The following is a 113,801-nucleotide window of genomic DNA, read 5'->3' on the forward strand; positions in this document are numbered from 1 at the left end:
TGATCGCGTAAGCTCTGGTCTTTTAGTTTGAAAATTGTACTCTCAAGCTAGGACCGAGTCCTACTTGCGACCGCCGCACGAATTGTGTACGTTCAGCTTGCTTCGTTAAAAAATGGGATCGTAAAAAATTGCTTCGTTCGACTTGCATGTGTTAAGCACGCCGCCAGCGTTCATCCTGAGCCAGGATCGAACTCTCATGTTAAAAGTTTGATTTTCTGGTCTCGAATGCGCTAGTCATTCGTTTCCTTCGCTTTACTGCTTTTAGGTTTGTTATGTCTCCATAACGCGTTCTTTAAAAAATTCTCTCGTTTAGAATCTTTCAAGGTTGTTTCATTGTTCAGTTATCAAAGAGCTTTGCTTTCGGCACTCTCGCGCCGACTTCATTGACTATACTCTATTGTAAAAGCTTTGTCAAGAAGTTTTTTCATTTATTTTCAAGCAATACTTCGAATTGTTTCCGAATTGCTTGATTTGTGTTCGAGTTGTTTACCTGCGAACATTTAATATACTAGCATTCTCTTCTCTCTTCGTCAACCGGAAATTTGAAAAATCGACAAAGTGGGACAATATATCATTTTTCCATCTATTTTCAGTTTTTAATATCGGTATTCAATAGGTATTCAATAGATATTGAGCCGGTCATCCCTCTGCCAGTGCTTCCACCGCCTCTCTCACATTCCGGACACCGATCAGGCGAATGCCCTCTGTGTTTTTCAAGTTCTTCTGCACCGATTGAGGCAGAATACAAGTCTTAAAGCCCAGCTTCCTCGCCTCGTTGACTCTCTGCTCCGCGAGCGGTACCGACCGGACCTCGCCGGACAGTCCAACCTCACCGAAACAGATCAGGGAATCGTCGATTGCCTGATCCCGGACGCTGGAAACGATCGCCAGGACAATGCCGAGATCGATCGCCGGTTCATTCATGCGAAATCCCCCCGCGATATTGACATAGGCATCGTATTCGCTCAAACGCAGACCAAGTCGTTTCTCAAGGACAGCCATCAAAAGGTTGACACGGTTGTAGTCGCATCCTGCTGCTGTACGTCTTGGCATACCGAAATTACTTCTGGTGACCAGGGCCTGTATTTCCACAAGGATCGGCCGGGTCCCCTCGATGGAACAGGTAACGACCGAGCCGGAGGAATCTAAGGGCCGCCCGTCCAGCATGAATTCCGACGGATTCGGCACTTCCTTCAAGCCATTGTTTTCCATTTCAAAAACGCCGATCTCATCCGTCGAGCCAAATCGATTCTTCACGCTTCGTAAGATCCGGTAAGCCGAATGGCGGTCGCCTTCCAGATAAAGAACCGTGTCCACCATATGCTCCAGAACACGAGGTCCTGCAACGACACCTTCCTTCGTCACATGGCCCACCACAAATATCGTGATATTCAATCCTTTTGCGATCTGCATCAGAATGCCCGTCGACTCACGAACCTGCGAGACACTGCCCGGCCCGGAATCCACCTTGTCGGAATACATGGTCTGAATCGAATCGATAATGACGAGGTCCGGTTTCTCCCGCCGGATCACCCCGTCGATGACCTCCAGATTGGTCTCACAAAGGAGGGCAATATGGTCGTTAAACGTTCCCATCCGATCCGCCCTAAGTTTAATCTGCTGGAGCGACTCCTCTCCGGAAATGTAGAGCATGCGGATGGAGTCCTGACAGAGGTTCCTGCACATCTGCAGAAGGAGGGTGGACTTCCCGATGCCGGGATCACCGCCGACCAGGACCAGGGAGCCGGGGACAATGCCGCCACCCAGGACCCGGTTCATTTCATCCATATGCGTAGAAACTCTCGAAGCATCCTCTGCCCGGATCTCTGAGAAAAATGTCGGTTTCTGTTCCGAGATCTCCCGGCTGATATTCTTCCCGGCCTTTTTGTCGACCTTGGCTTCGGTAAAAGTATTCCATTCATGGCAGGCCGGGCACTGGCCCATCCACTTGCCGGATTCGTAACCGCAGTTTGTACAGAAAAATAGTGTCTTCGTTCCTTTTGCCATACCTTCTCCCCTGAAAAACAAGGCCGGCACCCGGCATTACGCCTGGTCCGGCCCTGGTATATCATAAATTTTCAGTGCATCTTATTATTCTTACCTGGCAGTTACAGAAACAGAAACCGCATTCTTACCGTCCAGCTCTACACCGAAGCTCAGCTTGCCGCCGAGGTTGGTCTTCATGGTTCCTGCATCCTTTCCGTTGACTGTGATATCGTAGTCCTTCTCTGCTTCCATTCCCAGAGTGATCTGTGCATCTTCCGGACCTTCTACAGAAAATGTTGCCTTATCGTCTGAGATGGCCAGATGGTTTACGGTCGTTCCCGGAACAGATTCATAAACGAAGTTCTCGTTCTTCTCCAGTTTTGTAATCTCCTTAAAGGTTTTTACCTTATAAGAAGCACCCTGATGCATAAAATCGCCCTTTTTCTTCTTCTCCGGGAGCTGATAATTTCCAAAGCTCAATGTTCCATCTGCTTCTTCACGGATCAGTTCATCGATGACAGCCATTTTCTAAACTCCTCTCGTAACTTTTTTTACCTCTCCTGGTCGGAGATTTTACTTTCTCTTTACCTGATTATAATACTAAAACAAAAAGGGAACTAGACCTAATCTTTCCGTACGGAGCCTGTCTTCTTAAAGGTCAGTTCTTTGTCCTTTATATTTATTGTGACACGATCGCCTCGGCCTATATTTCCCGAGAGGATCTCGTCCGAAAGGCGGTCCTCGATGTCGGTCTGGATCTGCCGGCGAAGGGGACGGGCGCCGTATTTCGGATTATAGGACTTGTCAACGATGTAGTCGTTGACAGCAGGCTGAATGCGGAGGCTGATATCAAGGCTTTCTTTGACACGTTTTTCCAGAGACGATGTCAGAAGGCGGACGATCTTCGACAGATCCGCCTTGGTCAGCATACGGAAAACAATGGTCTCATCGATCCGGTTTAAGAATTCCGGGCGGAAGATCCGGCGGACTTCTGTCATGACATTCGACTTCATGAGCTCGTAGTTTTCCTTTTCAGAGTCTGTACCGCCAAAGCCCAGGTGCTTGGGCTCCACGATCTCCTGAGCACCGGCATTACTGGTCATGATGATGATCGTATTCTTGAAATCGACCTGTCTGCCCTGGGAATCAGTGATCCTTCCATCATCTAAGACCTGGAGGAGAACATTGAAGACATCGGGATGGGCTTTTTCGATCTCATCGAAAAGAACCACCGAATAGGGATGGCGGCGGACCTTCTCACTGAGCTGACCGCCCTCTTCGTAGCCGACATAGCCGGGTGCGGAACCGATCAGCTTGTTGACACTTGTTTTATCCATATATTCGGACATATCGACGCGGATCATGGCTTCTTCGCTTCCGAAAACAGCCTCTGACAGGGCCTTGGAGATCTCGGTCTTTCCGACACCGGTCGGGCCTAAGAAAAGGAAGGATCCGATGGGCCGGTTGGGTTCTTTCAAACCTACACGGCCTCTCCGCACTGCGCGGGAGACTGCATTGACCGCTTCTTCCTGGCCGATGACTCTCTTGTGAAGGGTCTTCTCCAAGTTCCGAAGACGGCTTGCTTCGGTCTCATTCAGCTTGGTCACCGGGATATGGGTCCATTGGGAGACAACGGCAGAAACCTCATTGGCCGTAAGTGTCAGTTTCTTCCCATTTCTTCTGCGGCTGATCCGCCGTTCTGCTTTCTCGACTTCTTCCTGCAGTCTCTTTTCGCGGGCACGGATCTCGATTGCCTTGTCCATGCTGCTTTCATTCTTCAAGGCATTTAAGAGTTCTTCCTCAGCCATACGAAGTTCCCGGGTCTTTTCTGCCAGATTTTCTCCGGAAGGAAGGGCCCGTAAGCGAAGACCTGCCGCAGCTTCATCCATGAGATCGATGGCTTTGTCCGGGAGGAAACGGTCGGAAATATAGCGCTTGGACAGATGAACTGCTGCTTCAATGGCTTCCTCAGTGATTGTCACCTGATGGTGGTCCTCATAGAGTGGCTTGATCCCCTGGAGGATTTTAATCGTATCCTCTTCCGAAGGTTCTTCCACCATAACGGATTGGAAACGTCGGGCCAGGGCCGCATCTTTCTCTACCCGCTTTCTGTATTCATCGATCGTGGTCGCACCAATCACCTGGATTTCTCCTCGGGCCAGAGCCGGTTTTAAGATGTTCGAAGCATCCAGTGCGCCCTCGGAACCGCCGGCGCCGATCAGGGTATGAAGTTCATCGATAAAGAGGATGACATGACCATCCGCCATGACTTCGTTTATGACCTTTTTGATCCGCTCTTCAAACTCGCCTCTGTATTTGCTTCCGGCAACAAGACCGGCGAGATCCAGGGAAAGAAGACGTTTTTCTGCAACCGTATCCGGTACGTCTCCATTTACGATCCGCTCGGCAAGACCTTCTACAATTGCAGTTTTGCCGACGCCAGGCTCACCGATCAGGCATGGGTTATTTTTGCCGCGGCGGGAAAGGATCTGAATGACACGGGAGATCTCTTCTTGTCTTCCGATGATGGGGTCCAGTCGTCCCTCTGCCGCAAGTTCGGTCAGATCTCTGGCATATTGGTCCAGGGTCGGTGTGGGGTCGCCGCTCTCATCTTCCATCCTCCTGCGGGAGGCCTCTTCCCGGTAGATCTCGGCGGATGCGCCCATGGCTTCCAGGGTCTCCTGGAACATCTTCTTCCGGTTTACATCCATAGCGGTAAGGAGCCTGGTTCCTGCGGAGTCCTTGATCCTAAGAAGGGCAAGGAGTAAGTGCTCGGTCCCGATCTCGTCAGCATGACTCATCTGGGCTTCCATCTCTGCCCGCTCGAGGACCATCTCCATCTTGGCTGTATAGCCGTCCCGTTCCATGACGGCGGTGTCGCCTTCCGGAGCGATCAGGCTCGAGATCAGGTTTGTGATGTCTTCTTTGGTTATATTGGCATTGGACAGAACGTGTGCGGCAATGGAGTCTTTCTCCTGCAGAAGGCCGATCAGAAGGTGCTCGGTCCCCACAAAGTTCTGATTCATTTTCCTGGCTATTCGCCTGGCGTAGCTGATGGCTCGTCTGGCTGATTCGGTAAATTCCATTCTTGTCACCTTATTATCATTATCTATTGAACGTTTTTATGATCAGAAATCATTCAGATCCATAAAGTCATTGTCGCCGCCGAGTTTCTTCTTACGTTTCCGGGCGTTTTCAATCATTTTCTCGTGATTGACCGGGCGGATCGGATCGGCCGGAGTCTGGTCATCATCTTCCCAGATGTCCAGGTCCTTCTTTCGATGGAAGAAGGATCGCCTGCTACCTGCGGAGTTCTGGGAAGGATCTGTATGATCCTCTTCCTCTTCTGCTTCCAATTGCAGAGGTGCCGGCTCTGTTGCTTCGGCCGGTTCGGTTGTTGCGGTTGATTCTGCCGGCTCTACAGGCTCTGTTGATTCGGTTGCTTCTGCTGGCTCTACCGGCTTTGCTGCCTCTGTTGCTTCAGTTGGTTCTACCGGCTCTGCAGGCTCTGTTGCTTCGGCCGGCTCGCTTGCTTCAGTTACCTCTGCCGGCTTTGCAGGCTCGGTTGCTTCGGTTGCCTCTGTCGGCTCTGCAGGCTTTGCTGGCTCTGTTGCTTCAGTTGGTTCTGCTGGCGCTGTTGCTTCAGTTGGCTCTGTCGGCTTTGCTGGCTCGGTTACTTCAGTTGGCTCTGTAGGCTCTGTGGCTTCAGTTACCTCTTCCGGCTCTACTGGTTCTGACGGCTCTGCTTCAGAAGATATATCTGCATATTCTTCCTCTTCCAGTTCGTCATCCAGATGATCATCTAATTCCATACCTGAGATGGTGCGGTAGGAGGATTCTTTCACACTGTTCTCATCGCTTGCAGGCTCGGTATCTCCAGACTTTGTTTCTTTAGGTTCTGTTTCTCTTGATTCTGTTTCTCTTGACTTGGTTTCTCTTGGCTTGGTTTCTCTTTGTTTGGTTTTTCTTGGCTTGGTTTCTCTTGGCTTGGTTTCTCTTGGCTCGGTGTCTCCAGACTCTGGTTCTACAGACTCTGGTTCTACAGACTCTGTATTCGTCTTTCCGTCGGCCGGTTCGCTTTCTTCCGCAGAATCCTCATCATCCATTCTGAAATCATCGTCGAAGGGATCTGACTCACGGTCTTCTTTTCTGTGACGGAACATTGAAAGAATGCATAGAATCAGAAGGATCACAACGACTGCACCAGCGACCAAAAGGATCCGGAGTTTGGTATTCGGGTCTATATTTGCGATCTTATCCTTCAAAGCAGAGAGAGCGTTCCGGATCGTCTCCATAATGCCAGTCTTTTTTTCAGGCGCTGCCTTCTCATCGGAAGCACTCTCATTACCGGCTTTCTGAGTCGTAGTCTCCCCGTCATTTGTCGTTGACTGCTTGGGGTCTTCCGTCTGTCCTTTCTGGGTATTCTGATCCGTTCCATTGGCAGGACTTGCTGTTTGGTTACTTCCATTTTGGTCGGATCCATTGGCAGGCGCTGCCGTTTGGTTACTCCCCTGCTGGTCAGAGCCGTTGGTCGTTGCAGCATTTGTCTCGGCCTTCTGCTCGGTCGGCTGAGACTGGGCAGCAGGATCCGAGATCTTCATCAAAGCACTGGAGCCTGTGGAAACATTTGCCCGAACGACGATTTCCGCGGATCCTGCTTTTTGTGCTGAAAATGTAAGAACGGCTTTATTTCCCAGGAAAGAGATCGTTGAGCCGGATGCGGTATAGCCGGGAGCGCTGCAGCCGGTAAGATTCAGAAGACCGGCCGTGTAGGTGACCCGGATCTGGTCGATCGCAGTTCCGGTAACTGTGACTTGCACGCTGTCGCCCACCTTGACCGAATTACTGGAAAAATAGATGCCGGTCTTTCCCTGTACGGCGTGGGCACTCATTGCAGGCATCATTGAAAATAAAATCGAAAGCATCAAAATGACTAGTGTAAATATTTTCAGGGATCTGTTCCTGATCGATTTCATCATTGTTTTACGTCCTTTCAGCGAAGCAAAAAAACACTTCTATATACAGAATCAATTATAGGAAACCTGGAAAGCACAGTCAATAATGATAAGAGGAGGCACCGGCAATCTTCTGCGCAGGCAATCTTCTGGGCCTGCAGTCTTCTGCGCCGGCAATCTTCTGGGCAGGCTTTATTTTTTTCCATTTTCTTTACTGCAAAGTTGTATTCTGTACAACTTTGTCTTACAATTTGGAGTTGGTGCTTTATTTTGAAAAGCTTTATTTTGAAATGCTTTATTTTGAAACAGGAAGGATTTTAATATGAATTGTATGGTTGCGCAGTCCGGCGGTCCTACCGTAGCGATCAACGCCTCTCTGGCCGGTCTTCTTCGGGCCAATCAGGAGTCAAAAGCTTATACCAAAGTCTACGGTGCTGTCAATGGAATTCTCGGTGTCTTAAACGAGAATTTTTGTGATCTTACGGATCAAATGAAGACCATACCGGATTTTATCGAGCGTCTCATCCATACACCCGCTATGTATCTGGGTTCCTGCCGCTATAAGATCCAGACGGACCAAAGTGCAGATACCATTTATCAGAAGATCTTTTCTATTTTGAATCAAATGGAGGTCGAAAGTTTCTTCTATATCGGCGGCAATGATTCCATGGATACCGTCGATAAGTTATCCGCTTATGCGAAGAAACACGAGATCCCTATCCGTGTGATCGGCATCCCGAAAACCATTGATAACGACCTTGTCAAAATCGATCATACCCCGGGCTTCGGTTCCGCTGCCCGTTATGTAGCCGCATCCGTCCGCGAAGTTGCAATGGATGCCTACATTTATGCCATAAAAAGCGTAACCATCATTGAAATCATGGGGCGGGATGCCGGCTGGCTTACTGCTGCGTCTGCTTTGGCAAGAACAGAGGCTTCCCCGGCACCGGACTACATTTATCTGCCCGAAGTGCCCTTCGATCTCGACAAATGTATCCGCGATACCCGGGCCCTTCTCGAGAAGAAGAACACCGTCGTTCTCGCGATCTCCGAGGGGATCCGGGACAAGGACGGGAATTATATCAGCACGGCGGACCAGGGCAGCGACATCTTCGGTCACAATCATCTGAGCGGGGCCGGGAAAGCGCTGGAGCATCTAATGAAGGAGGCCCTTAAGGTCAAGGTGCGTTCGATCGAGATCAATGTCCTCCAGCGTGCCGCCATGCATCTGGCTTCCGGCAGGGACTTACAGGAGGCCGAGGAGCTGGGCCAAAAGGCTTTCCATTATGCTTTGGATGGTCAGACCGGGGTCATGGCGATCTTGACAAGAAATGCAGACCAGCCCTATGAGGTAAGCTATTCTTCCTGCCCGGTCCACGAGATTGCAAATCAGGTCAAGCCGGTGCCCAGGTCCTGGATCAATGATGAGGGCAATGATGTTACGGATGAGATGCTTTCCTATCTCCTGCCCTTGATTCAGGGCGACCCCAAGGTCCATTACAAGGATGGCCTGCCGGATTATCTGCCGGTCGAGCATTTACTGGGCTGAGTGGAGAATGAAATGACAAAAGGCGGATCCGTTGGATCCGCCGGCCATCTTGGCAAAGTTCGAAATTCCGGGCAAATGGAAATTCTCGTTTACACCATCAGAAGTAAAATCGTCTCCGCATCTCCGTCCGCGCTGCGGCTCCGCCAAGGATCAGGGTTCCAAGGAAAACCAGAATGGCTGACAAGATCGCAATCTCCGATACCAGTGGTCGGGTAACCACATGGATCAGGATCAAAATCAGAGGGATCAGGGCGATCACGATCATAAGGATCAGATAAAGCATATAGCCGGACCAGTTTTTCCGATTGATGATCATAAAGACGATGAAAGCCAGATCCACCAGGAGCATGGATCCCGGCAAGACATAGTTGACAGACCAGCGATGAAAGCCGGTCAAAAGGTCGATCCAGACGACCAGACAGACAGCCCCAATCGTTCCGCTGAACATTTTTTTGATATAACCTGCGTCATTGGCAATCAAACGCAGGATGGAAAATGCATAGATCAGACTGCCCACGACGATCAGGCTCCAGTAGAAGCCTTTCATGCCTCCGTTCAGATTGTAATTCAAAAATACAGAAACAAGAGAAGCTGCCACCGCGATGAAACCGACGATCCGAACGGTCAGATTCAGCTTCTTCTTATGAGATGTCACATCCGGATAGGTCAGGCTGCCGGTTTGCTCTGACCCGGAAAACTCACCTGTCTTATTTATTGGATCCTCAGTTTCCGGAAAGTCACCCAAACGAAACTCCCCGGCATCTTTCTCACGGTCCCGACATAATACACTTCCACAGAGAGGACAGCGTTCTGTACCATCTAAGATTGTAATCTTACATTGCTTGCAATAACCCATTGTTTTCCCTTACCTGCTTTTTCACTTCACTATTATCATTATTCGCTTGGGCTTTGGCCCTCCCTAATCCTAGCTAAAACACCCCATTGGTCTCTATTTCCACATCAATGCCGTCTCTGGTCAGCTGGCGGAAGACATCCCGCTCGATCGAAGTGTCAGTCAGAGCTGATGAGAAGACAAGGGCCAGCTTGTCTTCGTAGGATGTAATGGCTGCCTTCAGATTTTGCCCGGTCGAGAAGGGTAAGAAACAGAAGAAGGATGAAATATAGGGCTTATAGGCATCTTCGACAGTGACACGCCCTATATTTGTGATCGTCGTTGTATTGGCATGCGCCGACTTCTGATAAAAGGCCTTCATTGCGATATTTTTCAGAGGCAGAGGAACAGCGCGGGCCACGAGGATTTTCTGATTCGCCACGTTGAAGGAGAAAATTGCCTCCAGATTTTCCCGCGTCATCTGCTCGGAAAGGCTTTCTTTGGTCAGCTCGACGATCTCCTCGAAGCTGTAGTCCTCCTTTTTTGGGCGGAACTCAGCCGATACCATGACGAAGAAATTCTTCGTCGTATTGGAATGAAAGTAAGGCCTGAGATTGACCGGGACCGCTACCCGGATGGGCCGCTGATAGGCTTTCTCCGGGAAGTTTTTATAAGTCGCATAAATAAAAGCCGCAACGATATAATCATTAATCGTTGTCTGGTAGCGCTCTTTTGCCACCTTTTTGATCTGACTGACCGACAGATAGCCCGTCATCACGCCGAAACCATTGTAGGGAAGCTTCTCGCCAGTGATCTCCAAAGCCTTATCCAGCTTGTATTTTGGAGGACTGGATTTCCGGAAGTTTCGAAGGAAGGAATCTTCCCGGTTCAGGGAAGTTTCATCCGACAGACCATCGCCGAGTGCTTTCGCAAGGTCCGGATGAGCCAGGCGCAGATATTGATAAGTCAATTCCCGTAAAAAAGTAGTGCCGCCCATTCCGTCTGCAATGGCATGGAAAACTTCGAGATTGATCCTTTTCTTGTAATAGGTCACTCGAAAGAGATAGTGGTTGTTCTGATTGGGATGGATCAGCCGGCAGGGATAGGTATCCTCTTCGTGGACCCGAGGCGCCGGATGGTTATTTTCTTCCAGATAATACCAGAAAACTCCGGTATGAAGGCGGAGATTGAAACCCGGGAAACGAGGAAGCACCCGGTCCAGGGCCTTCTGAATAAGGTCCGGATCGACCGTCTCCTTAAGTTCGCAGGAAATCCGATAGGTATTGGTCATTTGCTCTCCCGCAATGACCGGGAAGAGATTGGCTGTATTGTCCAGTTTCTCCCAATGTTTGTATTTCGTCTGTTGCATCTATATAGTCCTCTCGGCTGATATCGTTATTTCATCTTATGTTCCTGATGTTTCCTTGCAAAATAAAGCAGGAAAGACGCCGGCAGTATTCTGGCAAAAGGATAGGTAAATTTCATCAAAAGGCCCGGAATGATCAGATGCCTGCCTTTTTTTAAGCCGCGAACCGCTGCCAGGGCGCAGGCCTGTGCCGAAATCGAACCAGGTCCTGCCGTGGAAAGGCCTCCGGCCTTTTCCGAAAAATCCGTCTGCACCGGTCCGGGACAGAGGGCGGAAATCAAGACCTTACTCTCTCTTACTGCCTTCTCTGCCTGGATGGAACGGGTCAGAGAAAGGACATAGGCTTTCGTTGCATAATAGACGGCCATGCCGGGACTTCCGGGCATATAACCGGCGGAAGATGCCACATTTAAGAGTTTTCCTTCTCTCTTAATAAGATCAGGCAAAAAAAGCTTTGTCATCTGAAGGAGACCCCTGCAGTTGGTATCTGTCTCACAGGCTTCCTTTTCCAGGTCCGTTTCCAGGAAAGAGCCGATCGTTCCAAATCCGGCGGCATTGATAAGGTAGGCAAGAGGAAGTTTACTTTCTTCAAATTTTTTGTGAAATGTAATGCAAGCAGATAAATCGGAGACATCCAGGGGGTAGATGTGAATCGAAGGCTTCTTCCTCAAAAGCTCCTTCTCAAGGCATAGCTTTGCAGCTTGGAGCCGGTCTACATTTCTCCCGACCAGGATCAGATCCTGGCCTTCTTCCAGATAGAGGATCTTTGCAATTTCAAAGCCTATGCCGGAACCACCGCCGGTTACGATTGCTGCCAAGCTCTTGTCCTTTCCTGCTGCTCTTTTGCTCTTACGGATCGCAAAGCTTGTATGCGGATCCGTTAACTATCTTTATTATTTTCTACTATATCGGGAAAAAATACAAGGGAGAGTACCATAGCATCATTGACTTGTCTTCCATTCCAGGCCAGAAAAAAACTCCCGGTCCCTTCCCCCGCCAATACAGCAGGGAAAAGACCGAGAGTTTCTGACTTCAAGTGATCCTGAAACGATCTGAAATTGTCTGTGTCGAATTACAGGAAGATATACTTCAATACGAAGATCACTGCAAGTATATACATCAGAGGAGTGATGCTGACCTTATCTTCCTTCTTGCCAAGCAGGTTGCAGATCAGGTTGATCACAACATAAGAGATAATGCCGACGGAGATGCCCTCAGCGATGGAGTACATCAAAGGCATGCACAGTACGGTAAGAAATGCCGGCAGGCCTTCACGAATGTTACTAAAGTCAATATCCTTGACAGAGGACAGCATCAGGAAGCCGACATACAGAAGTGCCGGAGCAATTGCAAAGCCCGGAATCGAAGTAAAGATCGGGGCGAAGAAAATTGCTACCAGGAAAAGCAGTCCGGTGACAACAGAAGCCAGACCGGTTCTTGCACCGGCGCCAACACCGGCAGAAGACTCTACGAAAGTTGTGGTGGTACTTGTACCGAAAACAGCGCCTGCGCTGGTTGCGATTGCATCTGCAAGCAGTGCGTTCTTGATTTCCGGAAGTTTTCCGTCCTTATCCAGCATGCCTGCGCGATCCGATACACCGATCAGAGTTCCGATGGTATCGAAAATATCGACAAACAGGAAAGAGAACATAATAACGAAGAAATCGAAGATACGAACTTTACCGAATGCTGCAAAGTTAAATGCCTGTCCGAAAGTCTCACCCAGCTTGGAGAAGTTGGTCAGATGCATGGACGGGAATACGGAATAGAATCCGTGTTTCGGATCCGGAACATAGACGCCTGCTGCCTGCATGATCATATCAAGAAGCCATGTTACGATGATACCAATCAGGATAGCGCCCGGGACCTTCTTGTATTCAAGAATTGCGATCAGGACCAGACCTATCAGTGCAACAACAGCAACAATGCCCATGGTGTGCCAGTTGCCTGCGAAGTCAACATTGGTCACCAATGTCGAATCGGAACTAACAACAAGCTTTGCATCCTGCAGTCCGATGAAGGCAACAAAGAGACCGATACCGGCGCCAACGCCTTTCTTCAAGCACATAGGAATGGCATTGAAGATCGCTTCACGTACATTGGTCAGAGTCAAAAGGATGAAGATAATTCCCTCGATAAAGACAGCGAAGAGAGCCAGCTGCCAGGGATAACCCATAGAACCGCAAACCGTGAATGCAAAGAAAGCATTCAATCCCATACCGGGAGCCAGTGCGAAAGGCAGGTTTGCCAAAAGAGCCATACAAATGGTTCCAACAAAGGAAGCGAGACAGGTTGCAATCAGAACTGCCTCCGAATCCATACCGGCATTGCTAAGAATTGTCGGGTTTACGGCCAAAATATAGGCCATTGTCATGAAGGTCGTCAGACCTCCGAGTACCTCTGTTCTGACATTGGTACCCTTCTCCTTCAGTTTAAAGAAGTTTTCCATTACAAAATCCTCCACTGATCCACTAAGCTGATCGAAAGCTTAGTAAAATTAATTACTTATCAATTATAAGTATTACTTATTGAAAATGCAATTTGAAGCATCAGATTTTTTGCTGAGTTGTATTGGCAATTTCTAATTAATATGATAAGTAATTCTAATGAATGCTTGATCAGGAATGCTTGATCCGGATAATCTGTTCCAACAGAAAACTTCACTCAAAGAGATACGAAAAATCTTCCGGCTTATAGTCCTGCACTTCATATATCTTATCGTTCACTTGACGCGCATTTATCGTAATATTACTCAATCTTCAAAAATCCGATAGTAGACTTCGGTCAAGTGTAGTGAATTATCTTAATATCACGTAACTGAAAAAAATCCGATAGTGAAAGCCTCCTTCCACTATCGGATTTTAGATTTTCTATCTCTATTACGATATTTCAGGCCTAAACAAGCCTTTTTTCCGGGTCTCACTATCGTAATTTTCAAATTCCTTCTCCGTTACGATATTTCAGGCCTGAACAAGCCTGATCATGCCTGGTCAAGCCTCAACAAGCCTATTTCCCAGCTCTCAGCTATTGCTGTAACCAGCTCAGAAGTGATACTTCGCCTTATATTCATCAAACTTCTTGGCGAATTCCGGTGTTCTCTCCTCACGGAGGGTGTCCAGATACTCATGGGTATCAAACTCATCTGCACTGATCTGGATCAGTGTGACACCGATATTGCTGCAGTGGTCAGAGATCCGCTCCAGATTGATATAAGTGTCTTCGATCAGAACGGACAGGCTCATGGTGCATTCGCCGGACTGCATTCTCTTGACATGATGTTTCTTGGCCTTACTATTCAGATTATCGATGACCTCTTCCAGAGGCTCGATACTGTAAGCTGCACGAATATCATTATGAGAAAATGCATTGACCGTGATATCGACGATCTCCCGAACGGCACTGATATAGATCTGCAGTTCCTTCATTGCCTTGTCAGAAAACTTGGAATCGTCCTTTATCATGTCGTCGGTCGTCTCGACCAGATTCAGGGAATGATCGGAGATTCGTTCAAAGTTACTGATACTGTGAAGAATGGTCGATACCGTCTCACTGTCCTTCAAGGAGAGAGAGCGTCCGGAAAGCTTGACCAGATAGGATCCCAGTTGATCCTCGTAGAGGTCAATGGCGCTTTCCAGTGCAACTGCCCTCTTTTTCATCTTCGATTTCCTCTGCAGCATATAATCCGTTGCATTAAACAGGCACTGTCTGGTCAAATCAGCCATCCGATTCGAAACCGTGACAACCTGAGCAACAGCAAATGCAGGGCGCTCCAGGAAACGTTCATCGAGAAGAGACAGCTCCTGAGTGAATTCTCCGGTCTCCACTTCATCGTCATCATTGCCGCGAATGGTCATCATAGCAAGCTTGACCAGAACCTTATTAAATGGCAGCCAGAAAAGCGTACAGATGATATTGAAGGCTGAATGTACAATTGCGATGCCGGCAGGCGTTGCTGCTTCACTTGTAAGAGGAAAATGGAAAACGGCATTCAAGCTGTAATAAACCGTGATGAAGATCAGCGTTCCGATCAAGTTGAAATAGAGATGGATAAAGGCCGCACGCTGAGCATTCTTCTTGGCTCCAATGGAAGAGATCATAGCGGTCACACAGGTACCGATGTTCTGTCCCATGATAATCGGAAGAGCTACCCCATAGGGAACCGTTCCTGTCATACAGAGTGCCTGTAAAATTCCGACCGATGCGGAAGAGCTCTGCAAGGCCGCTGTCAAAATGGTGCCTGCGAGGATTCCGAATACCGGATTCGAGAATCTCAGAAGCATATTGGTGAAGGATGGCATATCGGCCAGAGGCGCCGCTGCATTCGTCATTGTATTCATGCCGAACATGAGAACAGCAAAGCCCAGGAAGATCTCACCGATGTCATGCTTCTTCTCATCCTTCAGAAACATAACGAAAATAATGCCAATCAAAGCCAGAATCGGAGTCCAGGATGTGGGCTTCAAAAGATTGACAAAAATGGAATCACCCTGAATACCAGTCAAGGAAAGAATCCAGGCAGTGATGGTCGTACCGATATTGGCTCCCATGATAATTCCAACTGCCTGTGAAAGCTTCATGATTCCGGAATTGACAAAGCCGACGACCATGACCGTGGTCGCACCGGACGACTGAATCACCGCTGTAACACCGGCTCCGAGCAGGACACCCATGATGGTGGTCTTGGTGAGTCTCTCCAGGAGGCCTTCCAGTTTGTTACCGGCCGCCCGCGTCAGGGCATTGCCCATGATATTCATTCCGTAGAGGAAAAGAGCAATTCCGCCGATCAATGTCAATACATCAAATATAGTCATTTTCCCGGTCCTTTCGGATCAAATCACTTTTTCTTCTCGTCCTTCTTATCATTGTTATCAGAAGAAACGGCATCTTCCGGCTTTTCCACTGCGGAGATGGCTGCCTTCTGCATGGGGATCCGGCAGTTCTTGTTATTACCGAACTCTACAATAATGGTATCGTCATCCGAAATGTCAATTACGACACCATAAAAGCCGCTGGTGGTAAGAACGGTATCGCCTACAGCCAGGCTCTCCATCATAGCGTTCTTCTTCTTGGTCTCCTTCTGCTGAGGGCGGATCATAAGGAAATACATAAATGCAAAGAGAATTACGATCCAAAGGATCATGATAATTCCGCTGCTTCCTGCAGATGATGCTAAAATCATAGTAATACCTCCAATTAAAAAATAACAAAACCTCTAATATTCTATCGAATGCCGGTCGGGATTGCAAGGATGGAATACAAAGCCCTGGCCTGTCCGTGCATTGTATGGATCAATCAGCCATGGCCTGCCCGTTCATTACATGAATCAATCAGCCCTGGCCTGCCCATGCCTTGAATGGATCAATCAGCCCTTCCCATACTCATTCATGGCATCGATGGTCTCTTCCTTCCACTGATGATAATTGCCTTCTTCGATGGCTCCCCGGATCTCTTCCATCAGATGATTGTAGAAATAAAGATTGTGCAGGACCGCAAGCCGCATCCCAAGCATCTCCTTTGCCTTGAAAAGATGATGAATATATGCCCTGGAATAGGTTCGGCAGGCCGGACACTGGCAGCCTTCTTCGATTGGAGCCATGTCGGTCTCATACTTCTTGTTCGTGAGGTTAATTTTCCCCTTATGGGTATAGACATGGCCATGACGACCGTTCCTTGACGGATAGACGCAGTCGAAGAAATCGATACCGCGTTCCACGGCTTCCAGAATATTCTGAGGCGTACCTACTCCCATAAGATAGGTCGGCTTGTCCTTGGGCAGGTAGGGAGTCGTCTGCTCGATGATGTCATACATCTGTTCAGCTGTCTCACCGACCGCCAAACCGCCGACTGCATAGCCGTCCAGATTCAGATCCGAGATCCTTTTGGCATTTTCGATCCGGATATCCGGGTAAATAGCTCCCTGATTGATTCCGAACAAGAGCTGACTCTTATTGATCGTAGTCTCCTGATTATTCAGCCAGTCCATCTTAATCTTGCAACGCTTGAGCCAGCGCTCGGTCCTGGCGACGGAATGCTCGACATAGCTTCTCTCGGCCAGAGCCGGCGGACATTCATCAAAGGCCATGGCGATGGTCGAAGCCAGATTGGACTGGATGGTCATGGATTCTTCCGGTCCCATGAAGATCCGATGTCCGTCGATATGAGACTGGAAAGTGACGCCCTCTTCCTTGATATTCCGAAGCTTTGCCAGAGAATAGACCTGGAATCCGCCGGAATCGGTCAGGATGGGCCGGTCCCAGACCATGAACTTATGGAGGCCGCCCAGATCATGGATCAGCTTGTCTCCGGTCCGGACATGAAGATGGTAGGTATTCGACAGGGCGACCTGGGTATCGATGGCATGGAGGTCATCGGTGGAAACAGCGCCCTTGATCGCAGCAACGGTTGCCACATTCATAAAAAGCGGAGTCTGGACTGTGCCATGCACGGTTGTAAATTCGGCACGTTTTGCCAGACCGTCTTGTTTTAAGATCTTATAGGTTGATTTCTTTGACATATGATTCCTTAATGATATTGAATGAAATGAGTGGCAATTGCCACTCATTTTCGCTTACTTGTTCAAGCTCTCATCTGCTCATCTCACGAGAGAAATGCTAATCCAGTTCATCCATTCGGTTGACAAGGCTTCTCAGATAGAGATCCAGAAGGGTCATGGCTGCCATGCTTTCGACCACAACAACCGCCCGCGGAACGATCACGGGATCGTGGCGGCCGTGGATTTGAATCTCGGTCTCAAGAAAGCCATCGGCATTCTGCCTGACCGTCTTCTGCGGCCGACTGATCGACGGGGTCGGCTTAACTGCCACACGAAAAACTAATTCGGAGCCATCCGACATGCCACCCAGAGTCCCCCCGGAGTGGTTGCTGGTTTTTATGATTTTATTTTTGTCAGATTGAGATCCGTTAAGGCCGGTTTCCAGGGCAAAGCCATCATTATTCTCCGATCCTCTTAAAGATGCTGCTGCAAAGCCGTCTCCGATCTCGAAGCCCTTGACGGCGCCGATCGACAGCATGGCCTTGGCCAGATCGGCATCCAGTTTGTCGAAGACCGGCTCGCCGATTCCCACCGGCAGCCCCTGGATCCGGCACTCGATGGATCCACCCAGAGAGTCTCTCTCTTCCCTGGCATGATCCAGAAGCTCAGCTGCCTCTTTGGCCGCCTTCGGATCCGGCAGATAGAAGGGATTCTGTGAAATATAGGCCGGGTCTATCTTTCCAACGGTCACCGGACCGATGGACTTAGCGTAGGTAAGAAAAGTAATTCCAAGCTGAGACAGAACCTTTTCTGCAACGGCACCGCCGATCACACGGCCGATGGTTTCCCGGCCGGAGGAACGTCCGCCGCCCCGGTAGTCTCGGATCCCGTACTTGATCTGGAAAGGATAATCCGCATGACCGGGTCGAAAGACATCTGCAATATTCGAATAGTCCCCGGAATGCTGGTCGGCATTCCAGACAATAACAGAGATCGGAGTACCGGTCGTTTTCCCCTCGAAAACGCCGGATAAAATCTCACAGCGATCACTTTCTTTTCTTGCCGTGGAAGCCTTGGACTGACCGGGTTTCCGCCGGTCCAGAAGTTTCTGGATGTCTTCTTCCGAAAGAAAAAGCCCGGCCGGGCAGCCGTCAATGACTGCGCCAAGGGCCTTGCCGTGGGACTCGCCCCAGGTCGTGACCCGAAATAGATTTCCAAAGGTGGATCCTGCCATAATAATGATGTCCTCGCTAATAGAAACGCCGTGAAACCATGTTCACGGCGTTATGAAAGCCTGTTTCCTTCTTATCTCAATCTGTGAATGTGGATCCGGTTGGGCTGATGGATCTGTACCGGTGCATTTTTCATCAGACAGTAATGACCCTTGTGATTCATTTCAAAAGTCCGGATATCATTCGTGTCGTGGTTGGCAACGACCAGATACTTATCCCCCGGCAGGATCACAATGGATTTCGGATACTCTCCGCTGATATAGGTCAAACCGTCAAAGGTCAGAAGACCGGTTTCGGTATCCCTCTTTAAAGCGGAAACGGCATTCAAGGCATCGATTGCGACAAAGGCAAAATCTTCCGTGGAGGTAAAGCACATATTCAAGGATGCAGCTGCTTCGTAGTCTTTATTTAAGACACTGACCTCCTGAATCTTCTCGAAGACCGGTTCGTCTCTGTCATCAATCGAATAACGATAGACTTCGATGGAATTATTGAGTCCGGTCAGGATATAAGCAAATTTTCCGTCCTTGGAGAAACGGATCTCTCTGGCTCCGGCATTGATCTCCGGGCGGATAATGTCAACCATGGTGAGATTGCCCAGATTATAATCGATCCGATAGACCTTGACCTGGTTCAGACCGAAATCAACGGCACAGAGGAATTTCTCATCCGGTGTCAGGCGAACACAGGTGACCTTGGCATGATCAAAATGAGGATCGCCAAACCCGATGCCGGTTCCCTTATGGAAAATACCATAAGCAATTCCGTTGATGGTTCCGTCCGGATTCAGACGCATCATAGTGACACGACCGTCATGATAACCACCGACAAAGAGGAAGCGGTTCTTGGAATCCACTTCTACGAAGTCGCCTCGCATACCGCCGATCCACTTCTCACTGGTCTTGGTCAGGTCTCCATTTTCATCGATGGAAAAGGATGCAACACCTTCATCTGCGATGGAATAAAGGGTCTTCCCATCACGGGAGACCGTAAGATAGGAAGGATTATTGATCTCTGCAACCCCTCGTAAGGTGAAAACACCGCTGTCCGGGTCTACATCATAGACATGAATTCCCCGGCTCTTTTCATGGGTGTAAGTACCAACATAAGCAACATACTTTTCCTTTGACATGATTATGCCTCCTCTTGTCTCCGCAAAATGTCATATGGATCTGCTTTTTGATCGAGACGGACCATAAGCTCTTCACTGGCGTGCGGAGCACTTTCCATCTCTTCTCCCTCTGCATTACGAATTTCAAGAACCTTGGTCTCTAAGTTTCTTCCATCCGCTTTCATGATCTCTATGGTCTCGCCGACCGAGAATTTATTCTTCTGGGTCAGCTGACAAAAGCCATTCTCAACGGAACGGATGGTCCCGAGATAGGTAGATCCCTTTTCGTATGTATTGCTGTCATAGATCTGGGCCTCATCAGACGGCTTTCCATAGAAGAAACCGGTCGTAAAAGGCCGATAGGTACAGGAACGGATCTCCTTATCATACCATGGCAGATTCTCCCTGTATTTGTCCTCGGACTCCATGAAGTCATCAATCGCCTTCCGGTAGGTCCGAACGACAGTGGCAGCATACAATGCTGTCTTCATTCTACCCTCTATCTTAAAACTGTCAATGCCGGCAGCGAAAAGATCCGGAATATGATCGATCATACAGAGATCCTTGGAGTTCATGATATAGCTTCCCCGTTCATTTTCGGCGATGGGGAAATATTGACCCGGCCGGGTTTCCTCCACCAAAGCGTACTTCCATCTGCAAGGGTGGGTACATTCTCCCTGGTTTGCATCTCTGCCCGTGAAATAATTGCTCAAAAGACAGCGTCCGCTATAGGAAATGCACATGGCACCGTGCACGAAGCTCTCGATTTCCATATCCTTCGGGATCTTCTCCCGTAAGGTCTTGATTTCTTCCAGAGACAGTTCCCGCGCCGTCACGATCCTTGTGGCGCCTTCCTTGTACCAGAAATTGGCGGACAGATAATTCGTATTGTTGGCCTGGGTGGAAACATGGATGGGGATTTCCGGCATGATCTCCCTTGCCAGGGCAAAAACGCCCGGATCCGCGATCAATACCGCATCCGGACCGATCTCTCTCAATTCTCTGAAATAGGCTTGAATCCCTTCAATGTCATCATTGTGAGCGAAAATATTGGCCGTCACATAGACCTTGACCCCATGCTCATGGGCGAAGGCAATGCCCTCTCTCATCTCATCCGGGTTAAAATTGTCTGCCTTGGCCCTAAGGCCATAGGCTTCGCCGCCAATGTAGACCGCGTCTGCGCCGTAGCGCACATCGGTCTTCAGTATCTCCAGTGATTTGGCCGGAGCCAGAAGTTCCGGTTTTCTTCTTTCTCTCATTTTATACTTTATACTCTGATTCTATCATATGAGTGCCAGGCGTACATTTTGCAGCTGAGTTTCATTACCCGTGCTTTCCTTTCGCCTGACCGATTGCATCTTACAGTTCTGCTTCCGCTTTTAAACCTTTTGTTCATCTTCCGGCAGGCAATTTTTCACCGTCAGTGCCATACCGTCACCGATCGGAAGAATCTCGGTCGAAAGTTCCGGATCTCTTGTCAATTGTCTTAAATAGTCCCGGATTCTCTTATAGATGGTCCGGTTCCTTCTGGGAATGACAAAATGGCTTTCGATGATATCACCTTCCTGAAGAACATTATCGGTAAGAAGGATACCATTCCCTGCCAGAAGCTCCTTTAGATAGGGGAGCCAGATCGGATACTGGCCCTTGGCCGCATCCAGAAAGATAAAATCATAGGATCTTCCCTCCCGGATCAGGTCTTTTAAGATCTCTCCGGCATCGCCGGGAAGGAGACGGATCTGTCTGGAAAGGCCTGCTTCTTCAAAATGCTTTTTTGCCTTCGGGATCCTCTCATCAAAGCTTTCGATGGTATCGATCCTGCAGGGAAAGGGATTGGTCTTTGCCATCAGGATCGAAGAAAATCCCAATGCTGTGCCGATCTCCAGAATCCTTTTCGGCTTTAGATGACGCATCTCGAAAGAGAGAAAACGCTGGGTCGGTTTACGTATGACCGGGACATAATTGTCCAGGCAGATCTGCTCCAGTTCTTTCAAATAAGGCAGATCTTCCAGAGGATCCAGAAGAGACTCCAGAAAAACTTCCATTCTTTCCTCTCTCGGATCCCTCATTTCAAAGGCTTGACGGGCGGATGCCAGATCCCTGTCTTCTGTATCCTTGATTCGCAATTTACACTTCCTCGATCACAGGAATGATCATGGGCCGTCTCTGGGTCTCCTTCCATACAAAGTCAGAAAGGACTCCCTTGACTTCATTCTTGATCCTGGTCCAATCCTTGACATGCTTATCCTGGAGGCGATCCATGAGATCCATGACAACATGATGGGCTTCTTCCATCAGATCCTCTGCATCCTTTACATAGACAAAGCCTCTGGAGACAATATCCGGTCCGGCCAAAAGCATACCGTTTTCTCTTGCCAGGGTCATGACAACAATAATGATTCCGTCTTCTGCCAGATGCTGCCGGTCTCTCAATACAATATTTCCGACATCACCAACACCGAGACCGTCTACCATGACAGCTCCGGTCTTGACTTTTCCGGTGATCTTAAAGTTCTGGTCTTCGTCAAATTCACAGACATCGCCGGAAGAAAGGAGAATACGATGCTTACTGTCATAACCCAGCATCTCTGCGATCTTCTCCTGGGCCTTTAAATGCTTATATTCCCCATGAACCGGGATCGCATACTTGGGCTTTACCAGAGAATAGATCAGTTTAATATCTTCCTGGCAGGCATGTCCGGATACATGGACATCCTGGAAGATCACGTTGGCTCCCTTACGGTAAAGTTCATTGATCACACGGCCGACCGACTTCTCATTTCCGGGAATCGGATGAGAGGAGAAGACAATGGTATCGTTGGGCTTGATCTGAATCTTTCTGTGGCTTCCATTGGCCATACGGGACAGGGCTGCCATAGACTCCCCCTGTGACCCTGTTGTAATGATACAGGTCTTCTCATCCGGGAAGCTCCGGAGCTGATCCACTTCGATCAGGGTCTTGTCCGGGATCTTGATATAACCAAGTTCGCTTGCAATCGTAATGATATTGACCATGCTCCGGCCCTCGACTACGACCTTACGTCCGAACTTGTAGGCGGAGTTGATGATCTGCTGAACACGGTCTACATTTGACGCAAAGGTCGCAATAATGATCCGGCGGTCCTGATTCTCAGAGAAGATATTGTCAATGGTACGGCCGACGGTCTTCTCGGACGGGGTGAAACCGGGACGCTCTGCATTGGTGGAATCGCACATCAGGGCCAGAACGCCTTTCTGACCGATGGCTGCCAGACGCTGGAGGTCGATCGGATCTCCGTATACCGGTGTATAGTCGACTTTGAAGTCTCCGGTGTGAACGATGGTCCCGACCGGTGTATAGATGGCCAGAGCCGCTGCGTCCTGGATGGAGTGGTTGGTGCGGATGAACTCGATTCGGAAAGGTCCGGCATTGATATTGGTACCGTAGTTTACGACCTTTCTCTTGACAGAGTTCAACATGTTATGCTCTTCCAGCTTGTGCTCAATGATGCCCATGGTCAGTCTGGTCGCATAAATGGGTGCCTGGATGCGACGAAGGACGTAAGGGATCGCTCCGATATGGTCTTCATGGCCATGGGTGATAAAGAATCCCTTGACCTTCTTCTGGTTCTCTTCCAGATAGGTGATATCAGGGATGACCAGGTCCACGCCGAGCATATCGTCCTCCGGGAAAGCCATTCCACAGTCGACGACGATGATCGAATCACCGTACTCAAAGGCAGTCATGTTCATTCCGATCTGCTCCAGACCGCCCAAGGGAATCACTTTCAGCTTCTCGTTCCCGCTCTTTTCAGTTTTCTTCTTCAAAATAGAATTTCCTCCTTACAGGAATTCTTTACAAGAAGAAAGACTGCCCCTCTAACGGCAGTCTCCCCCTGCATGAATTCCGTTTTCTAACTTGTTTCAATTGTTACATCTCTTAGGATCACATGCCCTGTACTGCCCCGCAGTCCGGACTGCTATGATCGATCATTATTCAAAGTCCGTATCCTCTAACAGTTCCTTAAAGACAAGGAGGACTGCCGAGTATTCGGTCTCATCATCCACTGCTACATAGGTCGCTTCATCGCCGTCATCGCCGGGGATCTCGCGGAAAATATAGGCATCGGAATCTCCCTCTGCCTCTTCGGAGAGAAGAAGGTAATGATTTCCATTTAAGCTTGTCTCCTCCAAAACATAGAGTTCCGAAGTCTCACCATTTTCATCTTGCAATTGAATGGAGTCCATACTACTTTCCTTCCTCTCGGTGCATATAGCTCTCAAGGATCAAAATTGCTGCGATCTCATCGACATAAGCCTTCTGATCCTTCTTTTTGACTCCGACTTCTTCCATGATCTCATAGGCATCCACCGTGGTCAGCCTCTCATCCTCCAGATATACCGGAAGGCCGGTCTTCTCTTCCAAAAGAGCCTTGAATTCCAGCGTATCCTCGACACGGAAGCCGGAGGAACCATTCATATTCAAAGGTTTTCCGAGCACGATTGCCTTGACATCATACTCATCAATCAGTTCCCGGATGCGGGCAATGGTCTTACGCAGTTTTTTCGGTTTTTCCCGCCGGATAATTTCCAGTCCCTGGGCTGTAAGACCAAGACCGTCCGTGACTGCCACGCCAACGGTCTTAGTTCCATAGTCCAGTCCGAGTATCCGGTCCATCAGTCCTGATTCCAGGCTTCGTTTTTGATATAAGCTCTGAGGAGTTCCTCGACGAGCTCATCCCTCTCCACCTGAATGATCAGAGACCGGGCATTCTTATAGCTGGTGATAAAAGTCGGATCTCCGGACATGATATAGCCTACGATCTGGCTGACCGGGTTGTATCCCTTTTCCGATAATGCGGAATAAACCTGGCGAAGGATCTCCTTCACGCCAACTCTGGGTTCTTTCCGAACCTTGTAATACTGTGTGTTACCTAAGTCCTGCATAATGAAACGCCTGTCCTTTGTATTGATCCGGAGCGAAAGAGACGATCTCAATTCCATCCCGGACACCTTTTCAATATGCCTATCTTACCCTTTCACAGGTATCTCTGTCAAGAAGCACGATATCATCGGTCAGCATGGAAGTGGCGCGCCCCCTAACCAGGCGATTCTGCAGGTTTTCGTCTGAAATATAGGCCATGCGGACATATTCCCTGGTATAGCCGACCCAGTAGCTCTTGCCCTGGATCTCCATCTTCTCCTCTGCCAGGATCTCCTGTTCGCTCCCCAGGATCTCCTCGCGGTATTCCCTCGACATCTTTTTCCCGATGGCGATCAGGTCACGGCTCCGGACGGTCTTTGTTTCTTCCGGGATCTGGTCCGGCATGCTGTCGGCCTTTGTACCCTTTCTTCGGGAGAATTTAAAGACATGAAGCTCATAGAAACGGATCTTTTCGACAAAGGATCGGGATTCTTCGTAATCCGCATCGCTTTCACCGGGGAAGCCGACAATGACATCTGTGGTAATGGCCGGATGGTCGAAGGCCTGGCGGATCAGACGACAGGTCTCTTCGTATTCTTCCGCCGTATATTTCCGATTCATGCTCTTTAGGGTCCGGTTGCAGCCGCTCTGCAAAGAGAGATGGAAATGGGGGCAAAATTCAGGAACTTTAGAGATCCTCTCAATGAAGTCTGCTGTAAAAATCTGTGGCTCTACGGAACCCAGCCGGACTCTCTCCACGCCGTCCACCTTAGCGACCTCTTCGATCAGATCCTGAAGGCCATAAGGGCCGGGCACGCCGTAACGAACCATGCCATAAGAGGAGAGATGGATACCGGTCAGGACAAATTCCCGATAGCCCTGTTTTGCAAGTTCTCTTGTCTCGGAAACGACCTCTTCGATGGAACGGGACCGGATCCGGCCTCTTGCAAAGGGAATCACGCAGTAACTGCAGAACTGGTCGCAGCCGTCCTGCACTTTTAAGAAAGCCCGGGTATGCTCGGCGGTTTTCGTGAGATAGAGATTTTCAAAATTCAGATGTCCTTCATTGACATCGATGACATCCAGCTCACGCTCGTGGTCTTTCAGAAAGCGATGGAGTTCCGGCAGAAGTTCGTCCTTCTTATTATTGCCAAGGATGATATCGACGGAAAGGTCTTCCTTCAGGCTTTCCAAACCGGTCTGGACATAGCAGCCTGCTGCAATGACAACGGCATCCGGATTCTTCTTTCTGGCCCGATGGATCATCTGCCGGGATTTATGATCTGCCATATTGGTAACAGAGCAGGTATTGATGACATAGACGTCTGCTTCTTCATCGAAGGGGACAATGGTATATCCGTCTTTTGCCAATAAGGCTTCCATGGCTTCTGTTTCATATGCATTGACTTTACAGCCAAGATTGTGGAGCGCTGCTCTCTTCAAAATATCCCTCTGCTTTCTTTTTCAAAACCTGAAATGATTGACTTTCGTATCTGAATGCACTAAATTAAATTTAATCAGTTTGATTACCCGTTCATCCACAATAATAGATAAGGAGATCATTATGAAAACTGTACAGATTTCATTAAATTCTATCGATAAGGTTAAGTCTTTCGTCAATACCATTAATACCATGGATTCCGACTTCGACCTGATCTCCGGCAGATATGTCATCGATGCCAAGAGCATCATGGGTATCTTCAGCCTGGATCTGTCCAAGCCCATCGACCTCGCCATCCATGCAGACAAGGATGTTGACAAGATCTTAGAGCAGTTAAAGCCTTATCTCGTTGAACAGTAATTGCCGGAGAGAATGCCGGAAAGAACAAAAATTCAGGAAAAAGGATCTGGTCCGTTTTCGGATCAGGTCCTTTTCTTTTTCCTCTGCTTCTTACTCTGCTTTTTACTCTGCTTCCACCAGGATCGTCTCTGTGGATTCGATGGCTTTCTGCATGAGATCCGGCAGAACTTCATCCAGATTCCTTTCGGACTTCTTGATCCGGTCCAGATGGGGCTTAGTGACCGGATGCTTGGCAACGAAAATCGTGCAGCAGTCTTCATAAGGCAGGATGGAAGTCTCGTAAGTACCAATCTTCAGAGACCGGTCAATGATCTCCTGCTTGTCAAAACCGATCAGAGGACGGTAAACCGGAAGCGTGGCAGCTTCGTTTGTTACCAGAAGGGACTGCATGGTCTGGGAGGCAACCTGACCGATGCTCTCTCCTGTCACAAGACCGATGTCCCCGTCTTCTTTTGCAAAATGTTCTGCCAGATACATCATGATCCGTCTCATGATGATGGTCAGCTCATCGTGAGGGCATTTCTCATAGATCGCCAGCTGGATATCCGTGAAATTAATGACATGGAGACGGATGGGTCCGCTGTAACGGGCTACGATCTTGGCAAGGTCAACCACCTTCTTTTTTGCACGCTCGGAAGTATAAGGAGGTGCATGGAAATAGGTGGCATCGATGGTGACCCCACGCTTTGCAATCATATAACCGGCAACCGGGCTGTCGATCCCTCCGGACAAAAGCAGCATGGCTCTGCCGTTGGTGCCGACCGGCATACCGCCGGGGCCGGGGAATTTCTCGGAATAGAAGCTGATCTTATCCCGGATCTCCACATGGATCTCCTTCATGGGGTGATGGACATCGACCTTCATTTCCGGGAAACGATCCAGGATCCTTCCGCCAAGTTCCATGTTGATCTCCATGGAATTCATAGGATAATTCTTCCGGGCACGTTTTGCCAGGACTTTGAAGGTAAAGTTCTTATCGGTATATGTTTCATCCAGATAATCCAGAATCTCCCTGGAGAGTTCGTCAAAGCCGCGGTCCTCGGTCAAAACGGCCGGACAGATCTCCACAATGCCGAAGACCCGTTCCAGGGCCTCCAGGGCGCCTTCGTAATCAAAAGCTCCCTCTGCTTCGACATAGATCCGTCCCTGCTCTTTCTCTACAAAAAAGTTTCCGTCCACCGGTTTCAAACTGACCACAATATTATGGACCAGGGCGTCTTCGAAGACGTGGCGGTTTTTCCCCTTTAGGCCGATCTCGCCATATTTCACTACAAATGCCTGATATGACATGGTTTCCTCTCTTTCAGTGTCTTTGATATTTACGAAGGATGGGAAGCAGGACCTTCAGCTGTTCTAAGGCATAATCTATTTCTTCCATGCTTGTAAAAACAGAAAAGCTGAAACGCACCGTTTCATCCAGATATTCATGAACTGTGTGGATCGATGTCAAAGTCCTCGAAACCGCAGGCCGGTTGGAGGAGCAGGCAGAGCCGCTGGAGACATAGACGCCCCGTTCCTCCAGGGCATGAAGAAGGACTTCTGCCCTGACACCCCGGAAGGAGACCGATACGATCTGGGGAGCGCTGTCCTCTCCGGTCCGTCCGTTGACATGGGTCCCTTCGAGTTCTTCTACGCCGGAAATAAAATGTTTTTTCAAAGCAAACAGGTGCTTTCGGTTTTCGTCCAGATGGCTGTACATATCCTCTGCTGCCTGACCGAGCCCGGCGATGGCAGGGACATTCTCTGTACCGGACCTCATACCGGATTCCTGGCCGCCGCCGAGAATCTCCGGCTGAATCCTTACTCCTTCATGAATGAAAAGGAAACCGGATCCCTTGGGCCCGTGGATCTTATGACCGCTCACGGACAAAAGGTCGATTCCAAAGCGGTCCGGATAGATCTCGAATTTACCGTAAGACTGGATGGCATCGACGTGGAAGTAGGTCTCCGGGTTCTTCGCCTTTATGATTTTCGCAGCCTCTTCGATCGGTTCCACAGCACCGATCTCGTTATTGACATGCATGATGGAGACCAGGATGGTGTCCGGCCGGATCATTTCTTTCAGGGCAGAAAGGTCGACGATGCCGTCCGAGTCCACCGGAAGGTATTCCACTTCAAAGCCCAGATCCGCCAAAGCCCTCATGGGATTATAAACGCTTGCATGCTCAATCGGCGTCACGAGGATATGCTTCCCCATCCTCTTTCTTGCCATGGCGGTTCCGATGATCGCCAGGTTATTCGACTCGGTTCCGCCGGATGTGAAAATGATCTCCTTCTCTTTGGCACGAAGGGTCTTTGCTATGATTTTCCGGCTGTTTCTTAAGTAATTCTCGGCTTCCATCCCCTTGTTATGAAGGGAAGAGGGATTGCCGAAGTCTGTTCGTAATACCTGCATCATCACTTTTGCTGCCTTCTCGCTGCAGCGAGTCGTAGCAGAATTATCGAGATATGCTTCCATTTTGCTCCTGTCTGTTTCTAAATATAGACCAATCTGTCTTTTCCTGTCTTTCGTCCGAGACTTATGCTCCGGTTCTTATGCAGGCAGCTTCTTATTTCTGCCAGGATCTCCTTACAAGACAGACTTCTCTTCCGATGCCATCATAACCAGTGTCATCGAAGCGATCGCTGCTGTATCTGTCCGTAAGATCCGATGGCCGAGGGAAATTATCTCGGCTTTCTTACTCTCTCTGAGATATGCAATCTCCTCCGCTGCAAATCCGCCTTCCGGTCCGATCAGAATCCCTATGGTCTGACCCGGCTCTACTTTTCGAAGAAGTTCCATGGTATAAGCTGCGCCTTGTGCATTTTCATACGGAACGAGCGAAATGTCAAGTGATAGAAGTCGATCGGCAGCTTCTTTGAAGGACAAAATCGGGCCGACTTTGGGCATCTTACTGCGCTTGGACTGTTTGGCAGCTCCGTCTGCAATCTTCTGCCAGCGCTGGATCCGGTTTTCTTTTTTCTTATCATCCAGCTTGACCACACAATACTTCATTTCAACCGGAATGATCTGTGAAGCCCCGAGTTCTACCGCCTTTTCTATGACTGTCTCCATACGGCTGCCCTTGGGAATGGCCTGGAAAAGAATGATGGGATTAAGGGCTTCCGTATCTTCGGTTTCCTCCACGATCTGTAAGGTCAGAGTATTGGACTCGAAAGAAATTGCCTGACAGATAAAATTTCTTTCCTGATCCGTGCTGACTCTGATTCTCTCTCCGGCCTTCAGGCGGATGGCCCGGCCCAGATGATTGGCATCTTCCCCTGTAACAAGGATCCTTCCGTTCACTATATCGCCTTCACGGACAAAGATCTGCTGCATAAATCCCTCCATAGCAAAATCAGGGACAGATCCCGTGGGATCTGATCCCTGAATTGAATCTTACTCTTATTTTTCTCTTATTTCTGAAATGTCAGATTCCACCAATCTCCCAGGCGGTTTTTCTCGATCAAATGGAAGCCGGCATTTGTCATGGCCACATCGACATCATCCTGACGGCCGTCGATAATTCCGCTGGTCAGGGCATAGCCCCCGGCCTTTACCGCCTCATACATGGCATCTGCCATGGGAATCAGAATATCGGACAGAATATTGGCGCAGATAATGTCATAGCGATTGCTTCCTACCTGCTTCTTCAGTTTTTGATCCCGGGTAAGATCGCCGATATAGAGACTTACCTTAGAATCTCCTTCCATGGAAAAATCGAGACCGCCAAGCCCGTTATTGGAAAGATTTTCCTCGACCGCATTCCGGCAGAGCGGATCAATGTCCGTATCCACCACATGATCCGCTCCGTAAAGGAGGGATACTATGGTCAGGATTCCACTGCCGCAGCCCAAGTCCAGGACCTCATCATGGTCCTTCATATATTTCTGGATCTGCTCGATCACAAGATGGGTCGTCTCATGCGCTCCGGTTCCGAAAGCCAGGCCCGGATCGATCAAAAGAAGTTTCTGCCCCTCGGAAAGCTTCTGATCCTTTTCCCAGGTTGGAGCGATCAAAAGATCACCTATCGTAAAGCTGTGGAAGTACTGTTTCCACTTGTTCTCCCAGTCTTCCTCCGCTGTCTCTTCCATGGTGATCTGCCCGCTTCCGATATCCATAGAGGAACGAAGACCATCCAGACGAAAACGAATCTCATCCAATAAAGTCTGGAGATTATCTCTGTTCCAACGGCTCTCTTCTGCTTCGATCCGGCTTCCGGAATTCATGAGGGAGGAAGTCGATCCTTCCGACAGGGGAAGGTAAAACCTGACCTCGGCACTGCCATCATCCTCGGGAAGGTCCGGATAGAGTTCCGGATAATCCCCTTCCACCTCCAGTCCGAAGACCGGACGGTTGTCGACAAATTCAATATTGTTGATATCCAGGGAGCCAAGAAGGGCAGAAACTGCCTCTTCTGCTTCTTCTGTTGTATGGATGGTAAAACAAGTCCAGGTCATTTGATTCTCCTGTCAGCGCTTCTTTCGTCCGAAAGGACCTCTCTTCTTCTTTTCTGTTGCCTCCGGCTGTACAACCGGTTTCTGCAAGGTATTTCCATTCACCGCATCGAAGGCTCGTAAAGCTTCCTTGGCTTCCAAAGTCAGACCGGTCGGCACAAGGACCCGAAGGGTTACATACTGGTCGCCACGGATATTGGCATTCCGAATGGTCGGTATGCCCTTTCCACGAAGACGGATCCTGGTATTGGGCTGGGTCCCCGGTTTTACTTCATAGAGGACCTGACCATCCAGGGTCTTGATCAGAATCTCGCCGCCCAGTGCTGCCTGTGCAAAAGAGATATCTGCAATCGAATAGACATCGAAGCCCTCTCGATGGAATTCCGGAGATTGGGAAACACGAACCTCCACCAGAAGATCACCGCGAGGACCGCCATTTTGTCCCGGTTCTCCCTTGCCACGGATCCGGATACTCTGTCCGTCATCGATACCGGCAGGAATTGCCACTTCGATCCTCTTTTTCTTGGAAATAAAGCCCGTTCCATTACAATCACTGCACTTATGCTCAATGATCTGACCGCTGCCGCCGCATTCCGGACAGGTAGTCACATTCTGTACGGTTCCAAAGAAGGACTGCTGCTGCATCACGATCCGGCCCTTACCGCCGCAACGGTGACAGGTCGTTTTCTTGGTTCCGGGCTTTGCGCCGCTGCCGTGACAGGTCGGACACTCTTCCTTCAGATAGAGATCCAGTTCCTTGTTGCAGCCAAAGGCAGCTTCTTCAAAGCTGATCCGAACCGAAGAGCGTACATTGGCTCCCTGCCGCGGTCCATTGGGATTGGACCGGGCACCGCCGCCGAAAATATCGCCGAAACCGGAAAAACCACCACCGAAAATATCATTGAAAATATCGCTGAAGTCGGTACCGCTGAAGTCAAAACCGCCGCCACCGGCTCCGCCATCAAATGCCGCATGACCGAACTGATCATACTTGGCCCGCTTGTCCTTATCGGAGAGGACCGCATAGGCCTCCGAAGCTTCCTTAAATTTTTCTTCTGCTTCCTTATCACCGGGATGCATATCCGGATGGTATTTCTTGGCAAGCTTACGATATGCTTTTTTTATCGTGTCTTCATCGGCATTCCGATCGACGCCGAGCACTTCGTAATAGTCACGTTTCTGTTCTGCCATGTTAATTCTGCCTATCTATTGTCGCCGGATGATAATAAAAGATCCGGCTTGGTTTACATTTTCTATATATGCCATAAGCCATACACCGGCAGGACCGGAGTATGGCTTGGCTTTACTTCTTCCTTGTATTACAAGGGATCAACTTCAGACTTCCTTGTAGTCAGCATCAACGACATCGTCGTTTCCGCCATTGCCGCCATTGTTGCTTGTGCCTGTGCTGCCTGCGTTGCCTGCATTTCCGGCATTTCCTGCATTCGCACCTGCGCCGGCCTGGCTCTGAGCAGCTGCCTGAGCAGCCTCATACATCTTGGTAAATACCTGCTGAGCTGCGGTCTCCAGTTTCTCCTTCTGTGCCTTGATATCATTGACTTCCTGATCCGAGAGATCATTGTTGTCCTTGTACTTAGCCAGGAGATCCTGCATTGCCTTAAGCTCGGTCTCTACCTTAGCCTTCTCGTCTGCGGAAACCTTGTCACCGACTTCATCGAGGGCCTTCTTGGTCTGTACGCAGAAAGCGTCTGCATCGTTCTTGGTGTCAATGGCTTCCTTCCGCTTCTTATCCTGAGCCTCGTATTCCTGAGCCTCTTTGACTGCCTTATTGATCTCATCATCGGACATGTTGGAGCCTGCGGTGATGGTGATGTGCTGTTCCTTGCCGGTACCAAGATCCTTAGCGGATACATTTACAATACCGTTGGCATCGATATCGAAGGTAACTTCGATCTGAGGAACTCCTCTCGGAGCCGGTGCGATACCATCCAGACGGAAGTTTCCAAGGGTCTTATTATCTCTTGCGAACTGACGCTCACCCTGTACAACATGGATATCAACGGCCGTCTGGTTATCCTCTGCAGTAGAGAAGATCTGGCTCTTCTTGGTAGGAATGGTCGTATTCCGCTCGATCAGACGAGTTGCAACACCGCCCATGGTCTCGATGGAAAGAGACAGAGGGGTTACATCCAGAAGAAGGATGTCGCCGGCACCTGCATCGCCTGCAAGCTTACCACCCTGAATGGATGCACCGATTGCAACGGCTTCATCCGGGTTCAGAGACTTGGAAGGTTCCTTACCGGTCAGGCTCTTAACCTTCTCCTGTACAGCCGGGATACGGGTAGAACCGCCGACCAGAAGAACCTTGGAGATATCGTTACTGGTCAGTCCGGCATCACGCAGAGCATTCTGTACCGGAACTGCGGTACGCTCAACCAGATCCATGGTCAGTTCATCGAATTTTGCTCTGGTAAGATCCATATCCAGGTGCTTAGGCTGTCCGTCTACAGCGGTGATGAAAGGAAGGTTGATATTGGTCGTTGTTGCAGAAGAAAGCTCTTTCTTTGCCTTCTCTGCTGCTTCCTTCAGACGCTGCATAGCCATCTTATCCTGGGAGAGGTCTACGCCCTCGCTTGCCTTAAATTCGGAAACCATCCAGTCGATGATCTTGTTATCGAAGTCATCACCGCCAAGATGAGTATCACCATTGGTTGCCAGAACTTCGATGACGCCGTCGCCGATCTCGATGACAGATACATCGAAGGTACCACCGCCTAAGTCATAGACCAGAATCTTCTGCTCGTTTTCATTGTCCAGGCCGTAAGCCAGTGCTGCTGCGGTCGGCTCGTTAATGATACGCTTTACATCAAGTCCTGCGATCTTACCGGCATCCTTGGTTGCCTGACGCTGAGCATCGTTGAAGTATGCAGGAACGGTGATAACTGCTTCGGTGACCTTCTCGCCCAGGTAGTTCTCTGCGTCTGCCTTCAGTTTCTGAAGGATCATTGCAGAAATCTGCTGAGGAGAATACTGCTTGCCGTCGATGGTAACATGATAATCCCGGCCCATCTGACGCTTGATGGAAGAAATGGTATGGTCTGCATTTGTTACTGCCTGACGCTTTGCCGGCTCACCGACCAGACGCTCGCCGTTTTTTGTAAAAGCGACAACAGACGGCGTTGTCCGCGCGCCTTCCTGGTTTGCGATAACGGTGGGCTTACCACCTTCCATAACAGCTACACAGCTATTTGTAGTACCTAAGTCAATACCAATAATCTTACTCATAACGTTTTCCTCCTGTTTTGAGTTATTGATCTATTTCTATTTATCTTCCAAAAGAAAGTTAAGTTTTCACTGTCCAATCAAGAGATCCGTCGACTAGTTGGCAACCTTAACCATGGCATGTCGGATAACGACATCGTGGAAGGTGTAGCCCTTCTGCAGGACCTCAGCCACTTCGTTTTCACCGAGGGATTCATCTTCCACATGCATAACGGCATTGTGGAAATTCGGATCAAATTCCTTTCCCTTGGCATCGATCTCCTTGACATCCAGATCATCCAGGGTCTTGATCAGGCCTTTATAGATCTTTTCGATGCCGTCTGCATAAGCATTGTCTTCGCCTTCGGGGCGAAGGGCAATGGCACGCTCGAAATTGTCAACGACCGGAAGGATCTTTTCGAGAATATGGCGGGCACCCGCATCGAACATCTCGCTCTTTTCCTTATCTGTCCTTTTCCGGAAGTTGTCGAACTCGGCCATCTGTCTCTGCACACGGTCGGTCAGATCGGCGATCTTCTGATCTCTGGGATCCGGTTTCTTTTTAAAGAAACCTTTCGATTTCTTATCGTCTTTCTCTTCTGTCTCGTCTTTTTCTTCCTTATTCTCCTTACCGTTTTCTTCTTCCTGATCCGGCTTGTCTTCGGATTTTTTGGAAGAATCTTCTGCAGCTTGGGGTTTATTCTCTGTCGGATTCTCTTCTGTTGATTTCGGATCTTTTGCTTTCTGTTCAGAATCCTCTGCCTTTTCTTCCGAAGTCTTAACCTTGTTCTCTTCGGTCAGGTCTTCATTTTTCAGAGAATCGGAAGTCTGGTTTTTCTTCATTTCTTCTGCCAAAATACTACCGCCTTTCTGTCGATTCTATTTGCTCTGACTGCCATTATCGTCCGGTTCCTTTCCGGGACTGATTGAAAGTTCCGGCTTCTTTAAGGTGCCCTCCAACTGGTCTTTCAGACTGCTCAGGCTGTCCATAACTTTCTGATAATCCATTCGCTTAGGTCCGATGATTCCGATCGTTCCCTTCACGCCATCGCCAAGTTCATAGGTAGCTGTCACAACGCTGACATCCTTCATGTTCTTGACCGGGTTTTCATCGCCGATATAAACCTGAAGACCCTTTCCGGTCTCCTGGGCATCTTCCTCAGCTTCTGTGATAAGCTCTGCCAGATCACCCTTGTCTTCAAACTTCTGAAGGAACTCGCTTGCCTTCTGTGAATCCGAAAGCTCCGGATAACGGAAGATATTGGTTGCTCCGCTGGTATAGATCTCGAGGTCATCATCCGTAATGGTGTCGGCTATGGTTTCCAAAACCGATTCAATAATATCGGAATTGTCTTCCGCCTGGCCCCGGATCTTCTGGATCAGTCCCAAATTGATGTCCTGAACCGTCAAGCCGTTTAAGGTTGTATTCAGGAGCATGTTCAGCTTCAAAAGTTCTTCGTTATTGACCGGCTCCGTGATGCGGATCATTTTGTTTCGGACTACATTTCCATCCATCACGACAACGGACAAGAGGTGACTCTCATCAACAGCGGAGAGCTGTACGAACTTGACCCGGTTTCTTGTAATGGAAGGAGCTGAGATCACGGTCGGAAGCTGGGTGTTTTTAGCAAGGTACTGAACGATCATCTTCAGGACCTTCTCCATCTTCTCGGTCTTCTGTGTCAGACTGGTACGAACTTCCATGACTTCCCGGTCCCGATCCCTGATCAGGTTATCGACATAGTAGCGATAGCCCTGGTCAGTAGGAACTCTTCCGGCAGAAGTATGCGGGGATTCAATATAACCCATGTCTTCCAGATCTGACATCTCATTCCGAATCGTGGCTGAGCTGAGGTCCAGACCCGGCGCCTTGGAAATGGTACGGGATCCGACCGGCTCTCCGGTCTTCAGATAGGTGTCAATGATGACGTTCAGTATTTTTTTCTTACGGTCATCGAGTTCTTCCATAACTGTCATCCTTTTTCTTGTTAGCACTCATTTAATCAGAGTGCTAATTGTTTCTGTGATTAATCTATCACCCTTGGCAAAGGATGTCAACTCTAATGATGGGAATTTTTAAGAATTTTTTATGAATTGTGTGTTTGGTTACAAGAGGAAGTCTGCCAGGATCTCATTTGACACTTCTCTCCCTCTTCGGGTCAGAAGCAAGCGGCCTTCGGCAAGGCAGATCATGCCTTCCTTCTGATATCGATCCACCACAGATCCATAGACAGACAAGAGTGGAATACCAAAATAAGATGCAAAGGCATCCAAAGAAACCCCTTCATTCATGCGAAGGCCGAGAAACATAAATTCTTCCATGGCATCTTTTTTAGACAGACGCTGGAAGTCTGTAAGGGTCTTTGGCATATCGAGCCCTGCTTTTTCCTGATCTCCCGGGTCAGACAGATTGCCCTTGTCTGCATCTTTCCAGTAAGCCAGATACTGCCGGAAGTCTCTCGTTTCATTCCAACGGGTCTCATCTATAAGGGAAGCCGCACCAAGACCGAGGCCAAGATACTCTTTTCTTTTCCAATAGCCGACATTGTGACGGCAGCGATAGCCCGGTCGGGCAAAATTCGACACTTCGTACTGGCGATAGCCCTTCTGACGGAGATAATCCTCTGTCATCCGGGTCATTTCATACTCCGTATCCTCATCCGGCAAAAAGGCCGGTTCTTCTCCTGCCAGCCGCTTCTCTTCGTCCTTATGATAGCGGTCATAAAAGGGTGTCCCCTCCTCAATGATCAGATCGTAGGCGCTGATATGGGTCGGCCCCAGAAGCACGACCTTGGCCAGACTTCGCTTGAGGGATTCCAGGGTCTGTCCGGGGATTCCTGTCATGAGGTCTACATTGATATTAGAAAAATTTGCCCTCCGGGCGCTCTCGAAGGTCCTTAAGAAGCGCCGGTAATCATGGATCCGGCCCAGGGTCTTAAGTTCCTCGTCATTTGCGCTCTGGAGGCCGATCGAAAGGCGGTTGATCCCCATGGACCGGTAGTCGAGCATGGCCTGATAAGAAGCCGTCCCGGGATTCACTTCCATGGTGCATTCCAGGCCTTTTTCCATGTGAAATGAAGACCTGACCGCACGAAGGATCTCATCCATCAAGGACACTTCCAGCCAGCTGGGTGTCCCGCCGCCGATGAAAATCGTAGAGACGGCCGGATGATCGAGTTTCTCGCCCCAGTAAGTGATCTCATGGATCAGGGCACGGGTATATGCCTCCCGGTCATCTGCATCGGAAGAAAAGGACAGAAAGTCGCAGTAGGCGCACTTCTGCACACAGAAGGGAATATGGATATATAATTCGATGGAAGTTGTATGATTCATGCTGATATCTTCTGCCCTACTCATCACTATCCAGCTTCAGGACGCTCATAAAGGCTTCCTGAGGAATCTCGACCGAGCCGAACTGACGCATCCTCTTCTTACCTTCCTTCTGCTTCTCCAGAAGTTTCTTCTTCCGGGAAATATCACCGCCATAGCACTTGGCCAGAACGTCCTTCCGATAGGCTTTTACGGTTTCTCTGGCGATGACCTTATTACCAATGGCCGCCTGAATGGGGATCTCAAACATCTGCCTCGGTATATTTTCCTTCAGTTTCTCGCACATCTTCCTGCCGCGCTCATAGGCAGTTCCGGCGAAGACAATGAAGGACAGGGCATCGACAGACTCCTTATTGACAAGGATATCAAGTTTCACAAGCTCGGACTTCTGATAGCCCTTGAATTCATAGTCGAAGGAAGCATAGCCTCTGGAACGGGATTTCAAGACATCAAAGAAGTCATAGATGATCTCATTCAAAGGCAGGTTGTATTTCAAAAGGGCCCGGCTTTCTTCGACATATTCCATGGAGACATACTCCCCACGACGTTCCTGGCAGAGATCCATAATGGTGCCGATGTAATCCTTGGTCACCATGATCTCGGCAGAAACGATTGGTTCCTCCATATATTCAATTTCTGATGGATCCGGCAAATTGGAAGGATTGGTCAAGGTCAGCACTTCCCCGTTCGTCTTATGGACTTTATAAACAACGCCCGGCGCCGTCGTCACAAGATCCAGATCATATTCCTTCTCCAGTCGTTCCTGAACGACTTCCAGATGCAAAAGTCCCAGGAAACCGCAGCGAAAGCCGAATCCCAAGGCCTGAGAAGTCTCCGGTTCGTACTGAAGGGAGGCATCATTTAACTGCAATTTCTCCAGGGCATCTCTTAATTCCGGATACTTGGCAGAATCAGCGGGATAGATGCCGCAGTAAACCATGGGATTCACCTTCTTATAACCGGGCAGAGGCTTTTCTGCCGGATGATCTGCCAGTGTCACGGTATCGCCGACCCGGGCATCCCGAATATTCTTGATGGAAGCAGTGAGATATCCGACAGAACCGGAAGGAAGCTCATCACAGGGGAAGAGCTGGCCGGCGCCGAAATAACCGACTTCCACAACATTCATCTCGGCCTTACTCTGCATAAAGCGGATCTTATCGCCGGCTTTGACGCTGCCGTTCACCACCCGGATGAAGACGATAACGCCCCGGTAGGAATCGTAAACCGAGTCGAAAATCAAGGCTTCCAGGGGAGCTTTGGGATCTCCGGAAGGAGCTGGCAGTTTCTCGACAATCGCTTCGAGAACCTGGTCTACATTTTCCCCGGTCTTCGCAGAAATGCGGGGCGCATCCATGGCTTCGATCCCGATGACGTCCTCGATCTCCCGGGCGGTTCCCTCCGGATCTGCGCTGGGGAGATCGATTTTATTGATGACGGGGAGGATCTCCAGGTCATGGTCGATCGCCAGATAAGCATTGGCCAAAGTCTGGGCCTCGACGCCCTGGGTGCTGTCGACGATCAGGATAGCGCCATCGCAGGCGGCCAGGGAACGGGAGACCTCGTAGTTAAAGTCCACATGGCCCGGGGTATCGATCAGGTTGAAGATGTATTCCTCGCCGTTTTTGGCATGATAGATCAGGCGGACCGCCTGGGATTTGACGGTAATGCCCCGTTCCCGCTCGACTTCCATGTTGTCAAGGACCTGATCCTGCATTTCCCGGGCAGTCAGGGTTCCGGTCATCTCGATCATCCGGTCAGCCAGTGTCGACTTGCCGTGATCGATATGAGCGATGATACAAAAATTACGAATATGAGACTGGTCGATTGCCACGAATGTTCCTCCTCTTGCTTCTTTATTTTTATTCAAAGCTTTAATTCAAAGCGGAAATAGTCCTTTATGAACCACCCTCCGGCGGAATCTCTTTTCTGCCCTCCGGTGTTTCCAACCATAAATCATACCAATCGAGAAGAGATTCGGTCAAGTCCTCCTCTGCATCTTTTGCCTCTTTTACGGCCATGGGATCGGAGTCATCCAGCGCCATATATTCTTCCAGCGTCATATAAGGATCCTTCTCATGATTGTCAAAGGACATAGACATGGCAGAAGCTTCTTCCAGCTTTTTCTCGGCTGCTTCTCTCTCCTCCCGATTCCTGGCGAAATACCAGTCCATGGTTTCCTCCCGGTTGGTCAGAGGTCTGGTCTGGATGGGACTCTTCTTCGGAACGGAATGCAGATCATCGATCAGCTTCTGATCCTCCGCCGAACGAAGCGCAGCCATGTCTCCTGTCTTCATTTTCTCCAATTGTCTGCAATAATGCCGATAATCCATAGGAAAAAAGGCGATACCGGGCAGGCTGTCGCCATCCGGATCTTTTGTAAAGGCGTCTTTTTCAAAATCAAAAACAAGAAGAGAAGAAGCAACTTCCTGCAGGAAATAGCGGTCGTGGGAAACGAATAAGATGGTTCCCTTGTAGGACTTTAAAATAGATTCTAATGTTTCTCTGGCCGGGATATCCATATGGTTGGTCGGCTCATCCAGAAGAAGAAAGTTCGGTCTCTCTTCGAGAAGGGCGGACAGAAGAAGCCTCGACTTCTCTCCTCCGGACAGGTCCGAGACCCTTTTCTTCAAGTCCTCTCCGATAAAAAGATAAGAAGCCAGGGTCTTCCTCAGTTCCTTTTCCGTAAGGGAGGGGAAACGATTCAGGTACCAGTCATGCACCGATTTTTCGGAGGTCAGGTTGGCGGAATCCTGGTCGAAATAGGCCAGATCGATCTGATTTCCCAGTGTCATCTTTCCGGAGATCTTGGGTACTTTCCCGACGATCGTCTTTAAAAAAGTAGACTTTCCGGCCCCGTTCGGCCCGATGATACCGATCTTCTGCCCTCTTTTGATTCGAAAATCCACCTGGCGGATGACGTGCTTGCCATAACCGATTTTTAAGTTTTCGCATTGCATGACCCACTTGGCTCCCAGGCGATGGGGCAGGATCACTCCTGTATGAATTCTTGCCTCCTCTTTGGCCGGCGGCTCGACCTTCTCCATCCGATCCAGGATCTTCTGCCGCGACCGGGCGAAAGCCGCTTTCCTGGCCTTATTCCGGAAACGTTTGATCAATTCTTCTTCCCGCCGGATCTCGGCCTTTTGCCTCTCGTAGGCTTTGGCCTGGCGCTCCACTTTCTCCCGCTTTTCCTTTCGATAGGAAGAATAGTTTCCGACATAAGGCGTCAGCTTCCCGTTCGAGATCTCCCAGATCACTTCTGCTGTTTCATCCATGAAATATCGATCGTGGCTGACATAAACCAATGCCTTATGAAAGGATCGGATGAAATGTTCTAACTTGTTTGTTGTCAAAAGATCCAGATGATTGGTCGGCTCATCCAGGATCAGAAGGTCTGATTCCTCCAAAAAGCCTCTTAAAAGCTGGATCTTCCTCTGCTCTCCGCCGGAAAACTCACGGATCTTCTTCTGCAGGTCATCCAGGGAAAAGCCAAGTTCGGTAAAGAGGCGGCGAGCCAGGACCGAGTCACCAAATAATAAGTCTCCGGCTCTGGCTTCCGAATCCAGATTCATTCTCTGCGGAATATAAGTGATGCTAAGATCTCTGGCTGTAGAAAAACGTTTCTGTCCTCTGCCCTCTGCCTTATCATCTCGATCCAGAGGCCGTTCGCCGGCAAGAACTTCCAGAAGCGTTGTCTTTCCGGCACCGTTTTTCCCGACAATGGCAATCTTCTCCTGACCGCGGATCTCAAAATTAAAATGAGACAGGACCGGATTCCCTCCGCGCGTCACCGTACCATCCCGAATTTCCAAAAGCATGATGTCACCTGTTTCCTTTAAACTCTTCTCTTAATAGATAGATGATATCACAAATCTTTCGTCATAAGTTCCGGCGATCAGAGATTTTGTTTGCGTTTTTCCTGAATTAAATCTTGACATGGGATCGGTTCAACCGTATTATATATTTTGTGTGTCACATCGAACTGTCCGTGTCCGGCCTCGATGGGGAATACACGAAATAATTATTTCTTTATTCCAATACATGGAGGTGAAAACATTGGCAAATATCAAGTCTGCAAAGAAGAGAGTTGTAACAAGCGCTAAGCGTGCTGAGCGTAACAAGGCTATCCGTACTGCAGTTAAGACTTACGTAAAGAAGGTCGAGGCTGCTGTCGAGGCTGGTAATAAGGAAGAGGCCAATAAGGCTCTTACCGTTGCAATCAGTCAGATCACCAAGGCTGCTAACAAGGGTATTCTTCATAAGAACACTGCAGCTCGTAAGGTATCTCGTCTTACCAAGCTTGTGAACGGTCTTCAGTAATTCGAAGATCCAATCTCATAAGAATAATAAAACCGGTTCCTGCCGTCATGGGAACCGGTTTTTTGTTTATTCATATCTCTCATCAATGACCCGCTTAGTCTTCTTCATGCTGCGCGGCAGGACGCCTTCCTCGACGACTTTGACAATGGGCGTAAATCCGATCTTACTCTTGACCTTCTCGGCGACTCTCTCGGAGAGCTGGTAGAAATCAGATTTTCCGGACAGGGCTTCCACATAGAGGCGCATGGTGTCCCTGCCTTCCAGGTGGGAGATCCGAATCTGATACTCGCTGGACAATTCATCAAAGAGAGCAAGGATCTCTTCGATCTGAGCCGGGAAGACGTTGACGCCATGAATTTTCATCATGTCATCTGTTCTGGCCTGAATGATATCGATCCTGGGGTAGGTATTTCCACAGCTGCAAGCTTCCGGAATGATCCGGGAAATATCATGCGTCCGGTAACGAATCAGAGGCGCGCCTTCTTTCCGAAGCGTCGTAATGACGATCTCTCCCCACTCTCCGTCCGGCAGATTCTCTCCGGTTTTCGGATCAATGATCTCGAGATAGATATAGTCATCCCAATAATGCATGCCCTGTTCTGCATCACAGCTGATGCCGATGCCGGGGCCGTAGATTTCCGTCAGGCCATAGATATCATAAAGCTCAATTCCGAGGATGGAACGGATCTTATTCCTCATCTTGTCACTCCAGCGTTCGGAGCCGATGATGCCCTTCTTCAACTTAATCCGGTCCTGAAGACCTCTTTTCTCAATTTCTTCCGCCAGAAGTAAGGCATAACTGGAGGTTGCACAGAGAACGGTCGACTCCATGGCAATCATCATTTCGATCTGCTTATCCGTATTTCCGGGGCCCATGGGGATGGCCATAGCGCCCAGTTTTTCACAGCCGGCCTGGAAACCGATGCCGGCCGTCCAGAGACCGTAACCCGGTGTAATCTGGACCCGGTCCTTTTTCGTAAGGCCTGCAAATTCATAGCATCTTTTGAACATCTCTGCCCAGTCATCCACATCCTTTTTTGTGTATGGGATAATGACCGGCTTTCCGGTAGTCCCGGAAGAAGAATGGATCCTTACGATCTCTTCTTCGGGCGCCGTCATAAGGCCCAGGGGATAGGCCTCTCTTAAGTCTTTCTTTTCCGAGAAAGGAAGTCTCTTAAAATCCTCTGCCGAATGCACTTCATGAATGCCGGCCTCTTTTAACCTCTGTCCATAGAAGCTGTCGGCTTTCTCCAAAGCCCGGATCCTTTCATTTACAAGTTCCAGCTGATCCGCACTAATTTCCATATTCTTCTCCCTTCGTGACAATGGCAATCGCTTTCTCGTTCATGGCAAAAGCTTTTTCGGGAAGCTGCTTTCTTACGGCATCGAGCAAGCCGGAAACTGTGATGCCAAGCTCGCCGGAAGCTGCCGCACCTGCGAGGAGGGCTATATTTAATACCTTATCCGATCCGCACTTTTCGCAAATCCTATCACCATCGATCCGCCTTACATTTTTAAAATGTTTGTCCAGAAAATCGAGGGCGTCCTTCCCATCATAGCCTGAACCGAACAGGCTGGCCGAAACCGGACGGATTGCCTTCTCATTCACGATGATCACGCCGTCCTCTTTCAGATAATCAATGCAGCGGACCGCTTCGCCCGGCTCGAAGGCGATCAGAAGATCTGCCTTGCCCTTGGGAATCAGGGGCGAATAGATCGGCTGATCCGAGATCCGCACATGGCTGACCACAGATCCGCCCCGCTGGGCCATGCCGATGGTCTCTGCCGTCCGGACATTTTTGCCCTCTTCCATCGAAGAAAGGGCAATGATCCGCGATGCCTTGACGGTTCCCTGACCGCCGACGCCGCAAAGCAGGATATTTCTCGTCATGACTTGCCTCCTTTCGAAATCGCATCAAAGGGACAGATGCCGGCGCACAGGCTGCAGCCGTTGCAAAGCGAAGGTTCGATCCAGGCCTTGCCTTCCTTCATGGAGATGGCCGGACAGCCGATCTCCGTGATGCACTTCCTGCAGCTCTTGCATTTCGACGGATCGACAAGAAAGGCGTCGAGCGGTTTCTCTAAGGCGATGCAGGGGGCCTTGAAAATAATGGCCCGGACACCGCTTTCCTCTGCCGCCCGTTTCACCGTTTCGATGGCTTTTTCCTGATCGAAGGGGTCTACTGTTTCGACGAAATTCAGACCGATTCCGCGCAGGATCTTTTCGATCGAAACGATATTTGCGACATCTTCCCGGATCCCCTGCTTTTTCTTCTGATAGAAGTCCATCATGGTGATACCGGTTCCCGGGTGCGGCTGATGGCCGGTCATGGCGGTCGTTGAATTATCCAGGACAATCAGAATGATGTCATTCTTGTTATAAACCGCATTGACCACTCCGGTAATACCGGAGGCAAAGAAGGTAGAGTCGCCGATAAAAGAAAAGGCAATGGTGCCCGGATCTACCGCCTGAATGCCCTGGGCAATGGTCACATCTGCTCCCATGCAGAGACAGGTGTCGACCATGTCCAAAGGAGCGGCATTCCCGAGGGTATAGCAGCCGATGTCACCGCAAAAGACTGCTTTCTTCCCCTTCATGGCCTGCTTTACGGCATAGAAGGAAGCCCGATGGGGACAGCCGGCACAGAGGACCGGGGGACGGACAGGGAGATCGGGCTTATCCGTGTTTGACAGTTCCCGGACCAAGGGGGGACAATCCATGGAGGGATTCTCCTGAAGAAATGCCAGAAGATCCTTTCGAACGGATTCCGGAGAGTTCTCTCCGGCTCTGGCAACCGAACCGTCCCATTTTCCGTGGATATCGACCGGTAAATGAGCTTTTCCTGCTGTATAGATCAAGGCTCTCTCGATCACCGGATCCAATTCCTCCAGACATAGGACACTATGAAGTCCGTCCAGAAATTCCAGGGCCGCCTTTTCCGGGAAGGGGAAGGGGGTCCCCACACGGAAGACAGAGAGGCCTTCTATGAGGGATGGGGTATCTTCTTCCAACTGAGACAGTACCTCCATGAGATAGGCATAGGTCACGCCGCCTGCAGCAATGCCCTTCTTACTTTGATGCGTTTCGGCATGACAGGAGACACGCGCATTTGCCTGGTCAGAAGACGAATCCCCTGTATTCTTATTCTTATTCTTGATCTTGAAAACCCGATTATAGCGATAGGAGGAAAGCTCCTCACCAAGCTTTGGATTTCTCTCTTCGATCTTCTTATGATTGAGATAAGAAGTCCTGGGAAAGATCACATAACGGAAGGTGTCCTTCTGAAAGCCCTCTACCGGCTTCCTTTCATAATGATCCGCCAGATCAACCGAGGCACAGCCATGGCACACTCTTGTTGTGGGCCTGAAAAGCACCGGGCTTTGGATCTTCTCAGAAAGTTCGAAAGCATCCTTCATCATCTCATAGGCTTCCTGGGGATTGGAAGGGTCAAAAACAGGAAGCTTGGAAAACATGGCAAAAGTTCTCGTATCCTGTTCGGTCTGGGAAGAAATGGGACCCGGATCGTCGGCAGCTACGATGACCATACCGCCTTTGACACCGACATAGGCCAGGCTCATCAAAGGATCGGCAGCGACATTCAAACCAACCTGCTTCATCGTTACCAGGGCTCTGGCACCGGAATAGGCTGCTCCTGCTGCTACTTCCATGGCAGCTTTCTCATTGACCGACCACTCGACATGGATCGATCCGTCATTGTTTTTTGCTACTGTTTCCAGGATCTCCGTTGATGGAGTTCCCGGATAACCGGCCACGAGATCAACTCCGGCATGGATGGCGCCGAAGGCCGCGGCCTCATTCCCCATCAAAAACCTTCTCACATTACACTCCTGTTCCTTTACTTCTTTAACGTGTAAAATTATATATAAATAGAATCATAACACTTTTCTAACCAACTGACCACAGCAAATTCTTTTTTTCGCATGACTGTCTTCTGATATAATAATGATAGTCTTGAAAAAATGCCACTAGACATGAAAAGCATGCTAGTGGCTGCCTAAATTAAAAAAACATAAAATAAAAAAAACATAAAACTATGAACACTAAGAATTTCACGACAAAACTTACTCCCCTCCTTTCTGTCATTCTTCTGGCAGCTTTCCTTCTTTCCTCTTGCGGGCTTCCTTCCGCCGGGACTTTGAAAAGTGGCGGAAGGTCCGGCTTTCAAGAAAGCGGAAACTACTTCGATACGGTGATCACAGTCACAGTTTATAAGAAAAACCAGGAGAAATATCTGGATGGCTGCATGAAGCTGGCGAAAAAATATGAGGACCTTCTTTCCACCACGGTCAAGGATTCGGATATCGCTAAGATCAATGCAGCAAAGGGCCGACCGGTCCGGGTGGATCCGGAGACTGCAAAGCTGATTCAAACCGGGCTCTCCTATGCCAGGCTTTCCAATGGGGCATTCGATATTACAGTCGGCCGGCTGTCCAGCCTCTGGCAGGACGCCATCAAAGACAAGAAGCTTCCGTCCCAAGACGCCATTCAGTCGGCCAAAGCCAGCATCGGTTACCAGGCTGTTTCGGTAGAAAATAATATTGTTACAGTAAAAAATCCCGATACCGAACTCGACCTCGGCGGCATTGCCAAGGGCTATATTGCAGACCGTATGAAGGACTATCTGGAAAAAAATGGTGTCACAAGCGGCATCATAAACCTCGGCGGAAATGTCCTGACTCTGGGCAAAAAAGCAGACGGGAGTTCCTATACCATTGGGATCCAGAAGCCCTTCTCGGAAACAGGCGAAGTCATGGCCAAGGTCTCTGTGAAGGATCTGTCCGTCGTCACCAGCGGCACTTACGAACGCTATTTCAAGAAAGACGGCAAGATCTACCACCACATTCTGAACCTGAAAACCGGCTATCCGGAAGAAAATGATGTGGAATCGGCAACGATTTTTTCGAAGAAGTCCGTGGATGGCGATGCCTTGAGCACCATTGCCTTCCTGCTCGGTCCCGACCAGGGGATCCCATTGATCGAAAGCCTGGGATTTGAGTGCGCTTATATCATGAAGGATGGAAGCGTGAAGACGTCGAAAAATCTGGTCAAAAAAACGGGATTCCAGGTTCTGTCCATGCAATGACCGACCGGGAATTTCTACGGATCCAAAAATGAAAGTATTCGCTTAGAAAGGCATGAAATGTATACCAACCCCATCGAAAATGACCTGAAGCGTGGTCAGTTCCACCATCTCTATCTCCTCTATGGCGATGAGCCCTATCTCAAGCGGACCTATAAGCATAAGCTCATTCGGGCTCTGGTCCGACCGGGTGATCAGATGAATTTCAATCACTATCAGGGCAAGGATATTGACGAAAAAAGCCTCATGGACCTGGGAGATACCCTGCCCTTTTTCGCCGACCACCGGGTCATTTTGGTGGAAGACAGCTTATTTTTCAAAACGAAGCACGATGCCTTCGCAAAGTATATTGAGAAAGGGATCCCGGAAGGCACGATCTATATTTTCGTAGAAAGTGCTGTAGACAAGAGAAATGGCTGTTTCAAGGCCATCGTGAAAAGCCAGGACTGCCAGCCGGTCCTTTTCGAGACTTTAAAGGAGAGGGACCTCATGACCTGGATCGGTGCCCGGCTGCGGCGGGCCGGCAAGATGATGCGGCGGCAGGCCTGGGAGGATTTCCACACCCGAACCGGATCCAGTATGGATCTCATGGATACCGAATTTGAAAAATTGATGAGTTATGTCGGTGACCGGGAAGAAATCACGGTCGAGGACGTGGACACGATCTGTGCCGGTCAGGCCGAATCCCGGATCTTCGACATGATCTCTGCCATTTCCGAAAAAAATGCAGACAAGGTCATGTCCTATTATCAGGGACTTCTGGAATCCAAAGAGGATCCTCTCGGCATCCTGGCCCTGATCGAGCGTCAGTTCCGTCAGCTTCTTCTGGCCAAGGAGATGGATGCCCAGCATTATGACAATGCAGCGATTGCCAAGACTTCCGGTATGCCCAGTTTCTATGTCAATCGGAATCTGAACCTGGCCCGGCGCTTTACTATTTCGGATATGAAAAAGCTATTACAGGATGCTGCCGATCTGGAAGAGAGAGCCAAAAGCGGCAGAATCAACCCCCGCCTGGCCGTCGAAGTCCTGATGCTGTCCTACTGTAACTAGAAACCCGATCCTTTTTTCTTCCCTCTTCCATCCCGACCCGGATCATTCCTTCCCGGGCCGTCAGATGCCAGGGGATCTGTCTCTCCTCCAGCCTCTCTATGGTTTCCTTCGATGGATGGCCATAGCGGTTGTTTTGCCCTGCCGAAATAATAGCCGTTTCCGGTGACAGGACATCCAGCCAGTCAGAACCGGAAGAAGTGGCCGAGCCATGATGGCCGACTTTGAGGCAGGACAGTTTATGATCCCGATCTCTGTTCAACAGTTCCTGAAACAGATCCGTATTCATGATCCTATTCTCGCCCTCCATAGCCAGATCTCCCGTAAACATGCCGGTAAAATCTCCATTCTCCAGCCAGAAACTGAGGCAGAGATCATTTTTATTCTCCGGACTCCCGGCTTCTTTCGACAAGGGATAGAGGAAGGTCAGACTGCTCTCTCCGAAGACCAGCCGGTCTCCCGGCAAGACCTCCCGTACCGGGATCCCATGCTCCTCTGCCAGCTTTTCGATCTCCTCCCAATTCTGATCTCTCGGCATAGCTTTCGCGATAATAATCTGTCCGATCGGATAATCCGCTTCGATTACTTCTTCCATGCCGCAGATATGGTCTTCATCGGTATGGGAAATGACCCAGGAATCCAAGCGTCGGATCCCTTCCTCTTTCAGATAGGGAAGAATCCGATAGGTCCCCACCCGACCAACATCACTGCTTCCGCCATCCACCATGAGATCGGCCCCGCTCTTGTCATGGATCAGTATGCCGTCCCCCTGCCCCAGATCCAGCATATCAATATGGCTTGCCGCAGGCCTTCTTACGATAAGAAGGAGACTTAAAGCAATCAGGCTCACGACCTTGGGGAGGTCTATCTTTCTTTGGATCAGGCGCATCAATCCAAACAGGATCAGATAGTAAATCAGGATCAGGGCAAAAGGCGGCTTTCCGACGATCAGCCGGCTGCCGGGCAGGCTCTGTGACAGGTCCGCCGTCCACTCGTAGAGATAGAGAATCAGATGGCAGGGAAGAAGGAGAAAATCCAGAGGCAGAAAGCATATCAAGAGACCAAAGAGAAGCCCCATCATAAGGAGAATAGGAAAGAGCGGCAGAAGCAGAAGATTCAGAAGAAAAACATAGACCGGTATCTCATAAAACAAGGCCGCCATCAAGGGAAGCGTCGCAATCTGGAAGGACAAGGCCGAAAGGAATTTCGACAGGGCCTGCTCCGGCAGTGATAAGAGAAAGCGCTCTCCCACTTTTCTCCGATACTTTTTCTCAAAGCGATCCTTACAGTAAGCCTGATAGGCAGTCTGAAGGGGGCTCTGAAAGAGGACCATCAGAAGAACTGCCGAAAAGGAAAAAAGAAAGCCCGCATCCTCGATGGCAGCCGGATGCTTTAGTAAGAGGAAGACAGCCAAAAGGCCAAGACCCGTCAGACTATCATAGGCCCTGCCAAGGAAGTCACCGAAAATCAGAAGAAGGAACATGCCGACCGCCCGCTCTGTGGACAGGGAACTCCCGCAGAGAGCTCCGTAAAATACCGCCGCAAAGCCGGCCACAAGTCCGGAAAGAAGGAGACCTGCACCCTTTTTCTTCATTTTCTTATAGAGACGGGAGGCGACCACCTGAATGTGGGTTCCGGAGACTGCCATGAGATGAATCAGGCCTGCCTTCTGGAAAAGATCTTTCATGTCTTCCGTCAAGAGATCCCTGCTTCCTAAGGTCATGGAAGACAGGAGGCCGCCCTCTTCGCCCGGCAAAGCTCTCTGGTAGGTTCTATTCATGCGGTTTCGAATGGCATGAAAAAGAGACCGACAGCCATCGACCGGGGTTCGGCCGGCATTGGATTCGATCAGATCTGCATTTTTGACTACACAGAGAATTCCCCTCGCCTCATAGAAGGTCTGGGCATCAAAATTACCGGGATTTCTCTCTGGATCCAGGGAAGAAATCTCGCCTTTCAGACGGATCCGTCTGCCGGGAGTAAATGCTGCACTGCTTTCGGCAGCCCTTCCGTCTTCTTCAATAAGCGGATAAATAAGAAGGGATCCGGGGGTGAGGATTCCATGGGAAGTGATAACCTTAGCATCGGTCAGGATGCACTGCATCTTGTCCTCTGTTTGAACAAGAGAAGAGACAGTTCCCGTAACTTCCACGCCTCCCTTACAGCTCTCCAAAAGTGCCCTTTCTTTCCCGGCTTTTGCCATCGAAGCTCTGCTATAGAAAGATGCAAAAAGGAAAACCAACAAAGAACATACAAGAAGGAGAGAAAAAAACCTGGTCTTTTCTTTCATGTATTGATGGAAAATGATAAAAAAACCAGTCAAAGCCAGGAGAAAGATCGTGAATCCATCCGGGCAAAGTCCTCTTCCGAAGCAGATCCCTGACACAAATGCGATCGCAAGGAAAAAGAGCGGTCGCTTCATTCAGGTTCCTCCCAAATTAATTTATGAAATTTATGAAATTTATGAAATTATCTTTTACTGTCCATCCTTATTTTCCTGAACCAAAGTCATATCCCGGTGGAAGATCACACCGTTATCGTTGTCATCCGAAAGTGATACATTCTCTCCATTGATACTGATCTGTACGCCTTTGATTGAGGACAGCTCGGTTAAGGTATCTACGATGGAATAGATGGCTGTCTTCAAGGGCACATTCGGATTACTGGTTCTGAAACTGCTGTCGAAATTCAAATAGCAGATACTGTCCGCCACTGTCATCGACAAAACCTTGCTCGCAGAAGGAAAGGCCGGATGCAGATCACTATCCTTCGGTTTCTTCTGCAGATAATTCAGGGCAACACGATAGACCGGCACATTGCTGGAATAGGTGATTTTCTGCTTTTTTGCTACAAGAGAAGCACCGTCCGCACTCGGATAGTAAAGCATAAGCTCTGTCGTGTTCTTGGGGCTGTATTGACTCGTCATCCCATCGACAAAACTGTTTTCATCCATTGCACCGACCACATTGCCATTTCCATCGACAAGCTCAATCCCTTCAATCTGGAAATCCACCATGGTCACTCCCCGGATTTGAAGCAGGGTCTTTACAATAGCAGCTCTTGTCATCGCTTCTTCTGCCCCGGTCAGGTTTCCATAGGCACGCGAGAAGGAAATGGTAAGAAGCCCGCTTTCCGGATTCATCTTCACGGACTGAATACTGACTTCACTTGGAATGGGACGAAGCTTATTTCCATTGGAATGGTCTGCGGACAGGGCCGATAACATCTCTTCCGCCATATCCTTTGCTCCGGTTTGTGTCGGCGTATAATCTTCCTGAAGAAAATCCGTCCGGTCTGCATTTAAATCATAGAGAACATATTCCGAGTGCTTCTCTTTCTTACCGCAGGCGCTGAGTGCCGAAAGGAGAAAGCAGAAAATCAGAAGGATCGGTATCCATTTCTTCCTCATGCCTTATCCTCCTCTTTAATATACTTCAAAGGGATCCGGACATCGAAGGTCGTCCCCTCTCCCAGAACCGAGGAAACCTTGATCTCTCCGTGATGAAGCTTTATGACATTCCATGTGATGGCAAGACCCAGACCTGTACCGCCGATCTCCCTTGAATGGGATTTGTCCACCCGATAGAAACGCTCGAAAATATGGTCGATGGAATCCTCCGGGATCCCCATGCCGGAATCCTTGACCTTGATATAAGAAAACTCGTAGTCCGAATTCAGAGTGACATGGACCCAGCCGCCTTCATGATTGTATTTAATGGCATTTTCCACCAGATTCATGATGGCCAGAGTGAATTTCACCTCATCGATATCGCAGATGACCGGCCGAAAACTCTCCATGACAAGTTCCACGCCCTGCTTCTCTGCCAGAGGTCTGAGCCGCCGCAAAAGCGACTCCATGACATCGTTTAAATTCATGGATCGGATATCCAGGCTGACGCCGGATTTATCCATCTTGACCAGGGACAAGAGATCATTAATGATGGAAGTCTCCCGGTCGATCTCATGGGTAATATCGCCCATAAACTCCCGATACATCTCCACCGGAGCCTGATCGCCCATAGAATTAATGGAATCGGCCAGGACCTTGATCGAAGCCAGAGGCGTCTTCAACTCATGCGACACATTCGAAACAAATTCAGACCGGGATGCGTCAATGGTCTGCATTTTCTGCTTGAAATCATTGAATTCGACTGCAATATCTCTGGCCTCCCGGAAACCGCGTACCGGCAGAGAATCCTCGGAATCATCCCGGATCTTCGGAATCCGTTCAACGATCCGCCGAAGTGGAGTTGACAAAAAGTTCGAGAAGAAGAAAGCCAAAAGCCCGGCGAAAATCATGGTCAGAAGCATGACTTCCCAGCCGGTGTCCTGATAGAAGGCGATGTTTTGAGAAATATAATCCGTTGATTTCACAGTCAAAAGGACGCCGAGATAGGGGCTGTCGTTGATGGGCTTTTTCGGACTTACGTCCGGGCTTTGAATATTGTCGGTATTGCTTGTCTTCTGATCATTGTCCTTAATGTAACTCAGATTCTGGATGGGTGCTGCAACAATGATTGCATGATCCTTCCGGTCCACCATATAGGAGGTTTCTCCTCTGGCAGCCCGAACCGCATTGGACCAGACGATGGTACGCCCCTCTTCTGCCCCATAGGTATCCTTCACCACATGAAGAGAACTGTCAATGACCATGATTCTGCCGGAATAGGCATTCGCCATGGCCGTAAGTTCAGCATTTAAGAAATCGACCCGGCTGGGATCATTCAGATAGCCGGTGGTTGCGATCTGATTGGACAAAAGCTTGGACTGACTGGTGATCTGCGAATAGTCCGTGCTGATCTGCCGGCTCTCATAGAGGTGGAGAAAGGTGTATGTGACCAGTCCGACCGGCATGAGAGCAGCCAAAAAAGTAACCAGAAAGGCCAGAAAGCGGATACCGCCAAAAAAACGAAATAGTTTATCCTTCATTTCTTTTCTTCCAGACTAGACCTGATAATAGTAGCCGACACCCCATTTGGTATGGACATAACGGGGATCCGAGGGATTGGGCTCCAGCTTTTCCCTGAGGCGGCGGATATGGACATCTACCGTTCTGGCATCGCCAGGATAATCTTCTCCCCAGATCTTATTTAAAAGACTTTCTCTGGAATAGACATTACCAGGATTCTCTACCAGAAGAAGGAGGAGGTCAAATTCCTTCCCGGTCAGATTCAGTTCCTGACCCTTGACATAGACACGGCGGTTCTCTATGTTCATTCGAATATCGCCGCTTTCGATCTCTTCCTTCTTCTCCTGCTCAGGGACTTCCGGACTGGTCCGACGCATGATGGCCTTGATTCTGGCCTTGACCTCCAGAATATTAAAAGGCTTTGTGATATAATCGTCAGCTCCATAGTCCAAGCCTAAGATCTTATCGATATCGTCTGATTTTGCCGTCAGCATAATGATCGGAACCTTGGAAAATTCGCGGATCTGCTGGCAGACCTGATAGCCGTCCAGTTTGGGAAGCATGATGTCAAGAAGAATCATATCATAGGAATTCTCCTTGGCATGTGCTAAAGCATCTTCCCCGTCATAAGCACAGTCTACTTCGTAGCCGTCCTGCTCCAGGCTGAAACGAATTCCCTTTACGATCAGCTTTTCATCATCTACTACCAAAACCCTTTTTGCCATTTTCACTATCCTCGATCCAGATTGTTATTAATTAACTCACCGTACAGCGGTCTCTGATCTTATTCAGAACTCCATCCTTGATTCCTCTGATTGCCTTCAGATCATCTACAGAAGTAAAATTCCCATGCTCCTTCCGCCAGGCCAGGATGGCCTCCGCCTTACTGTCACCGATTCCGGGGAGCTGCATAAGTTCTTCTTTTCCTGCACGGTTGATATTGATTTTAGAATTTGATCCGTTAGAAAGCCTGGTCTCTCCTGTTTTTTCTTCCTCCGTAACGGAAGGCGGATCTTGTGCCGCTTCCTCTTTGGTCAGGACCCGGATCATCTGCCCGTCCTGGAGAAATTCAGCCTGATTCAGAGAATCTGCTGCTGCATTCTCACAGAGTCCACCGGCAAGATTCAGAGCCTCAAAAACTCTGGAGCCTTCTTTCACCTGATAGACACCCGGATTCTTAACAGCTCCCGTCACATGTACGGCCCAGGTCTTACGGGATTCTCCATCCGAAGCGGATCCGGTGGTCTTCGTTTCTCCGGTGGTCTTCTTTCCTCCGGTGGTATTCGTTCCTCCGGTGGTCTTCGTTCCTCCGGTGGTCTTCTTCCCTCCGGTGGTCTTCTTTCCTTCAGATAAGTGATTCCCACTTTCCTGACCGGACTCTGCCTTCCCCTTCTTCCTTTCCAAATAGGAGGTTTTCGTACAGGAGGACAAAAGGAGGACAAAAATAAAAAATACAGCCAGAAGGCGGCATTTCATGAATGTTTTTTTCATAACAGGACTCCCTTTCGAAAAAAGAAGCCCTCTGCCCGTACTGACTGTATTTTAACGAAATTTTTCAAATATTACAATAGGACCCGTCAGCAGATCCGAGGCAGACCCTCTCCCTGAAGGACATCCAGTTCTCTCTCCCCGCCGATCCGGGTCCGGGCATAGAGGTGTCCATCCGACTCTTCCGTCACTTCTCCGATCCGGCAGGCATTTTCGCCATAGCGGGAGTTTCGGATGATCTCCAGTGCCTTGTCGCTTTCTTCCTTTGGAAGAATGCAGACCAGCTTGCCTTCATTTCCCATATAAAGCGGGTCCATGCCCATAAGGCCGCAGAAATCCCGGACTTGTTTCGTTACCGGAATTTCTTCATCCTCAATGGTAAAAGTCTTCTTCGAGCTCTCTGCCAGTTCCTTTAAGACTGTAGCCAGACCGCCTCTGGTAATGTCGCGGAGGGTATGGATATGGAGCCCTGCCCGGATCAGATTGGAAACCATGTCAACCAGAGGAGCATTGTCACTCTCGATGTTATTGTTCACCTTCATCCGTTCAGAATAGATGGCAGCATGGTGGTCTCCCATGGTTCCGGAAACCAGGATCTGATCGCCAACCTTTGCCTGACTCGCCGAGATCTCCAGTCCATCCGGAACAAATCCGACACCGGCCGTATTGATATAGAGTTCTCCATGACCGTTTACGACCTTGGTGTCGCCTGCAACGATCTCGACACCGGCCTCTTTTGCGGTCTCAGCCATGGAATGGACCACCCGTTTCAAGAGGTCGACCGACAGGCCCTCCTCCAGAATAAAGCCGCAAGTCAGATACTTTGGTACAGCGCCCCGCATCAAAAGATCATTGACTGTTCCGCAGACACAGAGGCGGCCGATATCTCCTCCCCGGAATTCCGGCGGATTGACGACAAAGCTGTCCGTTGTCATGGCGATCCTGCCACTTCCCGAAACAACCGCCGAATCCTCCATCTGATCCAGTGTTTTATTTGAAAATTCCTTATCGAAGATGGTATCGATCAGTTCTCCGGTCGCACTTCCGCCACTGCCATGTACCATCAAAATCTTATCGTCTTCCATGTTTTACCTTGCCTTTCGATGCGGATCGATCGTTTTTCGTTTTTTCGTTGCAATGTTCCTTGTCTGTATTTCCCCTCATCTGTCATGACGATGGTTGGAAAAATAAGAAAAACAGGAGCCCTCGGTACTGACCATGCAGGCACCCTGGGGATTCAGGGGCGTGCAGACCTTGCCGAAAAGGGGACAATCATAGGGACGGATCTTCCCCATCAGAACCCGGTCGCAGCTGCAGGCCGGATTGGCCTTATGATCCTGATCCAGGCCAAGACTTCCGGCATCGAGATCCCTGTACTCCTCCTTCAGAATCTTACCAGACCCTGGCACGATGCCCATACCCCGCCATGCTGCATCGTATTTCTCGAAATACTGATCGATCAAAGCTCTTGCCGCCGGATTGCCATCGTCCTTTACAACAGAGGGATAGAAATTCATCACCTTGCCGCAGCCCCTGGCATTCACAATGCCGTAAATTGCCGTCAGAAGTTCCTCTCCCTGAAAACCGGCAACGCCAAAGGGAATCTGAAATTCTTCTGCAATGGGCTCATAAACATGGATCCCGGTGACAACGGAGACATGACCGGGAGCCAGGAAACCATCGATCGGGGCCTTGGATTCCATCAGATAACGGATGACCTCCGGCATGGTCTTGATTGCGGTCAAAAGCTTGATATTCTTTATGTCCCTGCGGATGATCTCATCCACTAAGAGGGCATAGACCGGCGTCGTCGTCTCGAAACCGACGGCTGCGAAAATATAAGTCGTATCCGGGTCTTTTTCTGCGAATTCAATGGTGTCCATCGGAGAATAGACCATCTCCACTCTGGCACCCTCTCCTCTTGCCGTAGATAAGGTCCTTTTGGTCGAACCCGGAACACGGATCAGATCGCCGAAGGTCACAATACAGTTTTTCGGATCCATCGCCAGCTCCAGAAGCTTATCGACATAGGAAGAAGGAGTCACACAGACCGGACAGCCCGGCCCGGACAAGAGATGAATATGGTCGGACAAGAGACCCGGAATTCCGTTTTTTGCGATGGCACCGGTATGGCTGCCGCAGACCTCCATGATCTGAACATCTTCTCCATCGTAATGTTTCAGTTCTTCTTTGATTTTCGAAAGGTCCATGTCAGCCAATGCCCTCCAGACTGGCGAAAAGCTCGGTCATTTCCTCTGCTTCACTCTGTGACATTTTCTGTAAGATACAGCCCGCATGAACCAGGACATAATCTCCCTCCCGGATCTCCACCAGGCCGGTCCTGGCATCTACTGTATTTCCATTGAAATCTACCCGGGCCTTTCGGTCCTTAGGCATTACCTGTATTACCTTTCCCGGTAATGCAACACACATAATTTGTCTTCCTTTCTAATCAAGTTCTTCTACCTTATCATAGGTCGAGAGATAGATCTGTCCGAGGGAAAGTCCGCCATCTCCGGGCGGAACCAGACAGTTACAATAAACTTTGTAGCCCTGCGCCGTAAGCCTTCCTTTTAAGCCCTGGAAAAGGATCCGGTTTAAGAAAGTCCCGCCGGCCAGAGCGATCGGCGTTGTCGGATCCGCCAGTTCTTCTGTCATCTCTGCAATGGCTTCGATCAATTTCTGATGGAAGTGGAAAGCAAGCTCAGCTTTGGAATAGTGTCCGCTTACTTTCTCCATCATAAGGTCATACAGAATGGCCGGTCCGTCAATACGAAGCAATCCGCCCTCTTTTCTAAGATAGGATAAACTTATTTGTCCCATCCCTTTCGGCCGATCTGCCTTCGATTCGAGAGCTTTTGATTCGCTAAAAAGCGATGCCACATTTTCCGTATTCTTTAGAATAGCACATTCATTGGCTTCTGTCTCCAGGCGAATCGGACTTTCTCCTTCATAATGATTTCGATCATTGATTTCCAACAGGGCAGCTGCCGCATCAAAAAGCCGTCCCATGGAAGTGGATTCCACAGCATTGATCCCGGATCGGTAAGCTGCATCCAGAAGCTGCCATTCCTGTTCGGAATAGAAGCCACCCAAGAGATCTTTTCCTTTGCTTTCCGTGCAGATACCCTCTTCTGAAGCCTTCTTCAGATAAGAAAAGAGGCTCTTTCTTCCATCTTTCGCACCCTCGTCCCCGCCGATCTGCCGGATGGGTACCAGGGATCCCACACGCTGCCAGAGGAGCCTGTCTTCCATTGCTTCACGACCTTTGATTCCATCTTCTCCGGAAAGCTGGCGGATGCGAAGAAATTCACTTCCCCAGATCGTGCCGTCACTGCCATAGCCTGTGCCATCCAATGCCAGACCCAGGCAGTCTCCGGTCAGATGGCATTCTGCCAGAACACCTGCCACATGACTGAGATGGTGCTGGTAGAAGAAATAAGGATGTTCTCCTGCCATCTTCAAAAGTTTCCGGGAAGAAATATAGAGCGGATGCAGGTCTCCGGCAAAATGTTCCGGATGAATGTCCAAAAGTCTCTCCATATTTTCAATGGATCGTTCCCTGGCCTCCTGACAGGCCCGCCAGGTCAGATCGCCGAAATGACCGGATAAATAGACCGCATTGTCTCTACCTAATGCAAAGGAATTCTTCAGGTCGCCGCCGGAAGCGAATGTGTCCGCCTTACATTTCCTCGAGATCCAGACCGGATTCGGAACAAGACCGCGGGCACGCCGAAGGATCTGGACCTGATCCCCGGACAATTGATAGATCGAATCGTCCAGCGGCGTGAGGATCTCCCGGTCATGATCCAGGATGAGATCCGGAAAGCCATCCTTCAAATCCTTGATCAAGCCGCTGCTGTCAATGGCGATCGGCTCACCGCCACGGTTGCCGCTGGTCATCACCAATGGCCCGACCTGACCGAGAAGCAGGATCTGCAGGGGATTCGAGGGAAGCATAGCCCCCATTCGGTCGCTTTCCTTAGAGACTTCCGGCCAGAGGCTTCGATCCAGTTGTCGAAGGAGGACGATCGGACGGGCGTTGGACTGTAAGAGTTCCCTCTCCCTGGGGCTGACCTTACAGTATTTTTCGATGGAGGGCAGATCCGGGAACATCACTGCAAAGGGCTTTCGCTCCCGGTTTTTCCAGACACGAAGCCGTTTTGCCGCTTTCTCATCATCCGGCCGGAAGGCAAAATGAAAACCGCCGATATCCTTTACTGCAATGACCTTACCCTCCCGGAGGCAGGCGATGGCCCGCTGCAGGGCATCCTCGCGGCTACTGACTTGGATCTCATGGTCCTTCTTTCGTTCCAGAGATCTGAGAACCGGTCCGCAGGAGTGACAGGCGATGGTCTGGGCATGGCGCCTGCGGTCACCAGGCCTTTGATATTCCGTCTCGCAATCCTTGCACATAGGAAACTTATCCATGGTGATATGGTCCCTGTCATAGGGAATATCCTTAAGAATCGAGAAACGGGGACCGCAGACCGTACAGGAAATGAAGGGATAGCGGTAGCGCCGGTTATTGGGATCCAGAAGTTCCCTCTCACAGGTCGGACAGGTTGCCATATCAACCGGCAAAAGACGGATCCGGTCATGATCCCGGGTACTTCTTATGATTGTAAATGAGGGATTTTTCGCTCCTCGGTCAGTCCCCTCTGAGCGGCCGCCCGATCGCATTTTTCCGTTCTTTCCACACTTTTCGTTCTTGGGACCTTTGAGATCCGTGGAGTTTACGAGATCCGCGGGATCCATGTCTTTTGGCTCTGCCTCTTGGCAATCGATTCTCTCAATATGAGATTCCTTTGGAGCATCCGATTGCAGTCTTTTTAAGAAGACCTCCAGCTGATCTTCTGCTCCGGAAGCTCTGATATGCACAATGCCGCCCGAATTTCGGACATTGCCGGAGATACCGATCTCATCGGCCAGGCCGGCCACAAAGGGGCGGAATCCGACCCCCTGCACCATGCCATAGACTGTAATTTCAAGCGACTTCTGCAAAATCAGTTTTCCTTTCAACTTTCAACTTTCAACTTTTCAATACGAGAAAAAAAGGATGCAAAAGCTCATAACCCCCGCCACAAGCGTGGATTCTCCCGCTTTCACATCCTTCCCGTTACAAATTCCTGGATTTATGATCCTCTCAGGCTTCCGGTTTCTTCTCAGCATTTGCTGCTGCAGCAGCTGCTGCGGCTGCCTTCTTTTTTTCCATGGCAGCCTTGATTGCGGCCTGCTTTCTGGCTTCTGCCTCAGCAGCCCTCTTCTTCTCCTCTTCCGTCATGATATGCGTCTGGGAATAGGTGAATTTCTCCGGTCCCGGAGTCTGATAACCGGGATTCAGAGCCAGGCACTTCTTAGGGCAGACCCTGACGCACAGACCACACTGTACACAGTCAAAACGATTGATGGTCCATGTTTTCTCCTTCTTATCTACCTTAATGGCAGCGGAAGGACAATTGATCATGCAGAGTCCGCAGCTGATGCACTGCTGAATATCGATATCGATATGTCCCCGGGAGCCTTCCGGATACTGTATGGGCTCCGCAGGATAATTCTTGGTTACCGGCTTGGAGAAGAGCTGCTTCAGCATAGTCGGCGCAAATTTCATAATGCTCATTGAAAAGCTCCTCCTTATCTCTCGGTACAGCTGATGCAGGGATCGATGGTCAGAGCCAGGATTCCGACATCGGAATACTCACAGTTCTTCAGCATCTCGCAGAGGCCGGTCAGGTTAGCGAAAGTAGGAGTACGAAGTCTGAAACGATCCAGTTTCTTCGTGCCATTTGCCTTGACATAATAGATAGCCTCTCCTCTGGGCTGCTCGATCCGGTTGAAATACTCACCGTTCGGGTTACCCTTGACCGGATTGGAAAGTTCACCGGCCGGCATCTTGGCGAAGGCCTGACGGATCAGATCGATGGACTGGAAGACTTCCTTGACACGCACTTCGCAGCGGGCATAGGAATCACCATCATTCGAGATGATCGGTTCAAAATCCAGATCGCCATAAGCTTCATAGCCGAGTTTCCGCATATCATAAGACAAACCGGATGCTCTTGCAAAAGGTCCGCAGCAGCCCAGGTCATGAGCCTGTTCCTTGGTCAGACATCCGACGCCCTTCAAACGGGACTGTACGGAATAGTCCAGGAGGAAGGTCTTCTCAACTTCCTTCAGCTCTGCTTCCATCTCATCAAGCTGCTTTAAGATCTCTTTCTCCTGATCGGCATTGATGTCACGAAGGACTCCGCCGGGTTCATTGACGGAGAAGATCAGACGACCGCCGGTCGTCATCTCCAGAAGATCCAGGACCCGCTCACGGATCCTCCATGCTTGGTAGAAAAGGGACTCGAAGCCGAAAGCATCTGCCATGAGTCCAAGCCAGAGTAAATGGCTGTGCATACGGGCAAGCTCAGCCCAAATGGTTCTTAAATATTTGGCACGGGTCGGAACTTCCGCGTTCATGATCTTCTCGACTGCTTCTACATAGCCGAGGCCATGTCCGAAGGAGCAGATTCCGCAGGTTCTCTCAATGACATAAGTCATCTGCTTGAAATCACGCTTATCGGTCAGGCCTTCCAGACCTCTGTGAATAAATCCGATATTGGGAATGGCCTGGATGACCTTCTCATCTTCGATGACCAGATCCAAATGAATCGGCTCCGGCAGAACCGGGTGCTGCGGTCCGAAAGGAACAACACTTCTCTTACCCATTACTGTTCACCTCCGTTTTCCTTCACATCAGCTGCATCGGCTTCTGCCTTTTCTTGTTCTGCCTTTTCCTTATCCTCTTCCATCTTCTCAGCCATCAATTTCTTACCGGCTTCCGGAAGCATGGGATGAAGGACATCCTTGCCCAGACGGTAGAGTTTATCATTTAAATCAAAGGTGATCATCTCAATCCGGACGCCGAAAAGCTCCCGCATCTCATTTTCATAGAAGACAGCTGCCGGATAAATATTGGATACCGAAGGAACTTCCTGATCCAGGTCGATGACAACACGGATATTTTCAAAGCGATAAGCGTCATCATCCGAGAAGGAATAAGACAATTCGAACTTCTCATTGACATAAGCAGCGCAAGCCTGGTCAAAACGCAGACCTCTGTCTCTCATCTTCATCACTTCCATCAGAAGCTGCTCCAGAGGGACTTCAATCTGAACGTTTCCAGCATTGATAACCTCAGCCATTCTCTTCCTCCTTCTTTGCCTCTTCCTTCTTCAGATCCTCATAGGTCTTTCCGGCCTTCACAAGAGCATCGTGCTCCTGTGAACGCTTCTGGAAGAGGTCTCTTGCCTGAATAATTCCATCGATAATGGACTGAGGTCTTGCTGCACAGCCCGGTACATAGATATCAACAGGAATGACCGTATCCGCTCCACCCTTGATATTGTAGCAGTCCTTGAAGACGCCGCCTGTGCAGGCACAGACACCTACTGCTACTACAACCTTGGGACGGGGCATCTGGTCATAGATCTGTTTCACAACCGGCTCAGCCTGGGCATTGATTCCTCCGGTGATCAGAAGGATATCCGCCTGCATAGGGTCTCCGGTATTCTCGACGCCAAGACGCTCTGCATCATAAACCGGGGTCAGGCAGGCCAGGACCTCGATATCACAGCCGTTACAGCTCGATCCATCATAATGGATGAGCCAGGGCGATCTCTTTACATTTGCCATTTTATTTCCTCCAGAGAAATAGTTCTCACTTTGGTCTATATTTCTCGAAATATAGACCAGGTGAAAGATTCTTGCATTTTGCTTAACGAACCAGCATCAGAATGAGGAGGTTCAAACCGGAACAAAGCAGGGTAATGAACCAGGTCATCTTCAGCATCAGTTCCCACTTTACACGGGCGCTGGTATTATCGATCAGGATCTCAAGGAAGTAGACAGCCAGAATTACAAGAACTGCAGCCAGATAGCTCCAGGGATTCTTATTGATAATAAAGAGTGCAATTACGCCCAGAAGGAAGACATTCTCATACCATTCTGTAACATTGAATACACCGAGGTTCTTGCCGCCCATTTCTGTTGTGATACCCTTGACCAGCTCCTGGTGAGGATGATGGGATGCGGAGGTATCGAAGGGGGACTTCCGCATCTTGATGGTCAGGATGAAAACGAATGCGATAAAGAAACCGGGCATCTTCACGATCAGGCTGTAATCGGAATTCACAATGTTCGAGACATTGAAGGATCCGGTTGCCAGATAGAAGCCGACTGCCGTAAGGAGTACGGCCGGCTCATATGCCATCATCTGAACCAGTTCTCTCTGTGCTCCGATCGTGGAGTAAGGAGAATTGGTGATGACTGCAGCAAAGTAGAGGAAAGTTGCTGCAGTGGAAAGCACGAAGAAGCAAAGCAGAAGGTCGGTTCCGCCGAAGAACATACAGCCGGTCAGAATCATAAGTGCTGCATAGCTTAAAAGCAGAAAATGTACGGAGTGGTTTACGACAATGTACTGCTTCTTAAAGAGCTTTATGACATCGAAGAAAGGCTGACGGATCGGAGGTCCGATACGTCCCTGCATACGTGCGGAGATCTTACGGTCAAATCCCTCCAGGATTCCGCCGAGGCACGGTGCAAGTAAAATATAACAAAGGATAAGAATGATTCTTGTAACCATCTTAGAATGCACCTCCTATAATCATGCAGAGCATAACAATGATAACGGAAGCTGTCAGAAGCTGGCAGGGAAGCATGAGCTTTCTCTGTCCGAAGACATCCTTGAAGTAGAAGTTCGAAAGCTGAAGCTTGGTCTCTTCTCCCAGGGAGTTTACAAATCCATCATCGTGTCCCGTATTGATACCGCTCATATAAGAAAGCTTTTCATTTGCCTTCATGTTCTTAGAGAAGAGGTAGGATACAGCCGGTACCAGGAAGACGAAGACGATCAGAAGAACCAGAAGGTAGAGGATGGAGGTCGGAAGAACCTGTGCTCCCTTTCCGGAGGTGAACATCTCGTTCAGCATAGGCTGTACATAAGTCGTCGTAAGAAGCGGAACGAAGATACAAAGGGCAATCATCATGACCGTATGGATGACGATGGAGATCTTTTCATTGGGCTTTGTGATATCCTTGACCGGTTTCTCATTGGTAACAGCGATCAGTTTGCCCAGCCACTTGGTCCAGTAGAAGGATGTGGTAGCAGAACCGAAGACCACCATCAGAGTCATGATGATGTTATTCTCATCGACAGATGCCCGAAGTGCGGACCACTTGGAAATCAACATTCCAAAAGGTGCCAGGAACATGCCGGCAATACCGATGAACATGCAGGTTGCAAGCATGGGCAGACGATAAAGCAGTCCGTGCATCTTCTCAACGTCACGAGATCCGAGAGAGTTCTCGGTAGCACCGATATCCTGGAAAAGTAAGGACTTCGATACTGCATGGAAGATCATGAGGAAGGAACCGGCCCAGATGGTTTCCGGTGTTCCCATGCCTGCGCAGGCAACCATCAGACCGAGGTTACTGATGGTGGACATGGCCAGAACTTTCTTGCCATCGCTTTGTGCGATTGCCATAAAGGATGCAGCAAGGAAGGTAAAGCCGCCGACGAAAGAAATCATGGCTCCCGTAATGGTTCCGTGCATTGCCGGTGCCAGGCGGAAAAGAACATAGATTCCGGCCTTAACCATGGTCGCACTATGCAGCAGTGCAGAGGAAGGTGTCGGCGCAACCATGGCTCCAAGAAGCCAGGTCGAGAAAGGCAGCTGAGCAGCCTTGGTCAGTGCGGCAAAAGCAATCAGAGCAACCGGGATCATAGCGATCGCCTTCTTGGCGCCGTCTGCATTGACTGCAAAATTAATGAGATCCAGGAAGGAAATGCTCTTCTGGCTGTATGCGAAAACAAAGATGCCGATTGTCAGAGCACATCCGCCGAGTAAGTTCATCCAGAGGGCTCTGAAAGAATTCTTGATAGCGATCTCTTCTCTCGTATATCCGATCAGAAGGAAGGAACATACAGAAGTCGTCTCCCAGAAGAACTGGATCCATGTCAGGGAGTTGGACAGAACAAATCCGAACATGGCGCCGAGGAAGATAAAGAGGACCATAAAGAAGTAGTTTCTACGGTCGGTAACCCAGCTATGAACATAGTGATGATAGCCATGCATATATCCGACGGCATAGATAACGATCAGGGATCCGATGATCCCGATGATGATGCACATCAGAATAGACAGGTGATCAATGTAGACCCGGGACATCTTCTCCATGCTCTCTGTCTTCGGTCCCCAAAGTTCGAGGTAAGCGATGGCAAGAGTCGGTACAATAGACAGAATGGATACCCAGGCTCTGTGATATTTAAATGACAGGAAGGTCACAACAATCATCAGTACAAACTCGCCGACAAGAGTCATATCATCCGCAAGCTTTGTATTGGCATAGAGATACATCGGCTGAGATCCCCCCAATGCCCATTGTGTAACCAGAATACCAACACCGATCATAATCAGAACGGCACTGATATAGGCAATTGCATTCCGTACTCTGTTCGCCTTGGGGTTGACCGGAATGATCAACATCAAGAAGGCTACCAGAAACGGAAAAATGATGAGAAAAGGTACTATCGGTAAAGCAGACATTTTCTCAACTCTCCTTTCATACTTTAACAGTTAAGCCTCCATGTTAAAAGAATAGCGAAAAAGAATTGTGCATAATTATCTGTCATTTAGAACAATTCTATGAGCAATTTCGTTATTTTTTTAACAACCATAAGCATCATACTCTTATTTGGGAAACGATTCAATCCGGGCTTCGGTACATTTTGTCTAAAATGAAGTTCTTTTATTGTACTTTATCTCGTACATTTCAAACGGCCGGGAAGGGATGAGGCAGGGGCAGGAGCTTTTATTTACATCAACTGTTCTTTCCTATAAAATAATGCATGGAATATGAATCAAGTTCCATTTTCTATGAATCAAGTTCCATTTTTAATAACCTTTTAGCTATGCTTTTTGTTAGAAAGACAGGGGACAAGGAACATGCATGAATTGAGTTATATGATGCGGATGGTCGATACGGCCCTCTCTGCCTGTAAAGAAAATGATCTCACCGACGTATCTGAACTCGTCATCAAAGTCGGTGAGACCACAGGTCTGATTCCTCATTTTCTCGAGGACTATTATCCTCAGTGTGTCAAGAATACGATCTTAGAGAATTCCAAGCTGACAATCAACTTTGTCCCGGTCACAGCCCGCTGTGAGGACTGCGGAACAGAATATAAACCGTCCCGGGAAAACTCCTACCGCTGTCCCAACTGCAAGAGCATTCATTCGAAGATCATTGCCGGCCGGGAATTTACCCTGGAGCGGATCATAGGAGAGTGATTTTTTTCTCATTAACCTCTTTCATAAGCTTTCCCCATTCTGCCGGACGAAAAACGGAACGGATGCTTTTTTATCATCTATCATATTCCGCATTAATATAATCGAACCCAAATCGGACTTCTGACTCTACCCCTAGCTCTCAAATTCCTTTAATACGCTGCCAAGTATATCCATGGCCTGGTCAATTTCTCCTTCTTCGATGACCAGGGGCGGCAGGAGACGGATCACATTTCCTGCAGCCGAAAGAATGATCAGTCCCTTGTCCAGGGCCCTCTTTACCACCTGTCCAACCGGGATAGACGGTTTTAACAAAAGACCTTGCATAAATCCCATTCCACGATGGCCCATGAGGCTGTTATGATTAAGGCAGAGTTCCTCCATTTTTGCTTCGAAATATGGAGCCGTCTTCTCGACATGATCCGGCAGATGGAACTCTTCCATTAAATCGCAGACCGTAGAAACTGCAGTGCAGACGAGAGGATTTCCTCCATATGTAGATCCATGATCGCCAGGTTCCAGAGAATTCTCTGCCACTCTTTCTGTGGTAAGGAAGGCTCCGACCGGCACACCGCAGCCGAGCGCTTTGGCACTGGCCAGGATATCCGGTTTGATACCGTATTTCTGCCAGGTAAAGAAGGCGCCGGTCCGGCCCATACCACATTGCACTTCATCGAAGATCAAAAGAATATCCTTCTCATCGCAGAGCTTTCGCACGTTCCGAAGAAATTCCGGATCTGCAGGATAGACACCACCCTCTCCCTGAACCGGTTCCAGCAGAATGGCACAAGTCATGTCATTGACCGCTCGTTTTACCGTCTGAAAATCATTAAAGTCCGCGAAATGTACCCCATCCATCAGAGGATAGAAAGGCTCCCTGTAATGAGTGGTTCCTGTCACAGAAAGGGAGCCGACCGTCCGGCCATGGAAACTGTGCTGCATGGCTACGATCTCATGGCCTGCCTTCTGATCCCTGAGATAGGCATATTTCTTCGCTGTCTTGATGGCACCTTCGATTGCCTCCGCTCCGGAATTGGTAAAAAAGACCCGGTCCATACCTGACAGGCGCGTGATCTTCTCTGCTGCATCTATCATCGGGAGATGATAATAGAGATTACTGGTATGCGTCAGTTTATCGATCTGATTTTTTAAGGCATTCTGGTAGGCCTTGACACCATAACCCAAGGCATTGACTCCGATCCCCGATCCGAAATCGAGATAAGCCTTTCCATTGGTATCATAGAGATAAACTCCCTCTCCATGATCAAAAACAACCGGAAAACGCGAATATACATGAAGCATTTTTTGATCTGCCCGACGGATTTCATCCTGCATACTCATTTTCATTCCTCCTCTTCCTCATGAAAACGCTCGGCATCGTTTCGGATCAGGGCCGTTCCGATACCTCTGTTGGTGAAAATCTCCAGAAGCAGGCAGTGGGCGATTCGTCCGTCCAAAATGTGGACCCTGTGAACACCATGCTCCACGGCATCGATACAATTCTGAAGTTTCGGAAGCATACCACCCTGGATCGAACCATCTTCAATCAAGGCTTTGGCTTCATCGACGGTCAATTCTGAAATCAGGGAATCCGGATCTTTCGGATCCCGATAGACGCCTTCCGTGTCAGTAAGGAAGGCCAGCTTTTCCGCTTCCAGAGCTCTGGCAATGGCACAGGCTGCGTCATCTGCATTGATATTATAGGTCTGATATTCATCATCCATGCCAATCGGGCAGACGATCGGGAGGAAGTCCTGATCCAGAAGATCCAGAAGGATCTTGGGATTCACGGCTTTAATGTCACCGACAAAACCGATATCCCGGCCATCCGAATATTTCCGGTCAACACGGAGAAGTCCGCCATCCTTTCCGGAGATACCGACCGCATTGACGCCAAGGGCTTCTACACGCTGCACCAATGACTTATTGACCCGGTTTAAAACCATTTCGGCAATTTCCATGGTATCTTCATCCGTTTTCCTCAGGCCGTTAATGAATTCCGGCTCCTTTCCGGTCAGGCGGACCCACTTGCTGATCTCCTTGCCGCCGCCATGAACGATGATCGGGCGAAAGCCGACCAATTTCAGGAGTGTGACATCCTGGATCACATGCGTCTTCAATTCCTCATCGACCATAGCTGAGCCACCGTACTTTACAACAATGATCTTGCCGTTGAATCGTTGAATATAAGGCAGGGCCTCAACCAGCACACTGGCTTTTTTCATGACTTCCTTCATATAAGTTTCCATATCTTTTTTCTTCTTTCCTTTTTTATCCTTCTTTTTCTTCTTTTCAATTGTTCACACAGGCAAAGAGATCAGCTTCCTTACCAACAACACTTCTTCCTTCGATGTAGTATTTATGTGAACACAGGCAAAGGGATCAGCTCCTGTAATCCGCGTTGATCTTCACATAATCGTAAGTCAGATCGCATCCATAAGCCTCTGCGCAAGATTCGCCGCTCTTCATATCGCAGATGGCCGTCACTTCCTTTGCCGAAAGGATCTTTGTTGCCTCCTCCTCACTATAGTTCAGAGCAACCCCATTTTCGACGAGTTTCATCTTCCCATTTGCACTTTCGAAATAAAGGTCTACATTTTCCGGGCGAAAATAGACACCGGAATAGCCGAGGGCGCAGAGGATCCGGCCCCAGTTGGCGTCCTTTCCGAAGATCGCGGCTTTGGTCAGATTGGAGGTGATGACTGCCTTGGCAAGTGTCCGGGCATCTGCATCGTTTCCGGCATGAAGTACCTGGGCGATAAAAAGGTGGCTTGCCCCTTCTCCGTCGCCGGCAATCTGCTTCGCCAGGTCTTTCGTGACGAAATGCAGAGCGTCGACGAAAGTCTGATAGGCATCCGTATCCATTGTGATCAGAGGGTTTTCTGCGGCTCCGTTTGCCAGAAGGACACAAGTATCGTTGGTCGAGGTGTCTCCATCCACGGAAACCATGTTGAAGGTGTCATTGACGCAAGTTTTCAAGGCCTCCATCAAAGCCCATTTCTCGATCTCGCAGTCGGTCGTAAGAAAGCACAGCATGGTGCCCATGTTGGGATGGATCATGCCGGAGCCCTTGGTCATGCCGCCAATGGTACATTTCTTGCCCTGGATCTCGAACGTTACGGCGCATTCCTTGGGATGAGTATCCGTTGTCATGATTGCCTTGGCAGCATCATGACCGGCAGAAAGTCCCGGTGCAAGTTTTGGAACCATGGCAGAGACGCCGGCCAGAACTTTATCCATGGGAAGCTGCATGCCAATGACACCGGTGGATGCTACGAGAACGGCATTGCTCTTGATATTCAGAAGCTTTGCTGCCTGATCTGCTGTCTCCTGACAAGCCTTCAAGCCTTGCGCACCGGTGCAGGCATTGGCGATGCCGGCATTGATTACGACGGCATGGAGATCTGCGGTGTTCTCTGTTCGCATCCGGTCGAATTCGACCGGTGCTGCCTTGACCACATTTCTGGTATAGGTTCCGGCCGAGCGACAGGGAAGTTCGCTATAGATCATTGCCATATCATCTCTTCCGTTGTACTTGATGCCTGCTCCGGTATGGGCCGCCTGAAAGCCCTGTGCTGCGGTAACACCGCCTTCGATCTTCTCTAATTTGGATACTGCCATGAAGTTCCTCCATTCCAAGTGATATCTGAGTGAATGATTTCTCTATGTGTATTGGTTATTCTAAAAGTGATATCTGAATGAATTATTTCTCTATGTGTATTAGTTATTCTAAAAGTGATATCTGAATGAATTATTTTTCTATGTATATTGATTATTCTAATATGGTCAACCATTAAAACGAATAATATTTTCTTCATTTAATATGAATTCATATTGATTCAGATCTGTCCTCCGGGTCCAGCCTTCGGCATTCCAGAATTCATTTCCTATTTGATTGTTCTGGAAGGCAACCAGTGAAATCTTCGAAACTTTCTCCCGATGAAGGGCACGCATACAGGCAAGGACCATTTCCTTCCCGATACCACGTCTTCGGAAATCTTCCCTGACACTGACATGATAAAAAGATGCAGTCCGGCCATCATGCCCACAGAGGATGCTGCCGATGATTTCTTTCTTCCATTCCGCTACCACGCTGATACCGGGATTTCTTGTCAGGAATCGCTCCACGCCCTCCCTGGCATCATCAATGGATCGGATCCCAAATCCATGGATCGTCATCCATAAGGCATGAACCTGATCGAAATCTTCCATTGTCATAGGCCGAATGACGATGGAGGAGTCTGCTAAATTTGAGACATCTGCTTTTCTTTTATTTTCTATTATTTTCTGTTCCATCTGACACTCTTCTATCTAATCCTGTTCCATTTGATGTTCTTCTATCTCATCTTGTTCTATCTGAAGCTCTTCTATCTCATCTTGTGCCATTTGAAGCTCTTCTATCTCTTCAAAGAAGATTCACTAGACTGGAATTCGATATATGAAAACTTTTCAAAATCATGCGCATTTCTTACTGGAAAAAAGCATTTTTTCTGCCATAAAAATCGATATATAAAATCTTTTGAATTTGATGCTATAAAATCAGCCCAAAAACACGCATGATTTTGAAAAGTTTTCATATATCGATTTTCCAGCCCCAAATCAGATTCATTTGCCATATGAATTACGCATGATTTTCAAAAGTTTTCATATATCGAATTTCCAGCCCCAAATCAGATTCATTAGCCATATGAATGACGCATGATTTTCAAAAGTTTTCATATATCGATTTTCCAGCCAAAAATCAGGTTCATTAGCCATGTGAATTACGCATGATTTTCAAAAGTTTTCATATATTAATAAGGTCGATTTCTAAAGCCTGTTTACAACATATGAAGCTCATCATGATAACGTTTATGTTTTGCATTATTATACATTTGAATCCTCTTCTATTCAAGGTTGAATTGCACATAAAATTTATATTTATTCTCAACAAATTGAATATATTTTCACTTGCACATCTTCACCTGATGGTGTATATTCTTCGTAAACAAGCGAGAAAGTCGAAAGTTGATCACTTTGGCAAGGCTCGCATCGGTTTATATTTATCCAATCAGGTAGGAAAAGAAAAGAGGACGAACTATGGCTAAGGAAAAAGTAATTCTGGCATATTCCGGCGGACTTGATACAACAGCAATCATTCCGTGGCTGAAAGAAACTTATGACTACGATGTCATCTGCTGCTGTGTGGACTGCGGACAGGAAGAGGAACTGGACGGACTGGAAGAGCGCGCCAAACTCTGCGGTGCTTCCAAACTTTATATCGAAGACATCTGTGATGAGTTCGCGGATGACTATATCGTCCCCTGCGTGATGGCGGATGCCGTTTACGAAAATAAATACCTCCTCGGCACATCGATGGCTCGTCCCGGCATTGCAAAGAAGCTGGTTGAGATTGCACGGAAAGAAGGCGCGACCGCGATCTGTCACGGTGCGACCGGTAAAGGCAATGACCAGATCCGTTTCGAGCTCGGCATCAAGGCCCTGGCTCCGGATATCAAGATTATCGCCGCTTGGCGGGATCCCCACTGGACTATGCAGTCCCGTCAGGAAGAGATCGACTACTGCAGGGCGCATGGCATCGACCTTCCCTTCTCGGTTGACCAGTCTTACAGCCGTGACCGGAACCTCTGGCATATCTCTCATGAAGGTCTGGAACTTGAGGATCCTTCCAAGGAACCAAATTACGACCATCTCCTGGTTCTTACCACTCCCCCGGAAAAGGCTCCGGATGAAGCTGAATATGTCACTATGACTTTTGAAGCCGGCGTTCCGACCTCTGTGAATGGAAAGAAAATGAAAGTTTCGGATATCATCCGTGAACTGAATCGTCTGGGCGGCAAGCACGGCATCGGTATCATTGATATCGTTGAGAACCGTGTTGTCGGCATGAAGTCCCGTGGCGTCTATGAGACTCCCGGCGGAACCATCCTGATGGAAGCTCACAAGCAGCTGGAGGAGCTGATCCTTGACCGTGAGACCCTTGCAGTGAAGAAGGACATGGGAAACCGTCTTGCCCAGATCTGCTACGAAGGCAAGTGGTTTACACCTCTCTGTGATGCCATTCAGGCTTTCGTAAAGTCCACACAGAAGTATGTTACCGGCGAAGTCAAGTTCAAGCTCTACAAGGGCAATATTATCAAGGCCGGCGAGACCTCTCCGTACTCTCTCTATAATGAATCTCTGGCTTCCTTCACAACCGGTGATCTCTATGATCATCATGACGCCAGCGGCTTCATCACCCTCTTCGGTCTCCCGCTGGTTGTAAGAGCCAAGAAGATGCAGGAAGTTGAAAAACTGCAGGGCAAGAAGACGGAGTGAAAATTGCCCGGGTAATGTATCCCTTTTCAAAACAGAATGTAAACATAAATCAGGGGCGTGAAAACACGTCCCTGATTTTTTCATTCATTCATCTGCCGGCTATGTCTTTCGCTGATTCCAGATTCCTGTGTCAGAAATGCTCTAGGTAGAGATAGACATCCTCGAGTTCCGGCTCCGATGCTGAGAGTCCCGGGAATTCTTCTGGCTCTCCTTGTACAATGATCCGGACATGATTCTTCCCTTTGCCGGAAAAGCGGACATTCGAAACCAGAAATTCTTTCTGCTCTTTCAGCTTTGCCAGCTCTTCATTCGAAAGTTTCCCGTCAAAGACCTTTCCCTTCACCCCCTGTAGGAGCTCGGACGGTGTGCCCTCCGCGACTTTCTGTCCTTTCTTTATCACGATAATATGATCTGCGATGAACTCAATATCCGAAATGACATGGGTCGCCAGGAGAACGATCTTTCCTGTTGCAATTTCGCTGATAAAATTTCGGATTCGGATTCGTTCCTCCGGATCGAGCCCCGCCGTCGGCTCATCCATGATCAAAATCTTCGGATCATTCAGAAGCGCTTGGGCAATCAGCAGGCGCTGTTTCATGCCTCCGGAATATCCACGGATCTTTTCAAAGCGGGCTTGGTTTAGATTGACGATAGAAAACAATTCCTCGACCTTCTGCCTGGTTTCTTCCTTAGATAATCCTTTCAGCGCAGCCATATACCAGAGAAATTCCTCTCCGGTAAAATCTTCATAAAGGTTCTGCTGCTGTGGCATATAGCCGAGGACGTCACGATAAGTCGCTCCGAGAGAAAGCACGTTTTCTCCTTCCCAGACAAGGCATCCCTCTGACGGAGCCAGGTTCAAGGTCATGAGATTCATGAGTGTCGACTTTCCGGCACCGTTCGGTCCAAGAAGCCCATAGACTCCGGGAACAAATTCTTCGGAAAATCCGGAGAGAGCATAGGTCTTCCCTCTGTCATAGGATTTCCCGAGATTCTGCAACTCAAGTTTCATAACTTATTCACACCTTTCCGATTTCTTTTACGGACTACTGAATCACTTACCAAAAATACCGGAGCCCTTAACTACAGCAGTTTCAAGAGGAGCACCGGAATACTGATGTGAAAACCGAAGCAAAGGATCCCAAGGGCTGCAAGGATCATGAGTCCTAACCCAAAAACAATTGCCGGCTGTTTCATTCCAAATACCGCCTTTTCAACAAACAAAGAGAAGAAGGAAAAAATAGCTAAGCGGATCAGAAAGCAAAGAAAGAGCACTGTCCCTATTGCCATTGATGACCGGAAGGACTCGCTTGTAAACCACTGCATCTGGCTTCCGAAGCATCGACCCTGATCGATCCGGTAATAAGACCAGATCTCCGGCAACTGCATCGAAAGAAAGGAAACAAGCGACAGGATCCAAAATACATCTTTTTTCGCCCTTCGGATCCCTTCTGTTCCCGTCTTCGTCGGTCCGAGAAGCCCCATCATCTTTCTCTGGCTGTCGAAGCTTTCCAGAGAACAAGTGAGTAAAAGGAGCAGAATTCCGGAAGCAAGAAAGAAGAGAACATCAGACCGATAATCCCGGAATTCGTTGAGATAACTGTATTCATCCAAAAGATACTTGCCCTGCAGACCGCCATCCATAGCTGATAGCGAGTCTCGTTGGCTTTCCACCATCTCGAGTCCCTCCTCCATCTGCTGATACTCGATGGAAAGAAATTCCATCTGAATCCGGTCATCCGCATTCTCCGGATCGAGAGACTGCATTTTTTCGGAAAGGACATCCTGCTCTTTTCTCTGATCCTCAATGAAACGAAGACTTCTCTCCGTCACTTTCCCACTACATTGCGACAGCAGTCCATGATAGGCTCCGATTCGGACTTCTGCATACTGGCGGTCCCTGTTCACATAGCGGAAGGAACATAGTACAAGGAAGAAAAGGACGAGAAGAACGAGCCAGCGATGCTGATGCAGGAGTACCTTCTTCCATTCTTCTGCAGTAACACGCGCCGACCGAATCTTTCCAAAGATTCGAGAGCGGAAAAAGAGGGCCAGCCGCTCGAGCGGACTCTCTCCAGCAATCTGGAAACTCCGGGAGAAGACACAGATTCCTGCTGTCAAAAGAGCTGCCGAGAGAAGAGTTCCGAAAGCAAGTGAAACGATACTCATCGATAATGGAAATCCAAAGAGATTGAGATTCAGATAGACTCCGAGCCCTGCTTCCATATTCCATTGGGTAAAGAGATTCACCGCCCAGAGGCCGTTCCACGTGCTGTCCGATGTCAGCCGCAGCGAAAAAAAAAGCTCCAGAACCAGAAAAGCCGCTGTAATGATCTCAGCGATTCCACTTCTTCGGAAGAGAAGTTGCAAAGAAAAAGCGATTGAAAAAAGGACTATCAGACATAGAAACCGCACAAGGAACATGTAGAAGACAGTCTGAAGAATCGTGAAATTTCCGGATGTGTTTCGGAAGATCTCAAGAGTCTGTATTCCTGAGGTCAGCGGATCCGGGCCATACCGAAAGAGTAAGAGACCCCACCCGCTTCCTTCCTGAAGAAGGAGAACAAGGAGCAGGGTCAAAAGACCGGTAAGGTATTTCGCTTTGGCAAAAGACCCGTGACCGCACCGACAGCCCTTAGTGAGTAGATAGAGTCCCCGTTTCCGCTCCGACTGTACCAGAAGATTCGAGAGAAGAAGGACGAAAATGGCAGAGAACCAAAATCCGGAAAAATACTTCGCATAGGAATAAATTGCACGGTAATCTCCCTTCTGCATCTTTGGAATATGCACCTTTCCGTAATCTTCCCTTGTCTTCGCGAGATTTCTCCGGTAAAACGCACTCTCACCATCTGCAGATTCTTCCAGTTTTTCTGTCTGAACGGGAACCTGTTCCAAAAAAGACGCATATGTCTCCTGACTTTCAGTAAGGTCTCCTTTCGGTGTCTTCCCGGCAGACCGATCCAGGGTGAAGATATTTCCCACCAGAAGAAGGATCATAAGGAGAAGAAAGAACGGCTGATAAAAAAGTTTTCGAAATTCTGCTGAGATCAGACGCATCATTCCTCCTTTGGGGACACGACGGAATCTGAGGAATCTTCATGTGGAATCGTTGCAACGACTTCAGATGTCCAGGACTGTCCATGTAGACTTCCGAGTTTCTTTTTATTCCACTTATGGAGTTCATAAGCCGAACCAGCTTTATTCAGACAAAGATTATATCGATAATCTCCGATTCCAATACGGATATCTGATGAAGGGAAATAGGTACCTCCTTCCTCGGTAAATATGTCACATTCCTTCCTGTCCTTATCGAATACCTCTGTAGTGACGGTGAAACTATTTTCTGAACCTGTACCTGTTTGACCCATCTCAGACTCTATTCCCTGCTGGCTGTTTCCAGATCCTGTGCTCTGACGGGAGGCAAGAAGTGCCTGATATTCCTGCTTGTTCAAATCAGACAGGAATAAATGGTCCTTATCCGCATACAAAAGGTTCCATGCCAGAATGTCTTTTTTCTCCACTTTTACATCAGATCCGTCCGGTTTGCAGGAATACAGAAAAGTTTTAGCCTCAAGATCATACGCGTGTGTCATATCCTGCATCGTGAAAAAAATTCTGTCCTGAAATGGCACCACGTTGTCAATCATATCCGTCTGTTTTTTTCCATCCGGGTGGACTGTCGTCTTTTTCTTAGTTTCGACATTGTACACATAAATAGCGCTTTGAAAATGATCCAGATAGTTATCATCGCCAGCCTCAGCGTCTTCACTGCAATAATTGATATACAGATATTTCCCGTACGCAGATATAGGCTTCAAGCTGGAGCGAACACTTACCTTCGGTTTCATGAGTGTATGAATATGTCCGGGATGATCCAGTTTCAGATAATCCAGTTCGGCATAGAATTTTCCTTCCTTATCGGTATACTCCCTTGCGAAATAAAGGACTCCCCGATGCTGGATCATTTCATTACAATTAGATACCCAAGACGCAATCCGGTCCCGTGATTTCCCATCCTTAGAGATCCGGTCAATATGCCAGTTCTTTTCATCATTTTTACCCTCCTGGGCTTCATAAGCGAAATAAATATTATTCTTATAGTAAAAGAGACTGTAAGACCAGTTATAGTCCTTAGGCACCGGCTTCCAGGGGATATAGGCAGTGCATTTCCCTTTCCGGTCCTCTTCCGTTTCCTTTTGATGCAGGCAATTCGCTTTGCTGCACAGTGGCTTGCATATATTGTTTTTCGGGTCATATTTCATCAAATAATTCTGACAAACGAAATAAAGATTGTTGTCTGAATCCGCGGTTTGGATATTCCATGAGATATTTCCACCATCGGACGCATATTGGTACTGATAATCCGTATCTCTGTCAAAGCCTTCCGGACCCTTGTCAGAACTGCAAGACACAAATAAGAGAGTAATAATCACAGAAATGGTCAAAAGCTTCTTTTTCATAACAGTCCCTCATGAATAGGAGGATATTTCTCCTCATGCTTCTCCTTTCATGGATTGAGAATTTGTACATTAGGAAAAATAACACTCCTCACTTCTGTTTTGTGCATTTCTGTGATAAACTGCATATCGTAGTGATAATCTACAGGGGGGTGTGAAAATGGTATTAAAAATTTTAGTTCTGTCAGAGGATTCCAGCTTTTCTTCTGAGCTTCAGAAAATTCTGGAACAGCATATGTTCTTGTATAATGATGATTTTAATATCAGAACTTGCGTTAGGGTGGCTGATTTCCGTAATATCCTTTCACAGGATGATTCTGAGCTTGCTATTCTTTATTTCCAGCTTGCAAATGCTGAGAAACTGGAATCCCTTGTTTCCGAAATTCATTCGAATCACCCTTCAATTCCTCTAATCTTTTTCACAGAGGATATTGGAATCATGGCAAGACTCCAGCGTTTCCATCCATATGAGTGTTTCCTCTCACCACTCGACCCGGAAAATATCCATCGTTCAATCATTGAATTCACTGCCGTATGTCAAAAGAAACATATATTTTTGAATCTAAAAGACACAGACGGTAATATCCATGTTGTTTGTCCAAGAAAAATCCAATACATTGAAACGGGCAATACTCGAAAGCGGGAGCTTCGATTCTATCTGTCCGCAAGTGACGTCCTCTATGAAAAGGGATCTCTGTCAGCATATGCAGAAGCACTTCGTCCCTATGCTTTTTTACGCATCAATAAAAACCAGCTGATCAATCTGAATCAGCTGGTTTCTGTCAATCATCACTCTGCGGTTCTTTCCTGCGGAGAGACGTTCCTTGTGAGTCGGACTTTTCGGTCTAAATTCGCTTATCCAACTCTTTCAATTACTGGTAAGTTGTAATTGTAAGAAGATAGTACTCCTGCTGGTCAGAGAAGGCTTTCTCCATCTCATTGACATTCGACCATTTGAACGATACGGATATACTCTCATCCATGGGAACCATGTATCGAAAGGTCTGAAGTACAGATGTAGCTCCTTCCAAGGTTTCCTTTGTTTTTACAGGCAATGTAGTTTTTTCATACGAGACCAGATCCAGGTCTTTCGGATCGATATCCCAAAAGCAGATCAGACTTTGCTTTGGCAGAGTCACTTCCATGGTTTCAGAATCCTGATCATCGCTCTGACTATTTTTCTTACGATCCAGCTTCAGGCGAATCTCATACCTTGAAATATTTCCTTCATCGGAATGCTCTATCTTCTCCAGAGGATACTCTTTGCCATTGATCAGGGCAACATTTTTCTTCGGCCAACCGTCTTTATCTGTTGGGAAGGCTGTCTTCTTTTGTTTGGAATCACTTCCGCAGCCGGCCATCATAAAGAGCAATGTGGTTAACAAAATGAGACAAGTTCCTTTTTTTAAACACTTGGCATTTAAGACTTTACCCATATAGCCATCCTCCTTTCAAACTGACCGGTTTGACACTCATCTTTATTATTCGACAAGTGTTACTTATATTCTTAAAATATGCAGCTCACAGTATCTCTGTCAAGTTGTATTAGTATTTTCGTTATATTTCACAATTTTCTGTCAGCTTTTTTTTGCAGAGTGACCTATTTTATTTGGGGGATATTCGATAGATATCAATATACCCTGGGACCTACCTGGATCTTATGCCAATCTGTCATTGCGATCCTGTTAGCGGTCATACCAAAAGTCATGGATTGCATTTTATCATAATAGAAACTGTGCTTCATTTCTACGATGGTTTCTAATTCCCATTCTTAGCAAGCTATCGTAATAAAGAAGGGACGAACTAAAATGATCTCGTTCGTCCCTTGCCTTAAAGAATATCAAGTTTTATCCGGTCAAGCCACCAATTACGGTTCATTGATAAATGAGAGTCGGATTCCAATAAGTCTCATCCGCAAAATTATTCCCGTTTTGGTTCAATTCAAAATAGACCACATCACCCTTCTTTACTGAACAATTTAAGTCGTAAGCAACTCCGTTCGTATCATTTCCATCAATTGTTTGCCATCCGGAAGCAGGCCAGATCTGATCTGCATTCTTCAATATTTTAACTCTTACACCATCATATCCAGAATTTGCTTTCCTAGGTTGTCCCATTAATCTTATTTTCCCATCATGCGGAGCTGTCCATGCAATAACTGTATCATCTGTATCCGGATGCATCTGCGCAGGTGCCCATATCAAACTGTATGTATGATTTCCATGCCATCGATTATCTGACGAATTCCAAGTCATTGGACTATAGCCAGCGTCATTCTTTATCAAGTACGACCAATTATTTTTTTGTTGTGTATTACTAAAACCATTAGCAAACGTATAAGATTCCGTCACGTTATAGCTAATATGAGGGTCCCACTTAGATCCATCATTATATGTATTTTGATTCTTGTCTACAACAAAATATAGAAAATCACCCTTACTAACCTCTGTTACTAAGTCATATGAAACACCTTTTAAATCATCGCCGGAAATATTGGTCCAACCAGATGCAGGCCATATCTGTTCCTGATTCTTATAAATCTTTACGCGAATGCCATCATTTCCTGAATCAATTTTCCTTGGATTACCTGTTAATTGAACCTTTCCGTTCTTCGCTGCCTGCCATCCAATGATCGTTGGCTTCACATCAGGATGAATATGACCTGGCGCCCATAACAAATTGTAGGTATTCAATCCATGCCACCGTTCATCTTGTCCATTCCATTTCATCAGTTGCTTGCTGTCAACGTCTCCCGAATAGTAAAACCAATTATCCGTACCTTGCTCACCATTAAACGACCTTTCAAAACAGAAGTCATTCTGATCTCCAGAGGTTGTGAGCGATGCCTGGATAGCTCCAATATCCATATGTTTTGACTTAAGTGTATTTCCTGAGAAGTCCTTACCTCCATTTTGGCCGATGTAAATGCCCTTATTGCATGCTATCGATGAAGAGTTCACTCCATAGTTAGCTGCATAAGATATTCCATCTTGCGGTGCTACCGGATTTAGAAGACCTGGATCTGATGTTATTGCATTTTCATCAGTATCACTCGCCGAGCAAGGGTAGTAAATATTATTGTCATAGTCCGATTTAGCCCAGTTCGGTGTTTGCGGAAAATAGAAAATATTATTCCAGAACCGGTGTTTTGTTCCATTATTGCCAAAGCAAGCATTTAATGTTCCAGAAGATTTATAAAAAGTATTATTGTAAATTTCCGTTTCCATATCTCCTGCTCTGACAAGATAGTTCTCATCATCTGCACTGATATTGAATCTCAGGATTGTCTTTACATAATTAGGATCTCGGTTAATGCCACCACAATCTAGCCAAAAACCACCTCCATTTCCATGAGTATAGTTGTATTGAAAGATTGTCGTTCCGCTCGTCCCCCAATCAGTATCAAAAGCCGTTCCATCGCTATCAAATAATCTGGTTCTAGCAACTTCATTATATTGAAATAAAGCATTTTTGGTCCCACAAGTCCACATACCAGCTATAATCTTAGTATCATTTCGATTTCCAAGTGCACCTGCGTCATAGCATTTATTGTACTGAATCAAAGGGGATACACAATTTGCAACGATCATCCCATCCGATCCTGTCCGTTCAATGGTATTTCCTTCGATCAATACATTCGTGTGATATGGATCTATTATAAAATCTTCTCTTTGGTTAATCCGGATTCCACTTGTTGTTACATCATGTACATAGTTATTTTTTATCAATACTCCATCATAGTGAGTAGAATTACTGCTTCTACCTGGCATACTGATATATATTCCGGAATTCCAATACATACTTTGGTATGTAGGCATGGATCTTCTGTTTTCTCCAATAACGTTACAAACCTCACAATCTTTGATAGTTATGTTATGTGTAATACCAGATCCTTTACCATTGACATAAATACCCTGTCGAACTGCTCGCTCAGATGCATTATTTTCAGCACAGATATTCGAAATTGTCCAATACTCTTGTCCATCCAGTTTAACCGCGGCCTCCGCACCTGCACCATCAATCACTGGTTTTTTCCCAGAGCCATAGCTACTAATAACAATATTCTCACCTAATGATCCTGACCCACCTGGTTTTAACATACCCTTCCAGGTATCACCGCATTTGAATAAGATTTTATTACCAGGTTGAAACTCCGTCGAATTTACTTTTGCCAAGGTTCTCCAAGGGGTTACCTCAGATAAGCCAGAATTACTATCATTACCATGATCTGCATCTACATAATAAACAGTGTTTCCCTTATCAATTTCAGTTTTTGCATGAACAGTCATACCGTTGAAAATCTGCATTGTAAACAAAATACCCATGCAGATTAGGCTTATCACTTTTTGTTTCATACAGATTAACCTCCTAATTTCAATTGATTTTTCTCTTCTCTAACCTGAAATAGCTGGACTCGCTCCTTTCCTGGCGTATTTGGTACATGGATAGCCAGCATCAAGTCATCTTGAAAACGAAATAACATGCCATGACCGCCATTCTTATCATAAAGTGGTTTCTGCTGTTGAATCCAGGGCCCGTGAACACCGTGATCTGAGTATGCAACTCCCATGCTATATCCGCTTGAGGAAAAGCTAGACCATATCATTGCAAGCCTGCCTGTAGAAAGTCTCCAAATGAAAGGTCCGTCTGTTACAAAACCTTGTTTTCCTTGTTCTTCATGAAAAACAGTCCATGGAGCATCTGATGCTCTGAATAAGATCTCTGGTTGACCAATTCTATAAAATGTGGCTTGATCCAATTCTAAAAGACAAATTTCCCCATCTATGCACTGTGTCCACTCATGTGAATATATGAGAAACAGTCTGTTGTCTTCAATCCATATGGTTCCATCTAAACAATCTTGTCCAGATGGTGTGACAGCTTCATTTCCGATCGCCAGAAAGGGGCCTTCCGGACGGGGAGCCATTAAAAGCTGTACACCCCGTCCTTTTGTACCCTTAAACGAAGCTGTCATTAAATACCCATGATCAAACTCTCGCACTTCCGGAGCCCAGAAATTTTCTTTTCCCCAGAAATCTAAGTTGGGGCGAAAAACAGATTTTCTTGTAAAAGTTTGCATCTGATCATTGCTAACATAGCAATCAAATCCTGTTCCAGGTCCATCCCAAGGATTATGATCGGTTGTTCCATACAGATACCACTTGGATCCATCTTTCAAAAAGAACGGATCTCTGATTTGAATGTCTTCTAACTTCATTTATCAGCCCTTTACAGCTCCACCAGTCATTCCGGCAATAATCTGCTTTTGCAATGCAAGATATAAAATGGCCACAGGCAAGGATGCAAAAACGACATTAGCAAATACTAGCTGCCAATCTGAACCATGATTTCCAAAGAAATTATAAACAGTCAATGGAAGAGTATAGGTGTCTGCGCTATTTAAGAAATAAATTGACACACTGAAATCATTCCAAACAGCCATGAAATTGATGATTATAGCTGTTATTGTCATTGGTTTCAGTAGAGGAAAGATGATCCTAAAAAATGTCTGTAAGCTTCCGGCACCATCTATCCAAGCTGCTTCATCGATTTCTCGTGGTATGCTCTTCATATATCCCGTGTACAAAAATACTGTAAACGGGATATTGACAACAATTAATACCAAAATTGCCGCTACCATATGTGGAAGATGCATCGCTTGACAGATAAAGTAGGTAGGAATGATCTGAATTGGAAGAACCAAACCAATGATCATTAGAGTATTCAGTGATCCGGCTAATCGAGTACTTTTCCGTTCAAACACATAGGCCATGGTGGAACCAAGTAAAACAAGAGCAGATACACTAATTACTGTAACTATTGTTGAGACCAACAGGCCTCGAAGTACACCTCCTTCCTCAATCATTTGTGCATAATTTCCCAGAATATGAAGTTTTGATGGCAAAGATATGTCCATCTCCGCCGCTTCCGTCCGGCTTTTAAATGAATTAATAACAACCATATAAACCGGAATCAAAACAAACAACGAACAAAGCCAAAGAATAACACTCAATACGACATTAGATTTTTTCCTCGAACTGGTCATACTTCCACCTCCTGGTTGGCAATTAATTTGTAAGTCGGCAGCACAATGACCGCAATAATGACTGCGAGTAAAACACTCGCTGCACAGCCTTCCGCAAACCTACCAGAGCCAAATGACTTGTATATTAAAGTACCAAATACTTCTGTCGCTGACCCCGGCCCACCTTGCGTGGTTGCCTGTACAATATCAAAAACCTTGAGTCCACCAATAATGCTAAGAATTAAAGCATTATTTATGGAAGGAAGTAAAAGTGGAAATGTAATTTTCCAGAACTTTTGCCATTCTGTCGCTCCTTCGAGCTCAGCAGATTCATAATAGTCTGTACTGATATTCTGCATACCAGTAAGAAGAATCACCATTGTGAATCCGGACCATTTCCAAATTTCAATCAGACAAATAGAAAAAATGGCAATCTTTGGATTGGTCAGCCAAGCCTGCCTTAATGCTCCAAGCCCAATCAGCGACAGAAAACGATTTAACAAACCTTTCTCAGGATGCATAATCGAAGAAAATATCAGTCCTACGGCTACGGTATTGATTACAGCTGGAAGGAAAAAGATAGTCCTTAGGGCATTTGTCAAAAACAGTCTCTTATTAAGCGCAACTGCAAGTAACATGCCAAAAAGCATTTTAAACACGGTTGTAATAATTGCAAAGATGAATGAATTTATAAGTGCTTTTCTGGTGTTTCCATCGGACAATATACCGATATAGTTTCCAAGGCCCGTAAAACTTGCACCCGCAAAATTAAAGCCATACATTTTAAATAAAGATATGAACAGTCCAATTACTGATGGTGCAATAAAGAATACAGTAAATAAAATCAGTCCAGGCAGAGCCATTGAATAGGGGTATTTATCTTTTTGCTTCATATTCTTACTTCCAATTCTTAATTATTTCCAGTTCTTATCGCCCATTGCATTTGCGCTCTTCGCAGTTTCCTTGTCAAGCGCATCCGTAACGTCGGAGGCCTTCTTCAAAGTACCCGTGTAATAATCGAGTACATTCTCACCCAAATTACCATAGGAATACTTATTGATTTCCTCCCAGTCTGTCATCGATTTCCCGGAATCCATGATCTTTTTCAAATCAGCAGTTGCTGCGGGCATATCTGATTTAACCTTTTGATTCAAATAAACTCCTGGCTGTGCATCCGCATAGATCTGCTGTGCCTCTGAAGATGCCAAATAATTCATCACTTTCTTACCAAGTTTCTGATCCTTACAATTTTTTGTCAGACAAAGAGAGTATGGCGTAAACATATTGATATAATTATCGCCGTCATCTTGAGGTATTGCGAAGGCTCCGATATCGGATGACTGATCCGGGAATTTCTGCTGGATATTATCGGCACACCATGTTCCGTTAATATACATTCCACATTCACCTTTTGCCAATGCCTCATGTGCCATGTCAACCGTATCAGACAGATACGAGCTATTTACATATCCCTTGTCTATCAGATCCTTTGATTTCTGTATTGCATCAACAAAAGCAGTACAGTCACTATACTTTAACTCGTGCGTATCAATCTTTTTCATTAAATCAAAGGTAGTCTCATTGTTTTTTGCCGCATCAATAACCGGCCCAGTAATTGTAGGCGGCTGCACACTCCAAACATCTTTTGCGGAATAATACACTGGCGTAATCCCCGCTGCTTTTAATTTGTCACAAACTGAAAGAAAATCATCCCAAGTCTGAGGAATCTCAGCTCCAGCTTTTTCAAATGCTTTCTTGTTATAGAAAACACCAGAAAGAACAACGGAGTCCATCGGGATACCATAAAGTTTTCCTTTATAAGAATATGTACCGTCAAGTGCTTTCTGATCATATTCAGACATACTATCCAGGCCGGTCAAATCAACCAATTTGTTCAATCCATCCTCTCCGGCATTCGTTTCAACCCATTGAGGCTTATATACCTGAATGATGTCAGGTAAATCATTGCTTGCAAACTTCGTCTTTATAACCTGATCTCCCTGGTTCCCGCCTTGAATTTTTGAAATCTTCAATTTAAAGCCAAGTTTATCAGAATTGTCGTTAATATGTTTCTCCAGGGCTTTCCATCCACTCTTATACCAGTCCGTATACATCAAAACAGAAAATGTTTTTACTTTTCCATTTGATGAACCAGATCCATTTCCCCCTTCTGCTTTACTTCCGCAAGCACCGAGCGACACCACCATCATTGTCGATAAACCTACGGCACAAGCCTTTTTTAAAAACTTCCTCATATCCATTCTCCTTTCCCTCATAAGATATGGTTTTTTAACTGATACAATAGTACTATTTTTCGTTTTCCGAACTGATTGGAATATTTTACGATTTATTGTATTTTTTCATTATTTCACAGAGAGTATTCTCTTATTTTCTGTGGTATTTTATAATTAATGCAGCACAAAGAAAGGGGGAGAAATTTGAACAATATTCATTCCATTCGAACAAAACTGACTGCAGCAACATCCATCATATTCCTGGCATTTATCATAACTACGTCTGCAATCTGGCACCAAAATTTGGAAGCCCAGGCAGAGCGAACGGCGACTCAAAATATACAATCAACAATAAATATTGCAGAAGCATCTATGGATAAAAAATTGAAAGACATCGTAAACATTATGTCTCTTCTCACCTCTCATGCTGACAGCTCCTTAAATGCGAATATACTAAGTACAATGAGCCATTCAGATACGATGACGCCGGCACAAATAGTGGAATACAGACGTTCTGCAAATGACTATCTCATCAGTCTTTGTAGCTTCCAAAATTATCTGAACGGCCTTAGAATCAGCAGTTTTAATGGTGAGAGTTTTTCATATGGAAATGTAACTGGTGATGAATTAATCAAGGATAAAGGATATCTGGAGCTACTTCCAACAGGCCAAACAGATACCGCCTTTATAGAGCCTCACTATTGGACGAAATGGTATGCGAACTCGAACGATTATGTATTTTCAATCATGAAACCTGTATTCACAGAGCAACATACATTGAGTGGGTATGTGATATCTGATATCGATAGCCAAATCTTTGACGATTATTTTGGCAATCTGAAAACAGACAGTTCCTTGTTTATTCTCGACTCCAAGGGACAACATGTCATCTATCAAAATCAAAATAGAAACCTTCCAGCGATTTCAAAAAAAGAACTACTTTCAATGTCAAGACAACATCTAACTCGATCATATGGTAATTTTATCTCATCGTTTGATGGTTCAAAGTATCTCATTGCATACACAAGATCTCCCTTAACGAGATGGGTAGCAGTCAGCATTATGCCAGAAGCAATGATCATGAGGGATTTTTCATCGGTATCCAGTAAACTTCTGATTCTGACTTTGATCCTTTTAATGATCTTCCTTGCCATTATCTGGCTCAATACAACCGCAATGACACGCAATATCGTTAAGCTTACAACCGCTGTTAAAAATGTAGGAAATGAACAACTGAATCTTCAAACGGATATTCATTCAAATGATGAGGTGGGTGAACTTTCCAGACAGTTTCAATTTATGATGTGCAGAATCAACTCATTACTTCAAAATGTAAAAGTCAAAGAATTGGAAAAAAGGAAGGCCGAGATTTCTGCCCTTCAATTTCAAATGAACCCGCATTTCTTATATAATAGTTTGAATACCATTCGCTTTCTGGCTTCTCTACAAGGTATTGAAAACATCGAACATGTTGCAGAGATCCTTTCCTCAATGATGCATCTAAATATGGATGGCAGGTCAGAAATATCCATCAAAGAAGATGCTGATTTTGTCCGAATGTATCTTGATATGCAAACCTATCGTCAGATAAATTTGTTTACTTATGACATCCGAATCGATCCAGAAGCAGAAGGCTGTTTCATACCAAAACTTCTGGTACAGCCACTTGTCGAAAACGCAATCAAACATGGACTTTGTAATCGCGAAACAGATGGTCATATAGACATTGCCTATACAATTGAAAACAGTGATCTGATTGTTCGTGTCAAAGATAATGGCATAGGAATCCCACTAAAACAAATTGAACGGATCCTCAACCATAATATGCATACAAGTGCAGGCCATATTGGACTGGCAAATATACGAGAACGTATCTTACTGAATTATGGAGAAAACTACTCGCTCCATGTAGAAAGCGAACCCGGAAAATATACATTGATCACTCTACATCTTCCAGTTATCAGGGGTAAATCACATGCTGACAATTTTTCTAGTTGATGATGAAGTGCTTGTCCGCACTAATATTAAATTAATGCTTGCAAAATACCTAGATCTATTTTCGGTCTGTGGTGAGGCTGACTGTGGTGAAGAAGCCTTAAAAAAACTACCGAAAGATAATCCTGACATCATTCTGTCCGACATGGTAATGCCTGGAATGGATGGAGTCGAATTCTGCAAAGAGGCAAAAAAAATGTTGCCCGGCACACATTTTATTGCTCTGAGTAATTACGATGACTACCATCTCGTTCATGATACTTTAATCAATGGAGGCGATGATTATATTCTAAAACATTCCCTTTCACCAGAACTGCTAAAACAGACATTAAGTAGATATAAGCCTGCTACACACAATACAAGATCCTCTTATAGATCCGATGAACTTATCACATTTCAAGAAAAATTTGTCCTGGATCTGATAACACGGCTCTTGAACAATGAACACGATATTTCTTACCAAATCAATGCTTTTGGTATCCGTCTCAGTTTGCACAATGTTTGTATGGTAATGGTACGCATCGATAATTACCTTTCCGTTATACGTGACCCTGGTCTAGAACGCAGGCGAATCGTTCACTTTTCTATTTGTAACATTGCAAATGAAATTCTTTCACATTATGAAAGTGGTCTACTTACTCATCTTGAGGACAGTTATTTTGGTTTGTTATTATCCTTTTCAGATGTAAATAGCAAACAAGAGATTCGTCAGCATATTGATGCAATCATTCATCAATTGTCATCCAATCTTCATACATATTTGAATATCACAGCAAGTTTCCTTATTGGTAAGATCTGTCCTAAAATCACAGACATCCCAGACCAGTATAACAGCCTATACCATATCATGAAAAATTCCTGTTTTTCCGAAGCCGGCACAATCCTTTATGCCGATGAAACAGAGCTCACCTTACCAAAAAATGTTTCAGATAATAATGTACAACTTGCGATAGAAACTCTGCGACAAGAGGTCACAAATTCATTTGCCGATGAAGCGCAATGCACCAGAGCAGTCGGAGTATTATTTCATGTTATCCGAAAAAGTTGTCACACTTATCGATCTGCCTCTAGCATATTGCTGGACTTATTGAATGTTTGCAATGAAATCTGCAAGCAATACCAGCTTTCCCTTTCAGATCTGCTAGAACAAGATATTACACCCACCGAACAACTAGCTGCCTTTTCTTCACTTGATGAAGCACAGCTTTGGTTTACTCATTTATTTATCAAAGTGAATCATGTAATGTATTCTCCTTCGAATGAAATTTCTTCATATACAAAGAAATGCCTGGTCTACATTCATGCACACTATTCTGAGCCGATCACTCTAAGCAGTACCGCAGATTTCTGTGGTATCAGTAGCAGTTACCTCAGCCAAATATTTAAAAAAGACATGGGGCAAGGTTTCAGTACTTACCTGAATGAATACAGAATTCAGATTGCCGCCAAAGCAGTCCGTGAGGGGCAAAAGGATTTACGGGAAATTGCCATTGGATGCGGCTTTCAAGACTACGCCTATTTCTTTCGTGTATTTAAAAAAATAACGTCTCTCACTCCAACGGAATACCGCGAAACACCCCCGTCACACGTTCGACCAAATACTTGATTTTCATGCTGATATTTTATCTTAATAGGAAATACTCTTGATCGGTACGAAAGTTGCGATCCCCTATTTTGAAGCAATTATCGTAATAGAAACACTTTTTCATACTTCCGATAGTTCCCTTTCCAATTCCCGGGGAATTCTAGGCGATTTATCGTAATACAAGACAAAATCAAAAATCCGATAGTCGATCAAGTCTTTGACTATCGGATTTTTACCAATGCATTTGTATTACGATAATTTGTCCCATATTTCAATCGAAACTATCGGATTTTGGAAATTTTATCTGTATTACGATAATTCGTCCCGGATTTAAGCCGAAACGATCGGATTTTTCCTCCCCTCAGTTTTCCGGTCTTCCCAGGAAAATGTAGGGCGTGGCCTGATAGACATAATAGTTCAGCCAGTTGGTATAAAGCGTATTTGCATGGCCTCTCCACTGCATGACGGGTCTCTGGGCCGGGTCGTCATTCGGATAATAATTGACCGGGAGGGAGATCTCGATTCCCTTGTCCAGATCTCTCTTATATTCCTTATCCAGGGTCATGCGGTCATATTCGGGATGTCCCATGACAAAGATCTGACTGCCATCGGCATTCATAACAAGGAAAGTTCCTGCTTCCACGGATTCCGCCAGGGTGATGAGATTCGGATTGGCCGAGATCTCCGATGCCGGGCTTTCCGTATAACGGGAATGCGGTGCCATGAAATAATCATCAAAGCCGCGCACCAAGGGGACTCTCCGATGGAAGACCTTATGCGCATAGACACCGAACAATTTTTTGGGAAGCTCTCTCTTACTGATGCCATAGTGATAATAGAGACCGGCCTGGGCTCCCCAGCAGAGATGAAGAGTTGATGTCACATGGCTTTTCGACCATTTCATGATATAGGTCATCTCCGGCCAGTAATCCACTTCTTCAAACTCCATCTTTTCAATCGGCGCACCTGTGATAATGAGACCGTCAAAGTACTGGTCCTCGACATCATAAATGGTCTGATAGAACTGGTTCAGATGGCTCTTTGTCGTATTCTTTGAAATATGGCTCTTAATAGCCAGGAAAGTCACATTGACCTGGAGGGGGGTATTGGACAGCATTCGTAAGAGATGAAGTTCCGTATCTTCCTTTAAAGGCATGAGATTTAAGATCGCAATATTCAGAGGACGGATATCCTGATGGGTAGACCGTTCCTCATCCATAACGAAAATATTCTCCTGTTCCAGGATTGCCTTTGCCGGCAGATCCCCTCTGGTACAAATAGGCATTACTGTCACCTCAATCTAACTATTGCAAAATACTCAGGCAATTTTACTGCAGCATCCTTTGATAAGCGTCATTCCTTTAGTAGTCCGAAATTGCAAACTACTCAGGCATTTCTACTACAGCATTTCTACTGCAGCCTTTTACTGCAGCATCCTCCTAAGATCCTCTTCCGACAGCACCGGGATCCCCAGGCTATTCGCCTTATCCAGTTTGGACCCTGCCGCTTCACCGGCCAGGAGATAATCCGTTTTCTTGGAAACCGACCCTGTCACCTTACCACCGTGGGCCTGGATCAGATCCGCCGCTTCCGTCCGTTTCAAAGTCGGAAGAGTTCCCGTGATCACGAATGTCTTGCCGGAAAGTTCATTGCCGGAAGGTACTTCTTTTTTCCGGTCTAAATTCAGACCATAATCCTGAAAACGCCTGATCAATTCCCGGTTACTCTCTTCATCGAAATAGGTCCGGATGCAGTCGGCTGTGACTTCTCCGATGTCCGGAACCTGCCGGATTTCCTCTGTCGAAGCATCCATGAGACGAGTAATGCTGCCGAAGGAGTCCAAAATCGTCCGGGCAGCAGTCTTTCCGACATTGGGGATGCCGAGGCCTGAAAGAAGCTGATAGCCGTCACGCTGCTTGGATCCCTCGATCTCAGCAAGGAGCTTGTCGGTATTCTTTTCCTTGCCGACAAGGCCGGATCGGATCATGGCATCCCTGTGATCCTTCAAGGTATAGATGTCAGCCAGATTCTTCAGATAGCCGGCATCACAAAGTTTCTGCACGGCCATCTCACCGAAACCGTGTATATCCATGGCATCGCGGCCGGTAAAGTAAATGATATGGCGGACCAGCTGGGCCGGACAGGAAGGATTGATGCAGACGATATTGGCCGTTCCCGGCTCACGGATGGTTTTCGCTCCGCAGACCGGACAGTGATCCGGGATCCTGAAAGTCTCGACACCCTCAGGCCTCTTTTCATGCAAAACGGTACGGATCTTCGGAATGATCTCGCCGGATTTATAGACCGTGACATGGTCGCCGATCCCGATGCCCATGCTATTGATGAAATCCTGATTGTGTAAGGTTGCCCGGCTGACCGTCGTCCCGCAGAGTGGAATAGGATCGAAAACCGCTGTCGGATTGATCCGGCCGGTCCGGCCCACGGTAAGCTCGATGTCCCGGATCACGGTCTCCTTCTCTTCCGGCGGATACTTATAGGCAATGGCCCAGGAAGAAACCTTGTCCGTGTGGCCGAAGATCCGGCGGTCGGCATAAGAATTCAGCTTGATGACCGCGCCGTCGATGTCATAAGGCAGGCTGCCCCGGCTGTCCCCGATCTTCTGAATGGCTTCCCAGCACTCCTCTGCAGTATGACAGATCCGATAATCCGGAATGACGCGAACGCCCTGTCCCCTGATATATTCATAGAAATCGGTATGTCGTTCAAATTTCCTGCCTCTAATGTCCTGGAGGTTGAAGATGAACATGGACAGACCCCTCTTCTTCACGATCGAGGCATCCAGCTGGCGTAGCGTTCCTGCCGCACAGTTTCTCGGATTGGCAAAAGTCTTCTGTCCCTGCTCCTCCTGCTCGGCGTTGACCCGGGCGAAAGCTTCTCTGGTCATATAGACTTCTCCACGGATCTCCAGATATTCCGGCGCATCTGAAAGGGACTTTTTCACATCCCCAATCACCAGCGCATTTGCTGTGACATCCTCTCCGAAATTCAGACCGTCTCCGCGGGTTTCCGCCAGAGCCAGCTTTCCATTTTCATAGCGAAGAGTCATGGAAAGGCCGTCGATCTTCTGCTCGACGACAAATTCCGGATGGTCCAGTTTTTCCTGCATGGATCTGACCCAGCTTTTTACTTCGTCAAAACTGAAAATATCATCCAGAGAAAGCATGGGCACATTGTGCCGGACCTTAACGCCGGCCTCTCTCTTGGTCGTTCCACCCACATGCTGAGTCGGCGAATCCGGTGAAGCAAATTCCGGATGGGAAGCCTCCAGATCCAGGAGGCGTTTCATCATCATGTCATATTCATAATCCGATATCTCCGGGGCATCCTGATTGTAATAACGGTCATTATGATATTCTATGGTCTTTCTCAGATCTTCAATTTCTTTTCTGATATTCTGCTCTGACATAGCGTGTCTCCCCGACATCGTCTATTATTCGTGTTTACTATAGCTGTCCCCATGGTGACTGCGGGAAGAATAGCTTCCGGACTGATAATTGCGACGGTCACTTCCGTTATGGTCACCAAAGGAAGGTCTCTGACCTTGTTCATTACGGTCTCCATTGGATCGGCGGCCGTAACTTCTCTCTCCATAGGATCTATTCCCATAGGAACGATCTCCGGAAGATCTGTCGCCATAGCTCCTATGTTCACTACTTCCGTTTCGATCTCTGTAAGACTTTCTCTCACCGTAGGATCTGCCCTCCGAACGATCCCCGTAAGGCTTTCTCTCTCCATAGGATCTGCCTTCCGAGCGATCCCCGTAAGGCTTTCTCTCCCCGTAAGATCTGCCTTCCGAACGATCCCCGTAAGACTTTCTCTCCCCGTAGGATCTGCCTTCCGAACGATCCCCGTAAGGCTTTCTATCCCCGTAGGATCTGCCTTCCGAACGATCCCCGTAAGGCTTTCTCTCCCCGTAGGATCTGCCTTCCGAACGATCCCCGTAAGACTTTCTCTCCCCGTAGGATCTGCCTTCCGAACGATCCCCATAAGGCTTTTTGCCAAAGGATCTGTTTCCAAAGGATTTCTTAGAGAAAGACTTCCTGGGTCTCGGACCGGATATGGGATCGCTATAGGAATTCTTCAAACTCTCGATCAGGTCCTTCTTCTCTTCCTCCGTAAGTTCCCGATAGGCACCTTCCTCCAGATCCGCAATTTTCAAATTCATGATCCGGATGCGGCAGAGATCCTTGACCTTCATGCCCAGAGTCTCACACATACGGCGGATCTGCCGGTTCAGGCCCTGTGTCAGAACGATATGGAAGGTATCATAGCTGGTTTTCCAGCACTTGCAGGGGCGCGTCTTGACCCGAAGCTCGGTGAGATAGACACCGCGCTGCATACGATTTAAGAAATCTTCGGTCACTTCACCGTCGATTTTCACCACATATTCTTTCTCATGGTAATTTCCGGCACGGTTTAACTTGTTCACGAGATCCCCCTGGTTGGTGAGAAGGATGAGGCCACGGGAATCCTTGTCCAGGCGGCCGACCGGATAGATCCGAACCGGATAATTCAGATAATCGACAATGTTATTCTTTTCCTTCTTCTCGGCTGTGCAGACGATTCCGCGCGGCTTATTCAGGAGAAGAAGAACCTCCGGTTCCTTATGTAAGACAACTTCCTCGCGGAAGATGACCGTCTCTCCCTCCTGCACCCGGTCACCGAGCACCGCCTTCCGGCCGTCGATCATGACCTCGCCGGCCTCGATGGCCTGATCAGCCTCTCTCCTGGAACAAATGCCAGCCTCGCTCAAATACTTATTCAGCCGGGTACCGCTTCTCTTTTCTTCTTCCATTTTTTTCTCCTTTGTCATCTCCTGCTTTCTCAAGCAGGCCCTGCAGCAACATTTGAAATCATCATAAATCTTTTGTTTCCAAAACGAAACACTTCCAGCGAAAACATTTTCGAATATTCATGCATCCTTAGGAAAAAAAGCTGTGAACGTACGGGAACTCCCGATATTCACAGCTTTTTAACATGGTTCAGTGAAGCAATTCTGTTTTCACATAACCGCTGGCACCCGAATAGGTCGTAACCTGCGTCCAGCCATTATCATAGCTCTTCCCAATGGTCATAGGCTCAGAAACATAGCCCAATCCGGCAATGGAGGCCTGATCGTTCATATCCGAACGAACGCGAACGGTCTGCGTCAAAGTAATGGTGGACCCCTCTGTCAGGCCATCCACTGTGATCACATTCGGCCCGGTCTGTGCAGGAGCTGCAGGCTGAGCTGCCTGCTCTGTGGTCTGACCCTGATCGGTCTGGCCCTGCGTCTGTTGGTCGGTCTGACCTTGATCCGTCTTCTGGTCCGTCTTATTCTGATCCGATTTCTCCCCATCCGTTTGCTTCTTATCCGAATCCTGATCGGACTTACCGTCTTCCGACTTCTTATCATCCGACTTGGCATCTGCTGACTGGGTTCCGGCATTCTTCGCATAGTCCGTTGCCCAAGTGGTTGTCGCATCCGGAAGCGTTGTGTTTAAAAGAGTGTTCAGTTTTTCGTCCTTTAAGAGGGCTTCGTTGAATTTCTGCTGGACTTTAGACTGAAGCCTTGAAACATCGTCCTGCTGTTCGAAGGCCGCAATCAAAGCTGTAACATCCGAATCCATCTCCTCTTCCTGATTATTGGTATTAAAGGTGGAATACTGGTTTGCAATATAAAGCGCCCCGTTGTCATCCGTTGTGACATAGAAGAATTCCATGCCGGGTGCCGGCGTCTTCACGTCCTTAAATTTGATCGACATCGTTGCAGAAACAAGATAGGACTTATCATCCAGTCCACGCTTACTGTATATATTGATATCCTGATAGGACTCGACATACTGACTGAAGAACTTGATGTAACTCTTTTCTTTGTCAGAGATTGGCTTTGCGAGTTTGGAGAGGGAATCGACATCTCCCTCTGCATAGCACTTGAAATAATTATTGATCAGTTTCGTTAAAGCTTTCTCCTGGCTGGAAGAATCCTTCTTATTCTCCACCTGCTTGTATTCCTGATAAGCTCCGGCCATGGGGTTTTCCTCCTGGGCCGTCGTGTCCGTACATCTGACCAAAATGAAGACCATAGCAAGGAGTACCAGTGCTGCCAAATAATAACGACCCTTCTTGGGATCGATCACCTTCGAAATCAAATTCTCTGCTTTTTCTTTAAAACTCATTGAAATCCCTCCAAGGACTTTTGTTTACAAAAAAAGGCATTCCTAAGAATGCCAGAAGAATGTAGGCGGCGGGATTCGAACCCGCGGTCTTCGGAGTCGGAGTCCGACGCTCTATCCAGCTAAGCCACGTCTACATATAAGAACCGCATCAAATGGAATGTGAGTGGATCCGGTTCTTTCAAATCACTCACTTGACTATAATAACAAAGTGAATTTTGAAAGTCAACTCACAGTTTTCCATGCAAAGAATCATGCACCTGATCCAGAACTTTTTGCATACTCTTATAATTCACATGTCCGGACAGATCACTTCTTCCGGCGCTGCCAAAAGTAACCGCCGATCCGAAAATCTCTCCTGTGACTCGGGTCAGGATACCTTCTTCTCCCATGGAATAGGTGATGACAGGGATATCCGGATGACTTCTTTTAAACTGATTGGTGACACGCAGAAGTTCCAGGAGATCATCCGGTGTCTCAGGAGTCACTGCCAGTTCTACCATATCTGCTTTGGCCCTGCCCATTTTCTCAAGGAGATCGAACATCTCAGCTGCCTTCGATGTCTGCATATAATCATGATCTGAAGCGACCACCTTAGCTCCGCTCTCATGGATCCGACGGATCACCTGTCCGGGATCCGGCAGTTCATTGAATTCAATATCAATGAAATCGCAGACGCCGGAAATCGACGCAATGTCATAGATCTTCTGCAGATAAGAAAGCGATGGTTCTGTGCGCCCACCCTGAGGAATGGTACGGACCGTAAATAAAAGGATGGTATCCTGAACCAGAGGCTTTAACCGGCGAAAGAAGTAGGTCAGACGATCTTCATCATAGAGGCCGTCATAGAAATCGCCCCGGATCTCCACCATGGAGATCCCCTCTCCGACTAACTGCTTCACCTGGCGCAGGATCTCTTCTTCTCTCTGTTCGGCGATCGTTACGCAAAGAATCGGCCTCTCGCCACCAAAAGTCTTTCCTTTGACCACAAGTTTCTTCTCGTTCTCCATAGGCGCCTCGTTTTCTAACAATGAACCGCTCATGCATCAAACCGTGCTGTCTCGCCACGTCACATGCAAGAAAGGTTCAAAACATCCCTTCGGAATTTGTTTATGCCTTGTAAGAGGGAATTTCAAAATCCATGCAGACACGGTTCTTGGTATAGGGACGGACCTTCCCATTGGCAACTTCCAGGTGACTGGGATGTGTGGCATAAGTCTTCAGTGCATTTTCATCCACCAGAGTACAATTCAGGCAGACATCTGCATTGGACGAAGGCAGGGGTTCAGTCTCAACATGCACTTCGAGAAGCCCCGGTACTTTCCCGACCAGGCCTTCCAGACCATCCTTTATGCCCCTCCGGATCTCCTTCTTCTCTTCTTCGGAATACTCATCCTTCAACTGCCACAAAATAATATGCTTTACCATAAGAAACCTCTCTTTCTATCACTTACGAAACGAACCGGTCTATATTTCCCAACTGGTTTGACAAAAAATTTAAAACAATTTCATGATCCACTCTGTCAAGAAGACTGCCCCACAGCAGGACAGGGCTACGGCAAAGAGATCCCCCCAGATCCAGGCAACGAAAAGCCCTGCAAGAAGAGCTGCCAGGCCGGAAATCATATTTCCGGTCGCTGTCAGAATGGCCGGAAAAGTCATCACAGACAGAGTAACATAAGGTACATAAAACAGGAAGGACCGGATAAAACGGTTCTTGATCGGCTTTCGAATAAAAAGGAAAGGCGAAAGCCGGATGGCATAGATCGTCAATGCGATCACCGTGATCATAAGATAAATACGCATTATACTTCCACCTCCCGAGGCTTGATCCAGGCAGCCAGTGCCGAAAGCAGAAGCGTCAGGATAATGATTCGAAAACCGGATCCGATTTTCGAAATATAGGGCAATACCGAACAAAGGAAACTCAATGCCATTGAGAGTGCCACCAGAAGTCCGATGAAGTGGTCGGTTTTGGCAGGCGGAATCACAATCGCAAGGAACATTCCATACATGGCAACACCCAGAGCATTGCCGGCCCAGGCCGGTAAGATATTTCCGACAATGACACCCAAAACCGTTCCGGCCGTCCAACCGGCTACGGAGGGCAAAGCAATTCCGTAGGTATAGGCAGGTTTCAGATCTCCCTCTACCGTTGCGGACAGGCCGAAGATCTCATCTGTGATAAAGAGCGGCAGGAGAAAGCGGTGCAAGGGGCGGACCTCTTCGGAAAGTTTCTGGGTCAGGCTGACACTCATCAAGAAGTAACGCATATTTACAACAATGGTCGTAAGAATCGCTTCCAGAATTCCGGCAGCCGAGCCGATCAGGCTGATAGCCGCAAATTCACCGGCCGAAGCCAGCATGCTTAGGGACATATATCCTGCCTGAATGGCATCCATTCCCACATTCTTCGCGGCTATTCCGAGTGCGAAAGAAACAGCGAAATAGCCGGCTGCAATCGGGATCCCGTTTTTCATACCTTTGCGAAACCACTTCAATGAAGTCATGTCCTACCTCTCCTATCAGGAGTTTTCTTCCTCTGCCAGGCTCCGCTTACGGATCACAAGCAAAACGATCGTAAGCAGGATCAATGAAGATGAAAGAGTAATGAGCCAGTTCTCGGTAAAGCCTCCGATGATATATCCAACGATACAAACCAAAACAACAACCAGGGCGTACTGCATCTGGGTCTGGACATGATTGATGTGATTACTCTGGGCGCCGGAACTCGACATGATCGTCGTATCCGAGATCGGAGAAACATGATCTCCGCAGACTGCGCCTGCCAGAACAGCTGCAACCGAAAGAATCATCATCTTTTCATCGCTCTTCGAGAACATATTGACAACGATCGGAACCAGAATGGCGAAGGTTCCCCAGGAGGTGCCGGATGAGAAGGCAATGAAAATCGCAATCAGGAAAATGATGACCGGAATAAAGCGAGCCCAGCCGGAAGAGAGATTGATGGAATCCCGGACAAAGTCACCCAGTCCCAGTTTATCTGTCGTTCCCTTCAGAGTCCAGGCCAAAGTCAGGATCAGAATGGCCGGCATCATCAGTTTTCCGCCTTCCGGTACCGAATTCATGAAATCCTTAAAGCCGATCACTCTACGCGGCAGATAATAGATCAGAAGAAAAGCTACTGTAATAAGCCCGGCAAAAACCAGGGATTCGGAAGAAGAGCAATTGGCGAAATCCTCGATCAGATTCTTTCCGCCGTTCAGATGACCGGTCCAGATCATGGCACCGATGGCAGTTCCAATCATTACGACCATTGGAAGAACCAGATCCGAAACCTTACCCTTGGCATACTTTCCACCCTCGGTCGGATCCGTTACCTTCTGATTCCGGAAAGCTTCGCCGCCGGAAGTAAAGAGATCGCCATGGGCTGCATTTCTCTCGTGCACCTTCATAAGGCCGAAATCAAAACCTGCGATCGAAGTAAAGAAGACCATATAGATCGTCAGGATTGCATAGAGGTTAAAGGGAATGGTCGAAACGAACATCTGGAAACCGGACATGGAACTGCCCTTGGGTACATAGGAATTGACCGCCGCTGCCCAGGAAGAAATCGGGGCAATAATGCAGACCGGCGCTGCTGTCGCATCGATGATATAGGCAAGTTTCGCCCGGCTGACTTGATATTTGTCTGTGACCGGCCGCATGACGGAGCCGACAGTCAGGCAGTTGAAGTAGTCATCCACGAAGATCAAAACGCCAAGAAGCGATGTTGCAACCAGTGCTGCACGCTTGGATTTCAGATGTTTCACTGCCCATTCACCGTAAGCCCGGGTCCCGCCCGACTCCTGCATCAGCATGACGATCATGCCGAGAAGGATCATAAACATGAGAATCGAGAAATCCACGCTGTCGATCATGATATGAAACAGCGTATCGAAAGCTGCCCAGGGATGGAAATTCGCTGCCAGGAGGGCTCCCAGGGCACATCCTGCGAAGAGGGAAATATAGACCTCCTTCGTCAGCAGGGCTAATACAATTGCAACAATGGGCGGCATCAGTGACCACCAGGTTCCGGTAAACATAATTTTTTTCCTCCTCTTCCCATACTTCCTCTGGAGCCCCGGGTTTTATGATCGGGCTCGTATTTCAACTATTTCGGTTCATAAGGCGACGCTTTATATTTTCTCCGATCAGGTGACAGACTCCTCCCAATAAGGTTCCCAGCGTATTATTAATGATGTCATCCGTTTCAAAAACGCCGATGCAGAAAATCAGCTGGATCGTCTCGATGGAAAAAGACAAGAGACAGCCGATCAAAACAATCTGACAGAGCCTTTTCTTCTTGAAATTGGCGCGGAGCATAAAGCCAAAGGGCACATAAAGGAGAACGTTCAAAATTCCTTCGACCAGGTAATAGCTACTTCCATGCCCGGCCAGGCGATAACTGTAAAAAGGCGTAAATACATATTTCCTGCAGGTCACCGGCCGGAAAAGAACCGTTTCATACAGGATCAGGAAAATGATAATGCCAAGGATTATGGCTTTGATCTGTATCCTGTGTCTTTCCGTAAATCTTAGAATTTTGCTCTGCGGCCTGGCCTTATTTTGACTTAATCGATTCTCTTCCTTGCGGGCGGCGGTCAGATCTAAAATGGAAGATCCTATGACAAAAAACACCATAGCCACAATCAGATAGACCGAAATTCGTACGACTGTATCCATAACTTATATATCCAAAGGGATTTCCCTGATATCCAAAAAATTCTTAAGTGCCGACAAGGGAAAATCCTTTGTCGGATGATTGTATCAACTGTATGATTCCCGATTTTTTCATTATACCTTATTCCAGGCATTTTGTTACGGTCGATTTCATAGAAGTGCGAAAAACTTTCAATGCTTTAACGGGAAAAAGTTTCCCATGAATCTGCAAGGTCCAAAGCTTCATCTTTAAAAAAATAAAAAAATAACGGGCAGGAATTCCTGCCCGTTATGATGATAGTCGGATCTTAGATCTTAGCGATCCATCTTCCGTCTGCTGTATGCGTAGTACCTCGGCTCATAAACCATGGTTGCGTACTCGATATAGGATTCTTTTACTGCATTCCAGATCTTTCTTAAGAAAGATTCTTTCTTTACAGGACGTACATTCTTCTTTGTATTGATTACCGGATTCATCGTGATTGTTGTCATAATCATCATCCTCTTTTCTTTTTGATTTTTTCTACTTTTCTTCTTCTCTTTACGAAACCATTGTAGCTTCATTCAGTTTCCAATGCTCTCCAAATCATGAAGAATAGTAGTCAAATCTTGCAGTTATTCTTTTGAAAAAGAGGTCTGATTCTCTTTAGTTATAGACCGTATCGTAGTTGATCTCTTTATAGAATCCGTCGTAGATCTCGATATAATTGCCTTTGCAGACTTCCATCAAATACATCATCTTTGTAATGGTCGCCTCCAAAGTCATATCATATGCTTCCAGTAAATTGAAGTCATTCTTGATCTTCTGGCCAACTTCATAGACTTCCATATCGCTGCCCTCATTGACGACCTGAGTAGCCATAATGACGATCTTCCCTTTGGAGATCCATTTTTCCATCTCCTGATAGAAGGCATCGACCAGATTCTTCGGGATACCGCCCACGCCAAAGCTCTCGATGACCAGGCAGTCGTAATGCAGGAAGAGGTATTCCAGGATGTCCGGCTTGATTCCGGGAATCAGTTTCAGGACAACGACACTGTCACAAACCTTCTCTGTGAATTGAACCGGCTCCTGAAATTTCTTACAGGGAATATAGCGTATGATCCTTCCGTCCCGGATCACTGCCAGTGCCGGGAAATTCACACTGGAAAAGGCATTGAAGCTGTGCGCTCTGGTCTTCTTGGCTCTGGTTCCGGCAATGACTTTGCCGCCGAAGACCACAGAGACTCCGGTCGATCCGTCATCCGCGGCATAAATAATGGAATCGGACAGATTGGTCCTGGCATCCGTGCTGTCGAGATTGATCGGTTTCTGGGCACCGGTAAGGACGATCGGTTTGTTTGAATTCCGAATCATATAAGAAAGTGCTGCGGATGTATAGGCCAGCGTATCGGTACCATGACAGATCACAAAACCATCGTAAGCCAAATAATGCTCTTTCACTGCACAGACGATCTTTCCCCAGACTTCCGGCGTCATGTTGGTGGAATCAATATTACAAAGCTGGAGACAGTCAAGCCTATAGCGGTTCTTCAAGTCCGGTATATATTTCAAAAGCTCTTCCCCGTCCAGTTCCGGGCGAAGGCCGACTTCGCTCTGTACGCAGGCGATGGTGCCGCCGGTTGCAATGATCAGGATCTTTTTCATCTGACCAGACCTGGCCGGTATTCTGCGTTGAGTTCCCGGATCTCCTTCTTTCCATCGATGTAGGGCTGATAATAGGCATCCACCAGGCCGCCGCCCATATTGTCACAGCCGTTACAGAACCCGCATTCCTGACCGCAAACATTTAGTGCCTGGTTTACAATTTGTATTCTTTCTTCACGTGTTGTGTCTTTGATTAGAATTGAGCGCATCTTTCCTCTCCATTCTTTTATCCGTTCATTTGTTTACATGAGTTTCACATCAAAGGAAACTACAAACATCATAGCACAATCTCCCTTCTTTCGGTTATAATGGATATATCATTTTGATCCAGCATCCAAAGGAGGTGTATGTCTATGGATAATAAAGTGCTCCACAATCTTACTTATGGTCTCTTCATCCTGACTGCGCGTGACGGGGACAAGGACAATGGATGTGTAATTAACACCGTAACGCAGGTTGCAAGTAATCCCGACCGGATTGCAATCTCCGTAAACAAGGCCAATTACACCCATGACATGATACTGAAAACCAAGGCTTTCAATGTCTCCATTCTGACAGAGAAGGCCAGCTTTGCTACCTTTCAAAATTTTGGTTTCCAGTCGGGAAGAGATGTGGACAAGATGGCACCCGTTTCTTTCGCCCGGTCGGAAAACGGCATTGCCTATCTCACAGACCAAACCAACGCCTATCTGTCCTGCAAAGTGATCCAAAGCATCGACGTTGGAAGCCATACGCTTTTCATTGCGGATCTCGTCGACGGAGCTATCCTCGGTTCGGATCCTTCGGTCAGCTATTCCTACTACTTTGCCCATATCAAACCGAAGCCACAGCCGGCTCCTGCGAAAAAGGGCTGGATCTGTACCATCTGCGGATACATCTATGAGGGTGAAGTTCTGCCGCCTGACTTCATCTGCCCGGTATGCAAGCATCCGGCAAGCGACTTTCGACCGCTCTAAGTAGTGATGACCTGAAATTCGGCTAATCCCAGCTTCATTTATCGTAATACAAAGCGAATTGAAAAAAAACGATAGTGATGACCTGAAATTCGGCTGATTCCAGCTTCATTTATCGTAATACAAAGCGAGTTGGAAAATCCGATAGTGAGGGTCGTGTTTCACTATCGGATTTTTTAAAAGTGACTTCTCTTACGATAATCGCCCTCTAGACAAGCCTTACCACTATCGTAAAATGAAAAAATGACTTCCATCACGATATTTGACGATGACAAACTAGAAAAGCAGAAAATAAGGGCATGTGAAAACAATATTTTCACATGCCCTCTATTATTTACTTCTGAATTTTCCAGTCTCGGTTAAATCAGAACTTTCCTGCCTTTGCTGCTTCTTCAACAGAAACGGCTACAGCTACGGTTGCACCAACCATAGGGTTGTTGCCCATACCGATCAGACCCATCATCTCTACGTGAGCCGGAACGGAGGAAGAACCTGCGAACTGTGCATCGGAATGCATACGTCCCATAGTATCAGTCATACCATAGGAAGCAGGACCTGCTGCCATGTTATCCGGATGAAGAGTACGTCCGGTACCACCGCCGGATGCTACGGAGAAGTAAGGCTTACCAGCTTCGATTCTCTCCTTCTTGTAAGTACCTGCTACCGGATGCTGGAAACGTGTCGGGTTGGTAGAGTTACCGGTGATGGATACGCCGACATTCTCATGCCACATGATAGCAACACCTTCCTGTACATCGTCAGCGCCATAGCACTTAACCTTAGCACGAGGACCGTTAGAGAATGGAGTCTCAGAAACGATATTCAGCTTAGCAGCCTTGTAATCATACTGAGTCTCGACGTAGGTGAATCCGTTGATACGGGAGATGATCTGAGCTGCGTCCTTACCAAGACCATTCAGGATAACACGAAGAGGGTTCTTACGAACCTTGTTTGCATTATTAGCAATACCGATCGCACCTTCTGCTGCTGCGAAGGACTCATGACCTGCCAGGAAGCAGAAGCACTCGGTCTCTTCTTCCAGAAGCATCTTACCAAGATTACCATGGCCAAGACCAACCTTACGATGGTCTGCTACAGAACCCGGAATACAGAAGGACTGAAGACCTTCACCGATTGCTGCTGCAGCATCAGCTGCACGACGGCAGCCCTTCTTGATAGCGATTGCTGCGCCTACGGTGTAAGCCCACTTGGCATTCTCAAAGCAGATACCCTGAATGCCTTCAACCATGTGATATACATCAAGGCCGGCATCCTTAGTGATCTTCTCTGCTTCTTCGATATCCTTGATACCGTATTTATTCAGAGCGGCATTGATCTGATCGATACGTGCCTCATAGTTTTCAAATAAAGCCATTTGTATCTCCTTTCCTTAATTACTCTTTACGAGGATCGATGAACTTAACAGCATCATCAATACGGCCGTACTGACCCTTTGCCTTCTCCCAGGCAGTATTCGGATCATCGCCCTTCTTGATGAAGTCGGTCATCTTACCAAGAGATACATATTTGTAACCGATGACTTCATTGTTGGCATCCAGTGCCATCTCTGTTACATAACCCTCGGTCATCTCCAGATAACGAACGCCCTTTGCCTTGGTACCGTACATGGTACCAACCTGAGAACGAAGTCCCTTACCAAGATCCTCAAGTCCTGCACCTACGGACAGACCGTCATCAGAGAATGCAGACTGAGTACGTCCGTAAACGATCTGCAGGAAAAGCTCACGCATAGCAGTGTTAATTGCATCGCAGACAAGGTCGGTATTCAGAGCTTCGAGAATGGTCTTTCCCTGAAGGATCTCTGCTGCCATAGCTGCGGAATGAGTCATTCCGGAACATCCGATGGTCTCGATCAGAGCTTCCTCGATGACACCATTCTTTACATTCAGGGAGAGCTTACAAGCACCCTGCTGGGGAGCACACCAGCCCACACCATGTGTAAAACCGGAAATATCCTCAATCTTCTTCGCATGTACCCATTTTCCTTCTTCAGGAATTGGAGCAGGCTCATGCTTTGCACCCTTTGTTACGGGGCACATGTTTTCAACTTCTGCTGTGTATTTCATTCATGAACTCCTTTCTTCGAACATGGAATCGAATACAGACAGGACCTGCTGAGCAGAAAAAGTCCAGCAGAAGTACCCGATTCAATTCCGTACACACGGAATTATTATCTTACAAATTCTTCCAACTGTCTAGATGGAAAGCCATAGTAAATACCGGTATTTCATGTTTTTCTTTAGGTTCAGGCATGCTTTTCAACGATATGCTCTTTGTCCTTGAAAATATGATGGGCCGGAATGACGCCGCGAACAGAGGACGTCGGATAGACATTGCAGTCCGGGCAGATGACGGTTCCGGGGTTTAAGACAGAATTGCATCCGACTTCGACATGATCTCCCAGCATAGCGCCGAATTTCTTCAGGCCGGTCTCTATTTCTTCCTTCTCATAGTGGTCCTTGACGATGACAAGCGTCTTGTCGGACTTGACATTGGATGTGATGGAGCCTGCGCCCATGTGAGAAAAATAGCCCAATACGGAGTCTCCGACATAGTTGTAATGCGGTACCTGAACGTGGTTAAAGAGGACCACATTCTTAAGCTCGGTGGAATTGCCGACCACACAGTCATTCCCTACAATGGCATTGCCGCGGATGAAAGCTCCCGGTCTTACTTCGGTATTCTCACCGATGATGCAGGAGCCGCAGATATTGGCGGCGTCATAGATTTTCGCGGACTTTGCGATCCAGATATTTTCACCGCGCTTTTCATAAATCGAAGGATCCAGACTCTCGCCCAGTTTTACCAGAAAACTTCCGATTTCCGGCAGGACTTCCCAGGGATAGGTCTTCCCGGAAAACAGTTCCTTTGCAATGGTCTGGTCCAGGTCGTACATGTTCTTGATCTTTGCTTCTTCCATCTTCTTATTCTCCTTTTTTTGTTATTTTGGCTTTTGTTATTTTGGCTTTCTTATGATCCGCCCGGGCAATCCGGCTCTTCAGCTCTTTCTCATAGAACCGGGCATCCCTCCGAAAGATCTGCTGGAGGCCGGCAGTAGAGCCGTTTTTCATGACAAAAGCGGTTCGCCTCTTAATGAAGCTCTCCAGTTTCTCCATATATTCTTCCGTTGTGATCTCTCCCTCTGCCACCAGGTTCAATCCCTTCTCCCAGCTTGCGGTCAGTTTCGGATCCAAGAGGGACGGGATGGACCCGTTTACAATATCATAGATGATCTCTCCGGAAAGCGTCGGCGTTATGATCTGTGTCTTCTTATTCAGATTCAGATAACGATTCGAAACCAGTTTGGACAGAATCTCCGCCCGGGTAGCAGAAGTTCCGATGCCCTGGCCCTTGATCTGCTCCCTGAGTTCCTCATCTTCAATCAGCTGGCCTGCATTTTCCATGGCAAGAATCATGGAGCCTGAATTATAGCGCTTGGGCGGGGAGGTCTCGCCCTCCCGGACACCGAAAGAAGTAAATTGTACTTTCCCGCCCTTCTTCAAGGTTTCGAAGAAGGCTCTGGCTTCCTGTCTGGAATCCTTCTCCTCCCCGTCAGAAGAAGGGTCCTCCTCTGCCGGATCCGCTTTCTTCTCTGTTCCCTTCGCCCCAGGCGGATCTTTTTTCGTGAAGGAATAATTCATGATACCAAGGTAGCCGTTCTTCTCCAGATATTTCCCGGAAGCGAAGAATTTCTCGCCCTCACAATCCACGGTCAGACTGATCTTCAGATACTCTGCGGGCGACAGGAAAATTGCCAAAAAACGCCGGACAATGATCTCATAGACATGAGCCGACAGGGGTTTCAGAGACTTCAGGGCGGACAGACCCTGGCCGGTCGGGATCACGGCATAGTGGTCGGTGATCTTCTTATCATCCGTGTATCTCGTCTTTCCGATCCCTTTATATCTTCCATTCTGAAGGATGAAATCCGCTGCCTGATGAAACATGGGCAGGACCGAGATTCCCCGGATATTCCGATCGATCTCCTTTGCCACCGCAGAGGACAGGACCCTGGCATCCGTTCGGGGATAGGTCACAAGTTTCTTTTCATACAATTCCTGGATGATATTCAAGGTCTCATCCGGACTGATCTTAAAAAGCTTGGAGCAGTCACTCTGCAGCTCAGCCAGGTTATAAAGAAGGGGCGGATTCTTCTTCTCCTTCTTTTTACTAAGTTCGGTCACTTTACCCTCAAGCGCCAGGGGAGTATTTTTCTTTTCGTCAAATATAAGGCCTGGGTTTACATTTGCATCTTCTTTTGACGGGAAGGAAGCTGATCCGGACGGCGGATTTTCGGGCGCTTCATTGGCTTTCTCTGCCGCATGATCCCTCAAATATTCGATCAGTCCGATGGCATCGGCTTCCTTCTGAAAGCCGTTTTCCTTATAGAGAAGGGGCGACTTATCATAATGAGAACCTTCGACGGCCTTCCACTCGGCAGTCAGAGCAGGTGTTTCGGCGACCACCCGATAGAAGGGGGTCTTCACGAAATCCCGGATCTCCCGCTCTCTTCGCACTACCATGCCGAGAACACAGGTCATGACCCGGCCAACGGAGATCACGGCATAGCGTTCGTGGAAGAAGGATGCCATAGCGTTGCCATAGCGGAGGGTGAGAAGGCGGGAGAAATTGATCCCCATGAGATAGTCTTCCTTGGCTCTTAAGTAGGCGGCATCCGCCAGATGGTCATAGGCGCTCAAGTCCTTGGCTTCCCGAATGCCCCGCTTGATCTCCTCTTCGGTCTGGGAATCGATCCAGACTCTTCTTTCTTCCTTGTCATGGACATGGGCTTCCTGTCGGACCAGGCGATAGATATACTCTCCTTCTCGTCCGCTATCGGTGCAAACGTAGATCCGGCTGACATCCTGCCGGTTCAGAAGACCGGAAACGATCTGAAACTGCTTTTTTGCGGACGGGATCACTTCATAGAGAAAGTGATCCGGGAGAAATGGCAGGGTATCCAGACGCCATCTCTTGTATTTCTCGTCATAGGCATCCGGAAAGCTCATGGTCACGAGATGGCCCACACACCAGGTCACGACGATACGCTCTGACTCCAGATAACCGGTATGGTCCGTCATCTTTTCCGAGAAAACCTTGGCGAACTCCCGGGCCACACTCGGCTTCTCGGCGATAAAAAGATTCTTTCCCATATTCCTCCCTCAAGCAGAAAAAGAATGCTGTGAATCGTCTTAGCTTCGGACTTTCCACAGCATTCCATGTTTTACAGTTTCCTTCGAACGGACCGGTCTATCTTTTACGAATGATCCTCCATCAGACTTAACCGGATACGATCCTTACTTCTTCTCAATATAGCCCTTTGCAGTCAGAAGTTCTGCGCAAAGGACACCGCCGCCTGCTGCTCCGCGGATGGTATTGTGAGAGAGACCGACAAACTTCCAGTCGAAAATGGAATCCGGGCGCAGGCGGCCGATGGAAACCCCCATGCCATGTTCAAAATTCACATCCAGAGCAACCTGTGGCCGATTGTCTTCTTCCAGATACTGAATGAAGTGCTCCGGAGCGCTGGGAAGCTTCAGGTCCTGAGGCAGGCCCTTGAATTCGCGAAGTTTCCGGATCAGTTCTTCCTTGGTCGGCTGCTTTCTGAAATTCACAAAGCAGGTGGCAGTATGTCCATAAAGAATGGGAACTCGAATACACTGAGATGTGATCTGGATATTGTCTGCCGGCTTGATCTCGCCATTTTCCACCTTACCCCAGATCCGAAGCGGCTCCTTCTCGGACTTCTCCTCTTCGCCTGCGATATAGGGGATGATATTTCCTTCCATTTCCGGCCAGTCTTTGAAGGTCTTGCCGGCTCCGGAAATTGCCTGATAGGTGGAAACAACTGCCTGGTAGGGTTCGAATTCCTTCCATGCGGACAGGGCCGGTGTATAGGACTGGATGGAGCAGTTCGGCTTTACGGCGATGAAACCACGCTTGGTTCCCAGGCGCTTTCTCTGATACTTGATCACTTCAATATGCTCCGGATTGATCTCCGGAACGACCATAGGGACATCCTTGGTCCAGCGATGAGCCGAATTATTGGAAACGACCGGTGTCTCGGTCTTGGCATAAGCTTCTTCAATGGCACGGATCTCATCCTTGGACATATCCACTGCGGAGAAAACGAAGTCCACATTTTCAGCGACTTTTTCGACTTCGTTGACATTCATGACCGTAAGATTCCGAACGCTTTCCGGAATCGGGGTCTCCATTTTCCAACGGCCATTCACAGCCTCTTCATAAGTCTTTCCTGCGGAGCGGGGACTTGCCGCAACGACTTTCACCTCAAACCAGGGATGATCTTCCAACAGGGCGATAAATCGCTGTCCGACCATACCGGTCGCTCCAAGAATGCCGACTCTTAATTTTTCACTCATAACGCTCTCCTTTTTCTTTTCCTTTTTCCTTTTCCTTCTATGATCCTGCGTGTATGATCCTGCGTGGCAGAGTATACTACGCTCTCTCATGCTTTGTTCTCTCATGCATTGTTCTCATGCATTGTTCTCATGCATTGTTCTCATGCATTCATGAGTTATTCATTATCATATCCCAAAGACGGGTCCGATTACAAGCCCAGGGCTTTATGATCCTCGAGATATTGCTTACTCTTCTTGATCTCTTCTTCCATGGCTTTGCGGCCAGGCGCTCCGGTCGTCAGTCTCTTATCGACACAAGTTTCCATACTTATGGCTTCATAAATATCTTCATCGAAGGCCGGTGAAAATTGCCGTAACTCTTCGAGTGACATATCATCGATCGGCTTCTTGTTTTCAATGCCATAGAGGACGACCTGACCGATGATACCATGCGCATCCCGGAAGGGAATGCCCTTCCGAACCAGATAATCTGCGGCATCCGTGGCATTGGTGAAGCCATGACGGGCGCTCTCCTTCATCCGGTCCTCCCGGAAACGTATGGTCGAAAGCATGCCGGTAAAGAGATCCAGGCAGGAATTTGCCGTATCCATAGCATCGAAAGACAACTCCTTATCTTCCTGCATATCCTTATTATAAGCCAGGGGAATGCCCTTCATCGTGGTCAGAAGGGCCATCAGGGCCCCGTAGACCCGGCCGGTCTTGCCACGGACCAGCTCTGCAATATCCGGATTCTTCTTCTGCGGCATGATGGAAGATCCGGTGCTATAGGCATCATCGATTTCAACAAATTGGTATTCATTGGAATTCCAGAGAATGATCTCCTCGGAAAACCGTGACAGATGCATCATGATGATCGAAAGTGCCGAGAGATATTCCAGGAGATAATCCCGGTCACTGACTCCGTCCATGGAATTGGCGGTCGGCCCTTTGAAATGTAAGAGCGAGGCCGTATAATCCCGATCCAGAGGATAGGTGGTGCCTGCGAGGGCACCGGAGCCCAAAGGGCAATAATTCATCCGTTCATGGATATCGGCCATCCGTTCCCGGTCTCTTTTAAACATCTCGAAGTAGGCACCCATATGATGAGACAGGGTGATGGGCTGAGCCTTCTGCAAATGAGTAAATCCCGGCATAATGGTGGAAGTATGCTTTTCCATGATCGAAAGAATCGTGGAAAGGAGAGACCGTAAATACGAATCCGTAGCCTCGACTTCCTTTCTGGTATAGAGACGCATGTCCAAAGCCACCTGGTCATTTCTGGAACGGCCGGTATGAAGCTTCTTTCCGACCGATCCGATCCGGTCGATCAGATTGGCTTCCACGAAGGAATGCACATCTTCATATTTCTCCGTGATAAGAAGCTTTCCCTCCCGAACATCGTCTTCAATGGACTGTAAGCCAAAAAGGATCCGGTCTCTCTCGTCCTCTGTCAGAATGCCCTGCTTTGCGAGCATACGGACATGGGCCCGGCTGCCCTCCAGATCTTCGGATAGAAGTCTTTGATCAAATCCGATGGATGCATTGAAGGCATATACCTTATCATCTGTTGCTTTGGTAAATCTCCCGCCCCATAACTGAGCCATAACTCTCTCCTGCCTTTCTTCTTTCTTCTTTTTCTTATCTTTCTTTTCCTATTTTTCGATTTCTTTTCCTATATTTCGATTTCTATTCTTATATTTCGATTTCTTATCCTATATTTCGATAGGAGGCACGATCTTCCTTGATGAATCTTTTGTGCTTTCTCGCTTCTCGGCCTTTCCGTCCTCCATATCCAGCTTTTCGGCCTCTCGCATGTCGGCTTCCCGCTTTTCGGTTTCCCGCTTTTCAGCTTCCCGCTTTTCGGCTTCCATCCGGGAAAAGACGCAGCCACAGAAATTCTGCCGATAAAGGCCGTATTCTTTTGACAATTCAGTCGACCGCTTGAAGCCGTTTCGTTTTCGAAATTCGGAAGGAAGGAATTTGACACCGTACTTGTCTGCCATCTCCTCACCGATCCGGTTCAAAAGGACCGGATCCTTCATGGGACTGATGGTAAGCGTTGTTGTGAAATAATCGAGTCCCAGTTCTTTGGCCTTTTTCGCCGCCTCTTCCAGGCGGAGGCGAAAACAGATCTCGCAGCGCTCTCCACCTTCCGGCGCATCTTCATAGCCCTTGACTGCTTCATAATACCGCTTTGGTTCATATTTCCCGGAGAGGAAGGTCACCGGATGCCGGGTTGGCATCTCCCGGATCAGGCGGCTCAGCTCCTCCTCGCGGTACTCGTATTCCGTTGCCGGTGAGATGTTCGGATTATAATAAAAATCAGTTATGGCGAAATACTGCGATAAGTATTCCAGCACATAACTGCTGCAAGGCGCACAACAACTGTGCAGAAGTAAAGTCGGCACAGTTGCTGCGGCAATATTCTCTTCGATGATAACATCCAGTTCCTTCTGGTAGTTCCGCCGATTCAATCGTCACTCCTTCTCCTGCCAAAGTGTGAAAAGTGTCAGAGCAAAGACATAGATGAGGCAGATCAGTATGGCAAAAACCGCCTTCCCGATGACAAAACCTACGATCAGCTGGACCAGGATGGCCAGACCATGAATGTAGACAGGAACCTTACGAAGGAGCGCCGAAAGGACTGTTTCCAAGACCACGAGACATCCGACCGCTACCGGTGGAATATGGAGTACAGCAATGGAAATCGCAAATACTACGATCTCTGCCGCGACAAAAGCCAAGAGTAAAATCAGAGGGTTCTTCCCCTTTTTTGCAAAATCAGAAAAAGATCCAGTCATAACACGCCTCCTCAAGACGAAATGGTAACAAAAAAAGCTTCGAATCGGATTCGAACCGACGACCCCTTCATTACGAGTGAAGTGCTCTACCAGCTGAGCTATCGAAGCAATCGAATGTTATTATATAGAACTTTCGATGACATTGCAAATATTTTTTTCAGAGTCGGTGGCAACTGTCGATGGAACAAGTCGAGGGCACAAGTCGATGGCACAAGTCATGGCACCCAAAATGGAATGACCTGAAGTCCAGATCTATGCAAAATTGTTTTTTGCTTCCCGGAAGTTTGACACCCAAAATCCTCAGAAGCCAGTGATGGCTTTATTTTTTGCACAAATTCTAATATTGTGTATTGCGTATATGCGTATATAGTGGTAAAATATTAGTATCTACTAAGTGTTATGGAGGTACCACAGATGCGCATAATGAAAGGTAAATCCTCAAATCCCACTTACCATGTGATACAAGATGTAAGAAGAAATGGGAAAAGAAGCACAGAGATAATTGAAAATCTTGGAAGTGCGTCGGAAATATGCGAAAAATATCATGTTTCTGATGCTGATGCATGGGCTGCTGATTACATTAAAAGAAAGCGTGAAGAGGCTGCCTCCAAAGATCATAAAGTCCTTGTTTCTTACAACACCAGCGCAGTAATCGATAAAGATAAAAGACTCTCATTCAATGCTGGTTACCTCTTCCTGCAGCAGATATATTATCAGCTTGGTCTGCCTTCCATCTGCAGGAAGATAAAGAAAGAGAATTCTTTCGAGTATGATCTTGATAACATACTCTCAAGACTTATTTATGGAAGAATACTCTTCCCCTCATCAAAGCTCTCCTGCTTTGAGCAGTCTGAGAAACTCATAGAGGAGCCTCAGTTTGACCTCCACCAGATTTATCGTGCCCTTACCACGCTTTCTAAAAACGCAGACATGATACAGGCAGAGCTTTACAAACGTTCTAAGAAACTTGTGAAAAGAAATACCGGTGTCCTCTTCTATGACTGCACGAACTACTTCTTTGAAATGGAGCATGAAGGTGGATTGAAGCAGTATGGTCCCAGCAAAGAGCACCGCCCCAATCCCATCGTTCAGATGGGCCTTTTTATGGATAAGTCAGGGATACCACTTGCATTCTGTATCAATTCTGGCAACCAGAATGAACAGTTATCTCTAAAGCCTTTGGAGCAGCAGATTATGCGGGACTTTGAACTCTCAAGGTTCATCGTATGTACCGATGCAGGGCTTTCTTCTGATGCAAACAGGAAATTCAATAACTATGGTGAAAGAAGCTTCATAACTACCCAGTCGATAAAAAAGCTTAAAGCAGATTTAAAGGACTGGTGTCTTGATCCTAAAGGCTGGGAGCTTGAAGGTAACAAGAAAAAGTATGATATATCAGAGCTTGATAACACTCCGGAGAACAGGAAGAAGATTTTCTATAAGCAAAAGCTGATCGAGGGCTATGACGAAGAACGTGACATAACCTTCGACCAGACCATTATTGTTACATATTCTCTTAAGTACAAGGAATACCAACAGACTGTAAGGAACCGCCAGATAGAAAGAGCAAAAAAACTTATCGAAAAGCCATCTTCAGCTGATAAACGCTCACAGAATGATGCAAAGCGATTCATAAAGAAAACTCCATTTACAAACGATGGAGAGATTGCAAACAGGGCCATGTATGAACTTGATGAAGCAGCCATTGCTGACGAAGCAAGGTATGACGGTTTCTATGCAGTATGCACCAACCTGGATGACGATCCTGCCGATATAGCAAAGATAAACCATGACAGATGGGAAATCGAAGAGTCCTTCAGAATAATGAAATCTGAGTTCGAAGCAAGACCTGTATATCTGCAACGGGATGACAGGATTGAAGCTCACTTCCTAACATGTTTCATAGCACTTATGATCTTCCGTATACTTGAAAAGAAACTAGGTGATAAATACACTTGCGAAGAGATAATAAAAACTCTAAGAGAAATGGATATGAGAAAAGTCGGAAAACAGGGATATATACCAAGCTATACAAGAACACAACTGACTGACTCTCTACACGAAAATGCAGGATTCAGGACTGACTATGAACTGATAACGCCTAAGTCAATGGCAGGAATAATCAGAAGAACTAAAGGGTTATAACAAATGGTCCGCTAGACGGACACCCTTAGTTCATATCCGCTTGTCAAACAGTCCTCATGAGTCATACATCTGTCAAGGCCGTAGCCGCACAGCGGTGCTTCGCAGCCTTGACAGATATATGGCTCATGATAAAAAGGTAATCAAGCGGATATGAACTTAGGTCTGACATAGATGCCTGGCTACCACATAAATTCAGAGGCTTGCCGTAGGCAAGGCTTCCATTTCAGACAAGTTTACGCAGCATTACGCTTTTCGCGAGATAAAAACAAAGCCGGAATCCTAGATGTATACTGGGATTGCGGCTTTTTAGGTGTCAAAGATGGGAGTATATAGAACTTTCGATGACATTGCAAATATTTTTTTCAGAGTCGGTGGCAACTGTCGATGGAACAAGTCGAGGGCACAAGTCGATGGCACAAGTCATGGCACCCAAAATGGAATGACCTGAAGTCCAGATCTATGCAAAATTGTTTTTTGCTTCCCTACCTGCAGCATCGGAAACGTATCCAAACCACCGATCCTTATTGGAATTCGATATTTGAAAAAATTTCAAAATGATGCGTGTTCTGTGCCCAGAAATGCCTCCTAATCAGCCATAATATTCGATATAGAAAATCTTTTCATTTTCATGCTATAAAACAGCCTAAAAAACACGCATAATTCTCAAAAGATTTCATATATCGAATATTTGACCCGAAATCAGGCCTGCCGCCCACAAAAAATACGCATGATTTTGAAAAGTTTTCATATATCGAATATTCGACCTGAAATCAGGCCTGCCGCCCACAGGAAATACGCATAATTTTGAAAAGTTTTCATATATCGAAATGTCTCACTTCCACTTGACAGCCTCCCGCAAATGGTGCTTTAATAACAAGGCTATGTCACAACAAACAGTTGATAAATAGCCATTTTTATAGGGGAGTATCAGAACTCCCCTACAAACTGTTATTTGCAGTTATCTATACTCATTTGGAATTTCGATATGAAGTGTCTC

95 protein-coding genes, 2 tRNA genes and 1 rRNA gene (1 of these 98 cut by a window edge) are annotated in these 113,801 nt (G+C 47.6%); 12 read left to right on the plus strand and 86 right to left on the minus strand.

Translation table 11 applies throughout. From position 1 onward, the window contains the following. From ACKX2L_RS08215 to ACKX2L_RS08235, 5 genes are all read right to left on the minus strand, one after another. Positions 1 to 202, minus strand: a 16S ribosomal RNA gene (locus ACKX2L_RS08215); its annotated part reaches 1,126 nt to the left of the window's first position; the annotation flags it as partial. Positions 203 to 639: 437 nt separating this feature from the next. Further along, the gene (radA, locus tag ACKX2L_RS08220) at positions 640 to 2,007 is read right to left on the minus strand and encodes a DNA repair protein RadA (RefSeq protein ID WP_497553054.1); all 1,368 of its coding nucleotides are present in this window, start codon (positions 2,005 to 2,007) and stop codon (positions 640 to 642) included. A gap of 90 nt (positions 2,008 to 2,097) precedes the next feature. Continuing rightward, on the minus strand, positions 2,098 to 2,511 hold the full coding sequence (locus tag ACKX2L_RS08225) for an endosialidase (protein ID WP_497551359.1): 414 nt from the start codon (positions 2,509 to 2,511) through the stop codon (positions 2,098 to 2,100). Positions 2,512 to 2,609: 98 nt separating this feature from the next. Then, positions 2,610 to 5,072, minus strand: coding sequence for an ATP-dependent Clp protease ATP-binding subunit (locus tag ACKX2L_RS08230; protein ID WP_497553055.1), 2,463 nt, complete (start codon positions 5,070 to 5,072; stop codon positions 2,610 to 2,612). Between the two features lie 42 nt (positions 5,073 to 5,114). Beyond that, positions 5,115 to 6,965 (minus strand): hypothetical protein, encoded by a 1,851-nt coding sequence (locus ACKX2L_RS08235; protein ID WP_497553056.1) that lies wholly within the window; start codon positions 6,963 to 6,965, stop codon positions 5,115 to 5,117. A gap of 298 nt (positions 6,966 to 7,263) precedes the next feature. Here ACKX2L_RS08235 and ACKX2L_RS08240 point away from each other — a divergent pair, with 298 nt between their 5' ends. After that, positions 7,264 to 8,490, plus strand: a complete 1,227-nt coding sequence (locus ACKX2L_RS08240; RefSeq protein WP_497553057.1) for a 6-phosphofructokinase — start codon at positions 7,264 to 7,266, stop codon at positions 8,488 to 8,490. Positions 8,491 to 8,587: 97 nt separating this feature from the next. Here ACKX2L_RS08240 and ACKX2L_RS08245 read toward each other — a convergent pair whose 3' ends face one another. The 16 genes from ACKX2L_RS08245 to mtaB form a co-directional block, all read right to left on the minus strand. Further along, entirely contained in the window at positions 8,588 to 9,346 is a 759-nt protein-coding gene (locus ACKX2L_RS08245) for a DUF6320 domain-containing protein (protein ID WP_497553058.1), read from the minus strand. A gap of 73 nt (positions 9,347 to 9,419) precedes the next feature. Next, positions 9,420 to 10,691, minus strand: coding sequence for a hypothetical protein (locus ACKX2L_RS08250; protein WP_497553059.1), 1,272 nt, complete (start codon positions 10,689 to 10,691; stop codon positions 9,420 to 9,422). A 26-nt stretch (positions 10,692 to 10,717) separates the two neighbouring features. After that, positions 10,718 to 11,506 carry an SDR family NAD(P)-dependent oxidoreductase gene (locus ACKX2L_RS08255; protein ID WP_497553060.1) on the minus strand — a complete coding sequence of 263 codons (789 nt, stop codon included), beginning with the start codon at positions 11,504 to 11,506 and terminating at the stop codon, positions 10,718 to 10,720. Between the two features lie 254 nt (positions 11,507 to 11,760). After that, on the minus strand, positions 11,761 to 13,137 hold the full coding sequence (locus tag ACKX2L_RS08260) for an NCS2 family permease (RefSeq protein ID WP_497553061.1): 1,377 nt from the start codon (positions 13,135 to 13,137) through the stop codon (positions 11,761 to 11,763). A 592-nt stretch (positions 13,138 to 13,729) separates the two neighbouring features. After that, positions 13,730 to 15,499 (minus strand): Na/Pi cotransporter family protein, encoded by a 1,770-nt coding sequence (locus tag ACKX2L_RS08265; protein WP_497553062.1) that lies wholly within the window; start codon positions 15,497 to 15,499, stop codon positions 13,730 to 13,732. A 23-nt stretch (positions 15,500 to 15,522) separates the two neighbouring features. Next, positions 15,523 to 15,867, minus strand: coding sequence for a preprotein translocase subunit YajC (yajC, locus tag ACKX2L_RS08270; protein WP_497551349.1), 345 nt, complete (start codon positions 15,865 to 15,867; stop codon positions 15,523 to 15,525). A 183-nt stretch (positions 15,868 to 16,050) separates the two neighbouring features. After that, positions 16,051 to 17,202: a tRNA guanosine(34) transglycosylase Tgt gene (gene tgt, locus ACKX2L_RS08275; RefSeq protein WP_497551348.1), complete on the minus strand. Its 1,152-nt coding sequence runs from the start codon at positions 17,200 to 17,202 to the stop codon at positions 16,051 to 16,053. A 97-nt stretch (positions 17,203 to 17,299) separates the two neighbouring features. Further along, positions 17,300 to 18,415, minus strand: a complete 1,116-nt coding sequence (gene aroC / locus ACKX2L_RS08280; RefSeq protein WP_497551347.1) for a chorismate synthase — start codon at positions 18,413 to 18,415, stop codon at positions 17,300 to 17,302. Positions 18,416 to 18,486: 71 nt separating this feature from the next. After that, positions 18,487 to 19,545, minus strand: coding sequence for a lactonase family protein (locus tag ACKX2L_RS08285; protein ID WP_497553063.1), 1,059 nt, complete (start codon positions 19,543 to 19,545; stop codon positions 18,487 to 18,489). A gap of 2 nt (positions 19,546 to 19,547) precedes the next feature. After that, entirely contained in the window at positions 19,548 to 20,783 is a 1,236-nt protein-coding gene (locus ACKX2L_RS08290; protein WP_497551345.1) for a peptidase U32 family protein, read from the minus strand. Between the two features lie 120 nt (positions 20,784 to 20,903). Then, positions 20,904 to 21,650, minus strand: a complete 747-nt coding sequence (locus ACKX2L_RS08295) for an O-methyltransferase (RefSeq protein ID WP_497551344.1) — start codon at positions 21,648 to 21,650, stop codon at positions 20,904 to 20,906. Between the two features lies 1 nt (position 21,651). Beyond that, positions 21,652 to 23,331, minus strand: coding sequence for a ribonuclease J (locus tag ACKX2L_RS08300; RefSeq protein ID WP_497551343.1), 1,680 nt, complete (start codon positions 23,329 to 23,331; stop codon positions 21,652 to 21,654). Between the two features lie 165 nt (positions 23,332 to 23,496). Then, positions 23,497 to 23,751 (minus strand): DUF1292 domain-containing protein, encoded by a 255-nt coding sequence (locus tag ACKX2L_RS08305; protein ID WP_497551342.1) that lies wholly within the window; start codon positions 23,749 to 23,751, stop codon positions 23,497 to 23,499. Between the two features lies 1 nt (position 23,752). Then, complete coding sequence (gene ruvX, locus ACKX2L_RS08310) at positions 23,753 to 24,181, minus strand: Holliday junction resolvase RuvX (RefSeq protein WP_497551341.1); 429 nt, start codon at positions 24,179 to 24,181, stop codon at positions 23,753 to 23,755. Next, a complete protein-coding gene (locus ACKX2L_RS08315) occupies positions 24,181 to 24,450 on the minus strand; it encodes an IreB family regulatory phosphoprotein (RefSeq protein WP_497551363.1) in 270 nt (89 codons plus the stop codon). The genes ruvX and ACKX2L_RS08315 overlap by 1 nt, the downstream gene beginning before the upstream one ends. A 79-nt stretch (positions 24,451 to 24,529) precedes the next feature. Continuing rightward, positions 24,530 to 25,870, minus strand: a complete 1,341-nt coding sequence (gene mtaB / locus ACKX2L_RS08320) for a tRNA (N(6)-L-threonylcarbamoyladenosine(37)-C(2))-methylthiotransferase MtaB (RefSeq protein ID WP_497553064.1) — start codon at positions 25,868 to 25,870, stop codon at positions 24,530 to 24,532. 121 nt (positions 25,871 to 25,991) lie between these two features. On the opposite strand from mtaB, the gene ACKX2L_RS08325 reads away from it, so the two are divergent. After that, on the plus strand, positions 25,992 to 26,228 hold the full coding sequence (locus ACKX2L_RS08325; RefSeq protein ID WP_497551339.1) for an HPr family phosphocarrier protein: 237 nt from the start codon (positions 25,992 to 25,994) through the stop codon (positions 26,226 to 26,228). A 102-nt stretch (positions 26,229 to 26,330) separates the two neighbouring features. Here ACKX2L_RS08325 and thiI read toward each other — a convergent pair whose 3' ends face one another. From thiI to ACKX2L_RS08380, 11 genes are all read right to left on the minus strand, one after another. Then, on the minus strand, positions 26,331 to 27,518 hold the full coding sequence (thiI, locus tag ACKX2L_RS08330) for a tRNA uracil 4-sulfurtransferase ThiI (RefSeq protein WP_497553065.1): 1,188 nt from the start codon (positions 27,516 to 27,518) through the stop codon (positions 26,331 to 26,333). Between the two features lie 13 nt (positions 27,519 to 27,531). Beyond that, positions 27,532 to 28,686, minus strand: a complete 1,155-nt coding sequence (locus tag ACKX2L_RS08335) for a cysteine desulfurase family protein (protein WP_497553066.1) — start codon at positions 28,684 to 28,686, stop codon at positions 27,532 to 27,534. 111 nt (positions 28,687 to 28,797) lie between these two features. Further along, on the minus strand, positions 28,798 to 29,547 hold the full coding sequence (locus ACKX2L_RS08340) for an RsmE family RNA methyltransferase (RefSeq protein ID WP_497553067.1): 750 nt from the start codon (positions 29,545 to 29,547) through the stop codon (positions 28,798 to 28,800). Between the two features lie 77 nt (positions 29,548 to 29,624). Next, positions 29,625 to 30,668, minus strand: a complete 1,044-nt coding sequence (locus ACKX2L_RS08345) for a 50S ribosomal protein L11 methyltransferase (protein WP_497553068.1) — start codon at positions 30,666 to 30,668, stop codon at positions 29,625 to 29,627. Positions 30,669 to 30,680: 12 nt separating this feature from the next. After that, complete coding sequence (dnaJ, locus tag ACKX2L_RS08350; RefSeq protein WP_497553069.1) at positions 30,681 to 31,856, minus strand: molecular chaperone DnaJ; 1,176 nt, start codon at positions 31,854 to 31,856, stop codon at positions 30,681 to 30,683. 144 nt (positions 31,857 to 32,000) lie between these two features. After that, positions 32,001 to 33,911 (minus strand): molecular chaperone DnaK, encoded by a 1,911-nt coding sequence (gene dnaK / locus ACKX2L_RS08355; protein ID WP_497553070.1) that lies wholly within the window; start codon positions 33,909 to 33,911, stop codon positions 32,001 to 32,003. Positions 33,912 to 34,004: 93 nt separating this feature from the next. Next, on the minus strand, positions 34,005 to 34,703 hold the full coding sequence (gene grpE / locus ACKX2L_RS08360; RefSeq protein WP_497553092.1) for a nucleotide exchange factor GrpE: 699 nt from the start codon (positions 34,701 to 34,703) through the stop codon (positions 34,005 to 34,007). A gap of 63 nt (positions 34,704 to 34,766) precedes the next feature. Beyond that, positions 34,767 to 35,855: a heat-inducible transcriptional repressor HrcA gene (gene hrcA / locus ACKX2L_RS08365; RefSeq protein WP_497551332.1), complete on the minus strand. Its 1,089-nt coding sequence runs from the start codon at positions 35,853 to 35,855 to the stop codon at positions 34,767 to 34,769. Between the two features lie 138 nt (positions 35,856 to 35,993). Further along, positions 35,994 to 37,220 carry a radical SAM family heme chaperone HemW gene (gene hemW, locus ACKX2L_RS08370; protein WP_497551331.1) on the minus strand — a complete coding sequence of 409 codons (1,227 nt, stop codon included), beginning with the start codon at positions 37,218 to 37,220 and terminating at the stop codon, positions 35,994 to 35,996. Between the two features lie 16 nt (positions 37,221 to 37,236). Further along, positions 37,237 to 39,051, minus strand: a complete 1,815-nt coding sequence (lepA, locus tag ACKX2L_RS08375; protein ID WP_497551330.1) for a translation elongation factor 4 — start codon at positions 39,049 to 39,051, stop codon at positions 37,237 to 37,239. A 64-nt stretch (positions 39,052 to 39,115) separates the two neighbouring features. Then, positions 39,116 to 41,038 (minus strand): ABC-F family ATP-binding cassette domain-containing protein, encoded by a 1,923-nt coding sequence (locus tag ACKX2L_RS08380; RefSeq protein ID WP_497553071.1) that lies wholly within the window; start codon positions 41,036 to 41,038, stop codon positions 39,116 to 39,118. A 223-nt stretch (positions 41,039 to 41,261) separates the two neighbouring features. On the opposite strand from ACKX2L_RS08380, the gene rpsT reads away from it, so the two are divergent. Beyond that, positions 41,262 to 41,540 carry a 30S ribosomal protein S20 gene (gene rpsT, locus ACKX2L_RS08385; protein WP_497551328.1) on the plus strand — a complete coding sequence of 93 codons (279 nt, stop codon included), beginning with the start codon at positions 41,262 to 41,264 and terminating at the stop codon, positions 41,538 to 41,540. Positions 41,541 to 41,606: 66 nt separating this feature from the next. On the opposite strand, the gene ACKX2L_RS08390 is transcribed toward rpsT, so the two are convergent. Genes ACKX2L_RS08390 through iorA form a run of 3 tightly spaced genes read right to left on the minus strand, consistent with a single transcriptional unit; the run spans position 41,607 to position 45,365 of the window. Then, on the minus strand, positions 41,607 to 42,845 hold the full coding sequence (locus ACKX2L_RS08390) for a phenylacetate--CoA ligase family protein (protein ID WP_497553072.1): 1,239 nt from the start codon (positions 42,843 to 42,845) through the stop codon (positions 41,607 to 41,609). Further along, positions 42,835 to 43,431, minus strand: a complete 597-nt coding sequence (locus ACKX2L_RS08395; protein ID WP_497553073.1) for an indolepyruvate oxidoreductase subunit beta — start codon at positions 43,429 to 43,431, stop codon at positions 42,835 to 42,837. The genes ACKX2L_RS08390 and ACKX2L_RS08395 overlap by 11 nt, the downstream gene beginning before the upstream one ends. Further along, entirely contained in the window at positions 43,428 to 45,365 is a 1,938-nt protein-coding gene (gene iorA, locus ACKX2L_RS08400) for an indolepyruvate ferredoxin oxidoreductase subunit alpha (protein WP_497553074.1), read from the minus strand. Before iorA ends, ACKX2L_RS08395 begins: the two co-directional genes overlap by 4 nt. A gap of 230 nt (positions 45,366 to 45,595) precedes the next feature. Here iorA and ACKX2L_RS08405 point away from each other — a divergent pair, with 230 nt between their 5' ends. Continuing rightward, on the plus strand, positions 45,596 to 46,645 hold the full coding sequence (locus tag ACKX2L_RS08405) for an FAD:protein FMN transferase (protein ID WP_497553075.1): 1,050 nt from the start codon (positions 45,596 to 45,598) through the stop codon (positions 46,643 to 46,645). A gap of 57 nt (positions 46,646 to 46,702) precedes the next feature. Continuing rightward, positions 46,703 to 47,695, plus strand: a complete 993-nt coding sequence (gene holA / locus ACKX2L_RS08410) for a DNA polymerase III subunit delta (RefSeq protein WP_497553076.1) — start codon at positions 46,703 to 46,705, stop codon at positions 47,693 to 47,695. On the opposite strand, the gene ACKX2L_RS08415 is transcribed toward holA, so the two are convergent. The 15 genes from ACKX2L_RS08415 to ACKX2L_RS08485 all read right to left on the minus strand — a co-directional run bounded on the left by ACKX2L_RS08415 (position 47,646) and on the right by ACKX2L_RS08485 (position 64,621). After that, the gene (locus tag ACKX2L_RS08415) at positions 47,646 to 50,114 is read right to left on the minus strand and encodes a DNA internalization-related competence protein ComEC/Rec2 (protein ID WP_497553077.1); all 2,469 of its coding nucleotides are present in this window, start codon (positions 50,112 to 50,114) and stop codon (positions 47,646 to 47,648) included. The genes holA and ACKX2L_RS08415 overlap by 50 nt on opposite strands. Before the next feature lie 54 nt (positions 50,115 to 50,168). After that, entirely contained in the window at positions 50,169 to 51,101 is a 933-nt protein-coding gene (locus ACKX2L_RS08420; protein ID WP_497553078.1) for a GerMN domain-containing protein, read from the minus strand. After that, a complete protein-coding gene (locus tag ACKX2L_RS08425; RefSeq protein WP_497553079.1) occupies positions 51,098 to 52,621 on the minus strand; it encodes a sensor histidine kinase in 1,524 nt (507 codons plus the stop codon). Before ACKX2L_RS08425 ends, ACKX2L_RS08420 begins: the two co-directional genes overlap by 4 nt. Before the next feature lie 15 nt (positions 52,622 to 52,636). Further along, positions 52,637 to 53,326, minus strand: a complete 690-nt coding sequence (locus tag ACKX2L_RS08430; RefSeq protein ID WP_497551319.1) for a response regulator transcription factor — start codon at positions 53,324 to 53,326, stop codon at positions 52,637 to 52,639. A 31-nt stretch (positions 53,327 to 53,357) separates the two neighbouring features. Further along, entirely contained in the window at positions 53,358 to 54,092 is a 735-nt protein-coding gene (locus tag ACKX2L_RS08435; RefSeq protein WP_497551318.1) for a helix-hairpin-helix domain-containing protein, read from the minus strand. Between the two features lie 86 nt (positions 54,093 to 54,178). Next, complete coding sequence (gene hypE / locus ACKX2L_RS08440) at positions 54,179 to 55,174, minus strand: hydrogenase expression/formation protein HypE (protein ID WP_497551317.1); 996 nt, start codon at positions 55,172 to 55,174, stop codon at positions 54,179 to 54,181. 75 nt (positions 55,175 to 55,249) lie between these two features. Then, a complete protein-coding gene (hypD, locus tag ACKX2L_RS08445) occupies positions 55,250 to 56,299 on the minus strand; it encodes a hydrogenase formation protein HypD (RefSeq protein WP_497551316.1) in 1,050 nt (349 codons plus the stop codon). Position 56,300: 1 nt separating this feature from the next. Further along, positions 56,301 to 56,522, minus strand: coding sequence for a HypC/HybG/HupF family hydrogenase formation chaperone (locus ACKX2L_RS08450; RefSeq protein ID WP_497551315.1), 222 nt, complete (start codon positions 56,520 to 56,522; stop codon positions 56,301 to 56,303). Positions 56,523 to 56,537: 15 nt separating this feature from the next. Further along, the gene (gene hypF / locus ACKX2L_RS08455) at positions 56,538 to 59,093 is read right to left on the minus strand and encodes a carbamoyltransferase HypF (protein WP_497553080.1); all 2,556 of its coding nucleotides are present in this window, start codon (positions 59,091 to 59,093) and stop codon (positions 56,538 to 56,540) included. 142 nt (positions 59,094 to 59,235) lie between these two features. After that, positions 59,236 to 59,709, minus strand: a complete 474-nt coding sequence (locus ACKX2L_RS08460; protein WP_497551313.1) for a 4Fe-4S dicluster domain-containing protein — start codon at positions 59,707 to 59,709, stop codon at positions 59,236 to 59,238. A 14-nt stretch (positions 59,710 to 59,723) separates the two neighbouring features. Further along, the gene (locus ACKX2L_RS08465) at positions 59,724 to 60,803 is read right to left on the minus strand and encodes a hydrogenase large subunit (protein WP_497553081.1); all 1,080 of its coding nucleotides are present in this window, start codon (positions 60,801 to 60,803) and stop codon (positions 59,724 to 59,726) included. Continuing rightward, positions 60,803 to 61,279, minus strand: a complete 477-nt coding sequence (locus ACKX2L_RS08470) for an NADH-quinone oxidoreductase subunit C (protein WP_497551311.1) — start codon at positions 61,277 to 61,279, stop codon at positions 60,803 to 60,805. Before ACKX2L_RS08470 ends, ACKX2L_RS08465 begins: the two co-directional genes overlap by 1 nt. Next, positions 61,272 to 61,769 carry an NADH-quinone oxidoreductase subunit B family protein gene (locus ACKX2L_RS08475; protein WP_497551310.1) on the minus strand — a complete coding sequence of 166 codons (498 nt, stop codon included), beginning with the start codon at positions 61,767 to 61,769 and terminating at the stop codon, positions 61,272 to 61,274. The genes ACKX2L_RS08470 and ACKX2L_RS08475 overlap by 8 nt, the downstream gene beginning before the upstream one ends. Before the next feature lie 82 nt (positions 61,770 to 61,851). Continuing rightward, the gene (locus ACKX2L_RS08480) at positions 61,852 to 62,718 is read right to left on the minus strand and encodes a respiratory chain complex I subunit 1 family protein (RefSeq protein ID WP_497551309.1); all 867 of its coding nucleotides are present in this window, start codon (positions 62,716 to 62,718) and stop codon (positions 61,852 to 61,854) included. Position 62,719: 1 nt separating this feature from the next. After that, on the minus strand, positions 62,720 to 64,621 hold the full coding sequence (locus ACKX2L_RS08485) for an NADH-quinone oxidoreductase subunit 5 family protein (protein ID WP_497553082.1): 1,902 nt from the start codon (positions 64,619 to 64,621) through the stop codon (positions 62,720 to 62,722). Positions 64,622 to 65,080: 459 nt separating this feature from the next. On the opposite strand from ACKX2L_RS08485, the gene hypA reads away from it, so the two are divergent. Further along, a complete protein-coding gene (gene hypA, locus ACKX2L_RS08490) occupies positions 65,081 to 65,425 on the plus strand; it encodes a hydrogenase maturation nickel metallochaperone HypA (RefSeq protein WP_497551307.1) in 345 nt (114 codons plus the stop codon). Between the two features lie 132 nt (positions 65,426 to 65,557). On the opposite strand, the gene ACKX2L_RS08495 is transcribed toward hypA, so the two are convergent. The 4 genes from ACKX2L_RS08495 to ACKX2L_RS08510 all read right to left on the minus strand — a co-directional run bounded on the left by ACKX2L_RS08495 (position 65,558) and on the right by ACKX2L_RS08510 (position 69,640). Then, entirely contained in the window at positions 65,558 to 66,763 is a 1,206-nt protein-coding gene (locus ACKX2L_RS08495) for an aspartate aminotransferase family protein (RefSeq protein ID WP_497553083.1), read from the minus strand. Between the two features lie 2 nt (positions 66,764 to 66,765). After that, the gene (gene argB, locus ACKX2L_RS08500; RefSeq protein WP_497551305.1) at positions 66,766 to 67,671 is read right to left on the minus strand and encodes an acetylglutamate kinase; all 906 of its coding nucleotides are present in this window, start codon (positions 67,669 to 67,671) and stop codon (positions 66,766 to 66,768) included. 133 nt (positions 67,672 to 67,804) lie between these two features. Then, entirely contained in the window at positions 67,805 to 69,043 is a 1,239-nt protein-coding gene (gene argJ, locus ACKX2L_RS08505) for a bifunctional glutamate N-acetyltransferase/amino-acid acetyltransferase ArgJ (protein WP_497553084.1), read from the minus strand. 165 nt (positions 69,044 to 69,208) lie between these two features. Further along, positions 69,209 to 69,640 (minus strand): GNAT family N-acetyltransferase, encoded by a 432-nt coding sequence (locus ACKX2L_RS08510; protein ID WP_497551361.1) that lies wholly within the window; start codon positions 69,638 to 69,640, stop codon positions 69,209 to 69,211. Between the two features lie 861 nt (positions 69,641 to 70,501). On the opposite strand from ACKX2L_RS08510, the gene ACKX2L_RS08515 reads away from it, so the two are divergent. Continuing rightward, on the plus strand, positions 70,502 to 71,740 hold the full coding sequence (locus ACKX2L_RS08515; protein WP_497553085.1) for an argininosuccinate synthase: 1,239 nt from the start codon (positions 70,502 to 70,504) through the stop codon (positions 71,738 to 71,740). Between the two features lie 130 nt (positions 71,741 to 71,870). Here ACKX2L_RS08515 and ACKX2L_RS08520 read toward each other — a convergent pair whose 3' ends face one another. The 3 genes from ACKX2L_RS08520 to ACKX2L_RS08530 all read right to left on the minus strand — a co-directional run bounded on the left by ACKX2L_RS08520 (position 71,871) and on the right by ACKX2L_RS08530 (position 76,200). Next, positions 71,871 to 72,752, minus strand: a complete 882-nt coding sequence (locus ACKX2L_RS08520) for an ATP-binding cassette domain-containing protein (RefSeq protein WP_497551302.1) — start codon at positions 72,750 to 72,752, stop codon at positions 71,871 to 71,873. A 71-nt stretch (positions 72,753 to 72,823) separates the two neighbouring features. After that, a complete protein-coding gene (locus ACKX2L_RS08525) occupies positions 72,824 to 74,797 on the minus strand; it encodes a hypothetical protein (protein ID WP_497553086.1) in 1,974 nt (657 codons plus the stop codon). Next, entirely contained in the window at positions 74,797 to 76,200 is a 1,404-nt protein-coding gene (locus ACKX2L_RS08530) for a hypothetical protein (RefSeq protein ID WP_497551300.1), read from the minus strand. Before ACKX2L_RS08530 ends, ACKX2L_RS08525 begins: the two co-directional genes overlap by 1 nt. Positions 76,201 to 76,357: 157 nt before the next feature. On the opposite strand from ACKX2L_RS08530, the gene ACKX2L_RS08535 reads away from it, so the two are divergent. Continuing rightward, positions 76,358 to 77,086 (plus strand): LytTR family transcriptional regulator DNA-binding domain-containing protein, encoded by a 729-nt coding sequence (locus ACKX2L_RS08535; RefSeq protein WP_497553087.1) that lies wholly within the window; start codon positions 76,358 to 76,360, stop codon positions 77,084 to 77,086. On the opposite strand, the gene ACKX2L_RS08540 is transcribed toward ACKX2L_RS08535, so the two are convergent. The 6 genes from ACKX2L_RS08540 to ACKX2L_RS08565 form a co-directional block, all read right to left on the minus strand. Further along, complete coding sequence (locus tag ACKX2L_RS08540) at positions 77,070 to 77,633, minus strand: hypothetical protein (RefSeq protein ID WP_497553088.1); 564 nt, start codon at positions 77,631 to 77,633, stop codon at positions 77,070 to 77,072. The two genes, ACKX2L_RS08535 and ACKX2L_RS08540, sit on opposite strands and share 17 nt — an antisense overlap. Before the next feature lie 438 nt (positions 77,634 to 78,071). Beyond that, positions 78,072 to 80,552 (minus strand): hypothetical protein, encoded by a 2,481-nt coding sequence (locus ACKX2L_RS08545; RefSeq protein WP_497553089.1) that lies wholly within the window; start codon positions 80,550 to 80,552, stop codon positions 78,072 to 78,074. A 5-nt stretch (positions 80,553 to 80,557) separates the two neighbouring features. After that, positions 80,558 to 81,415, minus strand: a complete 858-nt coding sequence (locus ACKX2L_RS08550; protein ID WP_497551296.1) for a family 43 glycosylhydrolase — start codon at positions 81,413 to 81,415, stop codon at positions 80,558 to 80,560. Between the two features lie 3 nt (positions 81,416 to 81,418). Continuing rightward, positions 81,419 to 82,243: a carbohydrate ABC transporter permease gene (locus ACKX2L_RS08555; RefSeq protein ID WP_497551295.1), complete on the minus strand. Its 825-nt coding sequence runs from the start codon at positions 82,241 to 82,243 to the stop codon at positions 81,419 to 81,421. Next, entirely contained in the window at positions 82,240 to 83,115 is an 876-nt protein-coding gene (locus ACKX2L_RS08560) for a carbohydrate ABC transporter permease (RefSeq protein WP_497551294.1), read from the minus strand. Before ACKX2L_RS08560 ends, ACKX2L_RS08555 begins: the two co-directional genes overlap by 4 nt. A gap of 21 nt (positions 83,116 to 83,136) precedes the next feature. Further along, the gene (locus tag ACKX2L_RS08565; RefSeq protein WP_497551293.1) at positions 83,137 to 84,477 is read right to left on the minus strand and encodes an ABC transporter substrate-binding protein; all 1,341 of its coding nucleotides are present in this window, start codon (positions 84,475 to 84,477) and stop codon (positions 83,137 to 83,139) included. Between the two features lie 183 nt (positions 84,478 to 84,660). Between ACKX2L_RS08565 and ACKX2L_RS08570 the strand changes: the two genes are divergently transcribed. Beyond that, positions 84,661 to 86,454: a cache domain-containing sensor histidine kinase gene (locus ACKX2L_RS08570; RefSeq protein WP_497553090.1), complete on the plus strand. Its 1,794-nt coding sequence runs from the start codon at positions 84,661 to 84,663 to the stop codon at positions 86,452 to 86,454. After that, complete coding sequence (locus ACKX2L_RS08575; protein WP_497553091.1) at positions 86,432 to 88,057, plus strand: response regulator; 1,626 nt, start codon at positions 86,432 to 86,434, stop codon at positions 88,055 to 88,057. The genes ACKX2L_RS08570 and ACKX2L_RS08575 overlap by 23 nt, the downstream gene beginning before the upstream one ends. Positions 88,058 to 88,397: 340 nt before the next feature. On the opposite strand, the gene metA is transcribed toward ACKX2L_RS08575, so the two are convergent. The 14 genes from metA to ACKX2L_RS08645 all read right to left on the minus strand — a co-directional run bounded on the left by metA (position 88,398) and on the right by ACKX2L_RS08645 (position 100,731). Beyond that, positions 88,398 to 89,321 carry a homoserine O-acetyltransferase MetA gene (gene metA, locus ACKX2L_RS08580; protein ID WP_497551290.1) on the minus strand — a complete coding sequence of 308 codons (924 nt, stop codon included), beginning with the start codon at positions 89,319 to 89,321 and terminating at the stop codon, positions 88,398 to 88,400. A 138-nt stretch (positions 89,322 to 89,459) separates the two neighbouring features. After that, positions 89,460 to 91,463: an NAD-dependent DNA ligase LigA gene (gene ligA, locus ACKX2L_RS08585; protein ID WP_497551289.1), complete on the minus strand. Its 2,004-nt coding sequence runs from the start codon at positions 91,461 to 91,463 to the stop codon at positions 89,460 to 89,462. Positions 91,464 to 91,487: 24 nt separating this feature from the next. Beyond that, positions 91,488 to 92,852: a pseudouridine synthase gene (locus ACKX2L_RS08590; protein ID WP_497551288.1), complete on the minus strand. Its 1,365-nt coding sequence runs from the start codon at positions 92,850 to 92,852 to the stop codon at positions 91,488 to 91,490. Positions 92,853 to 93,039: 187 nt separating this feature from the next. Then, positions 93,040 to 94,215, minus strand: a complete 1,176-nt coding sequence (locus ACKX2L_RS08595) for an SH3 domain-containing protein (protein ID WP_497551287.1) — start codon at positions 94,213 to 94,215, stop codon at positions 93,040 to 93,042. A 60-nt stretch (positions 94,216 to 94,275) separates the two neighbouring features. Beyond that, positions 94,276 to 94,349, minus strand: a tRNA-Arg gene (locus ACKX2L_RS08600). 93 nt (positions 94,350 to 94,442) lie between these two features. Beyond that, positions 94,443 to 95,222: a type I 3-dehydroquinate dehydratase gene (gene aroD, locus ACKX2L_RS08605; RefSeq protein ID WP_497551286.1), complete on the minus strand. Its 780-nt coding sequence runs from the start codon at positions 95,220 to 95,222 to the stop codon at positions 94,443 to 94,445. Positions 95,223 to 95,322: 100 nt separating this feature from the next. After that, a complete protein-coding gene (locus ACKX2L_RS08610) occupies positions 95,323 to 95,640 on the minus strand; it encodes a Dabb family protein (RefSeq protein WP_497551285.1) in 318 nt (105 codons plus the stop codon). Positions 95,641 to 95,709: 69 nt separating this feature from the next. Continuing rightward, the gene (locus tag ACKX2L_RS08615) at positions 95,710 to 96,018 is read right to left on the minus strand and encodes an AzlD domain-containing protein (RefSeq protein WP_497551284.1); all 309 of its coding nucleotides are present in this window, start codon (positions 96,016 to 96,018) and stop codon (positions 95,710 to 95,712) included. Next, entirely contained in the window at positions 96,018 to 96,722 is a 705-nt protein-coding gene (locus tag ACKX2L_RS08620) for an AzlC family ABC transporter permease (protein WP_497551283.1), read from the minus strand. Before ACKX2L_RS08620 ends, ACKX2L_RS08615 begins: the two co-directional genes overlap by 1 nt. 15 nt (positions 96,723 to 96,737) lie before the next feature. Then, the gene (locus ACKX2L_RS08625) at positions 96,738 to 98,258 is read right to left on the minus strand and encodes a Na+/H+ antiporter NhaC family protein (protein ID WP_497551282.1); all 1,521 of its coding nucleotides are present in this window, start codon (positions 98,256 to 98,258) and stop codon (positions 96,738 to 96,740) included. 64 nt (positions 98,259 to 98,322) lie between these two features. Next, positions 98,323 to 98,898, minus strand: coding sequence for a VanZ family protein (locus ACKX2L_RS08630; RefSeq protein WP_497551281.1), 576 nt, complete (start codon positions 98,896 to 98,898; stop codon positions 98,323 to 98,325). Positions 98,899 to 99,189: 291 nt separating this feature from the next. Then, on the minus strand, positions 99,190 to 99,366 hold the full coding sequence (locus tag ACKX2L_RS08635; protein WP_497551280.1) for a hypothetical protein: 177 nt from the start codon (positions 99,364 to 99,366) through the stop codon (positions 99,190 to 99,192). 154 nt (positions 99,367 to 99,520) lie between these two features. Further along, positions 99,521 to 100,522, minus strand: coding sequence for an asparaginase (locus ACKX2L_RS08640; protein ID WP_497551279.1), 1,002 nt, complete (start codon positions 100,520 to 100,522; stop codon positions 99,521 to 99,523). Then, a complete protein-coding gene (locus tag ACKX2L_RS08645) occupies positions 100,519 to 100,731 on the minus strand; it encodes a hypothetical protein (protein ID WP_497551278.1) in 213 nt (70 codons plus the stop codon). The genes ACKX2L_RS08640 and ACKX2L_RS08645 overlap by 4 nt, the downstream gene beginning before the upstream one ends. A gap of 144 nt (positions 100,732 to 100,875) precedes the next feature. Here ACKX2L_RS08645 and ACKX2L_RS08650 point away from each other — a divergent pair, with 144 nt between their 5' ends. Beyond that, positions 100,876 to 101,478 carry a flavin reductase gene (locus tag ACKX2L_RS08650; RefSeq protein ID WP_497551277.1) on the plus strand — a complete coding sequence of 201 codons (603 nt, stop codon included), beginning with the start codon at positions 100,876 to 100,878 and terminating at the stop codon, positions 101,476 to 101,478. Positions 101,479 to 101,839: 361 nt separating this feature from the next. Here ACKX2L_RS08650 and ACKX2L_RS08655 read toward each other — a convergent pair whose 3' ends face one another. The 9 genes from ACKX2L_RS08655 to ACKX2L_RS08695 all read right to left on the minus strand — a co-directional run bounded on the left by ACKX2L_RS08655 (position 101,840) and on the right by ACKX2L_RS08695 (position 110,767). After that, positions 101,840 to 102,850, minus strand: coding sequence for a GGGtGRT protein (locus tag ACKX2L_RS08655; protein ID WP_497551276.1), 1,011 nt, complete (start codon positions 102,848 to 102,850; stop codon positions 101,840 to 101,842). Positions 102,851 to 102,869: 19 nt separating this feature from the next. Then, a complete protein-coding gene (locus ACKX2L_RS08660; protein ID WP_497551275.1) occupies positions 102,870 to 103,562 on the minus strand; it encodes an iron-sulfur cluster assembly scaffold protein in 693 nt (230 codons plus the stop codon). 179 nt (positions 103,563 to 103,741) lie between these two features. After that, a complete protein-coding gene (locus ACKX2L_RS08665; protein WP_497551274.1) occupies positions 103,742 to 104,416 on the minus strand; it encodes an LbetaH domain-containing protein in 675 nt (224 codons plus the stop codon). 4 nt (positions 104,417 to 104,420) lie between these two features. Then, a complete protein-coding gene (locus ACKX2L_RS08670; protein WP_497551273.1) occupies positions 104,421 to 106,649 on the minus strand; it encodes a DNA topoisomerase in 2,229 nt (742 codons plus the stop codon). A gap of 144 nt (positions 106,650 to 106,793) precedes the next feature. Then, positions 106,794 to 107,879, minus strand: a complete 1,086-nt coding sequence (asd, locus tag ACKX2L_RS08675) for an aspartate-semialdehyde dehydrogenase (RefSeq protein WP_497551272.1) — start codon at positions 107,877 to 107,879, stop codon at positions 106,794 to 106,796. 188 nt (positions 107,880 to 108,067) lie between these two features. Further along, positions 108,068 to 109,462, minus strand: a complete 1,395-nt coding sequence (gene argH, locus ACKX2L_RS08680; protein WP_497551271.1) for an argininosuccinate lyase — start codon at positions 109,460 to 109,462, stop codon at positions 108,068 to 108,070. A 108-nt stretch (positions 109,463 to 109,570) separates the two neighbouring features. Next, on the minus strand, positions 109,571 to 110,332 hold the full coding sequence (locus ACKX2L_RS08685) for an epoxyqueuosine reductase QueH (protein ID WP_497551270.1): 762 nt from the start codon (positions 110,330 to 110,332) through the stop codon (positions 109,571 to 109,573). Between the two features lie 3 nt (positions 110,333 to 110,335). Next, positions 110,336 to 110,659 carry a hypothetical protein gene (locus tag ACKX2L_RS08690; RefSeq protein ID WP_497551269.1) on the minus strand — a complete coding sequence of 108 codons (324 nt, stop codon included), beginning with the start codon at positions 110,657 to 110,659 and terminating at the stop codon, positions 110,336 to 110,338. A 35-nt stretch (positions 110,660 to 110,694) separates the two neighbouring features. Further along, positions 110,695 to 110,767: transfer RNA gene (locus ACKX2L_RS08695), tRNA-Thr, on the minus strand. A gap of 306 nt (positions 110,768 to 111,073) precedes the next feature. On the opposite strand from ACKX2L_RS08695, the gene ACKX2L_RS08700 reads away from it, so the two are divergent. Continuing rightward, positions 111,074 to 112,804 (plus strand): IS1634 family transposase, encoded by a 1,731-nt coding sequence (locus tag ACKX2L_RS08700; protein WP_497551268.1) that lies wholly within the window; start codon positions 111,074 to 111,076, stop codon positions 112,802 to 112,804. Positions 112,805 to 113,801: the final 997 nt, after the last annotated feature.

The organism is Porcibacter vitabionis (assembly GCF_046263795.1).
In the GTDB taxonomy this organism is placed as follows: Bacteria; Bacillota; Clostridia; order Lachnospirales; family Lachnospiraceae; genus Lachnocurva.

Coding starts and splice junctions, on each gene's coding strand:
- radA (WP_497553054.1), bottom strand. CDS start 2,007: ATGGCAAAAGGAACGAAGACACTATTTTTCTGTACAAACTGCGGTTAC.
- ACKX2L_RS08225 (WP_497551359.1), bottom strand. CDS start 2,511: ATGGCTGTCATCGATGAACTGATCCGTGAAGAAGCAGATGGAACATTG.
- ACKX2L_RS08230 (WP_497553055.1), bottom strand. CDS start 5,072: ATGGAATTTACCGAATCAGCCAGACGAGCCATCAGCTACGCCAGGCGA.
- ACKX2L_RS08235 (WP_497553056.1), bottom strand. CDS start 6,965: ATGATGAAATCGATCAGGAACAGATCCCTGAAAATATTTACACTAGTC.
- ACKX2L_RS08240 (WP_497553057.1), top strand. CDS start 7,264: ATGAATTGTATGGTTGCGCAGTCCGGCGGTCCTACCGTAGCGATCAAC.
- ACKX2L_RS08245 (WP_497553058.1), bottom strand. CDS start 9,346: ATGGGTTATTGCAAGCAATGTAAGATTACAATCTTAGATGGTACAGAA.
- ACKX2L_RS08250 (WP_497553059.1), bottom strand. CDS start 10,691: ATGCAACAGACGAAATACAAACATTGGGAGAAACTGGACAATACAGCC.
- ACKX2L_RS08260 (WP_497553061.1), bottom strand. CDS start 13,137: ATGGAAAACTTCTTTAAACTGAAGGAGAAGGGTACCAATGTCAGAACA.
- ACKX2L_RS08265 (WP_497553062.1), bottom strand. CDS start 15,499: ATGACTATATTTGATGTATTGACATTGATCGGCGGAATTGCTCTTTTC.
- yajC (WP_497551349.1), bottom strand. CDS start 15,867: ATGATTTTAGCATCATCTGCAGGAAGCAGCGGAATTATCATGATCCTT.
- tgt (WP_497551348.1), bottom strand. CDS start 17,202: ATGTCAAAGAAATCAACCTATAAGATCTTAAAACAAGACGGTCTGGCA.
- aroC (WP_497551347.1), bottom strand. CDS start 18,415: ATGGCAGGATCCACCTTTGGAAATCTATTTCGGGTCACGACCTGGGGC.
- ACKX2L_RS08285 (WP_497553063.1), bottom strand. CDS start 19,545: ATGTCAAAGGAAAAGTATGTTGCTTATGTTGGTACTTACACCCATGAA.
- ACKX2L_RS08290 (WP_497551345.1), bottom strand. CDS start 20,783: ATGAGAGAAAGAAGAAAACCGGAACTTCTGGCTCCGGCCAAATCACTG.
- ACKX2L_RS08305 (WP_497551342.1), bottom strand. CDS start 23,751: ATGGACTCCATTCAATTGCAAGATGAAAATGGTGAGACTTCGGAACTC.
- ruvX (WP_497551341.1), bottom strand. CDS start 24,181: ATGGACCGGATACTCGGACTGGACTATGGAACTAAGACCGTTGGCGTG.
- ACKX2L_RS08315 (WP_497551363.1), bottom strand. CDS start 24,450: ATGCAGGACTTAGGTAACACACAGTATTACAAGGTTCGGAAAGAACCC.
- ACKX2L_RS08325 (WP_497551339.1), top strand. CDS start 25,992: ATGAAAACTGTACAGATTTCATTAAATTCTATCGATAAGGTTAAGTCT.
- thiI (WP_497553065.1), bottom strand. CDS start 27,518: ATGTCATATCAGGCATTTGTAGTGAAATATGGCGAGATCGGCCTAAAG.
- ACKX2L_RS08335 (WP_497553066.1), bottom strand. CDS start 28,686: ATGGAAGCATATCTCGATAATTCTGCTACGACTCGCTGCAGCGAGAAG.
- ACKX2L_RS08340 (WP_497553067.1), bottom strand. CDS start 29,547: ATGCAGCAGATCTTTGTCCGTGAAGGCGATATAGTGAACGGAAGGATC.
- ACKX2L_RS08345 (WP_497553068.1), bottom strand. CDS start 30,668: ATGACCTGGACTTGTTTTACCATCCATACAACAGAAGAAGCAGAAGAG.
- dnaJ (WP_497553069.1), bottom strand. CDS start 31,856: ATGGCAGAACAGAAACGTGACTATTACGAAGTGCTCGGCGTCGATCGG.
- dnaK (WP_497553070.1), bottom strand. CDS start 33,911: ATGAGTAAGATTATTGGTATTGACTTAGGTACTACAAATAGCTGTGTA.
- hrcA (WP_497551332.1), bottom strand. CDS start 35,855: ATGGAAGAACTCGATGACCGTAAGAAAAAAATACTGAACGTCATCATT.
- hemW (WP_497551331.1), bottom strand. CDS start 37,220: ATGAATCATACAACTTCCATCGAATTATATATCCATATTCCCTTCTGT.
- ACKX2L_RS08380 (WP_497553071.1), bottom strand. CDS start 41,038: ATGCTTTTGGAAATTCGGGATGGTACGGTGACGCGCGGAGGGAATCCG.
- rpsT (WP_497551328.1), top strand. CDS start 41,262: ATGGAGGTGAAAACATTGGCAAATATCAAGTCTGCAAAGAAGAGAGTT.
- ACKX2L_RS08390 (WP_497553072.1), bottom strand. CDS start 42,845: ATGGAAATTAGTGCGGATCAGCTGGAACTTGTAAATGAAAGGATCCGG.
- ACKX2L_RS08395 (WP_497553073.1), bottom strand. CDS start 43,431: ATGACGAGAAATATCCTGCTTTGCGGCGTCGGCGGTCAGGGAACCGTC.
- iorA (WP_497553074.1), bottom strand. CDS start 45,365: ATGGGGAATGAGGCCGCGGCCTTCGGCGCCATCCATGCCGGAGTTGAT.
- ACKX2L_RS08405 (WP_497553075.1), top strand. CDS start 45,596: ATGAACACTAAGAATTTCACGACAAAACTTACTCCCCTCCTTTCTGTC.
- holA (WP_497553076.1), top strand. CDS start 46,703: ATGTATACCAACCCCATCGAAAATGACCTGAAGCGTGGTCAGTTCCAC.
- ACKX2L_RS08415 (WP_497553077.1), bottom strand. CDS start 50,114: ATGAAGCGACCGCTCTTTTTCCTTGCGATCGCATTTGTGTCAGGGATC.
- ACKX2L_RS08420 (WP_497553078.1), bottom strand. CDS start 51,101: ATGAGGAAGAAATGGATACCGATCCTTCTGATTTTCTGCTTTCTCCTT.
- ACKX2L_RS08425 (WP_497553079.1), bottom strand. CDS start 52,621: ATGAAGGATAAACTATTTCGTTTTTTTGGCGGTATCCGCTTTCTGGCC.
- ACKX2L_RS08430 (WP_497551319.1), bottom strand. CDS start 53,326: ATGGCAAAAAGGGTTTTGGTAGTAGATGATGAAAAGCTGATCGTAAAG.
- ACKX2L_RS08435 (WP_497551318.1), bottom strand. CDS start 54,092: ATGAAAAAAACATTCATGAAATGCCGCCTTCTGGCTGTATTTTTTATT.
- hypE (WP_497551317.1), bottom strand. CDS start 55,174: ATGGAAGACGATAAGATTTTGATGGTACATGGCAGTGGCGGAAGTGCG.
- hypD (WP_497551316.1), bottom strand. CDS start 56,299: ATGGACCTTTCGAAAATCAAAGAAGAACTGAAACATTACGATGGAGAA.
- ACKX2L_RS08450 (WP_497551315.1), bottom strand. CDS start 56,522: ATGTGTGTTGCATTACCGGGAAAGGTAATACAGGTAATGCCTAAGGAC.
- ACKX2L_RS08460 (WP_497551313.1), bottom strand. CDS start 59,709: ATGAGCATTATGAAATTTGCGCCGACTATGCTGAAGCAGCTCTTCTCC.
- ACKX2L_RS08465 (WP_497553081.1), bottom strand. CDS start 60,803: ATGGGTAAGAGAAGTGTTGTTCCTTTCGGACCGCAGCACCCGGTTCTG.
- ACKX2L_RS08470 (WP_497551311.1), bottom strand. CDS start 61,279: ATGGCTGAGGTTATCAATGCTGGAAACGTTCAGATTGAAGTCCCTCTG.
- ACKX2L_RS08475 (WP_497551310.1), bottom strand. CDS start 61,769: ATGGCAAATGTAAAGAGATCGCCCTGGCTCATCCATTATGATGGATCG.
- ACKX2L_RS08480 (WP_497551309.1), bottom strand. CDS start 62,718: ATGGTTACAAGAATCATTCTTATCCTTTGTTATATTTTACTTGCACCG.
- ACKX2L_RS08485 (WP_497553082.1), bottom strand. CDS start 64,621: ATGTTGATCATTCCGGTCAACCCCAAGGCGAACAGAGTACGGAATGCA.
- hypA (WP_497551307.1), top strand. CDS start 65,081: ATGCATGAATTGAGTTATATGATGCGGATGGTCGATACGGCCCTCTCT.
- ACKX2L_RS08495 (WP_497553083.1), bottom strand. CDS start 66,763: ATGAGTATGCAGGATGAAATCCGTCGGGCAGATCAAAAAATGCTTCAT.
- argB (WP_497551305.1), bottom strand. CDS start 67,671: ATGGAAACTTATATGAAGGAAGTCATGAAAAAAGCCAGTGTGCTGGTT.
- argJ (WP_497553084.1), bottom strand. CDS start 69,043: ATGGCAGTATCCAAATTAGAGAAGATCGAAGGCGGTGTTACCGCAGCA.
- ACKX2L_RS08510 (WP_497551361.1), bottom strand. CDS start 69,640: ATGACAATGGAAGATTTCGATCAGGTTCATGCCTTATGGATGACGATC.
- ACKX2L_RS08515 (WP_497553085.1), top strand. CDS start 70,502: ATGGCTAAGGAAAAAGTAATTCTGGCATATTCCGGCGGACTTGATACA.
- ACKX2L_RS08520 (WP_497551302.1), bottom strand. CDS start 72,752: ATGAAACTTGAGTTGCAGAATCTCGGGAAATCCTATGACAGAGGGAAG.
- ACKX2L_RS08525 (WP_497553086.1), bottom strand. CDS start 74,797: ATGCGTCTGATCTCAGCAGAATTTCGAAAACTTTTTTATCAGCCGTTC.
- ACKX2L_RS08530 (WP_497551300.1), bottom strand. CDS start 76,200: ATGAAAAAGAAGCTTTTGACCATTTCTGTGATTATTACTCTCTTATTT.
- ACKX2L_RS08535 (WP_497553087.1), top strand. CDS start 76,358: ATGGTATTAAAAATTTTAGTTCTGTCAGAGGATTCCAGCTTTTCTTCT.
- ACKX2L_RS08540 (WP_497553088.1), bottom strand. CDS start 77,633: ATGGGTAAAGTCTTAAATGCCAAGTGTTTAAAAAAAGGAACTTGTCTC.
- ACKX2L_RS08545 (WP_497553089.1), bottom strand. CDS start 80,552: ATGAAACAAAAAGTGATAAGCCTAATCTGCATGGGTATTTTGTTTACA.
- ACKX2L_RS08550 (WP_497551296.1), bottom strand. CDS start 81,415: ATGAAGTTAGAAGACATTCAAATCAGAGATCCGTTCTTTTTGAAAGAT.
- ACKX2L_RS08555 (WP_497551295.1), bottom strand. CDS start 82,243: ATGACCAGTTCGAGGAAAAAATCTAATGTCGTATTGAGTGTTATTCTT.
- ACKX2L_RS08560 (WP_497551294.1), bottom strand. CDS start 83,115: ATGAAGCAAAAAGATAAATACCCCTATTCAATGGCTCTGCCTGGACTG.
- ACKX2L_RS08565 (WP_497551293.1), bottom strand. CDS start 84,477: ATGAGGAAGTTTTTAAAAAAGGCTTGTGCCGTAGGTTTATCGACAATG.
- ACKX2L_RS08575 (WP_497553091.1), top strand. CDS start 86,432: ATGCTGACAATTTTTCTAGTTGATGATGAAGTGCTTGTCCGCACTAAT.
- metA (WP_497551290.1), bottom strand. CDS start 89,321: ATGCCTATTTGTACCAGAGGGGATCTGCCGGCAAAGGCAATCCTGGAA.
- ligA (WP_497551289.1), bottom strand. CDS start 91,463: ATGTCAGAGCAGAATATCAGAAAAGAAATTGAAGATCTGAGAAAGACC.
- ACKX2L_RS08590 (WP_497551288.1), bottom strand. CDS start 92,852: ATGGAAGAAGAAAAGAGAAGCGGTACCCGGCTGAATAAGTATTTGAGC.
- ACKX2L_RS08595 (WP_497551287.1), bottom strand. CDS start 94,215: ATGAGTTTTAAAGAAAAAGCAGAGAATTTGATTTCGAAGGTGATCGAT.
- aroD (WP_497551286.1), bottom strand. CDS start 95,222: ATGGAGAACGAGAAGAAACTTGTGGTCAAAGGAAAGACTTTTGGTGGC.
- ACKX2L_RS08610 (WP_497551285.1), bottom strand. CDS start 95,640: ATGGTAAAGCATATTATTTTGTGGCAGTTGAAGGATGAGTATTCCGAA.
- ACKX2L_RS08615 (WP_497551284.1), bottom strand. CDS start 96,018: ATGCGTATTTATCTTATGATCACGGTGATCGCATTGACGATCTATGCC.
- ACKX2L_RS08620 (WP_497551283.1), bottom strand. CDS start 96,722: ATGACTTCATTGAAGTGGTTTCGCAAAGGTATGAAAAACGGGATCCCG.
- ACKX2L_RS08625 (WP_497551282.1), bottom strand. CDS start 98,258: ATGTTTACCGGAACCTGGTGGTCACTGATGCCGCCCATTGTTGCAATT.
- ACKX2L_RS08630 (WP_497551281.1), bottom strand. CDS start 98,898: ATGGATACAGTCGTACGAATTTCGGTCTATCTGATTGTGGCTATGGTG.
- ACKX2L_RS08635 (WP_497551280.1), bottom strand. CDS start 99,366: ATGACAACAATCACGATGAATCCGGTAATCAATACAAAGAAGAATGTA.
- ACKX2L_RS08640 (WP_497551279.1), bottom strand. CDS start 100,522: ATGAAAAAGATCCTGATCATTGCAACCGGCGGCACCATCGCCTGCGTA.
- ACKX2L_RS08645 (WP_497551278.1), bottom strand. CDS start 100,731: ATGCGCTCAATTCTAATCAAAGACACAACACGTGAAGAAAGAATACAA.
- ACKX2L_RS08650 (WP_497551277.1), top strand. CDS start 100,876: ATGGATAATAAAGTGCTCCACAATCTTACTTATGGTCTCTTCATCCTG.
- ACKX2L_RS08655 (WP_497551276.1), bottom strand. CDS start 102,850: ATGGCTTTATTTGAAAACTATGAGGCACGTATCGATCAGATCAATGCC.
- ACKX2L_RS08660 (WP_497551275.1), bottom strand. CDS start 103,562: ATGAAATACACAGCAGAAGTTGAAAACATGTGCCCCGTAACAAAGGGT.
- ACKX2L_RS08665 (WP_497551274.1), bottom strand. CDS start 104,416: ATGGAAGAAGCAAAGATCAAGAACATGTACGACCTGGACCAGACCATT.
- ACKX2L_RS08670 (WP_497551273.1), bottom strand. CDS start 106,649: ATGGGAAAGAATCTTTTTATCGCCGAGAAGCCGAGTGTGGCCCGGGAG.
- asd (WP_497551272.1), bottom strand. CDS start 107,879: ATGAGTGAAAAATTAAGAGTCGGCATTCTTGGAGCGACCGGTATGGTC.
- argH (WP_497551271.1), bottom strand. CDS start 109,462: ATGGCTCAGTTATGGGGCGGGAGATTTACCAAAGCAACAGATGATAAG.
- ACKX2L_RS08690 (WP_497551269.1), bottom strand. CDS start 110,659: ATGACTGGATCTTTTTCTGATTTTGCAAAAAAGGGGAAGAACCCTCTG.
- ACKX2L_RS08700 (WP_497551268.1), top strand. CDS start 111,074: ATGCGCATAATGAAAGGTAAATCCTCAAATCCCACTTACCATGTGATA.